Annotated in this window: 98 protein-coding genes and 1 riboswitch (1 of these 99 running past the window's edge); of the genes, 14 read left to right on the top strand and 84 right to left on the bottom strand. The window is 72.8% G+C overall.

The annotated features are described in order from the left end of the window. From hisG to ribD, 7 genes are all read right to left on the bottom strand, one after another. On the bottom strand, nt 1–550 hold the 5' portion of the coding sequence (gene hisG / locus ACFV1J_RS21055) for an ATP phosphoribosyltransferase (protein ID WP_385860291.1). It extends 299 nt beyond the left edge of the window; 550 of the gene's 849 nt are visible here — the first part of the coding sequence; its start codon is at nt 548–550; its stop codon lies off the left edge, out of view. Nucleotides 551–602: 52 nt separating this feature from the next. Continuing rightward, a complete protein-coding gene (locus ACFV1J_RS21050; protein WP_030412067.1) occupies nt 603–875 on the bottom strand; it encodes a phosphoribosyl-ATP diphosphatase in 273 nt (90 codons plus the stop codon). Nucleotides 876–909: 34 nt separating this feature from the next. After that, on the bottom strand, nt 910–1395 hold the full coding sequence (gene ribH, locus ACFV1J_RS21045) for a 6,7-dimethyl-8-ribityllumazine synthase (RefSeq protein WP_385860288.1): 486 nt from the start codon (nt 1393–1395) through the stop codon (nt 910–912). A gap of 61 nt (nt 1396–1456) precedes the next feature. Further along, nucleotides 1457–2782 (bottom strand): bifunctional 3,4-dihydroxy-2-butanone-4-phosphate synthase/GTP cyclohydrolase II, encoded by a 1326-nt coding sequence (locus tag ACFV1J_RS21040; protein WP_385860286.1) that lies wholly within the window; start codon nt 2780–2782, stop codon nt 1457–1459. 91 nt (nt 2783–2873) lie between these two features. Further along, nucleotides 2874–3461, bottom strand: coding sequence for a nicotinamide riboside transporter PnuC (locus tag ACFV1J_RS21035; protein ID WP_385860340.1), 588 nt, complete (start codon nt 3459–3461; stop codon nt 2874–2876). A gap of 137 nt (nt 3462–3598) precedes the next feature. Further along, nucleotides 3599–4234: a riboflavin synthase gene (locus ACFV1J_RS21030; protein WP_385860284.1), complete on the bottom strand. Its 636-nt coding sequence runs from the start codon at nt 4232–4234 to the stop codon at nt 3599–3601. 1 nt (nt 4235) lies between these two features. After that, nucleotides 4236–5363, bottom strand: coding sequence for a bifunctional diaminohydroxyphosphoribosylaminopyrimidine deaminase/5-amino-6-(5-phosphoribosylamino)uracil reductase RibD (gene ribD / locus ACFV1J_RS21025; protein WP_385860282.1), 1128 nt, complete (start codon nt 5361–5363; stop codon nt 4236–4238). A gap of 153 nt (nt 5364–5516) precedes the next feature. Beyond that, nucleotides 5517–5647: riboswitch (FMN riboswitch) on the bottom strand. A 189-nt stretch (nt 5648–5836) separates the two neighbouring features. On the opposite strand from ribD, the gene ACFV1J_RS21020 reads away from it, so the two are divergent. Beyond that, nucleotides 5837–6616: an SDR family oxidoreductase gene (locus tag ACFV1J_RS21020; RefSeq protein WP_385860280.1), complete on the top strand. Its 780-nt coding sequence runs from the start codon at nt 5837–5839 to the stop codon at nt 6614–6616. Nucleotides 6617–6686: 70 nt separating this feature from the next. Here ACFV1J_RS21020 and ACFV1J_RS21015 read toward each other — a convergent pair whose 3' ends face one another. Next, the gene (locus ACFV1J_RS21015; protein WP_385860278.1) at nt 6687–7934 is read right to left on the bottom strand and encodes an ROK family transcriptional regulator; all 1248 of its coding nucleotides are present in this window, start codon (nt 7932–7934) and stop codon (nt 6687–6689) included. 70 nt (nt 7935–8004) lie between these two features. Between ACFV1J_RS21015 and ACFV1J_RS21010 the strand changes: the two genes are divergently transcribed. Continuing rightward, a complete protein-coding gene (locus ACFV1J_RS21010; protein ID WP_385860276.1) occupies nt 8005–9246 on the top strand; it encodes an MFS transporter in 1242 nt (413 codons plus the stop codon). A gap of 119 nt (nt 9247–9365) precedes the next feature. Here ACFV1J_RS21010 and ACFV1J_RS21005 read toward each other — a convergent pair whose 3' ends face one another. The 4 genes from ACFV1J_RS21005 to sbnA all read right to left on the bottom strand — a co-directional run bounded on the left by ACFV1J_RS21005 (nt 9366) and on the right by sbnA (nt 24898). Further along, complete coding sequence (locus ACFV1J_RS21005) at nt 9366–10187, bottom strand: ABC transporter permease (RefSeq protein WP_385860274.1); 822 nt, start codon at nt 10185–10187, stop codon at nt 9366–9368. Beyond that, a complete protein-coding gene (locus tag ACFV1J_RS21000; protein ID WP_385860272.1) occupies nt 10184–17401 on the bottom strand; it encodes an amino acid adenylation domain-containing protein in 7218 nt (2405 codons plus the stop codon). The genes ACFV1J_RS21005 and ACFV1J_RS21000 overlap by 4 nt, the downstream gene beginning before the upstream one ends. Next, nucleotides 17401–23826: an amino acid adenylation domain-containing protein gene (locus tag ACFV1J_RS20995; RefSeq protein ID WP_385860270.1), complete on the bottom strand. Its 6426-nt coding sequence runs from the start codon at nt 23824–23826 to the stop codon at nt 17401–17403. The genes ACFV1J_RS21000 and ACFV1J_RS20995 overlap by 1 nt, the downstream gene beginning before the upstream one ends. A gap of 91 nt (nt 23827–23917) precedes the next feature. Next, the gene (gene sbnA, locus ACFV1J_RS20990; protein WP_385860338.1) at nt 23918–24898 is read right to left on the bottom strand and encodes a 2,3-diaminopropionate biosynthesis protein SbnA; all 981 of its coding nucleotides are present in this window, start codon (nt 24896–24898) and stop codon (nt 23918–23920) included. A gap of 195 nt (nt 24899–25093) precedes the next feature. On the opposite strand from sbnA, the gene ACFV1J_RS20985 reads away from it, so the two are divergent. Further along, nucleotides 25094–25741: a LuxR C-terminal-related transcriptional regulator gene (locus ACFV1J_RS20985; protein WP_385860269.1), complete on the top strand. Its 648-nt coding sequence runs from the start codon at nt 25094–25096 to the stop codon at nt 25739–25741. A gap of 9 nt (nt 25742–25750) precedes the next feature. On the opposite strand, the gene ACFV1J_RS20980 is transcribed toward ACFV1J_RS20985, so the two are convergent. Genes ACFV1J_RS20980 through ACFV1J_RS20950 form a run of 7 tightly spaced genes read right to left on the bottom strand, consistent with a single transcriptional unit; the run spans nt 25751 to nt 32304 of the window. Beyond that, on the bottom strand, nt 25751–26899 hold the full coding sequence (locus ACFV1J_RS20980; protein ID WP_385860267.1) for an acyl-CoA dehydrogenase family protein: 1149 nt from the start codon (nt 26897–26899) through the stop codon (nt 25751–25753). Beyond that, nucleotides 26896–27513: a hypothetical protein gene (locus tag ACFV1J_RS20975; protein ID WP_385860265.1), complete on the bottom strand. Its 618-nt coding sequence runs from the start codon at nt 27511–27513 to the stop codon at nt 26896–26898. The genes ACFV1J_RS20980 and ACFV1J_RS20975 overlap by 4 nt, the downstream gene beginning before the upstream one ends. Further along, a complete protein-coding gene (locus ACFV1J_RS20970; RefSeq protein WP_385860263.1) occupies nt 27510–28322 on the bottom strand; it encodes a hypothetical protein in 813 nt (270 codons plus the stop codon). Before ACFV1J_RS20970 ends, ACFV1J_RS20975 begins: the two co-directional genes overlap by 4 nt. Before the next feature lie 23 nt (nt 28323–28345). Then, on the bottom strand, nt 28346–28633 hold the full coding sequence (locus ACFV1J_RS20965) for a phosphopantetheine-binding protein (protein WP_385860261.1): 288 nt from the start codon (nt 28631–28633) through the stop codon (nt 28346–28348). A 46-nt stretch (nt 28634–28679) separates the two neighbouring features. Beyond that, complete coding sequence (locus tag ACFV1J_RS20960; protein ID WP_385860259.1) at nt 28680–29981, bottom strand: type III PLP-dependent enzyme; 1302 nt, start codon at nt 29979–29981, stop codon at nt 28680–28682. Then, nucleotides 29971–31341: a hypothetical protein gene (locus ACFV1J_RS20955; protein ID WP_385860257.1), complete on the bottom strand. Its 1371-nt coding sequence runs from the start codon at nt 31339–31341 to the stop codon at nt 29971–29973. The genes ACFV1J_RS20960 and ACFV1J_RS20955 overlap by 11 nt, the downstream gene beginning before the upstream one ends. Before the next feature lie 33 nt (nt 31342–31374). Beyond that, a complete protein-coding gene (locus ACFV1J_RS20950; protein WP_385860255.1) occupies nt 31375–32304 on the bottom strand; it encodes a 3-oxoacyl-[acyl-carrier-protein] synthase III C-terminal domain-containing protein in 930 nt (309 codons plus the stop codon). A gap of 878 nt (nt 32305–33182) precedes the next feature. Here ACFV1J_RS20950 and ACFV1J_RS20945 point away from each other — a divergent pair. Then, entirely contained in the window at nt 33183–34010 is an 828-nt protein-coding gene (locus tag ACFV1J_RS20945; protein WP_385860253.1) for a BTAD domain-containing putative transcriptional regulator, read from the top strand. 61 nt (nt 34011–34071) lie between these two features. Here ACFV1J_RS20945 and ACFV1J_RS20940 read toward each other — a convergent pair whose 3' ends face one another. The 7 genes from ACFV1J_RS20940 to ACFV1J_RS20910 all read right to left on the bottom strand — a co-directional run bounded on the left by ACFV1J_RS20940 (nt 34072) and on the right by ACFV1J_RS20910 (nt 41032). Then, nucleotides 34072–34809: a 4'-phosphopantetheinyl transferase family protein gene (locus tag ACFV1J_RS20940; RefSeq protein WP_385860251.1), complete on the bottom strand. Its 738-nt coding sequence runs from the start codon at nt 34807–34809 to the stop codon at nt 34072–34074. An 8-nt stretch (nt 34810–34817) separates the two neighbouring features. Then, complete coding sequence (locus ACFV1J_RS20935) at nt 34818–35780, bottom strand: ATP-binding cassette domain-containing protein (protein WP_385860248.1); 963 nt, start codon at nt 35778–35780, stop codon at nt 34818–34820. 4 nt (nt 35781–35784) lie between these two features. Then, entirely contained in the window at nt 35785–35991 is a 207-nt protein-coding gene (locus ACFV1J_RS20930; protein ID WP_385860246.1) for an MbtH family protein, read from the bottom strand. Nucleotides 35992–36043: 52 nt separating this feature from the next. Next, a complete protein-coding gene (locus ACFV1J_RS20925; RefSeq protein WP_385860244.1) occupies nt 36044–37489 on the bottom strand; it encodes a hypothetical protein in 1446 nt (481 codons plus the stop codon). Between the two features lie 77 nt (nt 37490–37566). Further along, the gene (locus ACFV1J_RS20920) at nt 37567–38877 is read right to left on the bottom strand and encodes a sensor histidine kinase (RefSeq protein ID WP_385860242.1); all 1311 of its coding nucleotides are present in this window, start codon (nt 38875–38877) and stop codon (nt 37567–37569) included. 69 nt (nt 38878–38946) lie between these two features. Then, the gene (locus ACFV1J_RS20915) at nt 38947–40344 is read right to left on the bottom strand and encodes a uracil-xanthine permease family protein (RefSeq protein WP_385860240.1); all 1398 of its coding nucleotides are present in this window, start codon (nt 40342–40344) and stop codon (nt 38947–38949) included. Nucleotides 40345–40567: 223 nt separating this feature from the next. Continuing rightward, a complete protein-coding gene (locus ACFV1J_RS20910) occupies nt 40568–41032 on the bottom strand; it encodes a phospholipase (RefSeq protein ID WP_385860238.1) in 465 nt (154 codons plus the stop codon). 197 nt (nt 41033–41229) lie between these two features. Here ACFV1J_RS20910 and ACFV1J_RS20905 point away from each other — a divergent pair, with 197 nt between their 5' ends. After that, nucleotides 41230–41961, top strand: a complete 732-nt coding sequence (locus ACFV1J_RS20905; protein WP_385860236.1) for a DUF5995 family protein — start codon at nt 41230–41232, stop codon at nt 41959–41961. A 121-nt stretch (nt 41962–42082) separates the two neighbouring features. Next, entirely contained in the window at nt 42083–43012 is a 930-nt protein-coding gene (locus ACFV1J_RS20900) for an LLM class F420-dependent oxidoreductase (protein ID WP_385860234.1), read from the top strand. Nucleotides 43013–43044: 32 nt separating this feature from the next. Here ACFV1J_RS20900 and ACFV1J_RS20895 read toward each other — a convergent pair whose 3' ends face one another. The 4 genes from ACFV1J_RS20895 to ACFV1J_RS20880 all read right to left on the bottom strand — a co-directional run bounded on the left by ACFV1J_RS20895 (nt 43045) and on the right by ACFV1J_RS20880 (nt 47485). After that, complete coding sequence (locus ACFV1J_RS20895; protein ID WP_385860232.1) at nt 43045–43734, bottom strand: hypothetical protein; 690 nt, start codon at nt 43732–43734, stop codon at nt 43045–43047. A 116-nt stretch (nt 43735–43850) separates the two neighbouring features. Beyond that, a complete protein-coding gene (locus ACFV1J_RS20890; RefSeq protein ID WP_385860230.1) occupies nt 43851–45542 on the bottom strand; it encodes a flavin monoamine oxidase family protein in 1692 nt (563 codons plus the stop codon). A gap of 64 nt (nt 45543–45606) precedes the next feature. After that, on the bottom strand, nt 45607–46404 hold the full coding sequence (locus tag ACFV1J_RS20885; RefSeq protein WP_385860228.1) for a carbon-nitrogen hydrolase family protein: 798 nt from the start codon (nt 46402–46404) through the stop codon (nt 45607–45609). Nucleotides 46405–46531: 127 nt separating this feature from the next. Continuing rightward, nucleotides 46532–47485, bottom strand: coding sequence for a LysR family transcriptional regulator (locus tag ACFV1J_RS20880; RefSeq protein WP_385860227.1), 954 nt, complete (start codon nt 47483–47485; stop codon nt 46532–46534). Between the two features lie 184 nt (nt 47486–47669). Between ACFV1J_RS20880 and ACFV1J_RS20875 the strand changes: the two genes are divergently transcribed. Both ACFV1J_RS20875 and ACFV1J_RS20870 read left to right on the top strand, forming a co-directional pair. Beyond that, complete coding sequence (locus ACFV1J_RS20875) at nt 47670–47816, top strand: hypothetical protein (RefSeq protein WP_385860224.1); 147 nt, start codon at nt 47670–47672, stop codon at nt 47814–47816. Between the two features lie 34 nt (nt 47817–47850). Further along, the gene (locus ACFV1J_RS20870; RefSeq protein ID WP_385860222.1) at nt 47851–48399 is read left to right on the top strand and encodes a nuclear transport factor 2 family protein; all 549 of its coding nucleotides are present in this window, start codon (nt 47851–47853) and stop codon (nt 48397–48399) included. 26 nt (nt 48400–48425) lie between these two features. Here the strand turns inward: ACFV1J_RS20870 and ACFV1J_RS20865 are convergent, their stop codons facing one another. The 9 genes from ACFV1J_RS20865 to fmt form a co-directional block, all read right to left on the bottom strand. After that, the gene (locus tag ACFV1J_RS20865; RefSeq protein ID WP_030412031.1) at nt 48426–48881 is read right to left on the bottom strand and encodes an Lrp/AsnC family transcriptional regulator; all 456 of its coding nucleotides are present in this window, start codon (nt 48879–48881) and stop codon (nt 48426–48428) included. A 10-nt stretch (nt 48882–48891) separates the two neighbouring features. Continuing rightward, nucleotides 48892–50373 (bottom strand): amino acid permease, encoded by a 1482-nt coding sequence (locus ACFV1J_RS20860; protein ID WP_385860219.1) that lies wholly within the window; start codon nt 50371–50373, stop codon nt 48892–48894. A 336-nt stretch (nt 50374–50709) separates the two neighbouring features. Further along, nucleotides 50710–52173 carry a GuaB1 family IMP dehydrogenase-related protein gene (locus ACFV1J_RS20855; RefSeq protein ID WP_385860217.1) on the bottom strand — a complete coding sequence of 488 codons (1464 nt, stop codon included), beginning with the start codon at nt 52171–52173 and terminating at the stop codon, nt 50710–50712. A 110-nt stretch (nt 52174–52283) separates the two neighbouring features. Continuing rightward, nucleotides 52284–52745 (bottom strand): barstar family protein, encoded by a 462-nt coding sequence (locus tag ACFV1J_RS20850; protein ID WP_385860215.1) that lies wholly within the window; start codon nt 52743–52745, stop codon nt 52284–52286. Nucleotides 52746–52907: 162 nt separating this feature from the next. Next, nucleotides 52908–53924: a sugar-binding transcriptional regulator gene (locus ACFV1J_RS20845; protein WP_385860213.1), complete on the bottom strand. Its 1017-nt coding sequence runs from the start codon at nt 53922–53924 to the stop codon at nt 52908–52910. A gap of 220 nt (nt 53925–54144) precedes the next feature. Further along, entirely contained in the window at nt 54145–54828 is a 684-nt protein-coding gene (gene rpe, locus ACFV1J_RS20840; RefSeq protein WP_385860211.1) for a ribulose-phosphate 3-epimerase, read from the bottom strand. An 88-nt stretch (nt 54829–54916) separates the two neighbouring features. Next, the gene (locus ACFV1J_RS20835; RefSeq protein WP_385860209.1) at nt 54917–56353 is read right to left on the bottom strand and encodes an RsmB/NOP family class I SAM-dependent RNA methyltransferase; all 1437 of its coding nucleotides are present in this window, start codon (nt 56351–56353) and stop codon (nt 54917–54919) included. A 97-nt stretch (nt 56354–56450) separates the two neighbouring features. After that, nucleotides 56451–57719, bottom strand: a complete 1269-nt coding sequence (locus ACFV1J_RS20830) for an aminotransferase class I/II-fold pyridoxal phosphate-dependent enzyme (RefSeq protein WP_385860207.1) — start codon at nt 57717–57719, stop codon at nt 56451–56453. 140 nt (nt 57720–57859) lie between these two features. Next, the gene (gene fmt, locus ACFV1J_RS20825) at nt 57860–58798 is read right to left on the bottom strand and encodes a methionyl-tRNA formyltransferase (RefSeq protein WP_385860205.1); all 939 of its coding nucleotides are present in this window, start codon (nt 58796–58798) and stop codon (nt 57860–57862) included. Nucleotides 58799–59049: 251 nt separating this feature from the next. On the opposite strand from fmt, the gene ACFV1J_RS20820 reads away from it, so the two are divergent. Next, nucleotides 59050–59598: a hypothetical protein gene (locus ACFV1J_RS20820; RefSeq protein ID WP_385860202.1), complete on the top strand. Its 549-nt coding sequence runs from the start codon at nt 59050–59052 to the stop codon at nt 59596–59598. A gap of 158 nt (nt 59599–59756) precedes the next feature. Here the strand turns inward: ACFV1J_RS20820 and ACFV1J_RS20815 are convergent, their stop codons facing one another. From ACFV1J_RS20815 to pyrR, 14 genes are all read right to left on the bottom strand, one after another. Further along, nucleotides 59757–61898: a primosomal protein N' gene (locus tag ACFV1J_RS20815; RefSeq protein WP_385860200.1), complete on the bottom strand. Its 2142-nt coding sequence runs from the start codon at nt 61896–61898 to the stop codon at nt 59757–59759. Between the two features lie 127 nt (nt 61899–62025). After that, the gene (gene metK / locus ACFV1J_RS20810; RefSeq protein WP_385860198.1) at nt 62026–63234 is read right to left on the bottom strand and encodes a methionine adenosyltransferase; all 1209 of its coding nucleotides are present in this window, start codon (nt 63232–63234) and stop codon (nt 62026–62028) included. A 253-nt stretch (nt 63235–63487) separates the two neighbouring features. Continuing rightward, a complete protein-coding gene (coaBC, locus tag ACFV1J_RS20805) occupies nt 63488–64726 on the bottom strand; it encodes a bifunctional phosphopantothenoylcysteine decarboxylase/phosphopantothenate--cysteine ligase CoaBC (protein ID WP_385860196.1) in 1239 nt (412 codons plus the stop codon). A 120-nt stretch (nt 64727–64846) separates the two neighbouring features. After that, on the bottom strand, nt 64847–65119 hold the full coding sequence (gene rpoZ / locus ACFV1J_RS20800) for a DNA-directed RNA polymerase subunit omega (protein ID WP_030412017.1): 273 nt from the start codon (nt 65117–65119) through the stop codon (nt 64847–64849). Nucleotides 65120–65220: 101 nt separating this feature from the next. After that, nucleotides 65221–65844, bottom strand: coding sequence for a guanylate kinase (gene gmk, locus ACFV1J_RS20795; protein WP_385860193.1), 624 nt, complete (start codon nt 65842–65844; stop codon nt 65221–65223). A gap of 38 nt (nt 65845–65882) precedes the next feature. Continuing rightward, a complete protein-coding gene (mihF, locus tag ACFV1J_RS20790; protein ID WP_030412015.1) occupies nt 65883–66209 on the bottom strand; it encodes an integration host factor, actinobacterial type in 327 nt (108 codons plus the stop codon). 206 nt (nt 66210–66415) lie between these two features. Next, on the bottom strand, nt 66416–67303 hold the full coding sequence (gene pyrF / locus ACFV1J_RS20785) for an orotidine-5'-phosphate decarboxylase (RefSeq protein ID WP_385860191.1): 888 nt from the start codon (nt 67301–67303) through the stop codon (nt 66416–66418). Further along, nucleotides 67300–68409: a quinone-dependent dihydroorotate dehydrogenase gene (locus tag ACFV1J_RS20780; RefSeq protein WP_385860189.1), complete on the bottom strand. Its 1110-nt coding sequence runs from the start codon at nt 68407–68409 to the stop codon at nt 67300–67302. Before ACFV1J_RS20780 ends, pyrF begins: the two co-directional genes overlap by 4 nt. Nucleotides 68410–68470: 61 nt before the next feature. Further along, nucleotides 68471–71779, bottom strand: a complete 3309-nt coding sequence (gene carB / locus ACFV1J_RS20775; RefSeq protein WP_385860186.1) for a carbamoyl-phosphate synthase large subunit — start codon at nt 71777–71779, stop codon at nt 68471–68473. Then, a complete protein-coding gene (gene carA, locus ACFV1J_RS20770; RefSeq protein ID WP_385860183.1) occupies nt 71772–72947 on the bottom strand; it encodes a glutamine-hydrolyzing carbamoyl-phosphate synthase small subunit in 1176 nt (391 codons plus the stop codon). The genes carB and carA overlap by 8 nt, the downstream gene beginning before the upstream one ends. Next, nucleotides 72944–73546 carry a hypothetical protein gene (locus tag ACFV1J_RS20765; protein ID WP_385860182.1) on the bottom strand — a complete coding sequence of 201 codons (603 nt, stop codon included), beginning with the start codon at nt 73544–73546 and terminating at the stop codon, nt 72944–72946. Before ACFV1J_RS20765 ends, carA begins: the two co-directional genes overlap by 4 nt. Next, nucleotides 73543–74829: a dihydroorotase gene (locus ACFV1J_RS20760; protein WP_385860180.1), complete on the bottom strand. Its 1287-nt coding sequence runs from the start codon at nt 74827–74829 to the stop codon at nt 73543–73545. Before ACFV1J_RS20760 ends, ACFV1J_RS20765 begins: the two co-directional genes overlap by 4 nt. Nucleotides 74830–74834: 5 nt before the next feature. Continuing rightward, nucleotides 74835–75812, bottom strand: coding sequence for an aspartate carbamoyltransferase catalytic subunit (locus ACFV1J_RS20755; protein WP_385860178.1), 978 nt, complete (start codon nt 75810–75812; stop codon nt 74835–74837). Nucleotides 75813–75904: 92 nt separating this feature from the next. After that, complete coding sequence (gene pyrR, locus ACFV1J_RS20750; protein WP_385860176.1) at nt 75905–76495, bottom strand: bifunctional pyr operon transcriptional regulator/uracil phosphoribosyltransferase PyrR; 591 nt, start codon at nt 76493–76495, stop codon at nt 75905–75907. A 220-nt stretch (nt 76496–76715) separates the two neighbouring features. Between pyrR and bldD the strand changes: the two genes are divergently transcribed. Next, nucleotides 76716–77216: a transcriptional regulator BldD gene (bldD, locus tag ACFV1J_RS20745; protein ID WP_030412006.1), complete on the top strand. Its 501-nt coding sequence runs from the start codon at nt 76716–76718 to the stop codon at nt 77214–77216. Between the two features lie 167 nt (nt 77217–77383). Here the strand turns inward: bldD and nusB are convergent, their stop codons facing one another. From nusB to ACFV1J_RS20675, 14 genes are all read right to left on the bottom strand, one after another. Then, nucleotides 77384–77815 carry a transcription antitermination factor NusB gene (gene nusB / locus ACFV1J_RS20740; RefSeq protein ID WP_201802468.1) on the bottom strand — a complete coding sequence of 144 codons (432 nt, stop codon included), beginning with the start codon at nt 77813–77815 and terminating at the stop codon, nt 77384–77386. Nucleotides 77816–77817: 2 nt separating this feature from the next. Next, the gene (gene efp, locus ACFV1J_RS20735) at nt 77818–78384 is read right to left on the bottom strand and encodes an elongation factor P (protein ID WP_030412004.1); all 567 of its coding nucleotides are present in this window, start codon (nt 78382–78384) and stop codon (nt 77818–77820) included. 65 nt (nt 78385–78449) lie between these two features. Continuing rightward, entirely contained in the window at nt 78450–79556 is a 1107-nt protein-coding gene (locus ACFV1J_RS20730) for an aminopeptidase P family protein (protein ID WP_261952572.1), read from the bottom strand. Nucleotides 79557–79641: 85 nt separating this feature from the next. Further along, nucleotides 79642–80526, bottom strand: a complete 885-nt coding sequence (locus ACFV1J_RS20725; RefSeq protein ID WP_385860172.1) for a Pro-rich N-terminal domain-containing protein — start codon at nt 80524–80526, stop codon at nt 79642–79644. Nucleotides 80527–80764: 238 nt separating this feature from the next. Further along, complete coding sequence (gene aroQ, locus ACFV1J_RS20720) at nt 80765–81214, bottom strand: type II 3-dehydroquinate dehydratase (protein WP_261952570.1); 450 nt, start codon at nt 81212–81214, stop codon at nt 80765–80767. Then, nucleotides 81211–82302: a 3-dehydroquinate synthase gene (gene aroB, locus ACFV1J_RS20715; RefSeq protein ID WP_385860170.1), complete on the bottom strand. Its 1092-nt coding sequence runs from the start codon at nt 82300–82302 to the stop codon at nt 81211–81213. Before aroB ends, aroQ begins: the two co-directional genes overlap by 4 nt. After that, complete coding sequence (locus ACFV1J_RS20710) at nt 82299–82856, bottom strand: shikimate kinase (RefSeq protein ID WP_385860168.1); 558 nt, start codon at nt 82854–82856, stop codon at nt 82299–82301. Before ACFV1J_RS20710 ends, aroB begins: the two co-directional genes overlap by 4 nt. Beyond that, a complete protein-coding gene (gene aroC, locus ACFV1J_RS20705) occupies nt 82853–84037 on the bottom strand; it encodes a chorismate synthase (RefSeq protein WP_385860165.1) in 1185 nt (394 codons plus the stop codon). Before aroC ends, ACFV1J_RS20710 begins: the two co-directional genes overlap by 4 nt. 124 nt (nt 84038–84161) lie before the next feature. Beyond that, a complete protein-coding gene (locus tag ACFV1J_RS20700) occupies nt 84162–84989 on the bottom strand; it encodes a shikimate dehydrogenase (RefSeq protein ID WP_385860163.1) in 828 nt (275 codons plus the stop codon). Beyond that, nucleotides 84986–86734 (bottom strand): endolytic transglycosylase MltG, encoded by a 1749-nt coding sequence (mltG, locus tag ACFV1J_RS20695; protein WP_385860161.1) that lies wholly within the window; start codon nt 86732–86734, stop codon nt 84986–84988. The genes ACFV1J_RS20700 and mltG overlap by 4 nt, the downstream gene beginning before the upstream one ends. A 128-nt stretch (nt 86735–86862) precedes the next feature. Further along, nucleotides 86863–87327: a Holliday junction resolvase RuvX gene (gene ruvX / locus ACFV1J_RS20690; RefSeq protein ID WP_385860335.1), complete on the bottom strand. Its 465-nt coding sequence runs from the start codon at nt 87325–87327 to the stop codon at nt 86863–86865. Nucleotides 87328–87341: 14 nt separating this feature from the next. After that, entirely contained in the window at nt 87342–90011 is a 2670-nt protein-coding gene (alaS, locus tag ACFV1J_RS20685) for an alanine--tRNA ligase (RefSeq protein WP_385860159.1), read from the bottom strand. Then, nucleotides 90011–90355, bottom strand: a complete 345-nt coding sequence (locus ACFV1J_RS20680; RefSeq protein WP_385860157.1) for a DUF6167 family protein — start codon at nt 90353–90355, stop codon at nt 90011–90013. The genes alaS and ACFV1J_RS20680 overlap by 1 nt, the downstream gene beginning before the upstream one ends. 8 nt (nt 90356–90363) lie before the next feature. Further along, nucleotides 90364–90780 carry a DUF948 domain-containing protein gene (locus tag ACFV1J_RS20675; RefSeq protein ID WP_385860333.1) on the bottom strand — a complete coding sequence of 139 codons (417 nt, stop codon included), beginning with the start codon at nt 90778–90780 and terminating at the stop codon, nt 90364–90366. Nucleotides 90781–90968: 188 nt separating this feature from the next. Between ACFV1J_RS20675 and ACFV1J_RS20670 the strand changes: the two genes are divergently transcribed. Then, on the top strand, nt 90969–93200 hold the full coding sequence (locus tag ACFV1J_RS20670; RefSeq protein WP_385860155.1) for an ATP-binding protein: 2232 nt from the start codon (nt 90969–90971) through the stop codon (nt 93198–93200). Between the two features lie 22 nt (nt 93201–93222). On the opposite strand, the gene rpsD is transcribed toward ACFV1J_RS20670, so the two are convergent. Beyond that, nucleotides 93223–93834, bottom strand: a complete 612-nt coding sequence (rpsD, locus tag ACFV1J_RS20665; RefSeq protein WP_261952560.1) for a 30S ribosomal protein S4 — start codon at nt 93832–93834, stop codon at nt 93223–93225. A 188-nt stretch (nt 93835–94022) separates the two neighbouring features. Between rpsD and ACFV1J_RS20660 the strand changes: the two genes are divergently transcribed. Continuing rightward, the gene (locus ACFV1J_RS20660) at nt 94023–94775 is read left to right on the top strand and encodes a DUF2470 domain-containing protein (protein WP_385860330.1); all 753 of its coding nucleotides are present in this window, start codon (nt 94023–94025) and stop codon (nt 94773–94775) included. A 39-nt stretch (nt 94776–94814) separates the two neighbouring features. Here ACFV1J_RS20660 and ACFV1J_RS20655 read toward each other — a convergent pair whose 3' ends face one another. The 4 genes from ACFV1J_RS20655 to ACFV1J_RS20640 all read right to left on the bottom strand — a co-directional run bounded on the left by ACFV1J_RS20655 (nt 94815) and on the right by ACFV1J_RS20640 (nt 99122). Next, the gene (locus tag ACFV1J_RS20655; protein ID WP_385860152.1) at nt 94815–96185 is read right to left on the bottom strand and encodes a replication-associated recombination protein A; all 1371 of its coding nucleotides are present in this window, start codon (nt 96183–96185) and stop codon (nt 94815–94817) included. Nucleotides 96186–96284: 99 nt separating this feature from the next. After that, nucleotides 96285–96926, bottom strand: a complete 642-nt coding sequence (locus tag ACFV1J_RS20650) for a vitamin K epoxide reductase family protein (RefSeq protein ID WP_385860149.1) — start codon at nt 96924–96926, stop codon at nt 96285–96287. A 208-nt stretch (nt 96927–97134) separates the two neighbouring features. After that, nucleotides 97135–98397: a histidine--tRNA ligase gene (gene hisS / locus ACFV1J_RS20645; RefSeq protein WP_385860147.1), complete on the bottom strand. Its 1263-nt coding sequence runs from the start codon at nt 98395–98397 to the stop codon at nt 97135–97137. Nucleotides 98398–98408: 11 nt separating this feature from the next. Beyond that, a complete protein-coding gene (locus ACFV1J_RS20640; protein WP_385860145.1) occupies nt 98409–99122 on the bottom strand; it encodes an MBL fold metallo-hydrolase in 714 nt (237 codons plus the stop codon). Between the two features lie 161 nt (nt 99123–99283). Here ACFV1J_RS20640 and ACFV1J_RS20635 point away from each other — a divergent pair, with 161 nt between their 5' ends. Together ACFV1J_RS20635 and ACFV1J_RS20630 are read left to right on the top strand one after the other, a co-directional pair. After that, complete coding sequence (locus ACFV1J_RS20635) at nt 99284–100111, top strand: peptidylprolyl isomerase (RefSeq protein ID WP_385860143.1); 828 nt, start codon at nt 99284–99286, stop codon at nt 100109–100111. 215 nt (nt 100112–100326) lie between these two features. After that, entirely contained in the window at nt 100327–101556 is a 1230-nt protein-coding gene (locus ACFV1J_RS20630) for a DUF349 domain-containing protein (RefSeq protein WP_385860141.1), read from the top strand. A 64-nt stretch (nt 101557–101620) separates the two neighbouring features. On the opposite strand, the gene ACFV1J_RS20625 is transcribed toward ACFV1J_RS20630, so the two are convergent. The 12 genes from ACFV1J_RS20625 to ACFV1J_RS20570 all read right to left on the bottom strand — a co-directional run bounded on the left by ACFV1J_RS20625 (nt 101621) and on the right by ACFV1J_RS20570 (nt 114731). Further along, entirely contained in the window at nt 101621–104230 is a 2610-nt protein-coding gene (locus tag ACFV1J_RS20625) for a RelA/SpoT family protein (RefSeq protein ID WP_385860139.1), read from the bottom strand. Between the two features lie 173 nt (nt 104231–104403). After that, on the bottom strand, nt 104404–104955 hold the full coding sequence (locus tag ACFV1J_RS20620) for an adenine phosphoribosyltransferase (protein ID WP_385860137.1): 552 nt from the start codon (nt 104953–104955) through the stop codon (nt 104404–104406). Continuing rightward, the gene (gene secF / locus ACFV1J_RS20615) at nt 104952–106067 is read right to left on the bottom strand and encodes a protein translocase subunit SecF (protein ID WP_385860135.1); all 1116 of its coding nucleotides are present in this window, start codon (nt 106065–106067) and stop codon (nt 104952–104954) included. Before secF ends, ACFV1J_RS20620 begins: the two co-directional genes overlap by 4 nt. A 1-nt stretch (nt 106068) precedes the next feature. Next, a complete protein-coding gene (secD, locus tag ACFV1J_RS20610; protein WP_385860133.1) occupies nt 106069–107832 on the bottom strand; it encodes a protein translocase subunit SecD in 1764 nt (587 codons plus the stop codon). A gap of 150 nt (nt 107833–107982) precedes the next feature. Next, nucleotides 107983–108582, bottom strand: coding sequence for a preprotein translocase subunit YajC (gene yajC / locus ACFV1J_RS20605; RefSeq protein ID WP_385860131.1), 600 nt, complete (start codon nt 108580–108582; stop codon nt 107983–107985). Nucleotides 108583–108702: 120 nt separating this feature from the next. Then, the gene (gene ruvB, locus ACFV1J_RS20600) at nt 108703–109791 is read right to left on the bottom strand and encodes a Holliday junction branch migration DNA helicase RuvB (RefSeq protein WP_385860129.1); all 1089 of its coding nucleotides are present in this window, start codon (nt 109789–109791) and stop codon (nt 108703–108705) included. A gap of 103 nt (nt 109792–109894) precedes the next feature. Beyond that, nucleotides 109895–110515 carry a Holliday junction branch migration protein RuvA gene (ruvA, locus tag ACFV1J_RS20595; RefSeq protein WP_385860127.1) on the bottom strand — a complete coding sequence of 207 codons (621 nt, stop codon included), beginning with the start codon at nt 110513–110515 and terminating at the stop codon, nt 109895–109897. Beyond that, nucleotides 110512–111063 carry a crossover junction endodeoxyribonuclease RuvC gene (ruvC, locus tag ACFV1J_RS20590; RefSeq protein ID WP_385860125.1) on the bottom strand — a complete coding sequence of 184 codons (552 nt, stop codon included), beginning with the start codon at nt 111061–111063 and terminating at the stop codon, nt 110512–110514. The genes ruvA and ruvC overlap by 4 nt, the downstream gene beginning before the upstream one ends. A gap of 531 nt (nt 111064–111594) precedes the next feature. Further along, nucleotides 111595–112347 carry a YebC/PmpR family DNA-binding transcriptional regulator gene (locus tag ACFV1J_RS20585; RefSeq protein ID WP_033267821.1) on the bottom strand — a complete coding sequence of 251 codons (753 nt, stop codon included), beginning with the start codon at nt 112345–112347 and terminating at the stop codon, nt 111595–111597. A 96-nt stretch (nt 112348–112443) separates the two neighbouring features. Next, a complete protein-coding gene (gene pdxT, locus ACFV1J_RS20580; protein WP_385860123.1) occupies nt 112444–113037 on the bottom strand; it encodes a pyridoxal 5'-phosphate synthase glutaminase subunit PdxT in 594 nt (197 codons plus the stop codon). Nucleotides 113038–113053: 16 nt separating this feature from the next. Beyond that, nucleotides 113054–113965, bottom strand: a complete 912-nt coding sequence (gene pdxS / locus ACFV1J_RS20575; protein ID WP_360954873.1) for a pyridoxal 5'-phosphate synthase lyase subunit PdxS — start codon at nt 113963–113965, stop codon at nt 113054–113056. Between the two features lie 220 nt (nt 113966–114185). Then, nucleotides 114186–114731 (bottom strand): hypothetical protein, encoded by a 546-nt coding sequence (locus tag ACFV1J_RS20570; protein ID WP_385860121.1) that lies wholly within the window; start codon nt 114729–114731, stop codon nt 114186–114188. Nucleotides 114732–115343 lie beyond the last annotated feature (612 nt).

Here is a 115343-nt window from a genome sequence, read left to right as displayed (position 1 = left end):
CGCGGATGACCACGGCCTCCGACTTGAGGATCGGCTCGCCGATGATCTCCAGTCCGGCGTTGCGCAGGGTGGTGCCGGTCTCCACCACGTCCGCGATGACCTCGGCCACACCGAGCTGGATGGCGGTCTCCACCGCGCCGTCGAGACGGACGACCGAGGCGTCCACGTCGTTCTCGGCGAGGTGCTTCCTGACCAGGCCCGCGAAGGAGGTCGCGACCGTCATGCCGCCGAACTCGCTGACGTCCTTGGCGGTGCCGGGACGGGTGGCGTAGCGGAAGGTCGAGCCGGCGAAACCGAGCTGGAGGATCTCCTCGGCCGGCGAGCCGGAGTCCAGCAGCAGGTCACGGCCGGTGATGCCGATGTCGAGCTTGCCGGAACCGACGTACACCGCGATGTCGCGCGGGCGCAGGAAGAAGAACTCGACCTCGTTCTCGGCGTCGACCAGGACCAGTTCGCGGCGGTCCTTGCGCTGGCGGTAGCCGGCCTCATGCAGCATCGCCGACGCAGGCTCGGACAGTGAACCCTTGTTGGGGACAGCGATGCGCAGCATGAGAGCGAGTTCCTTTGCGGGTGAGGGTGTTGGGGCGGGTGCCTGGGGTGGTTCAGAGGTGGGCGTAGACGTCGTCGAGGGAGATGCCCTTGGCGACCATCATGACCTGGAGGTGGTAGAGGAGCTGGGAGATCTCCTCGGCGGCGGCCTCGTGCGATTCGTACTCGGCGGCCATCCAGACCTCGGCGGCCTCCTCGACGACCTTCTTGCCGATCGTATGGACACCGGCCTGCACCAGCTCGGCGGTACGGGAGGTGGCGGGGTCGCCGGTGGCGGCCTTCTGCTGGAGCTCTGCGAACAGCTCCTCGAACGTCTTCTTGGACATGATGGTGACTACCCTACGCGGTCGCCCCCTCGCATCAGCGCCAGGGCTCCGACACGGTGCGCAGGGTGGCCGCGGTGGCGACCGCGGCGGTGACCGCTTCGTGGCCCTTGTCCTCCGTGGAGCCCTCCAGGCCCGCACGGTCCAGTGCCTGCTCCTCGGTGTCGCAGGTCAGCACGCCGAAGCCGACCGGTACGCCGGTGTCCACCGAGACCTGGGTCAGGCCCTGGGTGACGCCCTGGCAGACGTAGTCGAAGTGCGGGGTGCCGCCCCGGATGACCACGCCGAGCGCGACCACGGCGTCGTAGCCGCGGCCGGCCAGGACCTTGGCGACGACCGGCAGCTCGAAGGTGCCGGGGACCCGCAGCAGGGTGGGCTCGTCGATGCCGAGCTCGGTCAGCGCCCGCAGTGCGCCGTCGACCAGGCCGTCCATCACCTTTTCGTGCCACTGCGCGGCGATGACGGCCACCCGCAGGTCGCCACAGTTCTTCACGGTCAGTTCGGGTGCGCCCTTGCCGCTCACGGTTCTCCTCGTACGGATGTGGTGCCGGTTGGTGGTGATGTAACAGGGGTTGGGGGTTGGATCACTGGTTGTGGCAGGTGCCGGGGTCGGCAGGGGGTGCGGCGTCAGCCGCTCCGGTGGAGCCGGTGCTCGCACCGGGCAACCAGGGGAGGTCGTGGCCCATACGGTCCCGCTTGGTGCGCAGGTACCGCAGGTTGTGCTCGCCGGCCTGGACGGGCATCGGCTCGCGGCCGGTGACCTTCAGGCCGTGCCGCACCAGGGCCGCGGTCTTGTCGGGGTTGTTGGTCATCAGGCGCAGCGAGCGCACGCCCAGGTCCGCGAGCATCTGCGCGCCGGCCGCGTAGTCGCGGGAGTCGGCGGGCAGGCCCAGTTCGAGGTTGGCGTCGAGGGTGTCCCGGCCGCGTTCCTGGAGTTCGTAGGCGCGCAGCTTGGACAGCAGGCCGATGCCGCGTCCCTCGTGGCCGCGGAGGTAGATCACCACGCCGCGGCCGGCGTCGCTGACCCGCTGCAGCGAGGCCTCCAGCTGGGGGCCGCAGTCGCAGCGCAGGGAGTGGAAGATGTCGCCGGTCAGGCACTCGGAGTGGACCCGGACCAGGACGTCCTCGCCGTCCCCGAGGTCGCCGGCGACCAGCGCGATGTGCTCGACGCCGTCGACGGTGGAACGGTAGCCGTACGCGGTGAACTCGCCGTGCGCGGTGGGCAGCCGGGTGGTGGCCTCGCGGCGGACGGTCGGTTCGGACGAGCGGCGGTAGGCGATCAGGTCCTCGATGGAGATGATCGACAGGCCGTGCTTGCGGGCGAACGGGACGAGCTCGGGCAGCCGCAGCATCGTGCCGTCCTCACCGGCGATCTCCACGATCGCGGCGGCCGGGCGCAGTCCGGCCAGCCGGGCGAGGTCGACGCCGGCCTCGGTGTGGCCGTTGCGGACCAGCACGCCGCCGGGCCTGGCGCGAAGCGGGAAGATGTGGCCGGGCCGGACGAAGTCGCCGGGGGTGGACTCGCCGGCGGCCAGCAGGCGCAGGGTGGTGGCGCGGTCCGCGGCGGAGATCCCGGTGGAGACGCCGTGCGCGGCGGTGGCGTCGACGGAGACGGTGAAGGCGGTCCGCATCGACTCGGTGTTGTGCTCGACCATCTGCGGGAGTTCCAGCCGGTCCAGCTCCGGGCCCTCCATGGGCGCGCAGATCAGTCCGCGGCATTCGCTCATCATGAAGGCGACGACCTCGGGGGTGGCCTTCTCGGCGGCGATGACGAGGTCGCCCTCGTTCTCGCGGTTCTCGTCGTCCACGACGACGACCGGGCGGCCGGCGGCGATGTCGGCGATGGCCCGCTCGACGGGGTCCAGGACGAGGGAGTCGTCCGCGTCGTACCAGCTCTTGAGGGCGGTCATGCTCGTGCTCCCTTGTTCGCTTCTCCGCCTGCGCGGCGCAGAGGTGCAGCCTTCGTTGTTGTCTGCGACCCGGCGGCCGCGCACGCGTCGCTCACGAGAGTGCTCCTTCCAGGACGGGGCGATCTGCGAGGGCGCGCGAGCGCAGCCACCAGTCGCGCATGCCCCACACGACGAGGGCGAGGTAGACGACGTAGACGAGGCCGGAGAAGGCGAGTCCGCTGCTGAAGGCGAGCGGTACGCCGACCACGTCGACCAGCAGCCAGGCGAACCAGAACTCGACCAGACCGCGGGCCTGGGCGACCATCGCGGCGATCGTGCCGACGAAGATGTAGGCGTCCGGCCAGGGGTTCCAGGACAGTTGCGGGAAGAGGGTGAACAGGCCGCCGACGGCGGCGGTGCCCAGCGCCGTGCCGGCGAGCAGCAGGCCGCGCTCGCGCCAGCCGGCGAAGCGTACGGCGATGGAGCCGTCCTGCGCCTGCCGGCGGCCGCGCTGCCACTGCCGCCAGCCCCACAACGCCACGCCCATGACCAGGAGTTGCTTGCCGACGCCGCCGCTGAGGTGGGCGGAGGCGTAGGCGGCGACGAGGATCACGCCGGAGAGGAACTGGGCCGGCCAGGTCCACAGGGAGCGCCGCCAGCCGAGCGCCAGGGCGGCCAGACCGATGGTGTTGCCGATCATGTCCGACCAGATGACGTGCTGCCCGAAGGCGGTGAACGCCTCACTCGTCAGCCAGTGGCCCACGGGCGCCAGGGTCGCCTCGAAGGCCTGCTTGACCAGGCCGTGGCCGGCGATGTCGCCGACGGCCCCCAGGACGCTCACCGGTCCATCTCCTTGATCTCCTCGATGTCGTTGAGGTCCGCGGAGCCGCGGCCCAGCAGCCGCTCGACGTACTTGGCGAGGACGTCGACCTCGAGGTTCACCGGGTCGCCGGGCTGCTTGATGCCCAGGGTGGTGAGCGCGAGGGTGGTCGGGATGAGGCTGATGGTGAAGTAGTCGTCGGCGGCCTCGACGACGGTGAGGCTGACGCCGTCGACGGTGATGGAGCCCTTCTCGACGACGTAACGGGACAGCGCGGCCGGCAGCGCGATCTTGACGATCTCCCAGTGTTCGGCGGGGGTGCGCCCCATGATGGTGCCGGTGCCGTCGACGTGGCCCTGGACGAGGTGTCCGCCGAGCCGTCCGCCGAGTGCCATGGGGCGCTCCAGGTTGACCCGCGAGCCGGCGGTCAGCGCACCGAGGCTGGAGCGGTTCAGCGTCTCGGCCATCACATCGGCGGTGAACTCACCGTCGGCGGTGTCCACGACGGTCAGACAGACGCCGTTGACCGCGATCGAGTCGCCGTGCTTGGCGTCCTCGGTGACGACGGGACCACGGAGCCGGAACCGGGAGGCATCGCCGAGGTCCTCGACGGCGACGACCTCTCCCAGTTCTTCGACGATTCCGGTGAACACTTCAGTTCTCCTCGGGGAAAGCGGGGCGAAGGGGCGTGGCGGTGATGCGCAGATCGGGACCGAGCCGTTGGGTGTCGGTCACGTCGAGCCGCAACGCCTGGACGAGAGTGGTGATTCCGGCGTCGCCGACGGCGGCCGGTCCGGCGCCGAGCAGCACCGGTGCGAGATAGCCGACGACCTTGTCGACGGCCCGGGCGGCGAGGAAGGCCCCGGCGAGCGTGGGCCCGCCTTCGAGCAGTACGGAGCGGACGTCCCGCTCGTACAGGGCTTTCAGCAGGGCGGGGATGGACAGGCCGGGCCCGCCGGCGGCGCGGGGCAGCCGGACGAGCGGGGCGAGACCTTCGAGGTGGCTGGCGTCGGCGTCCTCGGCGACCGCGATCAGGGTGGGTGCGGTGCCGTCCAGGACGCGGGCGCCGGGCTTGACGGCGGTGGCACCGGAGTCGACGACGACCCGCAGCGGCTGGCTGATCTCGTCGTCGGTGAGCCCGGTGATCCGGGCGCCGAGCTGCGGGTCGTCGGCGCGGGCGGTGCCGGAGCCGACGATCACCGCGTCCGCGGCGGCCCGCAGCCGGTGCACGTCGGCGCGCGACTCGGGCGAGGAGATCCAGCGGCTGGTGCCGTCGGCGGCGGCGATCCGGCCGTCGAGGGTGGCGGCGTACTTCCACAGCACGAAGGGGCGGCCGCGCAGGACGGCGGTCAGCCACGCCTCGTTGCCGGCCGCGGCCTCGTCGGCGAGCAGTCCGCCCTCGACGTCGATACCGGCCTCGGCCAGGGTGACGGCGCCGCCGGTGGCGGCCGGGGTGGGGTCGGAGACCGCGTAGACGACCCGGGCGATCCCGGCGTCGATCAGCGCCCGGGCGCAGGGGCCGGTGCGGCCGGTGTGGTTGCAGGGTTCGAGGGTGACCAGGGCGGTGCCGCCCCGGGCGCGTTCGCCCGCGGCGCGCAGTGCGTGGATCTCGGCGTGCGGGCCGCCGGCGCGCTGGTGCCAGCCCTCACCGACGGTGCGGCCGTCGGAGTCCAGGATGACGCAGCCGACCACGGGGTTGGGGCTGGTGTGCCCGAGGCCGCGGGCGGCGAGCTCGATGGCGCGGCGCATCGCCGCGGTCTCGACGGGGGCTGGGGTGGCCACCGGGTCCTCCTGCCTCTTCGGGCACGGACTCCGGGGCTGTCTGGACGACAGGAAGCGGAACGACGCAAGGGGGGACACCGCGCCGGAAAGGGAAGCGCCCGCCCGGATATGACCGGAAGACGCCGCCGACGGCGGTGTACCGAAGCTCGCCCGCCGCGCACTGCCTCCCATCCGGACTTTCACCGTCGGTGCAGGAATTTCACCTGCTCAACCGGCCGCTGGATGCGGACGGGTCGCGGACTGTTACCGCCGGTTCGGAATTACACCGACCCCGGAGTGCGCTGCTGCTCTTATGTCAGTACAGCTTCAGTCTGCCACGGCCGATCGTCGCCCATGCGGGCGAACCGCTGTGGGCTGCCTCACAGCGCCCGGCGTGCCGCGATGTCACGGACGGGGCCGCTGCTCCGTCATGAGGGGGACCTTTCGCACCCGGGGACGCAGCTGTCCCCTCGCACTCCAAGGACTGATCCGCGATGGCAACAATTCTGGTGACCGGCGGTACGGGCACGCTCGGCCGCCCGCTGGTCGAGCGGCTGCTCGCCGACGGGCATGAGGTCCGCTCGGTGAGCCGGCGGCCGCACACCGGCACCGAACGGCCGCGGCTGCGGTCGTTGGCCCTCGATCTGCACGAAGGTACCGGCCTGGCGGAGGCGGTGGCGGGGGTGGACACCGTCGTGCACTGTGCCACCACGCCGTCCGGTGGCGACGCGGAGGCGGCCCGGCCGCTGCTCGACGCGGCCAAGGCGGCGGGGGTGCCGCATCTGGTCTACATCTCGATCGTCGGGGTGGACCGGGTGCCGATCGGCTACTACCGGACCAAGCTCGCGGTGGAGCGGATGATCGAGGACTCCGGCATCGGCTGGACGGTGCTGCGGACGACGCAGTTCCACGATCTGGTGCTCCAGATGGTCAAGGCGGGTGCCCGGTCGCCGGTGGTGCCGGTGCCGACCGGGGTCCGGGTGCAGCCGGTGGAGGTCCGCGAAGTGGCCGCGCGGCTGGCCGAGTTGGCGGCCGGGGAACCCGCCGGGCGGGTCACGGACATGGGCGGGCCCGAGGTGATCCCGGCCCGGGAGCTGGTGCGGGCGACGCTCGATGCGGGTGGGCGGCGCCGGTTGCTGATGCCGGTGTGGCTGCCGGGCGCGGCCGCCGCGGCGTTCCGCCGGGGCGGGAACCTCACCCCGGAGCACGCCGTCGGGGTGCGGACCTACGCGGAGTTCCTGGCGGAACGGGCGGGCGGCGGGGCGGCGCACTGAACCCGCGCCGGCCGGGGCCGCCGGGCCGGGCCGCCGGGCCGGGACCGGGACGCCTCCGCGCGGAACGGGCTCAGCCCGGCGGGGCGAACAGTGCGTTCTGGGCCGCGTCGCGGGCGGCGAGGACCGCGCCGCGCAGGACCGCCCGGCCGCCGACCGTGCCGGCCCGTACGTCGGTGCGCAGCGGGGAGAGCCGGGCCAGCCGGCCGGCGACCCGGTCGGCCAGCGCGGCGCCGCCGGCCAGGCCGATCTCGCCGCCGAGGACGACGCAGCCGGGGTCGAGGATCGCGCAGACGGCCGCCGCGCCGAGGGCGACCCGGTCGGCCAGGGCGTCGAGGAAGGCGCCGCCCGCCGCGCCGGCACCGCGTTCCTCGGCGGCGACGGCGGCGTGGACCAGGGCCTCGGCGGGCGGGGCTTCGGTGGGGCCGGCTCGGTCCGCGGGTTCGCCGGGCGGGGCGGCGAGGCCGTGCTCGGCCGCCAGGGCGCAGATCGCCGCGGAGCCGGCGAGGGAGTGGAAGCCGCCCTCGCAGCCGGTGGCGGAGGGCAGGGCGCCGGTGCCGGGGACGGGGAGGAAGCCGATCTCGCCGGTGCCGCCCGAGGCGCCGCGGCGCAGCGCGCCGTCCAGGACGACCGCGGCGCCGGTGCCGTGGCCGAGCCAGAGCAGGACGAAGGTGTCGTGGTCGCGGGCCGCGCCCTCGCGCTGTTCGGCGAGGGCGGCGAGGTTGACCTCGTTCTCCAGCAGGACCGGGGCGGCCGTCCGGGTGCGCAGGGTGTCGACCAGGGTGGCGTGCCAGGACGGCATCCGGTCGGTGCCACCGAGCCGGCCGGTGGCGGGGTCGACCAGGCCGGGCGCGCCGACCGCGAAGGTGTGCGGCCGGTCGGCGCCGGCCGCGGTGAGCGCCTTGTCGACCACGGCGAGGGCGGTGGCGACGGCCGCGTCAGGGGTCTCGTCCGGGCCTACGGGGGCGGAGCGTTCGGCGCGTACCCGGCCGAGGAGGTCGGCGACCGCGACCGTGACGCCGTGGGTGCGCAGGTCGAGGCCGACGAGGTGGGCCCGGTCGGCGACGATGCCGTAGAGACGGGCGTTGGGTCCGCGCCGCTGTGCGCCGCTCTCCCCGACGACGGCGATCAGTCCGGCCTGCTGGAGGCGTTCGACGAGGTCGGCCACGGTCGGCCGGGACAGCCCGGTCAGGATCTTGAGCTGACCGGCCGTCAACGGGCCGTCGGACTGGAGGAGTTGGAGGGCCAGCCGGTCGTTGATCAGCCGGGCGGTGGCCGGGGAGGCGGTGCGGCCGGCGGCTGCCGCGCGCGGTGGATGCATGGCGGGATTGTTCCCTCCGGTCGGGCCAACGCCCTTATTATCAGGCAGGGTTCCTGATAATTTACCGCCCATGGCTGGCACCGGCGTCCCCGACGGCTCCCTCCCTCTCGGCCCCCCGCTCCCCCAGGACCGGCTGCGCCGCGCCCGCCGGGCCGTCGCGCTGGTCTTCCTCGTCCACGGCTCGGTCACCGGAAACTTCGCCACCCGTATCCCCTGGATCCAGGACCACGCCGGCGTCTCCCCCGGCCAACTCGGCCTGGCCCTGGCCTTCCCCGCGATCGGCGCGTCGCTGGCCATGCCGCTGGCCGGCCGGATCAGCCACCGCCTCGGCGCCCGGACGGCACTGCGCGCACTGCTCGCCCTGTGGACCCTCTCGCTGGTCCTGCCCGCCCTCTCCCCCGGCCTGTACGCGCTCTGCGCGGCGCTGCTGGTGTACGGCGCGGTCTCCGGCATGGCGGACGTCGCGATGAACGCCCTCGGCGTGGAGACCGAGGACCGGCTCGGGCGGCCGATCATGTCGGGGCTGCACGGGATGTGGAGCGCGGGCACGCTGCTCGGCTCGGCGGCCGGCACCCTCGCCGCGCACGCCGGATGGGACGCCAGGCTCCATCTGGCCGGTGCCGCGCTGGTGTTGACCCTGCTGGGCGCGGCCGCCTGTCAGGGCGTGCTGGACCTGCGCAGCGCACCCGAGGAGCATCCGCCGCCGCGGTTCGCGCTGCCGCCGAAGTCGGCCCTGGTCATCGGGGCCATCGGGTTCTGCGCGGTGTTCGCCGAGGCCGCCGGCCTGGACTGGTCGGCGGTCTTCCTCCGCGACCGATTGGGCACGGACGCGGGCCTGGCGGCCGCCTCGACCACCGCCTTCGCCTGCACCATGACGGCCGCGCGGCTGGCCGGCGACAAGGTGGTGGCCCGCTTCGGCGCGGTGCGCACGGTGCGGGCCGGGGGCGGGCTGGCGGCGGCCGGCGGGCTGCTGATCGTCGCGGCCGGCCACCCGGTGACGGCGATGGCCGGGTTCGGGCTGATCGGCCTGGGCATCGCGGTGGTGGTCCCGCTGGCCTTCGCGGCCGCCGCGCGCAGCGGTCCGGCGCCGAGCCAGGCGATCGCGGGGGTCGCCACGATCACCTACACGTCCGGGCTGATCGCCCCGTCCGCGATCGGCGGGATCGCCCAGGCGAGTTCGCTCACGGTGTCCTTCGCGCTGGTCACGGCGCTGGCCTGCGGTCTGGTGGTGGGCGCCCGGGTGCTGCGGGTGCCGGCCCTTACGGCCTCGGGCGGCGCGCCCGCGGTGGCGGACGACCTGGAACGGTCCTGAGCCGGAGCGGTGCCGGCCGCGGCCCGCTCCCGGTCCGGCGGATCAGGCCGCGTCCGCTCCCGTCTCCGGCCCGACGGCCGGCGCGTCCGCCTGCGTGGGGCTCAGCTCATGACCGTGTCTCACTCCTGTGACCGGAAGCTGGTCAGGGCGGCTGCCACGGCGCCGGTGAGCAGCACCGCGAGCCAGCAGCCGGAGACCAGGAAGGGGTGCTGGCCGGGGAAGGACGCGCCGGGCTGGACCGGGTTGCCCCACAGGTGGCGGATGGCGTCGGCCACCGCGGTGACCGGGTTCCATGCCACCACCGGGCGGAGCCATCCGGGCATGGCGGAGGCCGAGAAGACCGCGTCCGAGAGGAAGGTGCAGACGACCAGGGCGAGGGCCGCGATCGAGTCGACGGACTCGATGTTGCTGACGGTCATCCCCAGCGCGATGCCCACCCATACGGTGACCAGGATGAACAGGGCGGCGACGCCGAAACCGGCGAGGACCGACAGCGCATCACCGTGGACCCGCCATCCGATGGCCAGTCCGACGAGGCTGATCACCACGAGGACCCCGAGGCCGATCAGCAGGTCACCCAGCGCGTGCGCGGTCAGCACCGCCGCCCGGGAGATCGGCAGCGACCGGAAGCGGTCCATGAGTCCGGCCCGCCGGTCGAGGGCGACGCTGACCGCCGTGGGTCCCACCCCGGCCAGACCGATCTGTGCGGTGATGCCGGCCATCAGGTACTCCTGATAGGCGCCGCCGTGCGGGGCCACGATGGCGTTCTTGAACAGGTAGCCCACGGCGAGCAGCATCACCAGCGGGTTCATCACGAGCCCCACCATGCGTCCCGGGGCCCGGCGGAGGTGGCGCAGACGGCGGCCGGCCAGGGCGACGGTCTCCCTGACCACGCCGGCGGCGGACGGTCCGGCGGTGGTGTCGACGGTGAGGGTGCTCATGCCTGCCTTCCAGGGCGCCGCGACGCGAGTCGGCGCAGGTCGTCGTCGATGATCTGCCCGATCGCCGCTTGGGGCCCGGGGTGCATCAGGTACTCGTGCTCGTGCGGTACGTCGTGCCGGTGCACCGCGCCGGTCACGTGCGGCCGCCAGCGCCGGACGGAGTGCGTGGTGGCGGCCGCGGAGCGTTCGGCGGCGGCGACCACCAGCGTCATCTCGCCCCGGTGGCGGCCCGGTCGGAAGCGGGCCGCCAGGTCGGCGTGGTGCCGCATGGTGGCCAGCAGCCGCTCGACGTCCTCGGTGGCGAGCCGGGCGAACGTCCCGCCGTGCCGGCGGAGGGTGCGCGCGACGGACTCGGCGCCGCCGTCCGCCGCCCCGGCCGCGTCCTCGTGCCCGAGGTACGCGAGGAAGCGCACCAGGAGTTCCCGGTCGCCGGCCAGGGGGCCGTCGTGGGCGGGGTCGTGCGGATAGGCGTCGAGGTTGGCGAGGTAGGCCACGCGCTCCCCGTCGTCCTGGAGCCGGACGGCCAGGTGGTGGGCGAGCAGTCCGCCGTAGGACCAGCCCATCAGGTGGTACGGGCCCTCGGGCTGGATCCGCCGGATCAGTGCGAGGTGGTCCTCGGCCTGTGCCTCCAGGGTGGCCGGGGGTGCGCCGCCGCTCGCCTGCGGCGCCTGCAGGCCGTACAGCGGGCGGGCCGGGTCGAGGTGGGCGGCCAGGCCGAGGTACGGAAGGCTGAGTCCCAGCCCGCCGTGCAGGCACCACAGGGGCGGCAGTTCACCGGTGGGCCGGATGGGCAGCAGGGGGGCGAACGGGTCCAGGGCGCCCGCGTCGAGCCCGCCGGCCGTCCACTGCTCCTCCAGGTGCCGGACCGTGACGTGGCCCGGGGCCGTCGGGCGGCGGCGGGCCAGCGCGGCCAGGGCGGCGACGGTGCGTTCGGTGAAGACCTCCGCGACGGCGATCCGCAGGCCGTCCTTGGCCAGGTGGGAGACCAGTTGGACGCTGCCGATGCTGTTGCCCCCGAGCTCGAAGAAGTCGTCCTCGGCGCCGACCCCGGCCACCCCGAGCACCTCGGCGAAGGCGTCGGCGACCAGCCGCACCGTCCCGGCCGCGGGTGGCCGGGACGGTGTGCGGCGCCGCTCGGGCACCGGCAGCGCGGCGACGTCCAGCTTTCCGTGCGCGGTCAACGGCAGCTCCGGCAGGGCCAGCAGGGCCGCGGGCACCATGTGGCCGGGCAGCTTGCGGGCGAGCGCGGCACGCAGCGCCGCGACATCGGGCGCGGTGCCGGCCTCGGGCACCAGGTAGCCGACGAGCCGCAGGTCCCCGGGGCGGTCCTCCCGTGCGACCACGGCCGCCTGGGCCACCCCGGGCTCGTCGGTCAACGCGCTCTCGATCTCGCCCGGTTCGACCCGGAAGCCGCGGATCTTGACCTGCTGGTCGGCCCGGCCCACGTAGTCCAGGTTGCCGTCGGGAAGCCATCGCACGAGGTCTCCGGTGCGGTACATGCGGGAGCCGGGGGCGCCGAAGGGGTCGGCGACGAAGCGTCCCGCGGTCAGCGCCGGGCGGTTGAGGTAGCCCACCGCGAGGCCCGTGCCGCCCACGTAGAGCTCGCCGGTGACCCCGGCCGGCACCGGGGACAGCGCGTCGTCGAGGACGTGGACCCGGTGCCCGGCGACGGGGCGGCCGATGGGGGGACGGCCGGTGTCGAGCGGGTCGCTGACGGTGCAGCAGACCGTGGTCTCGGTCGGGCCGAAGGCGTTGACCATCCGGACGGTGCCGGCCCAGCGCTCGACGAGCTCCGGTGGGCAGGCCGAGCCGGCGACCGCCAGCAGCAGGTCCTCCGGCAGCCGGGTGTCCGGCGGGAGGGAGGCGACCACGACCGGCGGCAGCACGGCGAGGTTGACCGCGTGCCGGTGGAGCGTGTCGGCGAGCGGCTCCCCGGCCCGCCGGTCGTCGTCGGCCTGCACCAGGGTGCCGCCGCTGAACAGCGAGACGCACAGTTCCCACACGGCCGCGTCGAAGCCGAAGGACGCGAACTGCAGGGCCCTGGTGTGGGGTCCGAGCCCGAGGCGGGCCCGGTGGTCGCGGGCGAGATCGGCGGCCGTGGCGTGGCTGACGGCGACGCCCTTGGGCCGCCCGGTGGAACCGGAGGTGTAGATCACGTACGCGAGGTCCGCGGGCGTGAGGGGCCGGGTGCGCTCGTCGTCGGTCAGTGGCCGGGAGGGGCGCGCGGCGACGGACCCGGTGGTCGCGGCGTCGTCGAGCAGCACGGTCCGGTCCGCCGCCACCACGCCGTCGGGCAGCGCGCCGGACGCCCGGACCGCGGTGCAGGTGATCAGGGCCTTCGGCCGGGCGTCGGTCAGCATCTGGGTGATCCGCGCGGTGGGGTAGGCGGGGTCGACCGGGAGGTAGGCCGCGCCGGTCTTGAGCACGGCGAACAGCGCGACCACCAGGTCGGCCGAGCGGGGCAGTGCCAGGGCGACCAGGGTGCCCGGGCCGGCGCCGAGGTCCCGCAGGTGGCGGGCGAGCCGGCCGGCCCGCTCGTCCAGTTCCCGGTAGCTCAGCCGGTCCCGGTCGGAGACGAACGCGGGGTGGCCGGGCTGGTGCCGCGCCCACTGTTCGAACAGGGCCGGCAGGGTGACGGGCGGGGGCGCGGTCCGGCGCCGGTCGACGCTCCACCGGTCCAGGATCTGCCGGCGTTCCTCGGGCGCCAGGACCGTGAGGGAGCTCAGCCGTTCCGTGGGCCGGGTGACCGCGGCGGTCAGCAGCCGGACGAAGCGCTCCGCGAGCCGCTGGGCGGTGGGGCGGGTGTACAGATCGGTGGCGAACTCCAGCCGGCCGGTGAGGCCCGCCGGTCCGTCGGCGTCGTGCTCCTCGGCGATCTCGAAGGCCAGGTCGAACTTGACGCCGAGGCCCACCTCCACCGGGGCGCACTCCAGCCCGTCCAGGGAGAAGCGGGTCCGCGCGGTGTTCTGGAGGATCAGCATGACCTGGAACAGGGACTGGCGCGCCAGCGAGCGGGTGGGGCCCAGTGCCTCCACCAGGCGCTCGAACGGCAGGTCCTGGTGTGCGTAGGCACCGAGGTCGGTCTCCCTGACCCGGTGCAGCAGTTCGCCGAAGGTCGGGTCGCCGCCGGTGTCGGTGCGCAGGACCAGGGTGTTGACGAAGAAGCCGACCAGGTCGTGCAGGGCGGCGTCGGTGCGGCCCGCCACCGGCGTGCCGAGGGGGATGTCGGTGCCGGCGCCCAGTTTGGTGAGCGTGACGGCGAGGGCGGCCTGGAGCACCATGAAGGGGCTGACGCCGGCGGAGACCGCCAGCGCGGCCAGCCGGCGGTGGGTTTCCGCGGGCACCGTGAAGCCGACCGCGTCACCGGCGTGCCCGGCCATCCGCGGCCGGCGGTGGTCGGTGGGCAGCTCCAGTTCCTCGGGCATACCGCGCAAGGCGCGGGTCCAGTGGTCGAGTTGGCGGTTCTGGAGGCTTGCGGGGTCGTCCTCGGCACCGAGCAGGCGCCGCTGCCACAGCGTGAAGTCGGCGTAGGTCACCGGCAGTTCGGGCAGTTCGGGGGCGTGGCCGGCGCGACGTGCCCGGTAGGCCCGGGTGAGTTCACCGGCCAGGACCTCCAGGGACCAGCCGTCGACGGCGATGTGGTGCATCACCAGCAGCAGCACGTGGTGCGTCGGTCCGGCCCTGAACAGCCGGGCGCGCAAGGGGAGTTCGCCGGTGAGGTCGAAGTCGGCCGCGCACTCGTCCGCGAGCCGGGCGGCCAGCTCCCGATCGCCGCCGGTCACCTCGTGCAGCGGCAGGTCCGGCCGGGCCTCGGCGGCGTCCACCACCACCTGGCCGGGAACGCCGGCCAGTTCGGGGTAGACGGTGCGGAGCACCTCGTGGCGGTCGGTGAGGTCGCCCAGCGCCGCGCGCAGCGCGCCGGTGTCCAGGTCGCCGGTGAGGCGGACCGCCGATGTCACGTGGTAGGCGCCGCCGCCGGGGGCGAGGCGGTTGAGGAACCACAGCCGCTGCTGCATGTGCGACAGCGGTACGAAGGACGGCCGCTCCTGCGGGCACAGCGGTTCCCGGGCGGCCGGGGCGGCGGTGAGGTGGGCGGCGAGGGCGGCCGGCGTGCGGTGGTCGAAGAGGGCGCGGACCGACAGTTCCGCCCCGAGCGCGGCCCGGACCCGGCTGACCAGCCGGGTCGCCAGGAGGGAGTGGCCGCCCAGGACGAAGAAGTCGTCGTCCGGGCCGACGTCGGCGCAGCCCAGGGCATCGGCGAACAGGCCGCGCAGGATGTCCAGCGCGGGGGTGCCGGAGGCCGGCAGCGGCCGGGCCGGGGCGGCGGCCGGCGGCTCCGGGAGCCGGGCGCGGTCGACCTTGCCGCTGGGGCCGAGCGGCAGTGCGTCCAGGCGGACGAAGGCGGCCGGGACCATGTAGGAGGGCAGCGCGGCGGCCACCCGTTCGCGGATCCGTGCGGTGTCCGGGCCGGGTTCCGGGGTCACGAGGTAGGCGACGAGCCGTACGTCGTCCGCGCCGTAGGTGCGGGGCACCACCACGGCGTGGGTCACCTCGGGCTGTTCGACCAGGACCGCCTCGATCTCGCCGGGTTCGATGCGGTGGCCGCGGACCTTGATCTGGTGGTCGGCCCGGCCCACGTACTCCAGCTGGCCGTCGGCGTTCCAGCGGGCCAGGTCACCGGTGCGGTACATGCGGGTGCCGGGGGTGCCGTAGGGGTCGGCGACGAAGCGTTCGGCGGTCAGCGCGGGGCGCCCGAGGTAGCCGTCGGCCAGTTGGGTCCCGGCAAGGTAGAGCTCGCCGGTGACGTCGGGCGGGACCGGGCGCAGCGCCGCGTCCAGGACGTACCCGCGGGTGTTGGCCAACGGGGTGCCGATGGGCGGGGTGCGGTCGGCCGGGGCGCGTACCTCGTGGGCGGTGACGTAGATGGTGGCCTCGGTGGGCCCGTAGAAGTTGAGGAGGGAACCGGCGTGCCGGAGCAGGCCCGCCGCGAGCGCGGCGCTCAGCGCCTCTCCCCCGGACAGCAGGCGCAGTCCGGCCAGGCAGGCGGGCTGCGAGGTCAACAGCGCCTGCAACTGGCTGGGGGTGGCCTGCAGGACGGTCGCGCCGTGGGTCCGTACCGCCGCCGCGAGGGCCGCGGGGTCGCGGGTGGTGGCCCGGTCGGCGAGGACCAGTCCGGTGCCGGTCAGCAGCGGCAGGAAGAGCTCCAGCAGGGCGATGTCGAACCCGAAGGTGGTGGTCGCCAGGGTGCGGTCGTCGGGGTTCAGGGCCACCCGGTGACGGGCGTCGTCGAGGAAGTTGGCGAGGGCGCCGTGCGGCACCACGACGCCCTTCGGCCGGCCCGTCGAGCCCGAGGTGTAGAGGAGGTAGGCGGGCAGGTCGGGGCGGAGCGGGCCGCCCCGCTCGGCGTCGGTGAGGTCGCCGTCGGCGAGGGTGTCCAGCCGGTCGCCGACGGCGGATGCGTCCACCAGGACCGTGGGGCCCGGCCAGCCGATGGCGGCGGCCTCGGCGGTGGCGCTCAGCAGCACGGCCGGGCGGGCGTCGTCCAGCATGTACCGGATGCGGGCGCGCGGGTGGTCGGGGTCGACCGCGAGGAACGCGCCGCCGGTCTTGAGCACGGCGAGCACGGCGACCAGCAGGTCGCCGGTGCGCGGCAGCGCCACGGCGACGACGGAACCCGGTCCGACGCCGCGGCCGAGCAGGAGCCGGGCGAGCCGGTTGGCGCGGCCTTCCAGCGCGCCCGCGGTCAGCGTCCCGTGGTCGCTCGCCACGGCGACCCGGTCCGGGTCCTGGGCGGCCCGCCGGGCGAGGGCGTCCGGCAGGAGCCACGTGGGGGCGGGCCGGGCGGTGTCGTTGAACCGGGCCAGTACGAGCTCCCGTTCCTCGGGGGCGAGGAGGTCGAGGCGGCCGGCCGGTTCGCCGGCGACGTCGGGGAGGCGTGCCAGCAGCCGGGTCGCCCGGGTCAGCAGCCGGCGGGCGGCCTGCTCGGTGCGGAGTCCGGGGTGGTACTGCAGACGCAGTTCGAGGCCGTCGCCGGGCAGGATCACCAGGCTCAGCGGGAACTCGGTGTCGTTGCGGATCTCGGAGTCGAGCAGGCGCAGGCCGGTCAGTTCGGTGAAGGCGTCCGTGCCGGTCCGCGGGTAGTTCTGGAACAGCACCGCGGTGTCCAGGAGCCGGGCACCGCCGGCGAGTTGCTGGATGTCGGCGAGCCCGAGGTGCCGGTGCGGCAGCAGCTCCGCCTGCTGCGCCATGTAGGCGGTGAACAGGTCGGTCAGGGAGCGGGCCGGGTCGATCCGCAGCCGGGCGGGCAGGGTGTTGGCGAACATCCCGACCAGCGATTCCACGCCGGGCAGCTCGGCCGGCCGGCCGGAGTCCACCACCCCGAAGGTGACGTCGGCACGGCCGGTGAGCTGGCCGACGAGGAGTCCCCAACTGCCCTGGACCACGGTGCCGGTGGTCAGCTGGTGCGTGCGCGCCCAGCCGGCCAGGCGTGCGGCGGCCCGGGGAGGCAGATGGCCGCGCACGGTGTGCGGGACGACCGCGGTGCGGCCCGGGTCGTCCGGCGCGACCAGGGACGGTTCGGACAGCCCCGACAGCGCCTCGCGCCACGCCGCCCGCGCCGCCCGCCCGTCCTGCCGCGCCAGCCAGGTCAGATGGTCCCGGTAGCCGGTCCCCGGACGTACGGCGGGACCCGCGGGACCGGACGCGGCGGCGTAGTCCTCGAAGAGGCCGGACAGCAGCAGGGGCATGGACCAGCCGTCCACCACGATGTGGTGTGCCGTGAGCAGGAAGCGGTGCAGGCCGTCGGCGCGGCGGACCAGGGTGCACCGCAGCAGCGGCGGGCGGGTGAGGTCGAAGCGCTCGGTCCGGTCGGCCTCGGTGATCCGTTCCAGTTCGGCGCGCTGCCCGTCGGGGGGCAGGTGGCCGAGGTCGAGCGAGGTCCAGCGCAGTGGCACGGCGGTGGGGACCACCTGTACCGGTTCGCCCGATGTGCGGGTGCGGAAGCAGGCCCGCAGGTTGGGGTGGCGGACGAACTGGGCGCGCACCGCGGAGCGCAGCCGGCCTTCGTCGAGGGGCCCGGCGAGGTCGGCCGTGAACTGCAGGACGTGGATGTCGGGGCCGTCCTGCACGAGGTCGGCGTGGAAGAGGAAGCTGCGTTGCAACGGCGACAGCGGCAGGAACTCACTGCGCGGCCGGCTCGTGCGGGTGGTCGCCATCAGGACTCCAGCTCGGTGTCGAGTTCCGCCAACTCGCTTTCCAGTACGGCCAGTTCGTCGCCGTCGAGGCCGAGCAGGTCCGCCGGGTCCGGTTCGGGGCCGGTTTCGTCCGGGGCGGGCTCTTCCGCGGATTGTCGTGCGGCGGCGAGCGCGGCGGGGGTCCGCAGCCGGAAGACCTGTCCGGCGGTCAGCGGCAGTCCCTTGGCCCGGGCGCGGCCGACGACCTGGATCGCGCTGATCGAATCGCCGCCCAGCAGGAAGAAGTTGTCCTGCGGGCCGACCCGTTCGAGCCCCAGGACCTCCGCGAACAGCCCGCACAGCAGCGCCACCTCGGCGCCCGCCGCGGCGGGGGCCGGACCGGTGTCGGGCCGGTCCGTCCCGTCGGCGGCCGTCAAGATGCCGCCGCGCCGCAGCACGTCCTCGTCGGGGCCCGGGACGTCCGGTCCGGTGACGGGCCGGTCAGGATGCTCCACCAGTCCCAGGAGCAGCCGGCGGAACGTCGTGGCGAGCGCCTCGACGGTGTCCCGGTCCAGCACGTCGGGCGCGTGGTCGAAGCGGATCTCCAGGCGGGTCCCGGTCCGTACGACCAGGCTGAGGGGGTGGTGCCGGGCGTCGCGGGCGCCGGCGTCGGCCACCCGCAGGCCCGTCCCGGCGGGCAGGTCGTCGGGGGTCACCGTCGGGAAGTTCTCGAAGACCAGGACCGTGTCGAAGGGTTCACCGGCCGCGGCGAGCGCGGGGTTGCCCCCGAGCATCTCGCCGAGCCCCAGGTGGTCGACGTCGCGCAGTCGGGACTGTTCCTTCTGCAGCCGGTGCAGGAAGTCGGTCGCCGGCTCGTCGGGCCGCAGCGCGGCGCGCACCGGGAGGGTGTTGAGGAACGGTCCGACGATGGACTCCACGCCGGGCAGCCCGCCGGGGCGGGTGGAGACGGTGGAGCCGAACAGGACGTCGTCGCGTCCGGTCGTCCGGCCCAGCAGCGCCGCCCAGGCGCCCAGCAGGAGGGTGTTGACGGTGAGCCCCTGGGCCGCCGCGAAGCCGGTGAGCGCGGCCGTCTCGGCCCCGGTCAGCAGCAACGGCAGCGACGCGGGCTCGACCGGTTCCCGGCCCGGCCCGGCCGCGCAGAGGTACACCGGTCCGGCGACGCCCGCCAGCGCCGCGTGCCAGGCGGCCCGGGCGGAGTCGCGGTCCTGCGCGGCGAGTCGGGCCAGGTAGCTGCGGAACGGGACCGGGGCGGGCAGGTCCCGGGCGTCGCCGCCGTCGGCGTAGCAGGTCAGCAGTTCCCGGACCAGGACGGGCATGGACCAGCCGTCGACCAGGATGTGGTGCAGGGTCCAGATCAGCCGGTGCCGCCGGTCGTCCAGGCGGGCCAAGGTCCAGCGCATCAGGGGCGGTTGGGCGAGGTCGAAGTGGCGCTCCCGGTCGGCCGCGGCGAGCCGCGACAGTTCCGCCGTGCGCTCCTCGGCGGACAGGGTGCGGCAGTCGGCCCGGGTGAGCGGCACGGTGACGCCCTCGCGCAGGACGGCGACCGGGTCGCCGGCGTCGCGGTACCGGAAGCCCGCCGCCAGGTGGGGGTGCCGGTGCAGGAGGGCGGCCAGGGAGCGCTCCAGCGCCGCGGGGTCGAGGGGGCCGGTCAGGTCGGCGGTGATCTGGAGGGTGTAGAGGTCGGGTCCGTCGCCGCGCAGCTGGGCCTGGAACAGCAGGCCGCGCTGGAAGGCGGTGAGCGGCAGCACGTCCGTCAGGGCGCCGGCGCTCTCCCGGGCCAGTTCGTCGGTCTCCTCCTGGGTCAGGGTGACCAGCGGGAAGTCCGACGGGGAGGGTCCGCCGGCGTCCGGCAGCGCGAGGTGGCGCACCACGGTCCGCAGCGCCTCGAACCAGCCCCGGGCGATCTCCTCGACGTCCGCGGCGGTCAGCACACCGTCGGCCCACAGCCACTCGGCGGCCAGCCGCGGTCCGGTGCCGAGGTCCTCGGTGACCGCGGTGACCGCCAGCGGGTGGCGCAGCGGCATGTCGGGGTGGACGCCGGTGCCGACCACCCCGTGTGCGCCGTCCATCGTCCACGGGCCGGCCGTAGCGTCCGCGGTGAACCGCCCGAGGTAGTTGAAGCCGACGTCCGGGGTGCCGCCGGCCGCCAGCAACCGGGCCGTCTGCGGGTTCAGATGGCGCAGCAGGCCGTGGCCGAGGCCGCGGTCGGGCACCGCGCGCAGCTGCTCCTTGATGCGCTTGACGACGGTGGCCAGGGCCGGCCCGGCGGCCCAGGCCTCGGCGGCGTCGAACTCCCCGGGGTCGAGCAGGACCGGGAAGACGGAGGTGAACCAGCCGACCGTGCGGGACAGGTCGGCCGTGGCGTCGAGCTCCTCGCGTCCGTGGCCTTCGAGTTCGACCAGGACCCGCGGCCCCGCGTCCGGGTTCCGGCCGGCGCGCCACCGGCCGACGGCCAGGGCGAGCGCGGCCAGCAGGAGGTCGTTGATCTCGCCGTGGAAGGCGGCGACGGCGGAGGTGAGCAGGGCGGCGGTGGTGTCCTCGGGCAGCTGCAGCCGCAGCCGGCCGGCCCGGCCGTAGGTGTCGTGGGCCGGGTCGAGGGGGCGCCGGCCGAGACCGGCGGCCGGGTCGGCGAACTGCCGCTGCCAGTGGTCGAGTTCGGCGATCCGCCGGCCGGAGCGGGACTCGCGGGCCAGCAGGGACGCCCAGCGCCGGTAGGAGGTGGGGACCTCGGCCGGCTCCGGCGGCTCCCCGGCCTCGACCGCCTCGCAGGCGGTGCGCAGGTCGGCGAGGAGGACGCGCCAGGAGACGCCGTCGACGACCGTGTGGTGCGCCAGCAGCAGCAGACGGTCCGTGCCGTCCGGTCCGCGACCGAGGAGCACGGCCTGCAGCATGACGCCGCCGCGCGGGTCGAGCCGGGTGCGGGCCGCGGCGACCTGTGCCGCCACGGCCCGTTCGAGGGCGGCGGGGTCGGGCGGGGTGCCGTCCGCGGTGTGGACGAGGGTGGCGGCGTCGACCGTGCCGGGCTCGCCGGTGCGCAGCGTCCAGACGCCGGGCGCCGGTTCGTGCAGCCGCAGCCGGAGCACGTCGTGCCGGTCGACGAGGGACTGCAGGGCGGGGACCAGCCGTGCGGCGGTCAGGCCCGGGGGCGTGCGCAGGACCACGTACTGGCTGTACTGCGCCGCCGGCCCGTCGAGCGTGGTCAGGTCCTCGCAGAGCTGGGCGATGATCGGGGTGGGGTCGAGGTCGCCCACACCGTCGTCGGCCGCCGCCCGCGTCGCGGAGCCCGCGGGGGCGTCCCCGTCCGCGCCCACGGGGTGGTGGGCGGCGAGGGCGGCGGGGGTGCGGTGGTCGAAGATCGCCCGGGGGGTGAGCGTCACCCCGCGGGCCCGCGCCCGGCTCACCACCTGGATCGCGGTGATGGAGTCGCCGCCGAGGGCGAAGAAGCTGTCGTCGACGTGCACCTCGGCCAGGTGCAGCACCTCGGCGAAGGTCTCGCAGAGCACCGTCTCGGCCCCCGGCCGCGGCCCGCGCCGCCGCCGGGTGACCGGGGCGGTGGCGCCGGCGGGGTCGGGCAGCGCCCGGCGGTCCACCTTGCCGTGCGCGGTCAGCGGCATCCGGTCCAGCGCGACCCAGGACGAGGGCACCATGTAGTCGGGGAGTGCCGAGGCGACCGCGTCGCGGACCGTGTCCGGGGGCACGTCCGGCGCGACGACGTAGGCGATCAGACGGGTGTTTCCGGACGGGCCGGCGACCGCCCGTACCGCCGCGTCGGCCACCCCGTCGACGGCGCGCAGCGCGGCCTCCACCTCGCCCAGTTCGATCCGGTGTCCGCGCACCTTGACCTGGTGGTCCAGGCGCTCGACGAACTCCAGCTGGCCGTCGGGGCGGCGCACCACGCGGTCGCCGGTGCGGTACATCCGTGCGCCGCCCCCGGCGAAGGGATCGGCGACGAACGCGGCGGCGGTCTTGACCGGGTCAAAGAGGTAGCCGCGGCCCACCCCGGCGCCGCCCACGAAGAGTTCGCCCACCTGGCCCACCGGGACCGGGCGCAGGTCGCCGCCGAGCACGTGCAGGACGGTGTTGCGCACCGGCCGGCCGATGGGGACCCGGTGGCCCAGCTCCTGGCCCGGCCGCAGGACGGCGTGGGTCACATCGTCCGAGCACTCCGTGGGCCCGTACGCGTTCACCATCGGCACCCCGGCGATCTCCCACCACCGTGCGCACAGGTCGGCCGGGAGCGCCTCACCGGTGACCATCAGCCACCGGAGCGGGCCGGTGTCGGGGCCGGTGCCCGAGACCTGCCACAGGTCCAGCGCGGCGCGCAGCAGGGACGGCACGACCTCCAGCACCGTCACCGCGTGGTCCGCGACCGTGCCGAACAGCGCCTCGGGGTCGGCGGCGACCTCGTGCGTGACGATCTGTACGACGCCGCCGGCCAGCAGCGGGCCCAGCATCTGCCACACCGACACGTCGAAGGTCACCGGCGCGTTCCACACCACCGTGTCGGCGGGGCCGAGTCCGAGGTCCTCGATCTTGGCGAGGAGGTGGTTGAGCATCCCTCGGCGTTCGACGATCGCGCCCTTCGGCCGGCCGGTCGATCCCGAGGTGAAGATCACGTAGGCGGGGTCCCGCGGTGCGCCCACCGGTGCGGCCGGTCCGGCGGGCCCGGCCGCCGCGGCGAAGTCCCGGTCCGCCGCGAGCCGCCGCACCGGGTGGCCGGTCAGCGCGGTCACCTCGTCGGCCAGCGCGGCGCATCCGGGGCCGACGACCAGGTGCGCCACGCGGGCGTCGGTGAGCAGTCCGGCGGCCCGGGCCACCGGGGCCCGTACGTCCAGCGGCACCCAGGCACCGCCGGCCTGCAGGACGGCCAGCACCGTGCCGAGGAAGACCGCGCCCGGTTCGGCCAGCACGCCCACGAGGGAGCCGGGGCGCACTCCGGCCCCGGTCAGCCGCCGCGCCAGCGCGTCGACCCAGGTCACCAACTGCCCGTAGGAGACCGCCCGTTCGCCCTCCCGCAGGGCGGTCGCCGCCGGGTCCCGCCCGGCGCGCTCGTGGATCCGCTCCACCACGCCGCCCGGCACCGGGCCGGTGGCTCCGGTGCCGGCGGCGAGCAGCGCGGCGCGTTCGTCGTCGGTGACCATCTCCAGCCGGCCGAGCGGAGTGTCCGCCGGGGCGGACGCCAGCCGGCGCAGGAACGCCTCGAAGCGGGCCAGATGGCCCTGGATCTCCGCCGGCCGGTAGAGCGCGGGGTTGCCGTTCATGTGGAGTTCCAGGCCGCCGCCGACGGAGTCCAGCACGGTGATCATCAGGTCGTCGACGATGCCGGTGGAGAGGTTGTGCAGCTCCGCCCGGCACGGGCCGAGGCGGATCTCCGGGTTCTGCGGCAGGACGTTGACGAACGGGCCGAACGGCCGCCGGTCGCCCGCCGTCAGCCCCCTCGCCCGGCGCAGCCGCTCGGCCGGGTAGCGCTGGTGCCGCAGCGACCGGGCGAGGGTCCGGGAGGTCGCGGTGAGCAGTTCGGCCACCGTCGTGGCGGCCGCGGCCCGGGCCGGGAACGGCAGGTAGTTGGCGACCATTCCGGGGACGGTGCGGGCGAGCGCGGACTGCCGTGCGGTCACCGGGAGGGTCAGCAGCACGTCGGGGGTGCCGGTGGCCTTGGCGACGTACGCGGCGGTGGCGGCGATCGCGAAGGTCGGCCAGGTCACCCCGGCGTCCGCCGCGGCGCGGCGCAGGGTGGCCGCGGTGGTGGCGTCGACGGTGCGGGTGACCCGCAGGAAGGCCGTGCCGGGTGCGGGGTCCTCGGTGGCGAGGGTGGTCGGTGGTGCGTCCTGCGGCAGGTGGCGCTCCCAGAAGAGCCGGTCGCGCTCGACCGCGGGCGAGGCCAGGTACTCGGCCTCGGCGTCCAGCAGCACCCGCAGCGGGGGCAGCGGTGTCCCCGGCAGGCCGCTCCCGTCGGCGGACGGGCCGTCGTAGACCTCGCTGAGCCTGCGGTAGACCGCGAGCCGGCTGTAGCCGTCGGCGAGCAGGTGGTGCATGGCCAGGTGGAACAGGTGGCGGTCGGCGGCGATCCGCACCAGGGTCATCCGGAACAGCAGACTGCCGGTCAGCCGGAAGGGCCGGTGCAGGTCCTCGTCGAAGAGCCGCAGGGCCTCACCGACCGGATCGGCCGCACCGCCGAGGTCCAGCTGCCGCAGCGGCAGTTCGCCGAGCGGCCGGACGTGCTGGACGGGGACGCCGTCCGTCTCGGAGAACCGCGCCCTGGTGCACTCGGCCTCGTCCAGCACCGTCTCCAGCGCCCGGCGCAGCCGGGCCGGGTCGAGCGGCCCGGAGATGTCGAGGTAGTCGGCCATGTTGTAGGCCAGTCGCCCCCGCGCGAGCCGCTCGTCGAACCAGATACCGGACTGGGCGCCCGTCAACGGCAGGGCGGTGTCGGCGGGTTGGGTCATGGTGTCTCCTGGACGCGTCACGGTGGGAGGGCGGGCCGCTGCCACGGGGGCGCCGGCGAGCGGGGAGCGGGGGCGGGGGACGGCGGGCGGCTCAGCCGACCCGGGCGGGGAGGTCGTCGTCCAGGGTCTGCGGGCCGTACAGGTCGACGACCCACTGCTCCTGGTACACGGTGTCCAGATAGCGCTCGCCGAGGTCGGGGGCGATGGCGACGGCCCGGCCGCCGGGCGGCAGCGGGTGCCGCGCGAGCCAGGCGAGGGCGCCGCCGACGACGGTGCCGGTGGAGCCGCCGAAGAGGAAGCCGCGGCGGGCCAGCCGGCGGCAGCTGCGGATGGTGTCGGGCTCGGCGACCATGACGACGTCGTCGACCAGCGATTCGTCGAGCAGCGGAGGGCGTACCCCGGTGCCCAGCCCCGGGATCATGCGGGTCCGGGCGGGGCCACCGAAGGTGACCGAGCCCGCCGCGTCCACCGCGACCACCCGGGCCGACGGCTTGTGGTCCCGCAGGTAGCGGGCGCAGCCCATCAGGGTGCCGGTGGTCCCGGCGCCGACGAACAGGACCGACAGGTCGGGGAAGGCGCGCAGGATCTCCGGGCCGGTGGTGTCGTAGTGGGCCTGCCCGTTGTCCGGGTTGGCGTACTGGTTGAGCCAGAGGAAGTCCTCGTTGCCGGCGCACAGTTCGCGGACGTGCGCGAGGCGCGCGCCGAGCAGTCCGTCCACCGGGTCCGGGGTGGTGATGACGTGCACCTCGCTGCCCAGCGCCTGCATCAGCTGACGGGCGCCGAGGGTGCAGCGGGAGTCGGTCACGCACAGGAAGCGGTAGCCCCGGCTCGCGGCCAGCAGGCTCAGCGCCACGCCGAGGTTCCCCGAGGAGCTCTCGACCAGGGTGGAACCGGGACGTAGCCGGCCCCGGCGTTCGGCGGCGTCCACCATTGCGCGGGCGGCCTTGAGCTTGATGGAACCGGCGAAATTGAACCCCTCGCATTTCAGCATCAACGGTTCACCGACGAGGGGTTCCAGATCGACGAAGAGGTCGTCGGCATTGAATTCGTGGGGAGCGGTGATGATGTGAATGGGACACCTGCCGCCTTGATGGGTATGGGCTTCTTCAGATGCGTGCGTGATCCTGCCAAATCACACTGACCGCCGATTGACCGGCCGCTGACCGGAATTGGTCAACTTGCCGCTTTCGCAAGGGCGTTGCTAGGTTCTGGGCGGCCCGGCCCGACGGCGTGGTCCGGGCGGTGGCCGAATGGGGGGAAGGCAGCCATGCGCGTCGTGCTCGCCGAGGACCAGTTCTTGTTGCGCGAGGGTCTGATCCGGCTGCTGGAACCGCACGGATTCGAGGTCGTGTCGGTCGTGGGCAGCGGTCCGGAACTGGTCCGGGCCCTGGACGTCGAACGCCCCGACCTGGTCCTGGCGGACATCCGGATGCCGCCGACCCACACCGACGAGGGGCTGCGCGCGGTGCTGGAGGCCCGCCGCCGCCACATCGGCCAGCCGTCACTGCTGCTGTCGCAGTACGTCGACCAGCTCTACGCGCGGGAGTTGCTCGCGGACGGCGAGGGCGGCGTGGGCTATCTGCTGAAGGACCGGGTCTTCGACGCCACGCAGTTCGTCTCGGCGCTGCGCCAGGTGGCCGGCGGAGGCACGGTGATGGACCCGGACGTGGTCAGCGCGATGATGTCCGGCAGCGGGCGGGACGAAAAGGTCACGCGGCTGACCGACCGGGAACGCGATGTGCTGCACGGCATGGCCGCGGGCCGGTCCAATGCCGCGATCGCCGCCTCGCTCGTCATCACGGAAAAGGCCGTCACCAAACACATCGGCAACATCATGCAGAAACTGGATCTGCCGCCGTCCAAGGACGACAACCGCCGGGTGCTGGCCGTGCTGGCCTATCTCAACCATTCCTGACCGCGGCGGTCAGCCCGTGGCCCGCCCGGACAGCAGCGCCGGGAAAAGGTTGAGGTGCTGGATGTTGCGGGTGCCTTCCATGAACTCGACGCCCCGCGCGTCCCGCGCCAGTTTGTCCAGCAGCGGATGGCTCGCCCGGGCGGCCGGCGCCAGCAGCTCACAGGCGGCCAGCGTGGCGTCCTCGGCCAGTTGGCAGGCCCGGGCCTTGGCGGCCGAGGCGAGGTGCCCGTCGCCGGTGGCGTCCACCTCGGCCGCGGCCCGGAGCACCAGGGACCGGGTGGCGTCGATCCGGCGGCCCAGTTCCTCGATGCGGTCCCGGGCAGCACCCCGGGCGGCCGGCCGCTGCTCGACGACGTACGCATGGGCGGCCCCCGCGATGCCGAGGGCCAGCGCCGCCACCCCGGGCCGCAGCCGGTGGAAGACCTGGACGCAGGCCCACATGCCGCGGCGGACCGGCGACAGGTGCCGGCCGAGCACCCGCTCGGGCTCGACGGGAAGGTCGTCGAGGGTGACGGCGCCCAGTTGCGCGCCGCGCAGTCCGAGCGTGTCCAGCGGCTCGGCCCGCCAGCCGGCGCACCCGGTGTCCACCAGGACGGCCGTCACACCGAGCGGTCCGCTGCCGGTACGGGCGAAGACGACGGCGAGTTGGGCCCGGGCGGCGTTGCCCACATAGCGTTTGCGGCCGGCCAGGACGAGCCGGCCGTCGGCACCGGGGCGCAGTGTGGTCTCCATCGCCGAGGCGTCGGAGCCGTGGTCCGGCTCGGTCAACGCGAAGCAGGTCCAGGTCGGTTCCTTCACCAGCCGGGTGTAGTACTCCGCGCGCTGCGCCGGGTCGGCCAGCCGGTCCACCAGCACGCCCGACATCGACGGCCCGGGCGCGGCGAGGGTCAGCCCCGCGTCGCCGCGCGCCAGTTCCTCCAGCACCACGACGTGTTCCGGCGCGCCGGTGCCCTCGAAGACGTACGGGCCCACCCGCAGCGGCCGGCCGCCGTACTCGCGCGGGGTGCCGTACGTGCTGAGGTGGCGGACCCCCGGCAGGTCGAGGTAGTGGTGGACGGCGGCCGGGTCCCGGTCGAGCTCCAGCGCGGCGGCGCGGAACTGGTCGCCCCACTCACGGGCCTCGGCGCGCAGTGCGGCCAGCCGTGCGTCACCGTTCACCGTTCCTCCTCCGCGGGCAGATAGACGTCGGCCAGCAGTTCCGACACCTCGGCGATGCCTCCGGGACCCTCGCGCAGGAAGCCGTGCGCGCCGAGGAGCCGCAGCCATGCCCGGTCGGTGCGGGTGACCTGGGAGTGCAGATGCCGCAGCAGCGCCGTGGTCGCTCCGGCCGGGGTGAGCGTGGTGGCGTGTGCGGTCAGTTCCAGCTCGGCGGCGTACGCCTCCGCTGCCTGCGCCTTGACCAGTTGGTGCCGCAGGATGGTGCCGTCCCCGCTGGTGCGGGCGCCCAGCCGGGCCAGGCAGGCGGTGCGGAGTCCGGCGGTGAGTCCGAGCCGGATCCAGAGCAGGGCCGGCGGGGCGGGCGCGGGGGTGTCCGGCGCGCGCCGTAGCAGGACCACGGGGCCGGCGGGCGGCGGGTAGCGGCGCAGTACCCGGCCGGCCCTCGGGCCCGCCGGCTCCGGGAGGACGGCGTGGCCGGCGGCGCCGCCGTCCAGGGCGTGCGGGCCGTGCCGGTCCAGCAGGGCCCGCAGGGCCGCCGCCGGGCCCTCGTCCCGGGCCGCCGCGTACAGCTGCCGGTGGCCGGGTGGGGCACTCACCCCGGTCGCGGCGCTCATGCGGCCACCGGGCCGACGCGGCAGACCGACAGGTCACCCAGGGACCGGTCGTACTCGGCGAGCAGCACCGGGGCGTCGTCCGGTGCCGGGCGCAGGGCGGCCAGCGCGCCGAGCAGCGCGGTGCACGGCCATCCCTCCGGTGCGTACCGGAGCGAGGCGTGCGGGATCCTCGGTGCCCACCGCTCCCCCACGCCGGGCCCGATCAGGACCGTGGAGGCCCCGTCGGCCGCGAGTTCGGCCGCGAGCGCGTCGAGGGTGCGCGGCACCTCCTCGGCGGGGACGCCGGCCCGCTGGCGCACCCGGAGCGCGTCCGGGGCGCCGTCCGGCGCCGGCTCGACGACCAGCGCCACCGCGGCGTCGCCCACCGCCCGCCGGTCCGGCGGCAGGGGCACGTCGTACGGCAGGTCCGACCGGTCGAAGGCGAACGCCAGCACCCGCCGGAGGCGGTGCCGGAGCACACCGGAGCGGGCCAGCGCGAGCATGGTGAAGGGCGCCGAGACGCCGGTGTCGGTGATCCCGAAGAGCCGGGGCCGGCCGGGCAGGCGGGCGGCCAGCGTGGGCCCGGTGAGCGTCAACGGGTGCAGGTCCGGCGTCGCATGGGCCAGCAACAGCAGGTCCACGGGGCGGTCCTGGGCGCCGAGCGGGTCCAGCAGGGCCGCTGCCATCTCCTCGAAGGTGGATCCGGTGACCGTCGGCCGGCCGGCTTCCCGCAGGGGCACGCCGGCGCCGGAGGCGACCTTGGCGTGGTACCGGTCGTCGTCGTCCGCGGCGGGGCGGGCGGCCCCGGCCGGGAAGCGGCGGTGTGCCATCGCGGACACCGTCAGGGCGACCGTCACCGCTGCGCTCTCAGCTCACCCGTGAGGTGGTCGGCCAGCGAGCCGGCGGTGGCGAAGTGGCTCATCTCCAGGTTCTCCGTGTCGAACTCGCAGCCCAGCAGCTCCTCCAGGGCGAGCAGCAGGTCGAGCACGCCGGTGGAGTCGAGGCCGAGTTCGTCGAAGAGCCTGGTGTCGGCGGCCAGGCCGGTCAGGTCGCGCTGGAGGACGTCGCCGAGGGCTTCGGTGACGGCGGCGGTCACCCGGTCCTGCTCGGTCGTGGGCTGCTGCACGGTCGCTTCGGTCATGTCCGTTGTCCTTCGGTGGGTCGGCGTAAGGCCCGGTGCGCGGGCCTTACGGGGTGGGGAGCGGGGAGCGCACGGTGGCCGAGGCCGGGTCGTACAGGTGCTGGCGGGCCAGCAGGTCCCGGGGGGTGTCGGCGTCCCGCACGAGGTGCGCCCGGCCGCGGTGCACCAGCACCTCGGCGGGGTGGCCGTGGGAGAGGAAGAGCACCGGTGAGGCGCTCGGTCCGTACGCGCCGGAGCGCCGTACGCCGAGGAGGTCACCGGTCCGCAACGGCGGCAGGGGCACCTTCTTGCCGAGGGTGTCGTTGGGCGTGCACAGCGGTCCGGTGATGTTCCACGGTTCGGGGGCGCCGGTGCCCGGCCGGTTGAGCAGCTCGATGGGGAAGTTCCGCTTGACGAACGAGCCGATCCCGACGGCGGCCATGTGGTGGTTGGTGCCGCCGTCGGCCACCGCGAAGTTCTCCCCGGCCGAGGTCTTGGTGTAGCCGACCCGGACCACGTAGGTGCCGCTCTCGGCCACCAGGTAGCGCCCGAGTTCCATGATCAGCCGGGTGTCGGGGTGGGCGTCGGCGAAGGTGTCCAGGACCGGGTTGACGCCGGCCGCCAGGCGCGCCAGGTCCAGGTCGCGCTCGCCGTCGAAGTAGGCGACGCCGAGGCCCCCGCCGACGTCGACCATCTCCAGCGGGAAGCCGTGGTGCGCGGAGACGCGTGCGGCGAGGTCGAGGATGCGCCCGGTGTTGAGGACGACGGCCTCCTCGCTGAGGATGCGGGTGCCCATGTACACCTGCACGCCCATCAGCCGCACGTGGGCCAGCTGTTTGCCCAGCGGTTCCGACTCCAGCAGCTGGTCCTCGTCGATGCCGAACTGGCGGGGTTTGCCGCCCATGGTGAGCCCCGAACCCTTCACCGTGAAGCTCGGGTTGACGCGCAGGGCGACCGGAGCCGTCAGGCCCAGGGCGCCGGCCAGCCCGTCGAGCGCCGTGAGTTCCTGGAAGGATTCGCAGATGACCGCGTACAGGCCTTCCCGGAGGCAGGCGGCGAGCTCCTCGCGGCTCTTGCCGGGGCCGAGGAAGACGATGTCGCGGGCAGCCACCCCGGCGGCCCGTGCGGTGAGCAGCTCGGTCAGCGAGGAGACCTCGGCCCGGGCCCCGTGCGCGTGCAGCAGGGCGCAGACGGAGACGTTCGGGTTGGCCTTGAGCGAGTAGAAGATCTCCAGCCGGGGGTGGAGCAGGGCGCGCAGGGTGTCCATGCGACCGGTGAGGTGGTCGCCGTCGTAGAGGTACAGCGGGGTGCCGAACTGCTCGGCGAGGGTGGTGATCCCCAGGTTCTGGACGGTGAACTCAGCGGCCATCGGCGGGCTCCTCCATAAGGGCGGCCAGGTGTTCCGAGACGGCCCGGTCCAGCGCGGGGAGCCGTTCGGGGGCGCCGACCAGCAGTGCGTACAGCCGCCCTTGGTAGGGCGCGGCGCCGGCGCCGGCGTTTACGGTGGCGAAGTTGTTGACGACCAGCCCCTCCTCCCCCGGCGCCCGCAGCAGCAGACCGTCCAGCAGCCGGCGCACGGCGGCGAACGGCAGCTCCCGGCGCAGCCGGAGGGGGTAGTGGCGGGCGAGTGCCGACCGTCCCGGGGTGAGGAGGTGTTCCTGGAGCCGGGCCTGGTAGGTCGACATGTTGTTGCGGGCGTTGATCTCGATCACCGGGAAGACGCCGCCGTCGGTGTCCACGAGCGCGTCGATACCGGCCACGCCGAAGAACCCGTCGGACGCCAGCTGTTTGCCCAGCACCCGGGCGGCGTGCCGGATCTCGTCGAGCTGGCCGGGCGTCAGGTCCGGGGGGAAGCGGTGGCCCTTGTGCACCCCGCCCTCGGTGAGGGCCTCCTTGACGAAGTCCAGCCGCACGGTGCCGTCCCGGCCCACGGTGATCTGGTAGTTGAGGTCCCGCTCCTTGGCCACCAGTTCCTCGATCACGAAGGCGGCGCGGTCGGAGCCGGCGGCGCGGGCGCCGCGGACGATCACGGTGTGCAGCCGGTCGAGGCGGCGCCGGCTGTCGACGACCGCGATGCCCTTGCCGGAGACGCCGTACGCCTCCTTGACCATCAACCGGACGCCGCTTTCGCACAGTTCGGCGGCGTGCGCCATGACGGTGTCGAGTTCCTCCAGCGTCTCCGAGGCCCAGCCGCGCGGCTGCCGCAGCCCGGCCGCGTCCGCCGCGCGCCGGCTGTAGACCTTGCTGTTGACCGCCTTGCACAGCGGTGCCGGCGGGGCGGCCAGCGGGATCCCGGACCGGGCGGCGAGCTCCTCCTCCGGGGCCGAGACGCCGTGCGGGGCCAGCAGCGCGCCCCGGCCGGCCAGTTCGCCGAGGGTGGCGATCAGCGCGTCGTCCGCCAGGGCGTCCCGGGTGACCATGTGCTGCGGCCGCTGGTCGGCCACCACGTGCACGGTGGGCAGGGTCAGCCCCAGCCCGCGCAGGTGGTCCAGGTAGTCCTCGTCGGGCCGGGTCTTGAGGACGACGTGGTCGTCGGCGTCGCCCAGCAGCAGCGCGAACTCCTCCATGCGGTTGACCACGGCGCTGTTGCCGGCCGACGAGAGCCGGGGCAGTCCGGTCTCGCCGCGGGCCCACTCCTCCTCGACCTCGAAGTTGCCCAGGAACACCAGGGACGCGCCCGGGTCACCGGCCACCGCGGTCTTCAGCCGCCGGCTGAAGTTCTCCTCCACCGCATCTCCGTCCTCCCCGTACACCCGGGGTGCTCAGTGCTCCACGACCATCGCGGCGAAGCACGCCCCGAGCCCGACGGCCACCATCAGGTAGTGGTCACCGGGGCGGAGCCTGCCCAGCTCGCAGGCCGTGACGTAGTTGACGAACGGGTCGGCCCCGAAGCAGTGCCCGGTGCGCGGGACGTTGTCCAGGAGGACGCGTTCGGTACGGGTGCCCAGCCGGTCCGCCAGCCTCGTCCACGCGACCCGGTTGACGTTGTGCGGCAGCACCAGGTCGATGTCGTCCGTGGTCAGCCCGGCGGCGTCGACCGCCTCGCCGATGACCTCGGTGAGGACGTCGGCGTACATCCCGCGGAAGGCCCGGGCCGCCTCCGGCGTCATCACCATCTTCGGGTGACCGGTGGACACGGTCCGGGTGGCGAATCCGCGGACCCGGTCCCTGGTCCCGGAAGCCGCCACCAGTACGGCGGCGGTCGCCTCACCGGTGGGGCCCACCCCGGGCACGAACTGGGTCTCCCGGGTCGGTGCCTTCTCCCCGGTCAGGATCAGCGCGAGCGCCTCGGGGTCGCCCTCCTCCGCCAGCAGCATCCCGGCGACCTCCACCGCCAGCAGGCCGGAGGCGCAGGCGTGCTCGGTCAACGCGAAGGTGCGGGCGTGCCGCAGACCGGCCTCCCGCCGTATCTCCTGGAGCGCGCTGTGCGGATACGGCGAGGGCGCACGCAGCGTCCTGGCGCGGATCAGAAAGCGGACCCGGTCCTCCGCACCCCGCAGCGACGGCAGTTTCTCCAGTGCGGAGAGGAGCAACTCCTTCTCCGTGACGTCCTCGTCCCAGCAGATCCGGGAAAGTCCGAACCCCCGGATGTAGCGGCGCAGTTCCGCGTCGGTCAGTCCCAGGTCCCGCTGACGCTCCGCAAGGAAAACCGGGGACGGCCAGTGCGTGGATACCTCGGCTATTGAGGTCACAGCCCGCCGACTCCTTTCGAGCCCGACTGTCCCCGAATTGGGTGCGGGGAACGGGCACAAAGTAATCGCACGGATTGACGAGGCACTGACTGGGCACTGACCACGCTGATCAACGGGCCGGGTGGTATTCCCCGGGATGAGTCTCCGGCACCCGGACCGGCCCGGAAGCATTTCGCGCCATGGCGCACTTTTCTCTCTCCGGGGCGAGGAAAGCCCATGGCCATGGAGAATCCACTCTTCCGCAACCTCGTTCGCCGGGCCGGACCGTCCGGAACGGACCCGTTCCGGCGGACGGCCGCTCCCGGGGCGGGAGTTGGGCCGCGCGCCGCGGCCCGGACCGGTCCGGGCCGGTGCCCCCGGGGGCACCCGCCACCGGCCCCCCGGGCGGCCGATCGACGGATCACCGGGGCGGGATGCCGACACTGCGAGATTTTCCGTAAGGGGAAGGCAAAAGCACCTCCTTCGCGATATCACTGACCACTACGGCGTGTGTTAGCTTTGCGTGGCCGAAAAGCATGGACCCACGCTCAGCACGTAGTACGCGCACGGTGATGGTCAGCAGCTCAGGCCCAGGGGGGACCAGCTCATGCAGCAACGCCGGACCGTTGTCCAGTGGGGAATCTCCCGGAAGCTCGCCCTTTCGCGAGCCTGACGCATCGCCCCTTGCACGGAATTCCCCCGTCCGTTTTTCCGGGGGACGTAGTGGTCTTGGTCGCATGCCCGCGCATGCGCAGTTCTCCACCCGCAAGGCCAGGCGGGATCATGCGTGGCGCCCGCCCGGCGACACCGACGTGAGTACAGGGGGGAAGACGCCGAATGCCGAGCACAGGGAGTAGGCGCCGAACGCTGACCACCGGGAGAAGAAGAATGGAAGACAGATGGCTCCGCACATCCTGAACGGGGACAACATGGACACGGGCGAGGTGTCGGTCGGATTACTGGGCCCCTTACAGGTCGCCCATCGGGGGAAGTCCTACGGCGTCGGGCCGAACCGTGCCCGGGCCCTGCTCGCCGTGCTCGCCCTCTCCGCGGGAGAGGTCGTCTCCATCGACTTCCTCATCGACGAACTCCTCACCGACCGCCCCTGGAAGAACCCGAAGAACGCGCTGCAGGCCGGGGTCCACCGCCTGCGCGACGCACTGGAAGGGATCACCGGGACACCGGGCACCCTGATGGTGTGCACCTCGGCCAACGGCTACCTGCTGGACGTCCCGCCGGCCCGGGTCGACACCCACCGCTTCGACACCCTCGCCGCCCAGGGGGCGGCGCTGCTCCCGCACGCCCCCGAAGAGGCCGTCGCCGTACTGGAGGAGGCGCTCGCCCTGTGGCGCGGGGACGCGCTGCTCGACGTGCTGGGCGGCCTGCGCTGTCAGAACCAGATGAGCCGGCTCGCCAGCCAGCGGCTGAGCACCCTTGAGGACCTCTACGAGGCCAAGCTGCTCAGCGGCGGGTACCGCGTGGTGAACGGGCTGGAGCAACTCGCCCTCGAACACCCCGAACGCGAGCGCCTGACGGAGTTGCTGATGGTCGCGCTCTACCGTTCCGGGCGGCAGCAGGAGGCCCTCGCCACCTTCCAGCGGGTCCGTTCCTGGCTCCAGGACGAACTCGGCGTGGAACCGGGCCGGAAGCTGCGGAGCCTGCAGCGGGCGATCCTCACCCAGGACGTGGCCATCGACGCCCGACTGCCCCAGGCGTCGGCCTCATGACGCGCCGTCCGCGCCGCCGCGGTCCCCTGGCCGTCTTCGCCGGCGGCTGATCCGGGCCTGGTCAGGGAGGCGGCCGGCGGCGCCCGACCGCCTCTTGGCCGCCGTCAAGAGGGTGCGCCAGGAACCGCTCCTCGACCCGCGCCGCACGGCCCCGCACCGCCAGCGCGCCGGCGTACCCGGACCCCGGCTCCAGGTCGAACAGGGCGAACGGCCCGGCGGCGTACGGCCCCCGCCACTCCACGAGCGCCGGTGAACGGCCGGGCGCGGACACGGTGAGGTCCCGCTTGGGCACCACGATGCCCAGCCCGACCGCCTTCAGCAGCGCCTCCTTCCGCGTCCAGTACACCGCCCAGGCAAGGTCCCGCCGGTGGTCCGGCAGCGCCCGGAACACGCGGTACTCGGCCTCGGCCAGCACCCGCGGGGCCAGCCGCCCGACCGACCGCCCGTGCACCCGCTCGACGTCCACCCCGGGCTCGGGGCCCTCGGTGACGGCGAGTACCACCCGGCCACCGGCGTGGGCGAGCGAGAAACGCACCCCGGCACCGGGCACGAAGGGCTTGCCGTGCGGACCGCCGCAGTGCCGGCACCGCCGGCGGAGCGGCACCCGCCGCGGCGGCGTCCCGGTGAGCCCGCCGATGACCGTCCTGATCAGCGCCCGCCCGGTGGCCAGGCGGGCCCGGTCCGCCGCCTGGTGCAGCCGGTCATGGCGGGCCCGCTCGTCCGCGTCCAGCAGGGCCCGGACCGCCGGGTCGTCGACCACCGGGGACCACCACACCCGGCACACGGGGGCGTCGGTCACGGCCCGGCTCACCCCTGCCCGTCGACGGCCTGCCGGCCGGTCAGGCCGAGGAAGACGTCGTCCAGCGAGGGGCGGCGCCGCGCGAAGTCGGCCACCTCCACCCCGGCCTCGTGGAGCGCCGACGCGGCGGCGGCGATCCCGGCCAGCCCGTCGTCGAGCTGCCACCCGAGCACGCCGCGCTGCGCGTCCTCGGTGAGTTCGCCGGTCACCACCGTGCGCAGGGTCCGGCGCGCGGTGGCCAGGCCCGCCGGGTCGGCGAGGGTGATCTCCAGCCGCTCCTGCCCGACCTTGCGCTTGAGCTCGTCGGCGGTGCCCTCGGCCACCACCGCGCCGTCCGCGATCACCGAGATGTGGTCGGCCAGTTGATCGGCCTCCTCCAGGTACTGCGTGGTCAGCAGGACGGTGACGCCCTGTGCCACGAGTTCCCTGACCACGTCCCAGAGCGCGATCCGGCTGGCCGGGTCCAGGCCGGTGCTGGGTTCGTCGAGGAAGATGACCTCGGGTGAGCCCACCAGGGTGCTGGCCAGGTCCAGCCGGCGGCGCATCCCGCCGGAGTAGGTGCCGAGCGGCCGTCCGGCCGCCGCGCTCAGCCCGAAGCGTTCCAGCAGTTCCCCGGCCCGGGCCCGGGCGTCCCGGCGGCGCATCCCGAGCAGCCGCCCGAGCAGCGTCAGGTTCTCCCAGCCGGTCAACTGCTCGTCCACCGCGGCGTATTGACCGGACAGGCCGATCCGGCGGCGCACCTGCCGGGCCTCGCCCGCCACGTCGTACCCGGCGACCCGGACGGTACCGGCGTCGTGGCGCACGAGGGTGCTGAGCACGCGCACGGTGGTGGTCTTCCCCGCGCCGTTGGGGCCGAGCAGCCCCAGTACGCTGCCGGCCGGTACGCGCAGGTCGACCCCGCGCAGCACCTCGACGTCCTTGTAGCTCTTGCGCAGTCCCTCGACCTCGATGGCCACCGTCGCGTCCGGCACGTCGTCAGGCTCCCCGGGAACCGAGGCGGGCGGGGTCCAGGTCCGTCCAGTGCTCCTCGACGTAACCGGCGGCCTCGGCCCGGGTCACGGAGGAGAGCACCGGCCGCCAGCCGTCCGGGACCTCGGCGAACGCCGGCCAGAGGCTGTGCTGGTTCTCGTCGTTGACCAGCACGTGGAAGGTGCCTTCCGCGTCGTCGAACGGGTTACTCATGGGCCGCCCCTGTCGTTCTCTCACCTGCCGGCGTGGTCCTTCCTCACTATGCTCAAGCGCGCTGACGCGGGACTGACGAACGGCTGAGCACGGCCGTCGGCCGGCTCGCCGGGTACGCGGGACGCGCCGGCCCGGAGCACATCCGGTCGGCGCGCGCCGCGGTGGGCCGGCCGGTGATCCGGCCGAGGAAGGCCGCCGGGCCGCCGCCGGACTCCCCCGACTCCCCGCGCCAGGCGCACCAGGCCGGCAGGGCGACCAGGCCGACGAGCACCTCCAGGGCGACGGCGGAGACCGCGGCCACCACGGCCGCCGACCGCACCCCGGCCATCGGCCCGTCACCCGGGAGCCACCCGGCCGCCACGGCCACGGCGGCCACCGCGGCGAGCGGGAACCCGGCGCGGCAGCAGCCGTCCTGCGCTGCGGCGCCGGCTGGCATGCCCAGGCGCCGGTTCTCCCGGATCCGTCCCACCGCCCGGAGGTACGAGGGCAGGACGAGCGCCGACAGCAGCAGCCAGGCGGCCACCGGCGCCCACCGGCCCGCCGCCGCGCCCGGACCGGCCGGTGCGACCGGCGCGGGCGCCACCTCGCCGAGCACCGCCCAGGTCACCGAGGTCACCAGGGCCTGGGCCAGGACGACCGACGGGCCGAGCACCCACGACCGCAGGGCGAGCGCGGCCCCGGCCGCGGTGAGCACCAGCAGCACCACTCCCCCGGCCGGCCACGGCCACAGCGCCCCCAAGAACGCGGGGGACAATGCCCCGGCGAGGACGGCGAGCACCCCGGCGGTGCCGGCGAGGCAGGCCGGCGCACGATCCGTCACCCGGCCGATCACCGCGCGGCGCAACCGGGACGCACCGAAGGACCCGGCCCGGCGGGGCGGGCGCCGCGGGGCGGTGCGGCGGCACCCCTCGCCGAGCACGATCACGGCGGGCACCGCGACGGTCGCCGTCACCGTCACCACCACGGTCACCACCGCCGTCCCGAGGGCGATCCCGGGCAGCACCGGGGCCCCGGTCACGGTGAGCCCGGCCGCGATGAGCAGCAGCAGCCCGGCGCAGCGCGCCACGGCCCGCCCGGAGGTGCCGGCCACGATGGTGAGCGCCGCGGCGGGACGGTATCCGCGCGCGCTCTCCTCCCGGTATCGGCGTACCTGGGCGGGGATCAGGTCCAGGCCCAGCACCAGGCCCACCATGGCCACCACACCGGCGGCCGGGGCCCCGCCCGGCGTGACCAGATAGCCGAGCACCGCCGGCCCCCCGCCCCAGGCGAGCGTCGCCAGGTGCCGCAGGCGCGGCGCGCCGGCCGTGGCGAGGGCGCCGGTGACCAGTGCCAGGAGCGCCACCGGGGGCCCGAACCGGCCGGCCACGCCGAACGGCCGGACCAGCGCGCCGAGGTAGACCGCGAGGCCGATGGTGAACAGCCAGCCGCTGACCGTCCGTTCCGGAGCGCCGGCGGCCCACCGTGCCGTACGGACGGACCCCCACCGAGGTAACGCCATGTGAATGCCACCCTTCTCGCTCGGCCGGCGGGAAGGGCCCCCCGGTGGTGCGGGGGCCGCTCCCCGTGGCTCGACCGTCACATCGTCGCCGGTCGGTCGTCGCTCGCGTCGACGATGTCGCAGGGGATCTCGAAGGCCACCGTGGTGGGTCCGCCGTCCGGGCTGGTGATCGCGAGGGGTCCGTCGAAGACCGCCAGCCGGCGTTCGACCCCCTTCAGGCCGTTGCCCTTCTTCAGGTCGGCCCCTCCCCCGCCGTTGTCGTGCACCGCGATGCGCAGCGCACCGTCGGCGTGCCGGATGTCGACGTGCGCCTCACGGGCCCCCGCGTGCTTGGTGACGTTGGCGAGGAGTTCGGCGACGGAGAAGTACGCGGCGGACTCGACCGGTTCCGGCAGCCGGCCCGGCAACGATCCGGCGACCTGGATCTTCAGCGGGATGCCGAGGGCGAGGGTGCGGACCGCGTCGACCAGACCGCGGTCGGCGAGCACCGGTGGGTGGACGCCGTTGACCAGGTCCCGGATCTCGTTGAGCGTCTTGGTGGAGTCCTGTTTGGCCGCCAGCAGCAGGGCGCGCGCCGCCTGCGGGTTCTCCTCCAGCAGGGACTCGGCCGCCGACAGTGTCATGCCGAGGGCGACCAGCCGCACCTGCGCTCCGTCGTGCAGGTCCCGCTCGATGCGGCGGATCTCCCCGGCCTGCATGCGCATGGCGTCCGACCGCGAGTGCGTCAGGTGGTCGACGCGGGCCGACAACACGGTACGGGAGGTCCCCAGTACGGCACGCACCCAGCGGCCGTGCAGCGGCAGCATCAGCCGGGGCAGATAGCCCAGCGAGACGACGATCTCCACGACGCCCAGCCCGGCGGCGCCGATCGCCGCGGGCAGGCTCTGCACCGGCAGGAAGAGGAACCAGGTGTTGTCCCAACTCTCCACGACGGGCTGCCAGATGAAGGGCAGGACCAGCCCGAACAGTCCGTGCACGAGGGCCACCGCGGGCAGCAGCGCCAGGACCGGTCCGATGCAGGGGTTGATCAGCAGCCAGAGCAGGTCACGCCAGGTGGCCGGGTCGCCGATCATCCGGTGCACCCGGCGCAGTCCCGACGGCCGGGCCTGGCCGTGGGGTTCGGGGGCGTACGGCTCGGGCACCCGCACCCCCGTCCACTCCAGGGCGAGCCTGCGCTGGAGCCGTGCGTCGGCGCGCACGGTGTCCAACGCCCCGGCCAGCAGCGGGATGCCGACGCCGATGCAGGCCAGGCAGACCACGACGGTGACCCAGACCAGGAGCAGGGCCTCGGTCAGCGCCAGCCCGGTCAGCACCACGCCTCGCCATAACAGGGCGGCGGACCCGCCCCACCCGGGCCGCAGGCCCACCTCGGAACCGTGCTCGTTCATCTTCGCCTCGTTTCCTGTCAGCGGTAGGTGGATCAAGCATCCCCCGAGGCACCCGCGGACGCAGGGGAGCTAACTCCCCTCTTTCGGGCCCTCTTCCGGTGCCGCGTCGTAGTCGCTGGTCCCCGCGTCGAGGAGCGGCATACCGCGCCGGCCGGCGGCCGTGGAGAGCCAGCGCAGGGAGTGGTAGCCGGTCAGCACGATGAGCGTGCCGAGGGCGATGCCGCCGAGTTCGAAGTGGGCCGTGAGCTTCAGCGAGACGCCGCCGATGGCGATGACGATGCCGGCCGCCGCGGGGATGAGGTTCAGCGGCACGGTGAAGTCCACCCGGTTCCGGATCCAGATCTGGGCGCCCAGCAGGCCGATCATCCCGTAGAGGATGACGGTGATACCGCCCAGCACCCCACCGGGGATCGCGGCCACCACCGCACCGAACTTCGGGCAGAGTCCGAACAGCACCGCGAAGGCCGCCGCCGCGGAGTAGGCGGCGGTGGAGTAGACCCGGGTGGCCGCCATCACGCCGATGTTCTCGGCGTACGTCGTGGTGGCGGGGCCGCCGACCGCGGTGGAGAGGACGGTGGCCGTGCCGTCGGCGACGATGGCCATGCCCATCTTGTCCTCAAGGGGGTCACCGGTCATTTCACCGACCGCCTTGACGTGTCCGGTGTTCTCCGCGACCAGCGCCACCAGGACGGGCAGCGCCACGAGAATCGCGGAGGCCGAGAAATTCGGTGCGTGGAAGGCCGGAAGGCCGATCCAGTCGGCCTTCTCCACACCGGAGAAGTCGATGCGCCAGTGGTCGGTCACCTTCCCCGCGCCATTGGCGGAATGAATCATTCCAGCGGTGCGGTCGAGAACCCAGGACAGGGCGTATCCGAAAACCAGGCCGAGGAAGATGGCGATGCGCGACCAGAAGCCCCGCAGAACCACCAGAGCGAGGCCGGTGAAAAGCATGGTCGCCAGCGCCGTCCATTGATCCTGCGGCCAATAGACGGATGCCGTCACGGGGGCGAGGTTGAAACCGATGAGCATCACGACCGCGCCGGTCACCACGGGCGGAAGGACCGCGTGAATCACCCGGGCCCCGAGAAGGTGAATGACGATTCCGCAGCCCGCCAGGGAGGCACCCACGACGAGCATCGCCCCCGTCAGTGTCCCGGCGTCACCACCCTGGCCCGCGATCACGGCGGACACGCCGACGAAGGAGAGCGACGATCCCAGATAGCTCGGAATGCGCCCGCGGGTCATCACCAGGAAGAGCACGGTGGCCACACCCGATGCCATCAGCGCGAGGCCGGGGTCCAGCCCCATGAGCACCGGTGCGACGAAACACGCGCCGATCATCGAGACGACGTGCTGGGCGCCGAGCGCGATCGTGCGGCCCCAGGTCAGACGCTCCCCGGGCCGGACCACCTCCCCCGGCTTCAGGTGCCGTCCGTCCCCATGAAGCTGCCACCCGAAGCGGGCCATGATCACTCTCCACATCTGCGACGCCCTGCACGTCACAGAGCCGAGGTGATTCATAGTCGAACGTCTGCCGCAGGACAAACCGCACCGGCCGAGGCGGCCGCCGCTGCCGTACGCGCACGCCGCCGGGCGGGGGACCCCGTCGTACGACGAGGACCAGGGGGAAGGACGCCCCCTGCGAGCTTCGCGCTCCGCCGTACCACGAGGTCCCCGGGCACCCCGGGCCTCAGTGGCCGTACTTCTTCACGGCCTGGTAGTAGGTCCAGGCCAGCGCCCTGCAGGAGGCCTTGCGGGCGCCCGAGTAGCGCCCGCAGACCCGCTTCAGGTCCTCGTAGAGCGCCTTGTCCAGTCGCGCCTTGTTCGCCTTGAAGGTGCCCATCCGCTTGTAGTTGCGATAGCCGAAGTCATGGCGCGCACAGCGGAGGTGAAAGGGAAAGCCGAGGGGGTTGTCCGGCGACTTGGAGCAGTAGTCGGTGTCCCAGTTGAAGCGGTACGCGGACCATTTCGACCGGTGGTCCCGGGCGGCGGCCCACTGCGTGTAGCTGGCCGCGTCGGTCCGGGTCCAGCTCGCCAGCACCCGGGGTTTGTCGGCGGGCACGGCCGGGGCGGCCGGCGCGGGGGCGGCTGCGGTCAGCAGCGCCGCTATTGCCAGGAGCGGGGCGGTGAGTACTGCGGAACGTCTTCGGGACATGCGCCAACCTCCGGAATTCTGCGCCTCGTTCACCGCGGCGCTTCCTGGAACGTGAAGAGATATGGGTTTCTCAAAGGCCGTTGCCGCTCTGTCGACTCTCCGGAGAGCCACAAGAGGGCGCGCCGATTATTACCCCGTTCCGGTCAACACCGCCCGGGAAACCCGGATATCCGTAAGGCAGCTGTCACGCTGGGCCGATGACGACGACTCAGGAATCCGGCGAACCGGGTCGGATCGGTGCCGTGGCGCCCCGCCCGGCGCCGCCCGGCGACGTGGCCGGGGTGCTGGCGCGAATGCGGGCGCTGGACGCGGCGCTGCCCGCCGGGGACGGCGTGGCCGTCTTCAACGGCGTCTACCTGACCGTCACCGAGGCGGTGGCGCGGCGCCTCGGTGACGGCGGTTTCCGGGACCCGGCGGCCGCCGGGGAGCTCGACGTGCGGTTCGCCCGGCGCTATTTCGACGCGGTGGACGCGGCGGCCGGCGGGCTGCGGCCGCCGGCCTGCTGGCGCCCGCTGTTCCAGCTGCGCCGCCACCCCGGCGTCCATCCGCTGCAGTTCGCACTGGCCGGGATCAATGCGCACATCGGCCACGATCTCGCGCTCGCCGTGCTGGACACCTGCCGGGCGCTGGAGTGCGAACCGGCCGCGCTGGAGGGCGACTTCGACCGGGTGGGCGGCGTGCTGACGAGCCTGGAGGAGCGGATCCGCGAGCAGCTGATGCCCGGCCCCGATCTCCTCGACATCGCCGATCCGCTGACCCATCTGATCGGTTCCTGGAGCCTGGACAAGGCCCGGGACGGCGCCTGGGTGGCGGCCCGCGCCCTGTGGAGCGTGCGCCGGCTGCCGGAGGTGACGGAGGAGTTCACCGAGCGGCTGGACGCCGGCGTCGGTCTGGTGGGCCGGATGCTGCTGACCCCGCTGCCCGGCTGATCGCGCCCGCCGTCACCCGCCCGTTGCGCGAACTCCCTTGCGCCGACGGTAGGTTGACGGACGTACGGATCAGGGCACGGCACCACGCACCACGCGACACCTGACACGAAGGAGTGCGGGCATGGCCATTCGACTCGGTCTGAGCCTTCCGCAGATGCGGCAGTACGACATCGGACGGGACGTTCCCGACGTGGCCCGGGCCGCGGAGGAGACCGGCTACCAGAGCCTGTGGGTCTTCGAGCGGATCCTGTTCCCGGAACCCGCCACCCAGGGCCTGTACGGCATCCCGGGGCTGCCCTGGCCCGATCAGTACCGCTCGGTCGCCGATCCGCTGGTCACGCTGGCGCTGGCCGCGGGCGCCACCCGGCGGGCCCGGCTGGGCACCAGCGTGCTGGTCGCCCCGCTGCACGTGCCCTTCCAGCTGGCCCGCGGACTGGCCTCGCTGGACGCGGCGAGCGGCGGCCGGGTGGTCGCGGGCCTGGGCACCGGCTGGTCGCTGGACGAGTACGCGGCCGCCGCGGTCGCCCCGTTCGAGCGGCGCGGGAAGGTCCTCGACGAGCTGATCGACGTCTGCCGCGCGGTGTGGGGCCCGGACCCGGTGGCGTACGAAGGGGAGCTGACCACCATCGCCCCGTCCGAGGTCGGGCCGAAGCCGAAGGGGCCGATGCCGATCCTGCTGCCCGCCAACAGCCCGCGGGCGCTGCGCCGGCTGGTGGACCGGGCGGACGGCTGGATGCCGGTCGGCACGGGCGCCGAGCAGCTCGCCGCGCAGTGGAAGCGGCTGCAGGAGCTGGCCGCCGAACGGGGCCGCACGGAGCCGGTGCAGAGCGTGCTGCGGGTGAACACCGAGCACACCGGCGCTCCGTACGAGGGCCCGGGGCGCAAGCCGTTCCAGGGCAGCGTGGCGCAGATCGTCGAGGACCTCGCCGCGCACGCCGCGGTGGGCGTGGAGGAGATCCTGATCGATCTGCAGGGCCGGGCCCGGGACGCCGAGGAGCTGAAGGACCTCGCCGCGGAGGTGTACGCGGCGGCGCGGGCGGCCGGGGTGTAGGGCTTTCCCGGGCCCCGGCCGGGCCCGCGTGCTCAGTATTGGGGCAGCGTCGCGGTGGCCTTGCGCCCGGCCTCGACCTGGGCGATCCGCTCGGCGAACATCCTGGCCCCCTGCGTCAGCATCGGCTCGGCCGCGCCGCCCTCCACGAAGGTGGTGGCGACCACCGTGCCGACCCGCATGGTGACGTACTCGCCGTCCAGCCCGCCGCCGTTCCTGGTGTAGGCCCGGCTCTCGTTGCCGAAGACGGGCTTCGACAGCGTGGGGTACCTGCCGGCCTCGCGCTTCAGCCCGTCCTTGGCGTCCTGCCGGGTCCGGTACGTCGTGATCTGGAAGTTGACGTAGTGGGTGCCGCCGGACAGGGCGAACTTGTCGTGCCCGAACCACTGCCCCTTGCAGGACCGCGGGCTCGGGCAGTTGAGGTGCCCGTCCGCGGTCGTGACGTCACCGCTCACGCCCTGCAGGCCGCCCATCGCCCCGAGGTCCGGAAGGGCGTTCTTGACCTGGTCCTTGTCGGTCAGCACGGTGGCGGAGTCCGGTGTGCCGGAGGACTTGCCGGGCGCCGGGCTGCTGGGCCGGGGCTTGGCGGCGGAGCCGCCGCCCTTGCCGCCCGCGCCGCTCTTGTCGCCGGTGTCCCCGCAGCCGGTGAGGCCGGCGCACAGCACACCGGTGATCATCACGGCCGCCAGGGCCGCGCGCCGTCCCGGCCGGTTCGTCGTTGCCAAGGTTCCGTCTCCCCCGTTGGTGCTCAGCGTTTTCCGCTGATCATAAGAGGCGGGTCCGCGCATGGCTGAGGGCCCTCCCTTCTGGAGGGCCCTCAGGGGAGGAGACCGAACCGGGGTCAGTCCTCGGGCAGTTCGACCGGGGCGATCTCGTCGTAGACGTCGCCCGGGCCCGGGTTGGCGGCGTCCGTCGTGCCGCCGAGGTGGTGCATCACGCCCCAGACCGCGTTCAGCGCGGTCTGGATGGCGCCCTCGGCCCAGCCGGCGGTCCAGGAGATGTCGTCACCGGCGAGGAAGATGCCGCGCTTGTCCTCGGGGAGGCGGTCCTGCATGAAGTGGGTGAACAGCCGCCGCTGGTAGCGGTAGTGGCCGGGCAGGTTGGCCTTGAACGCGCCCATGAAGTAGGGCTCGTTCTCCCAGGAGACGGTGACCGGGTTGCCGATGATGTGCTTGCGGATGTCGACCTTCGGATAGATCTCGCCGAGCGACTTCAGCATGACCTCCATCCGCTCGTTGGCGTCCAGCGGCAGCCACTTGAGGCTGTCGTCGCACCAGGTGTACGAGAGGCAGATGACGGCCGGCCGGTCGGGGCCGTTGTCCAGCAGGTAGGTCCCGCGGGTCATCCGGTCGGTCAGCGTCATGGACATCACGTCGCGGCCGGTGTCCTCGTCCTTGTCCAGCCAGAACGGCCGGTCGACGGGGACGAAGAGCTTGGACGACTCCATGTAGTGGGTGCGCTCGATCGCCGTCCAGTGGTCGATCGGGAACAGCTCGTCGTCACAGGCGATCTTGGACAGCAGCATCCAGGACTGGGCGGTGAAGACGACCGCCTTGTAGGAGCGGATGTCGCCGGAGGCGTCGGTGACGGTGACGCGGTTGCCGGCGGTGCGGTGCAGCCGGGTCACGGCCGGGCGGGGCGTGCCGTCGTGCAGCGACGACAGCGAGGTGCCCTGGGCCCAGTGCACGATCTTGGCCGGCTCACGCTCCCAGAGGCGCAGCGGCAGCTGCTGGGAGCCGCCGACGATGCCGCGGTGGTGGTCGTCGGCCTCGGTGTAGACGACGCGCAGGATCTCCAGGATGGAGTTGGGGAAGTCGGTGTCCCAGCCGCCGGTGCCGAAGCCGACCTGGCCGAAGATCTCGCGGTGGCGGAAGGACTTGAAGGCCTCGGAGTCGCAGAGGAAGCCGTAGAAGGTCTGGTTGTCGAGCTTCTCGACGAGCTTCGCCCAGATCTCGCGGATGCGCGGGACGTCCCGCTCGCGCATGGCCTGGTTCATGTCGGAGAAGTCGGCGCCCTCGTCCAGGCACTTGTTCCAAGCCTCGGCGACGTCCCGGTAGACCTGCGGCAGGTCGTCGATCGTCTCGGCGTAGTGCGACTCGCCCTTGAGGTCCACGACGGTGGACGGGGTGGACTCGGCGAGGGGGTTGGGGAAGGGCTTGGTCTCCAGGCCCACCATGTCGATGTAGTGCTGCAGCGCCGTCGAGGACGGCGGAAACCGCATCGCGCCCAGCTCGCAGTTGAGCGAGTCGTCGCAGCCGTCGAAGCCCACGGTGCGCAGCCGGCCGCCGATCTGGTCCGCCTCGTACACGACGGGCTTGAGGCCCATCTTCATCAGCTCGTAGGCGGTGACGATGCCGGAGAGGCCGCCGCCGATGATCGCGACCTCGGTGCCGTGCTCGGTCGCCGGTATCTGGCCGAGGCCCGCGGGGTGGGCGAGGAAGTCGTCGTACGCGTACGGGAAGTCCGGGCCGAACATGGTGATCGGCGGCTGCGCGTCGGTGTGCGGGACGGCGGGGGGCACCGTGGACGTCATGGGGTACGGACTCCTTGCAGGGGGAAGCTGACGATGCGGCGTGGGCGGGGCGGTGGGGGGAGGGTCAGACGAGGGACGCGTACAGCTCCGGGCGGCGGTCGCGCAGATAGGGGTTGGTCTCGCGGGAGGCGGCGAGGAACGCCGGGTCGACCTCGGCGGAGACCAGCTCCTCGCCGCGGCCGGCGCGGGCCCGGGCGACGCCGTCCGGGCCGACGAGCGTGGAGAGCCCGACGAACTCGAACTCCCCTTCCGGGCCGGTGCGGTTGACGTACGCGACGTACATCTGGTTCTCGAAGGCGCGGACCGGCACCAGCGATTCGGCGACGAACTGGAAGGGGTGCATCTGCGCGGTGGGCACCAGCAGCAGATCGGTGCCGGCCAGCGCGTGCGCCCGGACGTTCTCCGGGAACTCCACGTCGTAGCAGATCATCAGGCCGACGCGGAGGCCGCCGAGCTCGGCCTGGACGACCGGCTGGTCGCCCGGCGTGAACCACTCGCGCTCGAAGCAGCCGAAGAGATGGGTCTTGCGGTACGTGGCGAGGCGCGCTCCGTCGGCGTCGATCAGCTGGACCGCGTTGTAGACCGTGTCGCCGTCCCGCTCGGGGAAGCCGTAGGCGATCGCCAGGCCGTGGTCGGCGGCGATCCGGGCGACCGCGTCCGCGGACGGGCCGTCGGCGGGCTCGGCGAGCTTGGGCACGTCGGCGCCGATGGCGTAGCCGGTGAGGAACATCTCGGGCGCGGCGAGCAGCCCGGCGCCCTGAGCGGCGGCCGCGCGGGCCGCGTCCTCCAGTACCCGCAGATTGTGGGCGACATCGCCGGGCCGGCCCGAACTCTGGAGCAGGGCGGTGTGCAGCGATGTCATGGGACCCCTCGGCGGACGGTTCGGGCGGGACGAAATGACGGTACGGGGCGGTGACGATTCCGGACAAGGCGCCACCGTTGCGTGCCGCGGGACGATTCATTGCGCGTTCAAGCGCCTCCGCGGCGATTCATTGCGCCGGGTGTCGCGCGGCCTCCGGCGCGGGTCCGGCGGCGATCGTTTCCGTGACCACCCGGCGGACGAGCCCGCGCAGCCAGACATGGCCGGCGTCCGCCTCCTGGCGGGGGTGCCAGGCCATCGCCATGTTCATGGTCGGCAGTTCGAGCGGGATGGGCAGGGTGCGCAGGCCCAGTGCGCGGACCGTCGAGGCGGCGATCACCTCGCCCGCGAAGCCGACCGCGTCGGTGTCGCGGACCATCATCAACGAGGCGGCGAAGGTGGGGACGGTGGCGATCACCTTGCGGCGCAGCCCGAGGGCGGCCAGCGCGGTGTCGATGGGGCCGGTGAGCCGGCCGCGGCGGGTGAAGTTGAGGTGCGGCGCATCGGCGTAGCGGCGGGCGGTGAGCCGGCCCTCGGTCAGCGGGTGCCCGGCCCGGACCACCGCGACCCCGCGGTCGGTGAACAGTTCCTCGGTGCGGATCTCCGGTTCGGTGCTGTCGATCACCCCGAGTTCCAGGTCCGCGGCGCCGTCCCGCAGCAGCGGCAGGTCGACGTGGCTCTCGCCGAGGAAGCGCAGCACGACCTGCGGGGCCTCCTCGGCGACCCGGGCGACCAGGCGCGGGCCCATGGCGGTGACGAAGAGGTCGTTGGCGCTGAGGGTGAAGGCCCGGACCAGCTGCGCCGGGTCGGCGGGGGTGACGGGGGCGAGCAGGCTGTGGGCGCCGTCCACCAGCCGGCGCACCTCGGCCCTGATCTCCAGGGCGCGCGGGGTGGGGACCATGTGGCGGCCGGCGCGGACGAGGACGGGGTCGCCGAGGGTGCGGCGGATCCGGCCGAGGGCACGGCTCATGGCCGGCCCGGAGAGCCCAAGACGGTCGGCGGCCGCGGTGACGCTCTCCTCCTCGAGCAGGGCGTCGAGGGCGGTCAGCAGGTTGAGGTCGATGTTTGCGTTTCGCGCAATCATGGAGGTCACACCTTGCACTTGAGGTCAATTCACCGGGACATTACCGCCCCGCCCCTGCCCTCGCCCCTGTCTCCGCCCTCTCCGTCCCCTCCGCCCTCTCCCCCCTCTCCGTCCGGTTCCCTGCGCATGCCACCGGGCAGGCGCGGCACGGGAGTTGGGGGGCGACGCCGGGCACGGCGCCGCGATGGCCACCGCGTTCACCGAGGCCACCGCGTTCACCGAGGCCACCGCGCCGGGCCGCCGGATCGCGGCGGGCGTGGTGCGGGTGGTCGGGATCGTCACGGTGGCCGGTCTGCGGACCCGTCCGCGCGCCGGCCGCCCCGGGGCTTGACCTCAAGTCCGATTGAGGTAGCAGGCTCGGCGGCATGACCAGCGAAACGATGACCACCGCGGCCATGACCAACGCAGCCACGACCACCGACGCCACGACCACCGAAGCGATGAGCACCGAAGCGATGCGGTACCAGCTCCAGTACCTGACCGACCGGGCCGAGATCGGCGACCTGATGGACCGCTATCTGCGCTCCCTCGACGAGGGGCGGTTCGACGAGGAGTGGGCGCGCGCCTTCCACACCGAGGACGTCACCGCCGAGATGCCGATCGGCACGGTCCACGGCCGCAACGCCCTGCTGGCCCGCGTCCGCGCCGGGATGGCCCTGTTCGACCGGACCGTGCACCTGGGCACGAACCCCGTCATCGAGATCGACGGGGACCGGGCCACCGTGCGCGGCGCCCAGCTGAGCACCCATGTCCTCGCCGACGGCTCGGAGGACGTCTTCGTCTCGGCCGGTCACACCGACAGCACGCTGGTGCGGACCGCGGACGGCTGGCGGATCGCCGCCTCGTCGCTGCGGATCGTCTGGACCCGCGGCACCCCGCCGCGGGTGCCGGCGGACCTGGGCGCGGAGGCCTGAGGCCACCGCTGGGCGGGGACTCTGCCCTAGCGGGGCGCGCCCGAGCCGTAGCGGCGGAGCAGCGGGGAGAGCACCAGCACGGACTTGGTCCGTTCCACGAACGGCTCGCCCGCGATCCGCTCCAGCACCCGCTCGAAGTGCCGCATGTCGGACGCGAAGACCTGGACCAGGGCGTCCGCCTCACCGGTGACGGTGGAGGCGGACGCCACTTCCGGATAGCGCGACAGACCGCGGTGGATCGCCTCGGGCGAGGTGTTCCGGCGGCAGTAGATCTCGATGAACCCCTCGGTCTCCCAGCCGAGCGCGGCCGGGTCCACCCGTACGGTGAAGCCGGTGATCGCGCCGTCGGCCCGCAGCCGGTCCACCCGGCGCTTGACGGCCGGGGCGGACAGCCCGACCTCCTGGCCGATGTCGGCATAGCTGCGGCGGGCGTCCTCGGCGAGGGCGTGGACGATGCGTTCGTCGAGATCGTTCAGTCGCACTGCGGGTGGATCACTTCTCTGACGTGGCCAATCGGGAGCGGCGCAAGCCGTAACCGAAGTAGACCACAAGGCCCACGACCATCCAGACACCGAAGACCACCCAGGTCACCGCCTCCAGGCTGTACATCATCCAGAGGCAGAGCAGGAAGCCGATCGCCGGGAACAGCGGGGAGAGCGGCGTACGGAAGGTGCGCTTCATCTCCGGCCGGGTCCGGCGCAGCACGATCACCGCCACGTTGACCAGCGCGAACGCGAAGAGCGTGCCGATGCTGGTGGCGTCGGCCAGCTGACCGAGCGGCACCGCGGCGGCGAGCACGCCGCAGAACAGCGAGACGATCACGGTGTTGACCCGCGGCACCCCGCTCTTGGCGTGCACCTTGGCGAACGCCTTGGGCACCAGGCCGTCGCGGGACATCGCGAACAGGATGCGGGTCTGGCCGTAGAGCACGGTCAGCACGACGCTGGCGATGGCGATGACCGCGCCGAACGCGAGCAGCACGGCCCACCAGCTCTGCCCGGTGACCGACTTCATGATCCCGGCCAGCGCGGCCTCGGAACCCTCGAACTTCTGCCACGGCATCGCGCCCACGGCGATCGCCGCGACCAGGCAGTACAGCGCGGTGACGATGATCAGCGAGAGCATGATCGCGCGGGGCAGGTCGCGCTGCGGGTCCTTGGCCTCCTCGCCGGCCGTGGAGGCCGCGTCGAAGCCGATGTACGAGAAGAACAGGGTGGCGCCCGCGGCGCTCACGCCGGCCATGCCCATCGGCATGAAGTTGGCGTAGTTGCCGGACTTGATGCCCTGGAAGGCGACGCCGCAGAACAGCAGCAGCGCGGCGATCTTGACCAGCACCATGATGGTGTTGGCCCGGGCGCTCTCCTTGGCACCGCCCAGCAGGAACGCCATGGCGAGCAGCACCACCAGCAGCGCCGGCAGGTTGAAGTAGCCGCCGTCGCCGGGCGGCTGGGACAGCGCGTCGGGGAGGGTGAAGCCGAACGTGCCGGCGAGCAGCTCGTTGAGGTACTGCCCCCAGCCCACCGCGACGGCCGCGACCGAGACGCCGTACTCCAGGATCAGGCACCAGCCGCAGACCCAGGCGACCAGCTCGCCGAGGGTGGCGTAGGCGTAGGAGTACGAGGAGCCGGAGACCGGGATGGTGCCGGCCAGCTCCGCGTAGGACAGCGCCGAGAACAGCGCGGTGATGCCGGCGATCACGAACGAGATGATGACCGCGGGGCCGGCTGCCGGGACCGCGTTGCCGAGCACCACGAAAATGCCGGTGCCGAGGGTGGCACCGATGCTGATCATGGTCAGCTGCCAGACGCCCATCGAGCGGCGGAGCTCACCGCCCTGCCCCTTCCCGCCCTCGGCGACCAGCCGCTCGACCGGCTTGCGCCGCATCAGCCGGCCGCCGAGGCCGCCGGGGCCGCCGGGAGAGGGCGGCCGGGTGTCGCTGGCCCCTGCGGGCGGGGCTGCGCCGTGCTCCAACACTGGGAGGGCTCCTTCTTCGCTGCCTGTCAGGTGACGGCGACCGGCGGCGGTCAGGAAACGGGCATGCCGAAACACCCCGTGCGGGAGACCGCCGAGCAGGCGGTCTCCGCCACTCCACGTACTGACGCAGACCTTACGGGGCGCCGCTGAACTGCCGTAATGCAGGTTCCTTGCGCAATCACGGCTGATCGTTGCGCACCGGCGACCCGGACGGTGGATCGTTGCGCCGTTGCGTCAGGAAACCCCGTAAGACCCCGGAAACGCAAACCGGCCCCGCACCGGGTCGGTGCGGGGCCGGTCAGGCATTCCCCAGGGCCGTGAGCGGCCCGTCGCGGGTCAGTTCCAGCTGTCGTGCAGCGGCTTGCCCTCGGCGTAGCCGGCGGCGCTCTGCACCCCGACCACGGCCTTCTCGGCGAACTCCTCCAGGGTGGCCGCACCCGCGTACGTGCAGGAGCTGCGGACGCCCGCGATGATCGAGTCGATCAGGTCCTCGACGCCGGGGCGGGCCTGGTCGATGAACATCCGCGAGTGCGAGATGCCCTCCTCGAAGAGCGCCTTGCGGGCCCGGTCGTAGGACGACTCCTCGCTGGTCCGGCGCTGCACCGCACGCGCGGAGGCCATGCCGAAGCTCTCCTTGTACGGGCGGCCGTCGGCGGTGTGCTGGAGGTCACCGGGCGACTCCAGGGTGCCGGCGAACCAGGAGCCGATCATGACGTTGGACGCACCGGCGGCCAGCGCCATGGCGACGTCGCGGGGGTGCCGCACGCCGCCGTCGGCCCAGACGTGCTTGCCGTACTTCTTCGCCTCGGCGGCGCACTCCAGCACCGCGGAGAACTGCGGCCGGCCGACGCCGGTCATCATCCGGGTGGTGCACATCGCGCCGGGGCCGACCCCGACCTTGATGATGTCCGCGCCGGCCTCGATCAGGTCGCGCACGCCCTCGGCGGCGACGATGTTGCCCGCCACGATCGGGACCTGCGGGTCCAGCGCCCGGACCGCCTTGATCGCACTGATCATGCTCTCCTGGTGGCCGTGCGCGGTGTCCACGACGAGCGTGTCCACACCGGCCTCCAGCAGCGCCTTGGCCTTGCCGGCCACGTCGCCGTTGATGCCGACCGCGGCGGCGATCCGCAGCTTGCCGTTGGCGTCGGTGGCGGGGGTGTAGAGGGTGGCGCGCAGCGCGCCCTTGCGGGTCAGCACGCCGACCAGCATGCCGTCGGCGTCGACCGCGGGCGCGAGCTTGCGGTTGGCGGCGTCGAGGCGGTTGAAGGCCTCCCGCGGGTCGATGTCCGCGTCGAAGACCAGCAGGTCCTTGGACATGACCTCGGCGACCTGGGTGAAGCGGTCCACCCCGGCCAGGTCGTGCTCGGTGACGATGCCGACCGGGCGGCCGCCCTCGACGACGACGCCCGCGCCGTGCGCCCGCTTGGGCAGCAGCGCCAGGGCGTCCGCGACGGTCGCCACCGGGGACAGCACGATCGGCGTGTCCAGTACCAGATGGCGGCGCTTGACCCAGGTCACGACGTCGGTGACGACGTCGATCGGGATGTCCTGCGGGATGACGACCAGGCCACCACGGCGGGCGACGGTCTCGGCCATCCGGCGGCCGGCGATCGCCGTCATGTTGGCGACCACGAGCGGGATCGTCGTTCCCGTCCCGTCGGGCGTGGCCAGATCGACGCCCTGGCGGGAGCCCACGGCGGAGCGGCCGGGCACCATGAACACATCGTCGTAGGTCAGGTCGTAGGGCACCGAAGAACTCTCTTCGAGCGCGCCGTTCTTCGGATTCAGGAATCGCATATAGCCCAGGATACGGGCCCTGACCAGGGCTCATACGAATGTCCTAGCCCCGGACCGGGCCATCTGTGCGATCCGCCAAAGGGGCCCGGGAGCCACCGACCGGCCCGGTGTCAGGGCGCTTCCCGGCGGCTCCGGCCCCTGGCCAGGACCACCGCGAGCCCGGTGCCAGTGTCGCGCCAGAAGCCCACCGCGTCCGCCAGGACGGACTCCACCACGGCCCAGTCCTCGGGTGCGGCGGCCGCATAGCCCTGCCAGCCCGTGACGGCCAGCAGCCGGCCGCGGCCGGCCGGGCACCAGGACAGGTCGGTCAGGCAGTCGGCGAGCGCGTCCCAGTTGCGGCCGAACCAGTCGGGCAGCCGCAGCGCGCCGGCGCACCGGTCCATGAAGGCGGCCTTGTCCGCGACGCCCTCCAGTCCCAGCACCGCGCCGGTCCAGCCGGCGTCCCGCGCCGCGGCCAGCGCCTCGGCCACCGGCCGGTCGGCGGGCCAGGGCAACACCCCGGGCGGCGTCCGCCCGTCGAGCACCGCCGCGAGCGGCCGCGGCACGGCCACCGGCTCGGTGGGCCCGGTCATCGCCGTACCGCCCGGGAAGGGCGGGGGTGGGGAAACGGCCCGCCGACGGCGGCGGCACGGCGCGGGACGGGGCGGATCACCATGGGCCGATGCTGTCACAGGCCCGCCCGGCCCGCCCGCCGGTGGCGGCCGGGTGGTGCGGCCGGCCGGCGGCGGCCGGGCTCACGACCCGTCGGGATCCGCCCGGTCCAGCGCGGGACGCGGCCCGGGGCCGGTCTCCAGCAGCAGGTGGTCGGCCGCCGCGGTGTCCGTGACCAGGCTCGTGACGAGCCCGGAGCGCAGCACCGCGCCGATCGCCGCGGCCTTGCGCCGGCCGCCCGCGATGGCGACGACCTCCGGGATCCGGCGCAGCCGGTCCGCCTCGACGGTGATGCACCGCTCGCCCAGGTCGCGGCCGATCCGGCGGCCCTCGGCGTCGAAGAGGTGCGCGGACATCTCGGCGGCCGCGCCCAGCGAGGCGTAGTGCTCGCGCTCCTGCTCGGACAGCATGTCGTAGACCGTGGAGACGCCCGGCTCCCAGGAGCCGATGGAGACGCAGGCGACGGTGACCTTGTCGAAGTAGTCGAAGGCGCGGGCGATACCGGTCTGCCGGCGCAGCGCCTCGGCGGTCGCCGAGTCGGGCAGCAGCATCGGCGCGTAGATCGGGTGGGCCTCGCCGCCGGCGACGTCGGCCGCGCGGCGCACCGCCTCGACCGAGCCGCGGTCGGCGGTGCCCGCGTCGTAGACACCGGTCAGCTGGACGACCGTGCAGGGCGGCAGCCGGTGCAGCGCGGCCGCCATGTGGATGGTCGAACGGCCCCAGGCGAGCCCGAGCACATCGCCCTCGGTGACCAGCTCGCCGAGCAGGTCGGCGGCGACCTCACCGAGGTTCTCCGGGTCCGCGGCGTCGTCGGGCGCGGTCTGGCCGCCGAAGGCGGGGGGAGCGTCCGCGGGCGACTCGACGACCACGGCGTGCCGCAGGCCGTAGCGGGCCCGCAGCGCGTCGGAGCGCTCGGCGTCCAGCTCGGAGGGCACCCGGATCTCGATCCGTACGAGATCCCGCTCCAGTGCCGTCTCCAGCACCCGGGCGACCTTGAACCGGCTGACGCCGAACTCCTCCGCGATCTGGATCTTCGACTTGCCCTCAAGATAGAAACGGCGGGCCATGGCCGCGGCCTGCACCAGCTCGGCAGGGCCCATTCCGGACTGTGGGCGGCTGGCTACCACGAAATTCTCCCCTTTTGCGCATCTGATCGAGTCTTTGCTCATCCTTTCAGAAACCCGGCGGCAACGGGGACCTTGACCGCCGCGACCCTGGTGAACGCTGGGTAGCGCCACGGACAATTGGCGGCTCGGCCGTGCCCCGGGGGGATTCCCGTGGCCGACAACGGCCTTGCCACCCGCCCCCGTTGGCCGGAATTCAGTGTGCGCAGGCCCAGCCGGCCCCCGCGGTCGCCGCCTCGGCCTTCTCGCGGAGATCCCGCACCGCCTTGGCGGGGTCGTCCGCGCCGTAGACCGCGGAACCGGCCACGAAGACGTCGGCGCCGGCCTCCGCGCACCGCTCGATGGTGGCGTCGGAGACCCCACCGTCGACCTGGAGCCACAGCTCCAGACCGTGCCGGGAGATCAGCTCACGGGTGCGGCGGATCTTGGGCAGCATGATGTCCAGGAACGCCTGGCCGCCGAAGCCGGGCTCCACGGTCATGATCAGCAGCATGTCGAGCTCGGGGAGCAGGTCCTCGTAGGGCTCGATGGAGGTGGCCGGCTTGAGCGCCATCGCCGCCCGCGCGCCCTTGGCCCGGATCTCCCGCGCCAGCCGCACCGGCGCGGCGGCCGCCTCGGCGTGGAAGGTCACCGACCCGGCCCCGGCCTCGACGTACTGCGGCGCCCAGCGGTCCGGGTCCTCGATCATCAGGTGCAGGTCGAGCGGGGTGTCCGTCGCCTTGCGCAGCGACTCGACGACCGGCACACCGAGCGTGAGGTTCGGGACGAAGTGGTTGTCCATCACGTCGACGTGCAGCCAGTCGGCGCCCTCGACGGCCTTCGCCTCCTCGGCGAGCCGGGCGAAGTCTGCGGACAGGATGCTGGGGTTGATCAAGGCCATGCCCCCAGTATGGCGCCCCGGGCCCGAGCGGTCGGAGGCGGGACGGGCCGGAGACCGGCCGGCCGCGGTCCGCCCCGCCGTGCGCCGGTCAGCCGGTGCGGCGCAGCAGGGCCAGGTACATCGCGTCGGTGCCGTGCAGATGCGGCCAGAGCTGGACGTCCGGGCCGTCACCGAGGGCGGGGACGCCGGACATCAGCGGCCGGGCGTCGAGCCATTCGACCGCCACCGCCGGGCCGCCGCGGCCCTTGATGACGTCCTCCACCACGGCCCGGGTCTCGGCCGGGTGCGGCGAGCAGGTCGCATAGCCGACCACGCCACCGACGCGCACCGCGGCGAGCGCCTGGCGCAGCAGCTCGCGCTGGAGCGGGGCGAAGCCGTCGAGGTCCTCGGGACGGCGCCGCCAGCGGGCCTCCGGGCGCCGGCGGAGCGCGCCCAGGCCGGTGCACGGGACGTCCATCAGGACCCGGTCGAAGCTGCCGGGCCGCCAGGCCGGGCGGGTGCCGTCGGCGGCGATCACCGCGTACGGGCCGGGGTTGCCGTCCAGGGCCCGGGCCACCAGGCGGGCGCGGTGCGGCTGCTTCTCCGAGGCCAGCAGGGCGGCACCGCGCTCGGCGGCCAGCGCGGCCAGCAGCGCGGCCTTGCCGCCGGGGCCGGCGCAGCCGTCCAGCCAGGCCCGGTCGGTGCCCTCGACGGGCGCGTTCGCCAGGGCCAGGGCGACCAGCTGGCTGCCCTCGTCCTGCACACCGGCGCGGCCCTCGCGCACCGCGTCCAGCGCGCCGGGCTCACCGCCCTCGGCGAGCCGGACCGCGTACGGCGACCAGCGGCCGGGCAGCGCGCCCCGCTCACCGGCCGCGGCCAGCAGCTCCTCGGCGGTGGCCCGGCCGGGCCGCGCCACCAGCGTCACCTCGGGGCGCTCGTTGTCCGCCTCCAGCAGGTCCTCGATGCCGGCCCGGCCGCCGCCGAGGGCGTCCCACAGCGCCGAGACGATCCAGCGGGGGTGCGCGTGCACCAGGCCGAGGTGGTCCTCGGGGTCCTCGTCGTAGTCCGGGGCGATCCGCGCCAGCCAGCCGTCCAGGTCGTCCGCCGCGACCTTGCGCAGCACCGCGTTGACGAACTTGGCGCGCCCGTCACCCAGCACCACCCGCGCCAGCTCGACGCTCGCGCTGACCGCGGCGTGCGTGGGGATGCGGGTGCCGAGCAATTGGTGGGCGCCGAGCGTGAGCACATCCAGGACCGGCGGGTCGACCTCGCGCAACGGCCGGTCCACGCACCGGGCGATGATCGCGTCGTACGTCCCCTGCCGGCGCAGCGAACCGTAGACCAGCTCGGTCGCCAGCGCCGCGTCCCGGGCGTCGAAGTCCCCGCCCTCGCGCGCCTTGCGCAGCAGCGGCGGCAGGACGAGGTTCGCGTAGGCGTCCCGCTCGTCGACGGCCCGCAGCGCCTCGAACGCGAGGATCCTGACCGGGTCCTTCTTCGGACGGCGGTGCGGCTTGCCGGGACGGCGGCGGGGCTGGGGCTGGCTCACAGAAAAGGTGCTCCGGATACGACATGCGGTCTGCGGGGTCCCCGATGAGGGATCCGTCCCAGCCTACGCGGGCCCGGGGCCGCCGCAGAACGCCTCCCTACGCGGCCCGCCGCTCGTGACCCACGAGCCGGACGCAGACGGCGAGCCCCTCGATCGCCTGCTCCAGCTCCGCGAGACCGGGGTAGCTGGGCGCGATCCGGATGACCGCGTCGCGCGGGTCGTCGCCGTACGGGTGGGTGGCTCCGGCCGGGGTGAGCACGATGCCCGCCTCGGCGGCCCGGCGGACGACCTCCTTGGCGCAGCCGTCCGGGACCTCCAGGGTCACGAAGTACCCGCCCTTGGGTGTGGTCCAGGTCGCGAGCCCGGTCCCGCCGAGCTCCTTCTCCAGGATCCGGCCCACCGCCTCGAACTTGGGCTGCAGCAGGGCGCGTTGGCGCTCCATGTGGGCGCGCACCCCGTCGGCGTCGCGCAGGAACAGCACGTGCCGCAGCTGGTTGACCTTGTCGGGGCCGATCGACCGCTTGGCGTTGTGGCCGAGCAGCCAGGTGACGTTCGCGGGCGAGGAGCCGAAGAAGGCGACACCGGCGCCGGCCGCGGTGATCTTCGAGGTGGAGCCGAAGACGAACGCCCGGTCCGGGTTGCCGGCCTCGGCGCAGGCGGCGAGCAGGTCGGCGATCTCGACCGGTTCGTCGGTGAGGTGGTGGGCGGCGTACGCGTTGTCCCAGAAGATCCGGAAGTCGGGTGCGGCGGTGGGCATGGCGGCGAGCCGGGCCACGGTCGCGTCGCTGTAGCTGACGCCGGTGGGGTTGCTGTACTTCGGTACGCACCAGATGCCCTTGACCGCGGCGTCCTCCGCGACCAGCCGCTCCACGGTCGCCATGTCCGGGCCCTCGTCGGTCATCGGCACCGGGATCATCTCTATCCCGAACCGCTCGCAGAGCGCGAAGTGCCGGTCGTAGCCGGGGACCGGGCACAGGAACGCGATCCGCCCCTGGTCCGCCCAGCGCGACGCGGCGCCCGGCAGCACGCCCAGCAGGGCGTGCACCAGACAGTCGTGCATCAGCTCCAGGCTGGAGTTGCCGGCCGCGAGCAGCTGCCCGGCCGGGACCTGGAGCAGCCCGGCGAAGATCTCCCGGAGCTCGGGCAGGCCCTGCAGCCCGCCGTAGTTGCGCACGTCCGTGCCGTCGGCGGAGGTGTGCCGTCCGCCGGGCAGGCTCAGCAGGTCCATGGAGAGGTCGAGCTGTTCCGGCGCCGGCTTGCCGCGGGTGAGGTCGAGCGAGAGACCCCGGCCGACGAGTTCCTGGTAGTCCTGGCGGGCCCGCTCGACGGGACCGGCCGGCGCGTCGGGGCTCAGCTCGGAGGTCATGGTGCTTCCTTTCCCAGGGGCCGCGCCGCGGGACGGCGCGTCGTTCAGGTGGCGGCTGCGAGGATACAAACCGCCCCGGCCGACCGGCCCGGGAATTCCACCCACTGGGATCCGGCGGGGCACGCGCGGCCCCGGTGGCGTCAGCCGCCGAGCCGCTCGCCCGCCTCGATGCGTACCCCGCGCGCCCAGTCCGCGGCCTGCATCGGCTTCTTGCCCTGCGGCCGGACCCAGCCCAGTTCGACCGGGTGGCTGCCGGTGCCGACGTACACCGCCTTCTTGGTGACGGCGAGTTCGCCGGGCGCGAGGGAGAGTTCGGCGTGGCCCGCGGCGGACGTGGCGGACATCAGCTTCAGCCGCTCGCCGCGGAAGACCGTCCAGGCGCCGGGCGCGGGCGCACAGCCGCGGATCACCCGGTCGACCCGCAGGGCCGGCGCCGTCCAGTCCACCTTGGCGTCCTCGACCTCGATCTTCGGCGCGAGGGAGACGCCCTCGGCGGGCTGCGGCACCGGCGTCAGGGTGCCGTCCTCGATGCCGTCCATGGTCGCGACGAGCAGGCCGGAGCCGGCGAACGCGAGCCGGGTGAGCAGATCGCCGCTGGTGTCGGTCGGCCGGACCTCCTCGGTCAACACCCCGTAGACCGGGCCGGAGTCGAGCCCCTCCTCGATCTGGAAGGTCGAGGCGCCGGTGACCTCGTCGCCGGCCAGCACCGCGTGCTGCACCGGCGCCGCGCCGCGCCAGGCCGGCAGCAGCGAGAAGTGCAGATTCACCCACCCCTTGGCGGGAATGTCGAGCGCCGCCTTGGGCAGCAGGGCGCCGTAGGCGACCACCGGGCAGCAGTCCGGGGCGATCTCCCGCAGCCGGGCCAGGAAGTCCGCCTCCCGCGGCCGGGCCGGCTTGAGCACCTCGATGCCGGCCTCCTCCGCGCGCTCCGCGACCGGGCTGGCGACCAGCCTCCGGCCACGTCCCGCGGGCGCGTCGGGCCTGGTCACGACGGCCACGACCTCGTGCCGGTCGGAGGCGATCAGGGCATCGAGGGAGGGGACGGCGACCTCGGGGGTGCCGGCGAAGACAAGCCTCATGGGTGGCGGACTACCTCTCACACGCAGCGGAACGACACACCAGTCTATGGGCCTTGGTACGGGCCGCGGGCGCCGTCCTCAGGGGGCGTACGACATTTCCCGCGCCTCGCACGGAAGCTCGTACGCCCCCATACCGTGACCAGAGCCACTCCTGTCGCGTTGGTCAAACAGCATTGACCCGAACCGGGCCGCCTCGGCGGCCCGATCGCTTTCCTTTTTCCTCATTCCACGCCGGTTCGAGAGGCTTGCTCATGGCCGACCACGCAACCCACGACGCCCAGGCGCGCGCCAGCCTGCATCTCCTGGTGCGGGACATCGAGCGGGTCCGCCGGCAGGTGGACGCACTGCGCACGCTGACCGCTCAGCTGGGCAACGTCTACCGGCCGCGGCGCACGGGACCGTCCGCGGGCTTCGTCGTCTACGGACGCGCGCCCGCGCCGACCGTGCGCCTCGCCCAGGAGCTGCGGGACAGCGTCGAGACGCTCGTCACGGCCGCGGTCGACTTCGACCGTTCGCTGGGGTTCTCGTGGGACGCGGTGGGCTCCGCGCTCGGTGTCACCAAGCAGGCGGTGCACCGCCGTTACGGGGCCCGCCGGGCCGCCGCCCAGCCCGCCGCGGACGGCGCCGAGCCCGCGGTGCGTACGCCGGAGTCCGCGGCGAACCGCGCGGTGAGCGTGACCACCGGGCTGACCGGCGCGCCGTCCGTGCCCGCCGCCCGCTCCATGCCCGGCCCGGCCTCCGCGGCCGCCCGGGAAGAGTCGACCCGGCCGGGCGCCTTCCCCGGCCCGCGCAACGGCTGACCCCTCCCCCACGCCGGCCGCCCGGCACCCTCGCCAGCGCCCCGGGACCGCCCGCCGACCTCGGTCCCGGGGCGGCGTCATGCCCGCCTCCGCACCCGATCGCGAACCCGGGACTCACGGCGCCGCAGGACGCTCAACCACGGCGCCCCGCCGCGCGATCAGCCCAGGTCCGGCGGATCGATCCGGACCCGCACCGCCGCCCCCTCCCGCTTGACCAGCCTGGCCGCCCGCGCCGCCTTGAGCGCCGCGGCGAGCGCCGCGCCCTGGCCCGTCCGGACCCGGACCAGCGCCCGCTCCCACTGCTCACCGGGCAGCGGATCGCCCGGCCGGCGCGGCCGCCCGGGATCCGGCACCGGCAGCGGAACCGGCCCCAACACCTCGGCGCCCGGCGGGAGTTCGGCCGCCCGCAGCAGCTCGGCGACGTCCTCGGGCCGGCCGGTCACCGAGGCCATCCGGGACACCGGCGGGAACCCCAGCTCCGCCCGCTCGGCCAGCTCACGCACCGCGTGCCCGGCCGGATCCCAGCGCACCAGCGCCTGCACCGGCCGCAGTGTCGGCTCCGCGATCACCGCGACCGTGCCGCCCTCCGCCTGCCCGCGCACCAGCGCCGCGGCGCCCAGCCAGCGCCGCAGCGCCTCCTCCCCGGCCCGCAGATCCGCCCGCCCGAGCAGCGCCCAGCCGTCGAGCAGCAACGCGGCCGCGTACCCGGCGCCTTCGGCGACCGGCTCGGCACCGGGAGTCGAGACGACCAGGGCGGGACGGTCCGGCACCGAGTCCAGGACGTGGTCCCGGCCGGAGGTGCGCACCGGCACCTCGGGAAAGGCCCGGCCCAGCTCCTCGGCCGTACGGCGGGCACCGACGATCTGAGCCCGCAGCCGGCTGCCGCCGCACTCGGTGCAGTGCCAGTCCGGTGTCTCCAGGCCGCACCAACTGCAGCACAGCGCCGTGTCGTTGCTCCGCGCCTCCAGCGGGCCGGCGCAGGTCCGGCAGCGGGCCGGCTCCCGGCAGCGCTCACAGGCCAGCCGGGGGACGTAGCCCCGGCGGGGGACCTGCACCAGCACCGGGCCGCGGGCCAGCCCGGCGCGGGCCGTCTGCCAGGCGAGCGTCGGCAGCCGGGCCACCCGCGCCGCCTCGTCCCGCGCGGCCTGGACGTCGTCGACGGTACGGACCAACGGGGCGGCCGTGCGGACCTGTTCGCGGGGGGCCTCCAGCGGCCGGGCCCAACCGTTCTCGACGAGCTGGGTGGCCTCGACCGTGCGGCCCAGGTCACCGACCAGGCAGGCGGCCTTCTCGTGCACCGCGCGGAGCAGCAGGACGTCCCGGGCGTGCGGATGCGGGGCGTTGGTGTCGCTGTGGCTGGAGTTGCCGTCGTCCCAGATGGCGACGAGGCCCAGGTCGGCCACCGGGGCGTACATCGCGGCGCGGGTGCCGATGACGGCCCGGACCGCACCGCGGCGTATGGCCAGCCAGCGGCGGTACCGCTCCTCGGGGCCGGACTCGGCCACCAGGAGGGTGTGCAGCCCCGGCCCCACCAGCTCGGTCAGGGCCGCGTCCACCCGCGCCGCCGACCGTCCGTCGGGCATCACCAACAGGGCGCCGCGGCCGGACGCCAGGGTCGCCGCCACCGCCGCGGCCAGCTCACCGGGCCACCGCGGGCCCGGGAGCGCGGTCCACACGGCGCGCGGCGCACCCCCGCGCGCGAGGGCGTCCAGGAACGCCGGCCCGTCCGGATAGCGCGCCCAGCCGCCCGGGGCGGGCGGCGCGGGCGGGGGCGGCGGCGCCGGGAAACGCTCCGCCTCCGGCTTGGCGTGGCGCGGCGGAACGGCCAGCTGGAGGACGTCGGCGAGCGAACCGGCATACCGGTCCGCCACCGCCCGACACAGCGCCAGCAGCTCCGGGCTGAGCACCGGCTCGGGCGAGACGACCTGGGCGAGCGCGGCCAGCGGGCCGCGGTAGTCGGACTCCGCGATCCGCTCGACGAGATAGCCGTCGAGCAGCCCGCCGCCCTCGCGCCGGCCCTCGCGCACCCGGCCGGTCCCCGCGCCGAACCGCACCCGGACCCGTACGCCGGGCCGGGCATCGGCGTCCATGGCGGCGGGGACGGCGTAGTCCCACAGCTTGTCGAGATGGACCGGGCCCTTGTCGACCAGGACCCGGGCCACCGGCAGGGCATCGGCGAGCTGCGCGCCCCGCCACGTCCGCGGCTTGGCGCGCTCCGCCCTGGTCTCCCGGACGGTCTCCCTGATGAGGGCCAGCTGCTCGCCCCGCTCCCCCGGATCCCGCCCGTTCTCACTGCTCACAGCACCAGTCTTAGCAGACCGCACCGACAACGGGCCGGGCCGGAGCGCGGCCGCCCGAGGGCCCCGGAACGCCGCCGGCCCCGTACCGCGGGGCGGTACGGGGCCGGGGCCGGGACGATGCGGTGCCTCAGAGGCCCGCGGCCTTCTTCAGGGCCTCGACGCGGTCCGTCCGCTCCCAGGTGAAGTCCTCCAGCTCACGGCCGAAGTGGCCGTAGGCGGCGGTCTGGGCGTAGATCGGGCGGAGCAGGTCGAGGTCACGGATGATCGCGGCCGGGCGGAGGTCGAAGACCTCGGTGATGGCCTGCTCGATCTTGTCCGTGTCGACGGTGGCGGTGCCGAAGGTCTCGACGAAGAGACCGACCGGCTCGGCCTTGCCGATGGCGTAGGCGACCTGGACCTCGCAGCGGGCGGCGAGGCCGGCGGCGACCACGTTCTTGGCGACCCAGCGCATGGCGTAGGCGGCCGAGCGGTCGACCTTGGACGGGTCCTTGCCGGAGAACGCACCGCCGCCGTGGCGGGCCATACCGCCGTAGGTGTCGATGATGATCTTGCGGCCGGTCAGGCCGGCGTCACCCATGGGGCCGCCGATCTCGAAGCGGCCGGTGGGGTTGACCAGCAGGCGGTAGCCGTCGGTGTCCAGCTTGATGCCGTCCTCGACGAGCTGGTTGAGGACGTGCTCGACGACGAACTCGCGGATGTCGGGAGCGAGCAGCGAGTCGAGGTCGATGTCGCTGGCGTGCTGCGAGGAGACCACGACGGTGTCGAGGCGGACGGCCTTGTTGCCGTCGTACTCGATGGTGACCTGGGTCTTGCCGTCGGGGCGGAGGTAGGGGATGGTGCCGTTCTTCCGGACCTCGGACAGCCGGCGGGAGAGACGGTGCGCGAGGTAGATCGGGAGCGGCATCAGCTCCGGGGTCTCGTCGCAGGCGTAGCCGAACATCAGGCCCTGGTCGCCCGCGCCCTGCCGGTCCAGCTCGTCGTCGTCACCCTCGACGCGGTTCTCGTACGCGGTGTCGACGCCCTGCGCGATGTCCGGGGACTGCGCGCCGATGGAGACCGAGACGCCGCAGGAAGCGCCGTCGAAGCCCTTCTTGGACGAGTCGTAACCGATCTCGAGGATCTTGTTGCGGACGAGGTTGGGGATGTCGGCGTACGCCTTGGTCGTCACCTCGCCGGCCACGTGGACCAAGCCGGTGGTGATCAGCGTCTCGACGGCGACCCGGGAGGTCGGGTCCTCCTTCAGGAGCGCGTCGAGGATCGTGTCGCTGATCTGGTCAGCGATCTTGTCGGGGTGGCCCTCGGTCACGGACTCCGAGGTGAACAGGCGGCGGGACACATCGCTCCCTGGGGTTGCAGCGGCTGCTGGCTGATCATGGGCGGAAGGGCCGAGAGCTGCGCTCGGCCCGATCCACTCGCCAGTTTATCGGTCGTATGCGGCGTTCGGGCACGCGGTCTCGATTTCTGGACCCCCCGTGACCTGGGACACCACACCTCACGGTAGGACGATCACCGCGCGGGGGCGACATCGTCAAGGGAACACGCCCGATTTTGTGGGGCCGATGGGGTGAAAGAGGAGAGGGTGTGCGGAATCAGCGGCGATTCTCGGCCAGCCGGGGGACGACCAGGTCCCACACCGTGTCCGCGAGGGTCTCCTTCGGGCCGTACGGGACCGGGGTCTCGGTGCCGTCGGCCGCCAGGATCACCGCCTCGTTCTCGGCCGAGCCGAACGCCTTGTGCTCGCCGACCTCGTTGACGACCAGCAGGTCACAGCCCTTGCGGGCGAGCTTGGCGCGCCCGTTGGCGAGCACGTCGTCGGTCTCCGCGGCGAATCCCACCACCACCTGGCCGGGGCGGGCCCGGTCGGCGGACAGCTCGGCGAGGATGTCCGGATTCCGGACCAGCACGACCGGCTCCGGTTCCTGGCCCTCGATCTTCTTGATCTTGGCGGTGGTGTAGACGGCGGGCCGGAAGTCGGCGACCGCGGCCGCCATGACCACGGCGTCGGCGTCCGCGGCGGCCTTCAGCACGGCCTCCCGGAGCTGGCGTGCGGTGCCGACCGGGACCACGTCCACGCCCACCGGGTCGGGCAGCTCGGTGTTGCCCGCCACGAGCGTGACCCGGGCACCGCGCGCGGCCGCCGTGGCCGCGAGCGCGTAGCCCTGCCTCCCGGAGGAGCGGTTGCCCAGGTAGCGCACCGGGTCCAGGGGCTCACGGGTGCCGCCGGCGCTGACCACGACATGGCGCCCGGCGAGGTCCGCCGTGACGGCCCCCTGGACACCGCGGGCCAGTACCCGGCGGCAGAGGGCGAAGATCTCCACCGGGTCGGGGAACCGGCCCTTGCCGGTGTCGACGCCGGTCAGCCGGCCGACCGCGGGCTCGACGACGAGCGCCCCGCGGCGCCGCAGCGTGGCGACGTTCTCCTGGGTGGCCGGGTTCTCCCACATCTCGGTGTGCATCGCGGGGGCGAAGATCACCGGACAGCGGGCGGTCAGCAGCGTGTTGGTCAGCAGGTCGTCGGCGAGGCCGTGCGCGGCCTTGGCCAGCATGTCGGCGGTGGCCGGGGCCACCACGACGAGGTCCGCGGCCTGGCCGATGCGGACGTGCGGGACCTCGTGGACGGATTCCCAGACCTCGGTGGTGGCCGGGTGGCCGGACAGCGCGGACCAGGTGGCCTCGCCGACGAAGTGCAGCGCCGAGGCGGTCGGCACCACCCGGACGTCGTGCCCGGACTCGGTCAGCCGGCGCAGCAGCTCACACGCCTTGTACGCGGCGATCCCGCCGCTGACCCCCAGGACGACCCTGGGACGCTCCCGCTCCCGCTTGTCCATCGCTTCGCCGCTCCCCGAGCTTCCGGTCCGCACTACGTCGTCCGTAGCGTCTGTATGCCCCCATGACACACCAAAGGCCCGGCGCACGAGCCGCCGGGCCCTGGATGAACGAACTGCTGCCTACTGGGCCGGGCCCTCGATGGACTCGGAGGTCAGCAGGCCCGCGTTGATCTCGCGCAGCGCGATCGACAGGGGCTTCTCGTGGACGTGGGTGTCCACGAGCGGGCCGACGTACTCCAGCAGGCCCTCGCCGAGCTGGGAGTAGTACGCGTTGATCTGGCGCGCGCGCTTGGCGGCGTAGATCACGAGGCTGTACTTCGAGTCGGTGGCCTCGAGAAGCTCATCAATGGGCGGGTTGATGATGCCCTCGGGAGCGGTGATGGAAGAGGACACTCTCTGCCTTCCGAAAGGGGATGAAGCCTGGGTTCATGCGCTCGGCTGTCGTGCGGGCCGGTGCAAAGTCTGTGCGTCCGGAGCCGGGCGGCTCCGCGGGGTCAGCCGCTGGTGCTCTTGTCCCCGGATCGATGCAGCATCAAGGCTAGCAGCTCACGGCTCACGTCCTCGACGGAGGTGTTGACGCACGTCACGTCGAACTCCTTCTCCGCGGCCAGCTCGACCCGGGCCGCCTCCAGACGGCGCTCGATGACCTCGGGCGCCTCCGTACCCCGGCCGGTGAGCCGGCGGACCAGCTCCTCCCAGCTCGGCGGGGCGAGGAAGACCAGCTGGGCCTCGGGCATGGACTCCCGCACCTGGCGGGCGCCCTGCAGATCGATCTCCAGCAGGACCGGCTCGCCGGCCTCCAGGCGGTCCAGGACCGCCTTGCGCGGGGTGCCGTAGCGGTTGCCGGCGAACTCGGCCCATTCGAGCAGCTCGCCGTTGGCGATCAGCTTGTCGAACTCCTCGTCGTCGACGAAGAAGTACTGGACGCCGTGCTGCTCCCCGGGTCGCGGGGAGCGGGTGGTGGCCGAAACCGAGAGCCAGACCTCGGGGTGGACCTTGCGCATATGCGCGACGACCGTGCTCTTGCCGACCCCTGAGGGGCCGGAGAGCACGGTCAGTCGCGGTTGTCTGGCCGGGGGGCCGGCGGGGGTCGTCCCCCGGGAGACTGCAGAACTCATGCAGCGATTATTCCAGCTTCCCGGCGATGCCGGAAAATTCAGCCGGAAGCACTGCCGCCGAATTCGCGCTCCAGTGCCGCGATCTGGTTGGAGCCAAGGCCCCGGACGCGGCGGCTCTCGGAGATCCCGAGCCGCTCCATGAGCTGCTTGGCGCGGACCTTGCCGACGCCCGGCAGGGACTCCAGGAGGGCCGAGACCTTCATCTTGCCGATGACGTCGTTCTTCTGGCCCTGCTGGATGACCTCGTGGAGGGAAGCACCGGAGTGCTTGAGCCGATTCTTGACCTCGGCGCGCTCCCGGCGAGCCGCGGCGGCCTTCTCGAGCGCGGCTGCGCGCTGTTCAGGGGTAAGGGGCGGAAGAGCCACGCCTACGTCACCTCGGATGTCGAACTGTCGGATACGGACCGGTGTGGAACCTAGTCGCCCCGCACCTGCGGAGCAACGAGCAACGCGCTTACGTGCGGTGCTCTCGACGGAGACTAGCGGCCGAGCGCGCCGGAGTCAGCGAGAACAGACGAAAAGTCCTGGTCAGACTCTGCTGACCAGGACAATTCGGGACCAAACTCCCCGCTTTACGGTGCTTGATCGAGCGCGGTGCGCACTTCGCCGGTGAATCGGTCCGCCGCGGCGCGCAGTCCGGCGGCGTCCGGACCGTGCTTCAGCACCCCCCGGCTGACGCTGGGGAGGACGTTTTCGGCCGCGGGGCCGAAAACGGTCGGCAGATCGGCCGGGGTGGCGCCCTGCGCGCCGATGCCGGGGGCCAGCAGCGGGCCGTTGATCGCCAGATCGAACGAGGAGAGATCGCCGAGGGTGGCGCCGACCACCGCGCCGAAGGAGCCCAGCGGCTCGGCGCCGGCGTTCTCGGCGGCGAGGTGGCCGAGCATGGTCGCCGCGAGGGTCCGGCCGTCCTCGCGGACCGCACGCTGGACCTCGGCCCCCTCCGGGTTGGAGGTCAGCGCCAGCACGAACAGTCCCGCGCCGCTCTCCCGCGCCAGGTCGACGGCCGGCTTCAGCGAGCCGTAGCCGAGGTACGGGGAGACCGTCAGGGCGTCCGAGAACAGCGGCGAGTCCGGGCGGAGGTAGGTCTCGGCGTAGGCCGCCATGGTGGAGCCGATGTCGCCGCGCTTGGCGTCCATGAGCACCAGCGCACCGCGCTCTCGGGCCTCGACGACGGCGGTCTCCAGCACGGCCAGGCCGCGGGAGCCGAACCGCTCGAAGAACGCGGACTGCGGCTTGAAGACCGCGACGTGCTCGCCGAGCGCCTCGACGACGGTACGGGTGAACCGCGCCAGGCCCGCGACGTCGTCGTTCAGCCCCCAGTCGGCCAGCAGCGAGGCGTGCGGGTCGATGCCGACGCAGAGCGGCCCGCGCTCGTCCATGGCACGGCGCAGCCGCGCGCCGAAGGGGTCCAGCGGCCCGGAGGGCCTCGTTGAGGGGTCGGGCGAGGGGCCGGCCGTCATGCGGTCACCTTCCTGTGCTCGGCGCCGACGGCGTCGGCGAGGGTGGCGTACGGGCTGGTGCGCAGGCGGGCGGCCAGGCCCTTGTGGATCGAGCGGCACCAGAACGGGCCCTGGTAGATGAAGGCGCTGTAGCCCTGGACGAGGGTGGCGCCGGCGAGGATGCGCTGCCAGGCGTCCTCGGCGGTCTCGATGCCGCCGACGCCGACCAGGGTGATCCGGTCGCCGACGCGGGCGTAGAGGCGGCGCAGCACCTCCAGGGAGCGCTCCTTGACGGGCGCGCCGGACAGGCCGCCGGTCTCCGCGACCAGGGCCGGGTCGGAGGTGAGGCCCAGGCCCTCGCGGGCGATGGTGGTGTTGGTGGCGATGATGCCGTCCAGGCCGAGTTCGACGGCGAGGTCGGCGACCGCGTCGACGTCCTCGTCGGCCAGGTCGGGGGCGATCTTGACCAGGAGGGGGACCCGGCGGTCGGTGACCGTGCGGTCGGCGGCCTCGCGGACCGCGGTCAGCAGCGGCCGCAGGTGGTCGACCGCCTGGAGGTTGCGCAGCCCGGGGGTGTTCGGCGACGAGACGTTGACGACCAGGTAGTCGGCGTGCCGGGCCAGCCGCTCGGTGGAGGTGACGTAGTCGCCGATCGCCTCGGACTCCGGGACGATCTTGGTCTTGCCGATGTTGACGCCGAGGGTGGTCGGGAAGACCGGGTTGCGGGCCGCCAGACGGGCCGCGACGGACGCGGAGCCGTCGTTGTTGAAGCCCATCCGGTTGATCAGCGCGCGGTCCGGTACGAGCCGGAACAGGCGCTTCTTGGGATTGCCGGGCTGCGGCTGGGCGGTGACCGTGCCGATCTCGACATGGTCGAAGCCGAGCATGGTCATGCCGTCGATGGCGACCGCGTTCTTGTCGAAGCCGGCGGCCAGGCCGAAGGGGCCGTGCATCCGGCGGCCGAAGGCCTCGATGCGCAGTTCCTTGTGGCGCGGGGCGAGGGCGGCGGCGAGGAAGGTGCGCAGCACGGGGACCTGCGCGGCCCGCCGGATCCAGCCGAAGGCCAGGTGGTGGGCCCGCTCGGGATCCATGCGCGTGAAGAAGAGCCGGAAGAAGAGCTGGTACATGGTGTTGTCCTCACGAAGAGGGGGACACAGCGACGGTTCGCTGTGTCCCCCTCAAGGGCTGCTAGTCGCGGGCCGCGGTCAGGTGTTCCGCGTGTTCCTGGAGTGACCTGACGCCCACGTCGCCGCGGTTCATGGCCTCGATGCCCTGGACGGCGGCCGCGAGGGCCTGGACCGTGGTCAGGCAGGGCACGGAGCGGGCCACCGCCGCCGTCCGGATGTCGTAGCCGTCGAGGCGGCCGCCGGTGCCGTACGGAGTGTTGACGATCAGGTCGACCTCGCCGGCGTGGATCAGCTGGACGATGGTCTTCTCGCCGTTCGGGCCCTCGCCCTCGGACTGCTTGCGCACGACGGTGGCGTTGATGCCGTTGCGGCGCAGCACCTCGGCGGTGCCGGAGGTGGCGAGCAGCTCGAAGCCGTGCGCGACCAGCTCGCGCGCCGGGAAGATCATCGAGCGCTTGTCCCGGTTGGCGACGGAGACGAACGCCCGGCCCTTGGTGGGCAGCGCGCCGTACGCCCCGGCCTGCGACTTGGCGTAGGCGGTGCCGAAGACCGAGTCGATGCCCATGACCTCGCCGGTGGAGCGCATCTCCGGGCCGAGGACGGTGTCCACGCCGCGGCCCTGCACGTCGCGGAACCGGCTCCACGGCATCACGGCCTCCTTGACGGAGATCGGCGCGTCGAGCGGCAGGGTGCCGCCGTCGCCGGTCCTCGGCAGCAGGCCCTCGGCACGGAGTTCGGCGATGGTGGCGCCGAGCGAGATCCTCGCCGCGGCCTTGGCCAGCGGCACCGCGGTCGCCTTCGAGGTGAAGGGCACCGTACGGGAGGCGCGCGGGTTGGCCTCCAGGACGTAGAGGATGTCGCCGGCCATCGCGAACTGGATGTTGATCAGCCCGCGGACGCCGACGCCCTTGGCGATGGCCTCGGTGGAGGCCCGCAGCCGCTTGATGTCGAAGCCGCCGAGGGTGATCGGGGGCAGCGCACAGGCGGAGTCGCCGGAGTGGATGCCGGCCTCCTCGATGTGCTCCATGACGCCGCCGAGGTAGAGCTCGTGGCCGTCGTAGAGCGCGTCGACGTCGATCTCTATGGCGTCGTCCAGGAACCGGTCGATCAGGACCGGGTGGCGGTCGATCAGGCCGGCGTGCCGGGTGAGGTACTCGCCGAGCGACGGCTCGTCGTAGACGATCTCCATGCCGCGGCCGCCGAGGACGTAGGACGGCCGGACCATGACCGGGTAGCCGATCTCGCCGGCGATCCGCTTGGCCTCGTCGAAGGAGAAGGCGGTGCCGTACTTGGGGGCGGGCAGTCCGGCCTCGGTGAGCACCCGGCCGAAGGCGCCGCGCTCCTCGGCGAGGTCGATGGCCTCGGGCGAGGTGCCGACGATCGGCACGCCGTTGTCCTTGAGCGCCTGCGCCAGGCCCAGCGGGGTCTGGCCGCCGAGCTGGACGATGACGCCGGCGACCGGCCCGGCCTGGGTCTCGGCGTGCACGATCTCCAGCACGTCCTCGAGCGTGAGCGGCTCGAAGTACAGGCGGTCGGAGGTGTCGTAGTCCGTCGAGACGGTCTCCGGGTTGCAGTTGACCATCACGGTCTCGTAGCCGGCCTCGCTGAGCGCGAAGGAGGCGTGGACGCAGGAGTAGTCGAACTCGATGCCCTGGCCGATGCGGTTGGGGCCGGAGCCGAGGATGATCACGGCCGGCTTCTCGCGCGGGGCGACCTCGGTCTCCTCGTCGTAGGACGAGTAGAAGTACGGGGTCTTGGCGGCGAATTCGGCGGCGCAGGTGTCGACGGTCTTGTAGACCGGGCGGACGCCGAGGGCGTGCCGGACCTCGCGCACGACGTCCTCACGCAGGCCCCGGATCGCCGCGATCTGGGCGTCGGAGAAGCCGTGGCGCTTTGCGTCAGCAAGGATCTCCGGTTCGAGCTTGTCGGCGCCGGCGATCTCGTCGGCGATCTCCTTGATCAGGAAGAGCTGGTCGACGAACCACGGGTCGATCTTCGTGGCGTCGAAGACCTCCTCGGGGGTCGCGCCGGCCCGGATCGCCTGCATGACGGTGTTGATCCGGCCGTCGGTGGGGACCTGGGCCTTCTCCAGCAGCGCGGCCTTGTCCCCCGGCTCGGAGACGAAGTCGAACTGGCTGCCCTTCTTCTCCAGGGAACGCAGGGCCTTGTTGAGCGCCTCGGGGAAGTTGCGGCCGATGGCCATGGCCTCGCCGACCGACTTCATGGTGGTGGTCAGCGTGGCGTCGGCGGCCGGGAACTTCTCGAAGGCGAACCGCGGCACCTTGACGACGACATAGTCGAGGGTCGGCTCGAAGGAGGCCGGGGTCTGCTCGGTGATGTCGTTGGGGATCTCGTCGAGGGTGTAGCCGACGGCGAGACGGGCGGCGATCTTCGCGATCGGGAAGCCGGTGGCCTTGGAGGCGAGGGCGGAGGAGCGGGAGACCCGCGGGTTCATCTCGATGACGATGACCCGGCCGTCGGCGGGGTTGACCGCGAACTGGATGTTGCAGCCGCCGGTGTCCACGCCGACCTCGCGGATGACCGCGATGCCGATGTCCCGCAGGATCTGGTACTCGCGGTCGGTGAGCGTCATCGCCGGCGCGACGGTGATCGAGTCGCCGGTGTGCACGCCCATCGGGTCGAAGTTCTCGATGGAGCAGACGACCACGACGTTGTCGTGCTTGTCGCGCATCAGCTCCAGCTCGTACTCCTTCCAGCCGAGGATGGACTCCTCCAGGAGCACCTCGGTGGTCGGCGAGAGCGTGAGGCCCTGGCCGGCGATCCGGCGCAGCTCGTCCTCGTCGTGCGCGAAGCCGGAGCCGGCGCCGCCCATGGTGAAGGACGGACGGACGACGACGGGGTAGCCGCCGAGCTCCTCGACGCCCGCCAGGACGTCGTCCATGGAGTGGCAGATGACCGAGCGGGCGGACTCGCCGTGGCCGATCTTCTGTCGGACGGCCTCGACGACCTCCTTGAAGAGGTCGCGGTCCTCGCCCTTGTTGATGGCCTCGACGTTGGCGCCGATCAGCTCGACACCGTACTTGTCGAGGGTGCCGGCCTCGTGCAGCGAGATGGCGGTGTTCAGCGCGGTCTGGCCGCCCAGGGTGGGCAGCAGGGCGTCCGGACGCTCCTTGGCGATGATCTTCTCGACGAATTCCGGGGTGATCGGCTCGACGTAGGTCGCGTCGGCGATCTCCGGGTCGGTCATGATCGTCGCCGGGTTGGAGTTCACCAGGATGACGCGCAGGCCCTCGGACTTGAGGACCCGGCAGGCCTGGGTGCCGGAGTAGTCGAACTCGGCGGCCTGTCCGATGACGATCGGGCCGGAGCCGATGACCAGGACGGACTGGATATCGGTGCGCTTAGGCACGCTGGCCCTCCATCTGGGAAACGCTGTGCTGGTTGTTGTCGCGCATGAGCTCGACGAACCGGTCGAAGAGGTACGCGGCGTCGTGCGGGCCGGCGGCCGCCTCGGGGTGGTACTGGACGCTGAAGGCCGGCTGGTCGAGGAGGTGCAGGCCCTCCACCACGTTGTCATTGAGGCAGACGTGGGAGACCTCGGCGCGGCCGAAGGGGGTCTCGGAAACCTTGTCGAGCGGGGCGTCGACGGCGAATCCGTGGTTGTGCGCGGTGACCTCGACCTTGCCGGTCGTACGGTCCTGGACCGGCTGGTTGATCCCGCGGTGGCCGTACTTGAGCTTGTAGGTGCCGAAGCCCAGGGCACGGCCGAGGATCTGGTTGCCGAAGCAGATGCCGAAGAGCGGGGTCTTGCGCGCAAGGACGCCCCGCATGACGGAGACCGCGTGGTCGGCGGTGGCCGGGTCACCGGGGCCGTTGGAGAAGAACACGCCGTCCGGTTCGACCGCGTAGACGTCCTCGACGGTGGCGGTGGCGGGCAGCACGTGCACCTCGATGCCGCGCTCGGCCATGCGGTGCGGGGTCATGCCCTTGATGCCGAGGTCGACGGCGGCGACGGTGAACTTCTTCTCGCCGATCGCCGGGACGACGTACGTCTCCTTGGTGGCGACCTCGGCGGAGAGGTCGGCGCCCTGCATCTCGGCGGTCTGGCGCACCTTGGCGAGCATGGTGCCCGCGTCGGGCAGCGCGTCGCCGGAGAAGATCCCGACCCGCATCGCACCGCGCTCGCGCAGGTGGCGGGTGAGCGCGCGGGTGTCGACGCCACTGATGCCGACCACGCCTTGGGCGGTGAGTTCCTCGTCCAGGGAGCGCACCGAGCGCCAGCTGGACGGGATCCGGGCGGGGTCGCGGACGACGTAGCCGGCGACCCAGATCCGCTCGGACTCGGGGTCCTCGTCGTTGACCCCGGTGTTGCCGATGTGCGGGGCGGTCATGACGACGACCTGGCGGTGGTACGAGGGGTCGGTCAGCGTCTCCTGGTAGCCGGTCATGCCGGTGGAGAACACCGCTTCGCCGAAGGTCTCCCCCACGGCCCCGTAGGCGCGACCGCGGAAGGTGCGGCCGTCCTCCAGGACAAGTACGGCGGGAACTTTGGCGGTTCCCCTGGTGGAGGTCGTCATCGTGCGCCTTCCGTTTCGCTCTGCTCGGTGGTGTTACGGGTGTTGCTGGTGGGGGTGGTGCTCAGTGCGGTGAGGGCCTCGACCCAGGCGGGGTGCTCCTCCGCCCGGTCGGAGCGGAAGCCGGAGTCGATCTCGTGGTCCCCGTGCTGCCAGGTGACGACGAGCAGGCCGCCCTCGGTGAGGACCTTGCCGGCGATCCCCTTGTCGAGGCGGGCGCCGCGCAGCGCGGCGGCCGGCACGAAGAAGTCCGTCGCGCCCGGCCGTACGACGTCCAGGCCCCGGTCGGTCAGGGTCAGCTCGACGCGGCTGCGGGTGCCCAGGCCGTGGGCCACGATCCGGTCGAGCCACTGCCCGGCGGTGGTGGAGCCGTGGTAGCGCCCGCTGAGTGTGAGCTTCGGCTCACCGAGGTCCTCGGGGGTGGCCGGCAGCTCGGGGAGGTCGCCCTGGAGCGTGCCGCGCCACTTCCACCCCTGGCGCATCAGCCAGTAGACGAAGGCGACGAGCACCAGCAGGCCCGCGACCCAGCCGAGCCGGGCCGCCCAGTCGGTGACCGGCGCGGACTTCTGCGCCTCGGCCAGTTGGATGAGTGGAGGAGTCACGCCAGCTTCCCGTCGACGACCGTTGCCCGGCCCCGCAGGAAGGTGTGGCTGACGCGTCCCGGCAGCTCACGGCCCTCGTAGGGGGTGTTGCGGCTGCGGGAGGCGAAGCCCGCGGGGTCCACCTCTCCACGGTAAGCGGAATCGACCAGGGTGAGGTTGGCGGGCTCACCGGCCGAGACGGGCCGGCCGTGGCCCTCCAGGCCGCCGATCCGGGCGGGCCGGAAGGACATCCGCTCGGCGACGCCGGCCCAGTCCAGCAGGCCGGTGTCGACCATCGTGTGCTGGACGACGGAGAGCGCGGTCTCCAGGCCGACCATGCCCATGGCCGCGGCGCCCCACTCGCAGTCCTTGTCCTCGTGGGGGTGCGGGGCGTGGTCGGTGGCGACGATGTCGATGGTGCCGTCGGCCAGCGCCTCGCGCAGGGCCAGCACATCGCGCTCGGTGCGCAGCGGCGGGTTGACCTTGTAGACCGGGTTGTAGGTGCGCACCATCTCGTCGGTGAGGAGGAGGTGGTGCGGGGTGACCTCGGCGGTGACGTCGATGCCGCGGGACTTCGCCCAGCGCACGATCTCCACCGATCCGGCGGTCGAGAGGTGGCAGATGTGGACGCGGGAGCCGACGTGCTCGGCGAGCAGCACGTCCCGGGCGATGATCGACTCCTCGGCGACCGCGGGCCAGCCGCCCAGGCCCAGCTCGGCGGAGACGATGCCCTCGTTCATCTGGGCGCCCTCGGTCAGCCGCGGCTCCTGGGCGTGCTGGGCGACGACGCCGCCGAAGGCCTTCACGTACTCCAGGGCCCGGCGCATGATCACCGCGTCGTCGACGCACTTGCCGTCGTCGGAGAAGACGGTGACGCCGGCGGCGGACTCGTGCATGGCGCCGAGCTCGGCGAGCTTCTTGCCCTCCAGGCCGACGGTGACGGCGCCGATCGGCTGGACGTCGCAGTAGCCGTGTTCCTGGCCGAGCCGGTAGACCTGCTCGACGACGCCGGCGGTGTCGGCGACCGGGAAGGTGTTGGCCATGGCGAAGACGGCGGTGTAGCCGCCGGCGGCGGCCGCGCGGGTGCCGGTGAGGACGGTCTCGGAGTCCTCCCGGCCGGGCTCGCGCAGGTGGGTGTGCAGATCGACGAGGCCGGGGAGGAGGACCTTGCCGCCGGCCTCGACGACCTGCGCGCCGTCCGCGTCGAGACCGCTGCCCACGGCCTCGATGAACTCGCCGTCGATCAGGACGTCCTGCGGCTCGCCGCCGAGCACCTTCGCACCACGGATAAGGATCTTGCTCATGGGTCTTACTTCTCCTCGGTACGGGGGTGGGTGACGGCGGGCTCGTTGCCGCCCAGGAGCAGGTAGAGGACGGCCATCCGGATGCTGACGCCGTTGGCGACCTGCTCGACGGCCGTGCAGCGGCCGGAGTCGGCGACCTCGGCGGTGATCTCCATGCCGCGGACCATCGGCCCGGGGTGCATCACCAGGGCGTGCCCGGGCATCCGCGCCATCCGGTCGGCGTCCAGGCCGTAGCGCCGGGAGTACTCGCGCTCGGTGGGGAAGAACGCGGCGTTCATCCGCTCGCGCTGGACCCGCAGCATCATCACGGCGTCGGACTTCGGCAGCACGCTGTCGAGGTCGTACGACACCTCGCAGGGCCAGGTCTCGACGCCGACCGGCACCAGAGTGGGCGGGGCGACCAGGGTGACCTCGGCACCCAGGGTGTGCAGCAGGTCGACGTTGGACCGGGCCACCCGGCTGTGCAGTACGTCGCCGACGATGGTGATGCGCCTGCCGGACAGGTCCTGGCCGATCCCGGCGTCCGGGCCGATCAGCCGGCGGCGCATGGTGAAGGCGTCGAGCAGGGCCTGGGTGGGGTGCTGGTGGGTGCCGTCACCGGCGTTGATGACGGGGGCGTCGATCCAGCCGGAGTTGGCGAGCCGGTAGGGGGCACCGGAGGCGCCGTGCCGGATGACGACGGCGTCGACGCCCATCGCCTCCAGGGTCTGCGCGGTGTCCTTCAGGGACTCGCCCTTGGACACGCTCGATCCCTTGGCCGCGAAGTTGATGACGTCCGCGGAGAGCCGCTTCTCGGCGGCCTCGAAGGAGATCCGGGTGCGGGTGGAGTCCTCGAAGAAGAGGTTGCAGACCGTGCGTCCGCGCAGGGTGGGGAGCTTCTTGATCGGCCGGTCGGCGACCCGGGCCATCTCCTCGGCGGTGTCGAGGATCAGCACGGCGTCGTCGCGGGTGAGGTCGGCGGCCGAGATGAGGTGGCGCTTCATCCGGTTTTCTCCGTGTGTAGGGAGGTGTACGGGAATGTCCGTCAGGCAGGCATGCCTGCGGGCCCGGGGTCACCGGGTCCGTCAGCGGTGCGCTAGCGCTCGCCGGCCGGGGCGGTCTGCTTGAGTCCGAGCAGCACGGCGTCCCGGCCGTCCTCCTCGGTCAGCTGGACCTTGACCGCCTCCCGCAGCGACGTGGGGAGGTTCTTGCCGACGTAGTCGGCGCGGATCGGGAGTTCGCGGTGGCCGCGGTCGACGAGGACCGCCAGCTGGACGGCGCGCGGCCGGCCGATGTCGCCCAGGGCGTCCAGGGCGGCGCGGATCGTGCGGCCGGAGAACAGGACGTCATCGACGAGCAGGACGACCCGGCCCTCGATGCCCTCGGCGGGGATGTCGGTGCGGGCGAGCGTCCGGGCCGGGCCCAGGCGCAGGTCGTCGCGGTACATCGTGATGTCGAGCGAGCCCACCGGGACCGTGCGGCCGGTGATGTCCTGGAGCTTGGCGGCCAGCCGCCGGGCGAGGAAGACGCCACGGGTGGGGATTCCCAGCAGCACCACATCGTCCGCGCCCTTGGCGCGCTCGACGATCTCATGGGCGATGCGGGTGAGCATGCGCGCGATGTCCGGGCCTTCGAGCACCGGCCGCGCGGGGAGCTGGGCTCCCGCTTCGGAGCTTTTTGCGTCCATACGAAACGGACCTCCTTCTCCGCCTCACGGGACGGACCTTAAAGGACGTCGGATAACGCAGTCAGGTTACCAGGACCGCTCCGCTGGCCCGTCTGCACCCCTGACGGGTGAGGGTCTGGCCCATTCCGCTTGACGAACCGAGATTACGCTGCGTAACCTCACAGTGAGTTACCAGCCACGCGGCGGAGCCGCATGTCGATACAGCTGTCTGGGGAGCTATATGTCCAGCGAATACGCCAAACAGCTCGGGGCCAAGCTCCGCGCCATCCGCACCCAGCAGGGCCTCTCCCTTCACGGCGTCGAGGAGAAGTCCCAGGGGCGCTGGAAGGCCGTGGTGGTCGGTTCGTACGAGCGCGGCGACCGTGCCGTCACCGTGCAGCGCCTTGCCGAGCTTGCGGACTTCTACGGCGTTCCGGTGCAGGAACTGCTGCCGGGCACGACACCGGGCGGTGCGGCCGAGCCGCCGCCGAAGCTGGTGCTCGACCTGGAGCGCCTGGCCCACGTCCCGCAGGAGAAGGCCGGCCCACTGCAGCGCTACGCCGCCACGATCCAGAGCCAGCGCGGTGATTACAACGGCAAGGTCCTCTCGATCCGCCAGGACGACCTGCGGACCCTCGCCGTCATCTACGACCAGTCGCCCTCGGTGCTGACCGAGCAGCTGATCAGCTGGGGCGTGCTCGACGCCGACGCCCGTCGGGCCGTGTCCCACGAGGAGATCTGACCCTCTCCCGTCATCTGCAGAAACGTACCGCCGCTCCGGAGCCCGGGGCGGCGGTTCCGTTTTTCGCCGTACCCCGGCGCCGATGCGGGCATGCCAACGGGCCCGGAGCGTCCAGGGACGCTCCGGGCCCGTTCACATGCTCTGCCGCTCGTCCGCGGCGCCGGCTACTACGCCTCGCGCCGCAGACCCGGCTTCAGCTCCTTCAGCCGGCCGAGGAGGCCGTTGACGAAGGCCGGCGAGTCGTCCGTGGAGAACTCCTTGGCGAGCTGCACGGCTTCGTCGATCGCCACCGCGTCCGGCGTGTCGTCCACCCAGAGCAGTTCGTAGGCCCCGAGCCGCAGGATGGAGCGGTCGGCCGCCGGCATCCGGTCCAGGTCCCAGTCGACCGCGTAGGTGGAGATCAGCTCGTCGATGCGGACGATGTGGTCCGCGTACCCCTCGACGAGCTGCAGGGTGTACTCGTTCACCGGCGGCTGCCGGGGGTCGGTCCGGGCGTGCCGCATCCAGTCCGCGAGCACGGACTGCACGCCGGCGCCGCGCTGGTCGGCCTCGAAGAGGATCTGGAACGCGCGCTTACGGGCCTTGCTGCGGGCAGCCACGGTTAGCTGTTCACCCGGCCGAGGTAGTCGCTCGTGCGGGTGTCGACCTTGATCTTCTCACCGGTGGTGATGAAGAGCGGGACCTGGATCTGGTGGCCGGTCTCCAGGGTGGCGGGCTTGGTGCCACCGGTGGAGCGGTCGCCCTGGACGCCCGGCTCGGTCTCCTGGACGACGAGCTCGACGGCGGCCGGCAGCTCGACGTAGAGCACCTCGCCCTCGTGCTGCGCGACGACGGCCTCGAAGCCCTCGATGAGGAAGTTGGCGGCGTCGCCGACGGCCTTGCGGTCGACGTGCAGCTGGTCGTAGGTGTCCATGTCCATGAAGACGAAGTAGTCGCCGTCCATGTACGAGAACTGCATCCCGCGCTTGTCGACGGTGGCCGTCTCGACCTTCACGCCGGCGTTGAAGGTCTTGTCCACCACCTTGCCGGAGAGCACGTTCTTGAGCTTGGTGCGGACGAAGGCCGGGCCCTTGCCGGGCTTGACGTGCTGGAACTCGACGACGGACCAGAGCTGGCCGCCTTCGAGCTTGAGCACCATGCCGTTCTTGAGGTCGTTCGTGGATGCCACGGTTGCGGAATCTCCTGGACTGCAGGTGGTGGGACCCGGAGCGGCGCCCACCGAGCCGCTGCGGCTCAGAGTGCGAGCAGCTCCTTGGTCGTGATCGTGAGTAGCTCGGGCCCGCCGTCCGCCTCGGGGCGGACGACGAGTGTGTCGTCGATCCGGACACCCCCACGGCCCGGGATGTGAACCCCCGGCTCGACGGTGACCGGCACGCAAGCGTCCAGTTTACCCATGGCGGCCGGGGACAACTGAGGGTCCTCATCGATTTCGAGCCCCACACCGTGCCCGGTCCACGGCCCGAGCCGCTCGCCGTACCCCGCCGCGTCGAGCACATGGCGGGTGATCCGGTCCACCTCGCGGCACTCGACGCCCGGCGCGAGCGCCTCCCGGCCGGCCCGCTGGGCTGCGAAAACGAGATCGTACAGCTCGATCTGCCAGTCCGACGGGGTGGTGCCGATGACGAAGGTGCGGCCGATCTCGCAGCGGTAGCCGCGGTAGTTCGCGCCCAGGCAGACGCTGAGGAAGTCGCCCTCCTCGACCCGCCGGTCGGTGGGCAGATGCCCCGGGCGGCCGGAGTTCGGACCGGTCGCCACGGAGGTCGGGAAGGCCGGGCCGTCCGCGCCGTGGTCCACCAGCCGGCGCTCCAGCTCCAGTGCGAGATGCCGCTCGGTGCGGCCCACCAGGATCGATTCGAGCAGTTCGCCGAGTGCCTGGTCGGCGATCTCCGCGGCGATCCGCAGACAGGCGATCTCGTCGTCGTCCTTGACCAGCCGCTGCGCCTCGACCGCACAGGCCAGATCGGCCAGCCGGAGCTGCGGGGCGACCTGGGAGAGCGCCCGGTGCCGGGTGACGGTCAGATGGTGCTCCTCGACGGCCAGGGTGTCCGCGCCGGCCTTCGCGGCCAGGTCGGCGCCGGCCACCACCGGATCACCGCCGCGGCCGGGCAGCACCGACACCCGTACGTCGTCCACCGGACGCCCTTCGGACGGATCGCCGCTGAGCGGTCTGCCGCACAGCAGCACGTCGTCGGACGGGCCCAGCAGCAGAGCGGCGCCCGGCGGGGCGCAGGCGGTGAGGTAGCGGACGTTCGCGGGGCGCGAGATCAGGGCGGCGGCGCTTCCGGTTGCGGCACAGCGGTCGCGCAGCCGCGTGCGTCGGGCCGCGTACAACTCGGACATATCGCAAGCGTACGGCGGCTCCCCCGCGGCGGCCGGTCGAGGGGGCCGCCCGGGGGACCACCAGCGAGAACGCGCCGGCACGCGGCTACCAGCTGGGCGGGCTGGCCAGCGAGCGGGCGACCACGTCGTCCAGCACCCGCACCGTCGTGGCGACGTCGTGCTGGGAGTTGTCGATGATCGGCAGGCCCGAGCCGTACCAGCCGGCCATCCGGCCATGGATCCTGGCCACCTCCTCGTCCGACAGCCGGCGGTTGCCGGTGCGCCGGGCGTTGCGCTCCAGCACGATCTCCAGGCCGGGCAGCAGCACGATCGGCAGCAGCCCGGGGCCCACATGGCGCTTCCAGCCGCCCAGCCCGACGACCGGACGGTCCGGGAAGACGGCGTCGTCGAGGATGCAGGAGATGCCGTTGGCGAGGAAGTTACGGGCGGCGAAACCGCAGGTCCGGCGGGCCAGGCGGTACTGCGCCTCGGAGTGGTCGTTCCAGCCGGACTGAGGGTCGGCGAAGCCGGCCCGGACCCATTCGCGGACGTCGTCCAGGCTGATGTGCGCGGTCGGCACCCGGCGGGTGTCGGCCCAGTGGCGGGCGACGCTGGTCTTGCCCGCGCCGGCCGGGCCGATCAGCAGCACCGCGACGGCGGCGTGCGCGGCGTCCGGAGCGGCCGGGTCGCCGGGCGGGCTCGGCAGCGGCACCGGCGCGCCCGACGGCAACTGGACGTGGCCGGTGATGTCGGTGCTGTGCCCGCTGGGCGGCGGGGCCTGCTGCGGCGCGGAACCGTGCCAGCCCGGCTGCGGGGCGGGCTGCTGCACGGGCGGCGGCGGGGCCGCGGGGGCGGGCGGCGCGGCCGGCGGGGCCGGCGGCGAGGTGGGCGGGGTGGGCCGTCCCGGGCCGGGCGTCCAGTGCATGGCGGCCCCGGGTCCTGATGCCTGCCCGTGGGGCGGCGGCAGCGGAGCCCCCACTGCGTACTGCATCCGGTGGCTCTCCGTCTCGTGCGGTCGACGTGGTGCGGAGCACGGCGCCGGGCCGGACTGCCCGGTGCGCCGTGCGGTAACCCACCGGCCCCCAGGGGCCGTTGGGCCCACGGCCGCCGGCGTGGGGTGGTACTGCTTGCGAACGGTACCCTCCCGGCGGCGCGCCGGGGGACCTCCTACCCCCGGCACGCACCGCGTGAACGGCCGGGGGCGGGCCCGAAGCGCCCGTGGGGACGCGTCAGTCGTTCAGTTCCTCGGCCAGCGCGCGCAGCGCGAGCCGGTACGAGCCGATGCCGAATCCGGCCACCGTGCCACTGGCCACGGCCGCGATGACCGAGGTGTGGCGGAACTGCTCGCGGGCGTACGGATTGGAGATGTGCACCTCGATGAGCGGGGCGGTGCGCTGGGCGGCCGCATCCCGCATTCCGTACGAATAGTGCGTGAACGCACCGGGGTTGATGACGACCGGGACGGCTCCGTCGGCGGCCTCGTGCAGCCAGCGGATCATCTCGCCCTCGTCGTTGGTCTCCCGGACCTCGGCCTCCAGGCCCAGCTCCTTGCCGAGCCGGGCGCACTCCTCGACCAGTCCGGCGTAGGAGGTGGCACCGTAGACATCGGGCTCGCGGGAGCCCAGCCGGCCGAGGTTGGGACCGTTCAGGACGAGTACCCGTCGCAGGGCGCCGCTCATGAGGCGATCTCCGCGTGCGCGGCCAGCAGCATGGCCGGGTCCGGGCCCTCCAGGACGGTCGGCTTGGCCAGGCCGTCCAGGACGATGAAGCGCAGCCGGTCGCCGCGGGACTTCTTGTCGACCTTCATGGTCTCCAGCAGCTTGGGCCACTGGTCGCCGCGGTAGGTAAGCGGCAGCCCGACGGAGGCCAGCACCGCGCGGTGCCGGTCGGCGGTGGCGTCGTCCAACCGGCCGGCGATCCGGCCGAGTTCGGCGGCGAAGACCATGCCGACGGAGACCGCCGCGCCGTGCCGCCAGTTGTAGCGCTCGTTCTTCTCGATGGCGTGCGCGAGGGTGTGGCCGTAGTTGAGGATCTCCCGCAGACCGGACTCCTTGAGGTCCGCGGAGACCACCTCGGCCTTGACCCGGATGGCCCGCTCGATCAGCTCGGCGGTGTGCGCGCCGTCGGGGCGCTTGGCGGCCTCGGGGTCCGCCTCGATCAGGTCGAGGATCACCGGGTCGGCGATGAAACCGGCCTTGATGACCTCGGCCAGGCCGGAGACGTAGTCGTGCACCGGCAGGGTGTCCAGCGCGGCCAGGTCGCACAGCACCCCGGCCGGCGGGTGGAAGGCGCCGACGAGGTTCTTGCCCTCGGCGGTGTTGATGCCGGTCTTGCCGCCGACCGCGGCGTCGACCATGCCCAGGACGGTGGTGGGGATCGCGATCCAGCGCACCCCGCGCAGCCAGGTGGCGGCGACGAAACCGGCCAGGTCGGTGGTGGCCCCGCCGCCGACGCCGACGATCACATCGCTGCGGGTGAAGCCGGACTGTCCCAGCGCCTTCCAGCAGTACGCCGCGACCTCGACCGTCTTGGACTCCTCGGCGTTCGGCAGCTGGACGGCGATCGCGTCGTAGCCCTGGGAGGCGAGGTCCTCGCGCAGTGCGTCACCGGTGGCGGCCAGCGCCTCCGGGTGCAGCACGGCGACCCGCTTCACGCCGTCGCCGATCAGGCCCGGGAGTTCACCGAGCAGCTGCCGCCCGACGAGCACCTCGTACGGGTCGGTGCCCGCGGTGCCGCCGACCTGGATCCGGGTGGCCTGCTCCGTCATGCGTTCTCCTCCCTGTGGGCCGCCTGCGGGGCACCGCCCGCGGCCGGCCACAGCTCCAATGCGTCCAGGATCGCCCCGGCGACCTGCCCGGGGGTGCGCTCCGCCGTGGGGATCACGGCGCGCGCGACCTCGGTGTAGAGCGGACGGCGTCGTTCCATCAGTTCGCGCCACTGCTTGCGCGGGTTGACCGCGAGCAGCGGACGGGGGGCGTCGAGGCCCACCCGCTTGACGGCGTCGGCGAGTTCGACGTCGAGGAAGACCACCGGCAGCCCGGTCAGCAGCTTCCGGGTGCCCTCGTCGAGGACCGCGCCGCCGCCGAGCGCGAGCACGCCCGGGTGCTCGGCGAGCGCGCTCCGGACCGCCTCCCGCTCCAGCTCGCGGAAGTGCGCCTCGCCCTCGTCGATGAAGATCTCGGCGATCGGCCGGCCGGCGGTGGCGACGACGTCCGCGTCGGTGTCCCGGTAGCCGACCCCCAGCCGCTCGGCCAGCAGTGCGCCCACCGTGGACTTACCGGCACCGGGCGGGCCGATCAACACGACGACCGGGGACGTCATTTGATCGCCAGGTTGTCGAGGAAGCCCCGCACGTTGCGGCGGGTCTCGGCCACGCTGTCGCCGCCGAACTTCTCCACCACGGCGTCGGCGAGCACGAGCGCGACCATCGCCTCGGCGACGATCCCGGCGGCCGGCACGGCGGAGACGTCGGAGCGCTGGTGGTGGGCCTGGGCCGGCTCGCCCGTGGTGACGTCCACGGTCTTCAGGGCGCGCGGCACGGTCGCGATCGGCTTCATCGCGGCCCGCACCCGCAGCAGCTCGCCGGTGCTCAGGCCGCCCTCGGTGCCGCCCGCGCGGCCGGAGACGCGCCGGATGCCCTCGGGCGTGCCCACGATCTCGTCGTGCGCCTTGGAGCCGGGCACCCGGGCCAGCTCGAAGCCGTCGCCGATCTCGACGCCCTTGATCGCCTGGATGCCCATCAGGGCACCGGCGAGCCGGGCGTCCAGCTTGCGGTCCCAGTGCACGTGCGAGCCGAGGCCGACGGGAACGCCGTAGGCCAGCACCTCGACCACACCGCCCAGGGTGTCGCCGTCCTTGTGGGCCTGGTCGACCTCCGCGACCATCGCCTTCGAGGCGTCCGCGTCCAGGCAGCGCAGCGGGTCGGCGTCCAGCTTCTCGACGTCGGCCGGCGTGGGGTACACGCCCTGCGGGGCCTTGACGGAGCACAGCTCGACGACATGCGAGACGATCTCGATGCCCGCGGTCTCCTTCAGGAAGGAACGCGCCACCGCGCCCAGCGCCACCCGCGCCGCCGTCTCCCGGGCCGAGGCACGCTCCAGGATGGGCCGCGCCTCGTCGAAACCGTACTTCTGCATACCAGCGAGGTCGGCGTGGCCGGGGCGGGGACGGGTCAGCGGCGCGTTACGGGCCAGCGCGGCCAGCTCCGCCTCGTCCACCGGGTCGGCCGCCATCACCTGCTCCCACTTGGGCCACTCGGTGTTGCCCACCATGATCGCCACCGGGGAACCCAGCGACAGGCCGTGCCGCACCCCGCCCAGGAACGTGACCTCGTCGCGCTCGAACTTCATCCGGGCACCGCGGCCGTAACCCAGCCGGCGGCGCGCCAGGGCGTCCGCCACCAGCTCCGTGGTGATCGGGACGCCGGCCGGAAGGCCCTCCAGCGTCGCCACCAATGCGGGGCCGTGCGACTCCCCCGCCGTCAGCCAGCGCAACCTGCTCAACGGTGCTCCTCAGTACTGCTCATCCGCGTACGGTCTCCCCCTGATCCTCCCACGTCACGCGGGAGCGGCGGCGTCGAGTCCAGGAAGCGGACCCCGGCGTCCGCGTGGGGATGCGTCCGGTGGCTCAGCGGGCCGCGAGGGCGGCCTCGCCGGCCGCGCGCATGGCGGCCAGGGGGGCGGGCGAGCGGCCGGTCATCTGTTCCACCTGCAGCACGGCCTGGTGCACCAGGAGGTCCAGGCCGCCGACCACCGCGCCGCCGCGCTCGGCCCAGGCGCCGGCGAGCGCGGTCGGCCAGGGCTCGTAGAGGACGTCGAAGAGCGTGCCGGGCCGGTCCGGGACGGCGGCGGCGAGGGCGTCGGTGGTGCCGGCGGGGGTGGTGGCGATGGTCAGCGGGGCGGCGAAGGCCTCGGCGGCCCGTTCCCACGGGGCGGTGCGGACGGTGACGCCGAGCCGCTCGCCCCAGCCGCGCATCTCGTCGGCGCGGGCCTCGCTGCGGACGTACGCGGTGACCTCGCCGGTGCAGATGCGGGAGAGCGCGGCGAGGGCCGAGGAGGCGGTGGCTCCGGCGCCCAGCACCGAGGCCCGCTCGACCTGCTGGACGCCGCGCTCGCGCAGCGCGGCGAGCAGGCCGGGAATGTCGGTGTTGTCGCCGCGCCGGCGGCCTTCGGCGGTGAAGACGACGGTGTTGACCGCCTCGATCGAGGCCGCGGTGGGGGTGATCTCGTCGAGCAGCGGGATCACCGCGCGCTTGAGCGGCATGGTCAGCGAGAGCCCGGCCCACTCCGGCCCGAGCTTTTCGACGAATCCGGGCAGCGCGGCCTCGTCGACCTCGTGCCGGCCGTATTCCCATCCGGTCAGACCGAGTGCGTCATAGGCGGCACGGTGCAGCACCGGGGAAAGGGAGTGCGCAATGGGCGATCCGAGTACCGCCGCACGGCGTGTGGGACTCATTGCTTCGCCTTCTTGTGTTCCTGTTCGTAAATGCGGCGGTTCCGCTCGTGCTCTTCGTTCGTCTCGGCGAACAGCGTCTTCTCCGGGCTGATCGAGACGAAGTAGTACCAGTTTCCCTTGGCCGGGTTGATGGCGGAATTGATCGCCACCTCACCGGGATTGCCGATCGGCCCGGGCGGAAGTCCCTTGAACTTGTAGGTGTTGTAGGGGTCGTTGAAGTGCCGCAGATCGTCGACGGAGCCGGTGTCCAGGGTGCTCTGGGACCGGGCGTAGTTCACCGTCGAGTCGAAGTCGAGCAGGCCGTAGGTCTCGGTGTTGTTCGGCTTGAGGCGGTTGTAGACGACCCGCGCGACCTTGACGAAGTCGTGCTTGTACTTGCCCTCGGCCTGGGTGAGGCTGGCGACGGTGAGCAATTGCAGCGGCGAGGAGAGGTGGAATTCGCGCGCCTTGTTCTCCAGGTCGTACTTCGCGTAGACCTGATTGGCCCGCGACACCATCTGCCGGAGGACCGTGGCCGGCTTCGCCTTGTCGCCCACGCTGTAGGTGGACGGGTAGAGGAAGCCCTCCAGTGGGTCCTTTATCTTCGGGGAGTCGTCGGCCCAGGACGGCAGTCCGAGGTTCTTGGCCTGGCTGTGCGCTATGTCCTTGGTGGTCCCCGGCTTGAGCTTGAGCTTCTTGTCGATCAGCTTGTAGACCGTGGCCGCCCGGAGCCCCTCCTGGATCGTGAGGCCGTTACGGCTCTTCGGGTCCAGCATCAGCTCGATGGCCGAGGCCGCGGACATCTGCTTGCGCAGCGAATAGGTACCGGGCTGGAGCGACCTGGCCTTCTTGTTGTCGTCGGCCGCCTCGGTGAAGGCCCCGGCGCTCTTGATCACGCCCTTTTTCGCGAGGATCTGGCCCATTTCCAGGCCCGTCGAACCATCCGGAATGTCGACCTGGACCGAACCGGAGCCCTCGCCCTCGTAATCGGGCGCCGAGCCGAAGTGGGCCATGAAGAAGTCGTAGCCGAAATAGCCGACGGTGCCGACCGCGCCGGCGAACACCAGGGTCATGACCAGGCAGGCGGTGCCGCTGCGGCGTTTGTTCTTCTTGCCGTTCCGTTTGCCGCGCCGCTCGCGGCCGTCCCGGCGGTCGCCCGGTTCGTCGTCGGGGTACCCGTCCGCGTCCTCGTCGGCGAAGAACGAGTGATCGGCCTCCGGGTCCCGCGGCCGCTCGGGATCGGCCCGCCAGTCGTCGCCCGGGTCGTCCCCGTAGGCGGTGTTCTCGTAGGGGGCGTTCTCGTAGGGTACGTGCTCGTAGGCGGCGGTCTCGTACCCGGTGTCCTCGTACGGTGCCGCGGCGGGCTGCTGTTCGTACTGGCCGGGCGGGTACGGCTGCTGGTGCGGCACCTGCTGCTGTGGGTGCGGCGGTGCCTGCTGCTGCCCGTGGTGCGGCTGCTGCTGGTACGGGTCCTGATGGCCGTAGTAGTCCTGGCCCGCTCCGGCGTAGGGATCGGCCGGGGGCTGCTGGGCGGCGTAGGGGTCGTACGGGTCGTAGGCCGGCAGTTGCCCGGTCGAGGAGCCGTCCCAGCCTCTGTCGTAGTGCTGCGCAGGGTGCTGCTGGGGATCCGCGGGGTGCTGCGGGGCGGGCTGCTGCCCGCCCCACTGCGGCTGCTGCGCCTGGCCTCCGTAAGGCCCCTGGTCTCCGTAGAGCGGGTCCTCGGGGTGCCACGGTTCGGAGCCGTAGCCCCGGCCATACTCGGTCATCGATCCCCTAGAGCCGAGAGGCGGTGCGCTCCGTACGGGCAACGCGCTTGCTGTACCGATCCGCCTCTACTTGCACGTGCGGCTGTTCGAACCACCGCCGCATCGCGCGGCACGTTACCGTATCGCGATCAGATGACCACTTCGACGCTCTCGCCCGGAGGTTCCCCGGACAGGCGTTCGGTTTCCAGTGCGCTCTGCAGAATGACCACCGCGGCCGCCTGGTCGACGACCGACCGGCCCTTCTTGCTGCGCACGCCGGAGGCCCGCAGGCCCTGGGTCGCGGTGACCGTCGACATCCGCTCGTCGACCAGCCGGACCCCTACGGGTGCGATGTTCTGCGCCAGTTCCTGGGCGAATGCCCGCACCTTGGCCGCGGCCGGCCCCTCTCCCCCACTGAGGGAGCGGGGCAGGCCGACCACGACCTCGAGGGGTTCGTACTCCTCGACGATCGCCTTGAGGCGGCGGTGCGCTGACGGGACGTCACGTCCCGGGACGGTCTCGACGGGGGTGGCGAGGACCCCGTCGGGGTCGCACGAGGCGACCCCGATACGGGCGTCCCCGACATCGACCGCGAGGCGCCGGCCGCGTCGCATCTCACTCACCCGCGTCAGGCCGCCTCGGCGACCAGGCGCTCGACGGCCTCGATGGCCTCGGGCACCGCGGCCGGGTTCTGGCCGCCGCCCTGGGCGACGTCCGGCTTGCCGCCGCCACCGCCGCCGAGCGTCTTGGCGGCGCTACGGACCAGGTCACCGGCCTTGATGCCGCGCTCGCGGGCGGCTTCGTTGGTGGCGATGACCGTCACCGGGCGGCCGCCCGCGACCGAGAAGAGCGCCACGACGGCGGCCCGGCCGCCCTGGATGCGGCCCCGTACGTCGAGGACCAGCTTGCGCAGGTCGTCGGCGGCCGTGCCGTCCGGGACCTGGCCCGTGACAACGGCCACACCGCGGACGTCCCGGGCGCCCTCGGCGAGCCCGGCGGCGGCCTGGAGCACCTTCTCGGCGCGGAACTTCTCGATCTCCTTCTCGGCGTCCTTGAGCTTGCCGAGCATCGCCGAGATCTTCTCCGGCAGCTCCTCGGAACGGCCCTTGACCAGCTCCTGGAGCTGGGCGACGACCGTGTGCTCCTTGGCGAGGAAGTTGTACGCGTCGACGCCGACCAGGGCCTCGATGCGGCGCACGCCGGAGCCGATGGACGATTCGCCGAGCAGCTTCACCAGGCCCAGCTGGGCGGTGTTGTGCACATGCGTGCCGCCGCACAGCTCCTTGGAGAAGTCGCCGATGGTGACGACGCGCACCCGCTCGCCGTACTTCTCGCCGAACTCGGCGATGGCGCCCTGCTTCTTGGCGTCGTCCATCGACATGATCTCGGCCTGCACGTCGAGCTCGCGGGCCAGGACCTCGTTGATCTTCTGCTCGACGTCCGTCATCACGGCCGTGGGCACGGCGGACGGCGAACCGAAGTCGAAACGGAAGCGGCCGGGCTGGTTCTCCGAACCGGCCTGGGCGGCCGTCGGGCCGAGGGCGTCGCGCAGCGCCTGGTGCGTGAGGTGGGTGGCGGAGTGGGCGCGGGCGATGGCGCGGCGGCGGGCCACGTCGATGGTGGCGTGGGCCGTGGCGCCGACCGTGACCTCGCCGACCTGCACGACGCCCTTGTGGACGTACACGCCCGGAACCGGCTTCTGGCAGTCGCGGACCTCGACCACCGCGCCGTTGTCCAGCTTGATGCGGCCGGTGTCACCGATCTGGCCACCGCCCTCGGCGTAGAACGGGGTGCGGTCCAGGACGACCTCGACCTCGTCGCCCTCGGTGGCGGCCGGCGAGGAGGCGCCGTTGACCAGCAGGCCGACGACCGTGGACTCGCCCTCGGTGGAGGCGTAGCCGACGAAGTCGGTGGCGCCGGCGGTGTCGGCGATCTCGCGGTAGGCGCCGAGGTCGGCGTGGCCGTGCTTCTTGGCCTGGGCGTCGGCCTTGGCGCGCTCCCGCTGCTCCTTCATCAGGCGGCGGAAGCCGTCCTCGTCGACCGACAGGCCCTGCTCGGCGGCCATTTCGAGGGTGAGGTCGATCGGGAAGCCCCAGGTGTCGTGGAGCAGGAAGGCCTTGTCGCCGGGGAGGACCGAGGAGCCGGCGGCCTTGGTGTCCGTGACGGCGGTGTCGAGGATGTTGGTGCCGGCCTTCAGCGTCTTGAGGAAGGCGGCCTCCTCGGCGAGGGCGACCGTCTCGATGCGGCGGCGGTCCTCCAGCAGCTCGGGGTACTGCTGGCCCATGGTCCTGATGACCACGTCCAGCAGCTCGCCGACGACCGGGCCGGTGGCGCCGAGCAGGCGCATGTTGCGGATGGCGCGGCGCATGATGCGGCGCAGGACGTAGCCGCGGCCCTCGTTGCCGGGGGTGACGCCGTCGCCGATGAGCATCGTGGACGTGCGGAGGTGGTCGGCGACCACGCGCAGCGAGACGTCGGCGCCGTCGGTGGAGCCGTAGCGGACGCCGGTGAGCTCGGTGGCCTTGTCGATGACGACGCGCAGGGTGTCGGTCTCGTACATGTTGTGGACGCCCTGGAGGATCATCGCCAGGCGTTCCAGGCCGAGGCCGGTGTCGATGTTCTTGCTGGGCAGCTCGCCGAGGATCTCGAAGTCCTCCTTGCCGGTGCCCGCGCCGCGCTCGTACTGCATGAAGACCAGGTTCCAGATCTCCACGTACCGCTCGTCGTTGACGGCCGGGCCGCCCTCGACGCCGAATTCGGGGCCGCGGTCGTAGTTGATCTCGGAGCACGGGCCGCACGGGCCGGGAACGCCCATGGACCAGTAGTTCTCCTTCTTGCCCAGGCGCTGGATGCGCTCCTTGGGCACGCCGACGACCTCGTGCCAGATCCGCTCGGCCTCGTCGTCGTCGAGGTAGACGGTGATCCAGAGCTTCTCCGGGTCGAGGCCGTAGCCCCCGTCGGCCTGCGAGCTGGTCAGCAGCTCCCAGGCGTACTTGATGGCGCCTTCCTTGAAGTAGTCACCGAAGGAGAAGTTGCCGCACATCTGGAAGAACGTGCCGTGCCGGGTGGTCTTGCCGACCTCCTCGATGTCCGGCGTGCGGACGCACTTCTGGACGCTGGTGGCCGTCTTGTAGGGCGGCGTGACCTCGCCGAGGAAGTACGGCTTGAAGGGGACCATGCCCGCGTTGACCAGCAGCAGCGTCGGGTCGTCCGCGATGAGCGACGCCGACGGCACGACGGTGTGCCCGCGCTCCTCGAAGAAGCGCAGCCAGCGCCTGCGGATTTCAGCCGACTCCATCAGTGGTCCTCTTTTCCAGTCGGTCCGGTCAGACCGGTCGGTCCGGTTGTTCTCGTGGTTCGGTGGTGTCCTTCGAGCACCGCGCGCCGCGGTGCGGGCAGCTCGCGCGGCTCGGCCGGCGTGCTCAGGCCGAGTGCCTCGTGCAACTGCTCTTCACGGTCCGCCATTCCGCTGCGTACGTCCAATGCAAATTGGCGCAGCCGGTGTCCGGTCTCGACGGCCTTGTCCGCGGCCTGCGCGGCGAGGCTGTCGGGCTGCAGCTTGCGCAGCTTTTGGTGGACCTTGTTGGTGGCCCACACCCCGGCGGCGGCGCCGGTGGTGAACCAGAATGCGCGGCGGAACATCGCGGTGATCAGTCCTTGGAGCGGCGGTTGCGGCGCCCGCCGCGGCGGGCGCCGGGCAGGGTACGGCCGACGACGGTGCGGCGCGGCTCGGGTGCGCCCTTCTTGCCGATCGCGCGGCGCACGCCGTAGCCGAACGCGGCCACCTTGACCAGCGGTCCGCCGAAGGCGGAGGAGACGGTCGAGGAGAGCGCGGAGGCGTTCGCGGTGACCTCCTGGACGTCGGCGGCGATCGCGTCGACGCGCGCCAGCTGGGTGTGCGCGGAGCGGACGGTCGCGGAGGCGTCGGCCAGCAGCGGCACGGCCTGCTCGGACACCTCGGCCACCATCTTCGTCGTCGCCTTCAGCGTCTGTGCGAGCCTCACCAGCACGAGGGCGAGGAACGACACGAGGATCGCCCAGAAGACGGCCACGAGGATCCCGGCCACCTCTCCACCGGACACGTTGGCACCACTCTCCGACTGGTCTGGTTTCGTCCTGCTCGAACGGCAACCTTGACCTTATCGCGCCGTGACTGTCCGTCCGTACCCAGTTCTCCGCGCCGGGACGGGGGTGTCCGCGGAATCCGGAGAGGTGATTGTACGGTCCGCATCCCGCCGAGTACGCTCCGTGTGCCATGCGACGCTTCACGGGCCCCGCGCCCGCTTCCGGCCCCTCTCCCGACGGTCCGGGAGGACCGGGGAGGCCGCCCCGCGGGACGGACGGGCCGCCGGGCGGGCCGGGCAATCTCCCCGCGGAGCCGAACCGGTTCATCGGCCGCGACGACGAGCTGGCCGAGCTGGTCCGGCAGGTGGGGGCGGCCCGTCTGGTGACCGTCACCGGGCTCGGCGGGGTGGGTAAGTCCCGGCTGGTCCAGCATGGTTCGGCGATCTTGCAGGATCGCTTCTGCGATGGGGTGTGGCTGGTCGAACTGGCCACCCTGAGCGAGCCCCACCTCCTGGACCACGCGGTCGCCGAGGCGCTGGCGCTGGCCGACCACAGCGGCCGCCCGGTGCGCGCCGCGCTCTGCGACCACCTGGCCGGCCGTGAACTGCTGCTCGTCCTGGACGGCTACGAGCATCTGGTCGACGCCTGCGCCGGGCTGACCGCCGAACTGCTGCGCCGCGCGCCGGGGCTGCGGGTGCTGGCGGCCGGCCGGCGGCCGCTGGGGATCGCGGGCGAGCAGCTGCTGCCGCTGGCGCCGCTGCCCGGGGGCGATGCGGCGGCGCTGTTCGCCGACCGGGCCGCGGCCGTCGTTCCGGGCTTCACCGTCGGGCGGGCGAACGAGGCCGCGGTCGACGAGCTCTGCGACCGCCTGGACGGCATCCCGCTCGCGCTGGAGCTGGCCGCCGGGCGGCTGCGGGCGCTGTCGGTGGACCAGGTGCTGCTCCGGCTCGACGACCGGTTCCGGCTGCTGACCGGCCGGGCCCGGGGCGCGCTGCCCCGCCACCGGACGCTGCGCTGCGCGATCGGCTGGAGCCATGAGCTGTGCACACCCGGGGAGCGGCTGCTGTGGGCGCGGCTGTCGGTGTTCGCCGGGCAGTTCGACCTGGAGGCGGCGGAATACGTCTGCTCGGGCCCGGAGCTGCCGGCCGACGAACTCCTGGACATCCTGGAGGAGTTGGTCGCCCAGTCGGTGCTGGTCCGGGAGGAGACCGCGGCCGGGGTGCGCTACCGGATGCTGGACACCGTGCGGGCCTACGGCGCGGGCTGGCTGGAGGCGACGCACGACGCCGAGCGGCTGCGGCGACGGCACAGGGACTGGTACCTGGGGCTGGCGACGTGGTGCGAGCTGGACTGGTTCAGCTCACGTCAGGCGGAGATCGCGGCCCGGATCGAGGCCGAGCTGCCCAATCTGCGGATGGCGCTGGAGCAGAGCCTGCAGAGCGCCACCGAGACGCATCTGGGGCAGTACCTGGCGGGCACGCTGTGGTTCTACTGGGTCGGCTGCGGGCGGCTGTCGGAGGGCCGGCACTGGCTGGACCGGGCACTGGAGCTGGACGGCGGCCATGACGACGCCCGGCTGAAGGCGCTGTGGGTGGCCGGTTACGTGGCGGTGCTCCAGGGGGACACCGTGGGTGCGCTGGGGGCGTTGCAGGAGTGCAGCGAGGAGGCCGAGCGGACCGGGAACGCCACCGCGGCCGCCTACGCGCTGCACCGGACCGGCTGTCTGGCACTGGTCTGTGACGACATGCCGCGGGCCGAGGAACTGCTGCGCGGCGCGCTGGCCCGCTACCGGGAGATCGGCGAGCTCAACAGCAATGTGCTGATGGGGCAGGTCGAGCTGGCGATGGCGGTGGCCTTCCAGGGCGAGCTGGCGGACGCGGTGCGGCTGTGCGAGGACGTCCGGGAGGTGTGCGAGGACCACGGGGAGCGCTGGACGCTGGCGTACGCGCTGTTCGTGCTGGCCTTCGCGGCATGGTCGCGGGGCGAGGACGGGCGGGCCCGGGTGCTGCTGGAGGAGTGCCTGGCCATCGACCACACCTTCCACGACCTGCTGGGCGCGGTGCTCGCGATCGAGCTGCTGGCGCTGGTGACGGTGGGCGAGGGCGATCCGGCGGAGGCGGCGGTGCTGCAGGGCGCCGCGGGGCGGATCTGGCCGTCGGTGGGCCTGCCGCTGTTCGGCTCGCGCTACTTCAGCCGGCCGCACGCGCTGTGCGAGGAGCGGGCCCGGCGGGAGCTGGGGGACGGGGCCTACGAGCGCTGTCTGCGGGAGGGCGGCCGGCTCGACCTGGACGCGGCGGTGGCCCGGGTCCTGCGGCCGGCCGGCCCGCTGCCGGCGCCGCGCCGTGCGGTGCGGATCGCACCGCCGGCCACGCACGAGCCCGCCGCCTCCCCCTCCGCGAGCGGCGGGGAGACGGCGGGCTGAGGGTGCGACGCCTGCGGAGCGGTCAGCGGGCGTAGTACTCGACGACGAGCTGCTCGTCGCAGATCACCGGGATCTCCTTGCGGTTGGGGTCCCGGTCCAGACGGAACGCCAGCGCCGGGAGGTTGACCTCCAGGTAGCGCGGGGTCTCGCCGTCGGGGGCGTAGCCACCCTCGCGCGCGACCTGGAAGGGGTGCTTCTCGCGGCTGCGCTCGCGGACCATCACGACGTCGCCGGGGCGGACGCGGAAGGACGGCTTGTCGACCTTGCGGTCGTTGACCGCGATGTGGCCGTGGACGACCATCTGGCGGGCCTGGTAGATGGTCCGGGCGATGCCCGAACGCAGGACGAGCGCGTCCAGACGGCGCTCCAGCTCGACCACCAGGGCCTCGCCCGTCTTGCCCTCGGCCTTCCGGGCGCGGTCGTAGGCGCGGGCCATCTGGCGCTCGCTGATGTCGTACTGCGCGCGCAGACGCTGCTTCTCCAGCAGACGGACCTTGTAGTCGCTGCTCTGCTTGCGGCCGCGGCCGTGCTCGCCGGGCGGGTAGGGACGGGCCTCGAAGTACTTGACCGCCTTGGGCGTCAGCGCGATGCCGAGGGCGCGTGACTTCTTGACCTTGGGACGCGACTGGTTCACGTGGAACGTTCCTCCATGTAAGTTAGGTGAGGCTTACCTTAGCGCGAGGAGAACGCATGTTTCGACCTGGGATCCCCCTGCCGGGTGCCGCTCAGAGCACCGGGACGGGTCAGCCGCGTCCCATGGAAGACGCCCAGCAGCAGCCCACCGCCGCCGAGCGCGTACGCACTCTCGTCGAGTCCCATGGTATGGCGTCGCTGAGCGTCCCCGGCGTCGAGGATCCTGACGGGACCGGGCTGACCGCTCCGGTCTGCCGGACCGTAACGCCCGACGGAGACGTGCTGTTGCTTGTCCCGGGCGACTGTGCGGCGGCCCGGGCGGCCGCATACGCCCAGGACGACGACCTGACCGCCGTGATGGAGATCACGGATGTGGCACCGGTCTCGGTGCCCCACCGGATCCGCGGACGGGCCTGGCTGGCCGGCTGGCTGACCCCCGTACGCAACGGTCGGCGCGCCGAGGCCGCGCTGCTGCTCGCCGAGCGGCACCCGGTCGGCGAACTGCTCGGACTCGGCGAGGCGCTGCACCCGGAGCCGGCACCGGGACTGTCCGGACGGACCGCCTGGATGATGCTGCGCCTGGAGGTCGGCGAGGGCGCGGTGGACGACCTCTGGGGCGCCGGGCCGGTCGAGCCGGACGACTTCGCGGCCGCAGCGCCCGATCCGCTGGTCGCCCACGAGACCGAGCTGCTGCAGCACCTGGCCGCGGCGCACGGCGAGCAGGTCCGCGGGCTGTGCACACTGCTGGGCGAGCGCGGCCGGGTCTGCGGGGCACGCGAGAGGGCCGTACCGGTGGCCCTGGACCGCTTCGGGCTGCGGGTCCGCTTCACCGACCCCGCACAGCGCTCCTTCGACGCCCGCTTCGACTTCCCCGAGCCGGTACGGGACGTGACCGAGCTGCGGCGGGCGATGCACACGCTCTTCGAGGCCGCGGCCCAATAGGCCGCGCAGGAGGGCCACTTGGGCCGATGCCGGCGGTGGCTACTCGGCGGACGGCTCCCCCGAGGCGCCGCGCAGACGGGCCCGGACCCGGTCGGCCACGTCGGCGTAACGGGCCTCGGCGCCGTGGCGGGTGGGCTCGTAATAGCGCTTGCCGTGCACCTCGTCCGGGGCGTACTGCTGGGCCGCGATACCGCCGGGCAGGTCGTGCGGGTACTGGTAGCCATGGCCGTGGCCGAGCTTCTGGGCGCCCTTGTAGTGGCTGTCGCGCAGATGGAGCGGCACCGCGCCGGCCTTGCCGGCCCGGACGTCCGCCAGCGCGGCGTCGATGGCCAGATAGGCGGCGTTCGACTTCGGCGCCAGGGCGAGGGCGATGGTGGCCTGGCTCAGCGTGATCCGCGCCTCCGGGAAACCGATCAGCGCCACGGCCTGGGCGGCGGCGACCGCGGTCTGCAGCGCCGTCGGATCGGCCAGGCCGATGTCCTCGCTCGCCGAGATCATCAGCCGCCGGGCGATGAACCGCGGGTCCTCCCCCGCCTCGATCATCCGCGCGAGGTAGTGCAGCGCGGCATCGACGTCCGAGCCGCGGATCGACTTGATCAGCGCGCTGGCGACGTCGTAGTGCTGGTCACCGGACCGGTCGTACTTCACCGCGGCGCGGTCGACGGACTCCTCCAGGGTCCGGAGGGTGACCTCCTTCTCCCCCTTGGCCAGCGCGGATCCGGCGCCCGCCTCCAGGGCGGTCAGCGCGCGCCGGGCGTCGCCGCCCGCGATCCGCAACAGATGCGCCTCGGTGTCCTCGGGGAGCGTGACGGCCCCGGCCAGCCCGCGGGCGTCGGTCAGCGCCCGGCGCAGCAGGGCGCGCAGATCGTCGTCCGTGAGCGGTTCGAGGGTCAGCAGCAGCGAACGGGAGAGCAGCGGGGAGATCACCGAGAAGTACGGGTTCTCGGTCGTCGCGGCGATCAGGGTGACCCAGCGGTTCTCCACGGCGGGCAGCAGCGAGTCCTGCTGGGCCTTGCTGAAACGGTGGATCTCGTCGAGGAAGAGCACCGTCTCCTTGCCGTACCCCCCGGAGGCACGGCGGGCGCCGTCGATGACCGCGCGGACCTCCTTGACGCCGGCGGTGATCGCGGAGAGCTCCACGAAGCGCTTGTTCGTCGCCTGGCTGACGACGTACGCCAGGGTCGTCTTGCCGGTGCCGGGCGGGCCCCACAGGAACACCGACGACGGCCCGGCCGGACCTCCGCTGCCCTCGCCGACCAGGCGGCGCAGCGGGGAGCCGGGCTTGAGCAGATGCTGCTGGCCCACGACTTCGTCGAGGGTGCGCGGGCGCATCCGCACGGCGAGCGGAGACCCCGCGGGGTCCTTCTCCTGGCGTTCTTCGGCGGCGGCGGTGAACAGGTCGGGCTCCACGCTCACGAGCCTATGCCACCCCACTGACAACGCCCCGGCGACCGTCGGGGACGGGCCGGGGCGCGGGCGGGCCTCCCACACGAGCGGGAGGACGGTTCCCTACAGCAGGCTGCTCCAGTACGACCACCAGCGGGTCAGGATCAGCAGCGCGATCACGCCGTACCAGAGGACCGGCACGACCCAGTGGAACTCCACGACCGCGTTCCGCACGCCCGCGGGGGCCGGGATGACGCCGTGCTTGATGTTGTGCGCGGTGGTGTACCAGAACATCAGGATCGTCACGCACCAGGTGAGCGTGCACCACAGGCACAGCGCGTTGATGCTGTACAGCGACTGGGTCATCAGCCACATGCAGAAGACCGCGGCGAGCCCGGTGCCGATGTTCAGGCCGATCCAGTACCAGCGGCGGAAGCGGGCACCGGCCAGGACGGCCATGCCGATCGCCACGACCACGCCGAAGCCGACCAGCCCGGCCATCGGGTTGGGGAACCCGAAGACCTCCGCCTGCTCGCTCTGCATGACGCTGCCGCAGGAGATGATCGGGTTGAGGCTGCAGGCCGGCTTGAAGTTCGGGTCCTTCAGCAGCTCGAACTTGTCCAGGGTGATGACCCAGGCGGCCAGGATGCCCAGCGCGCCGGTGATCACCAGCAGCAGCCCGAGGCCGCGGCCCGCGCCGAGGGTGCGCGCGCCGCTCGCGTGGTCGTCGTCGATGGACACGTCGTCAACCGCTGTCGTCGTCATATCGCCGTTCCGTCGATCCCTTGGGAAATGGGGGCCGGGGCCGCGGCAAGCGGGCCCGCGGCCGCGTCCCTCATTGTGCCCCAACCCCACCACAACGGGCCGTTCGCTGCGCATAAAGCGGAGGAACCCCGGGGGCGGGCGTTGACGCGAGGGGACCCGGACGGTCACCACCGCCCGGGCCCCTCGATGCCTCGTCGTCCGAAGGCGCTCAGCCCAGCCGGCGCCGGACCTCTTCGGTCACCGCGTCCAGCGCGACCGGCGTCTGCTCGCCGCTCTCCAGGTCCTTCAGCTGGACGACGCCCTCGGCCAGGTCGCGCTCGCCGGCGACCAGCGCCAGCCGCGCACCGGAGCGGTTGGCGGACTTCATGGCGTTCTTCAGGCCCTTGCCGCCGTACGCGAAGTCGGTGGCGACGCCGGCCCGGCGCAGCTCGGTGACCGCGCCGAACAGCACCCGGCGGGCCTCCTCGCCCAGCGGGACGGCGTAGACGGTGGTGGCCGCCGGGATGTCGAGCGTGACGCCCTCCGCCTCCAGGGCCAGCACCGTACGGTCCACGCCGAGCGCCCAGCCGACGGACGGCAGCGCCGGGCCGCCGATCATCTCCGACAGGCCGTCGTAGCGGCCGCCGCCACCGACCGCGGACTGCGAACCCAGGCCGTCGTGGACGAACTCGAAGGTGGTGCGGGTGTAGTAGTCCAGGCCGCGGACCAGCTTCTCGTCGTCCTCGTAGGCCACGCCCGCCGCGGTCAGCAGCTCGCGCACCTGCTCGTGGTAGGCCTTGCAGGCCTCGCAGAGGTAGTCGCGCAGCATCGGCGCCCCGGTCAGCTGCTTCTGCACCGCGTCGCGCTTGTCGTCCAGGACGCGCAGCGGGTTGATGTCGACCCGGCGCCGGGTGTCCTCGTCCAGGTCCAGGTCGCGCAGGAAGTCCTGCAGCGCGGCGCGGTAGACGGGGCGGCACTCCTTGTCACCCAGCGAGTTGAGCAGGATGCGGAAGTTGCGCAGGCCCAGCGAGCGGTACGCCTGGTCGGCCAGGATGATCAACTCGGCGTCCAGCGCCGGGTCCTCGGCACCGATCGCCTCGGCACCGACCTGGGAGAAGTGGCGGTAACGGCCCTTCTGCGGACGCTCGTAGCGGTAGTACGAGCCGGAGTACCACAACTTGACCGGGAGGTTGCCGGCCTTGTGGAGGTTGGCCTCCAGCGCGGCGCGCAGCACGGACGCGGTGCCCTCGGGGCGCAGCGCGATCCGGTCGCCGCCCTTGGTCTCGAAGGCGTACATCTCCTTGGTCACGATGTCGGTGGACTCACCGACACCGCGCGCGAACAGCTCGACGTTCTCGAAACCGGGGGTCTCGATGTAGCCGTAGCCGGAGTTCTTGAGCGGCGCGGCGATCGCCTCGCGCACCGCGAGGTAGGTGGCGGACTGCGGCGGGATCAGGTCGTAGGTGCCCTTGGGGGCCTTGAAGGTGCTCACGAAGCTTCTCGTCACATTCCTCGTCGTGGAGCGGCGCGGACGCCGTCTCCGAGGCCGGCGGCCACCTCGCGAAGGAAGGGGTTGGTGGCGCGCTCGCGGCCGATGGTGGTCTGGGGGCCGTGGCCGGAGAGGACCACGGTCGAGTCGTCCAGCGGCAGGCACACGCGGGCCAGTGACCGGAGGATCTCGGCGTGGTCGCCGCCCGGCAGATCGGTGCGTCCGATGGAGCCGGCGAACAGCAGGTCGCCCGAGAAGAAGACCGGCGGGATGTCGGCCTGCTCGGGCATCCGGAACGTCACCGACCCCTTGGTATGGCCCGGAGCGTGCGCGACCGAGAACTCCATTCCGGCGAGTTCAAGGACGGCACCGTCACTCAGCTCCTTGACGTCGTCGGGCTCCCCCACGGTGAGGTCGCCCATGAGCTGCTGGCCGACGGAGAGGCCCAGGGCCTTCTCCGGGTCGGTCATCATGTAGCGGTCCTCGGGGTGGATCCAGGCCGGGACGTCGTGCGCGCCGCACACGGGGACGACCGACGCGACGTGGTCGATGTGGCCGTGGGTGAGGACGACCGCGACGGGCTTGAGCCGATGCTTCCTGACCGCGTCCTCGACTCCCTGGGCGGCCTGGTGGCCCGGGTCGATGATCACGCACTCCTCGCCTGCGGCGGGGGCGACCAAGTAGCAGTTGGTGCCCCAGGCCCCGGCGGGGAACCCGGCAATCAGCACGTTCGTCCTTAAGGATCGGTGTGGCGGGCGGCCGCGGGGCCGCTCCCGGACATCTCGGCAGCTCCAGAGCCTACCGGCGGGACTCCCGGCAGGGCGAACCCGTATTACGGTACGGCGACGGCGCACCTCAGCGATCGGTGATCGGACAAGGAGACGAGTCGGTGGTCAGCAAGGATCAGCGGCGGCGGCAGCTCGCCCGGGAGAAGTACGCGCGCCAGCAGCAGCGGCGGACCGCCGCCCAGCGCAAGGCCAGGCGCCGCAACACCGTCATCGCCGGCGCGGTGGCCGTCGCGCTGGCCGCCGGCGGGGCCGTCTACGCCTCCACCGCGCTGATCGGCGGCGACGACCGGACGTCCGACCGGGCGGCGGGCGGTCACCGGCCGGACGACCCCTGCCGCACGCCCGCGAAGGGCAAGCCCTCGCAGCGGACCTGGAAGAAGGAGCCGAAGATGTCGATCGACACCTCGGCCTCCTACACCGTGAAGCTGGCGACGACCTGCGGCACGATCGGCCTGAAGCTGGACGCCGGCAAGGCGCCGCACACCGTCAACTCCTTCGCCTTCCTGGCCGGTCAGGGATTCTTCGACCACAGCCGGTGCCACCGCCTGGTGGACCAGGGCATCCACGTGCTGCAGTGCGGCGACCCGACGGCCACCGGCAGCGGCTCCCCCGGCTACACGATCCCGGACGAGAACCTCAAGGACCCGCGGCTCAAGGGCGGCGTCTACCCGGCGGGCACGGTCGCGATGGCCAACAGCTACGACGGCACGAACCCCAAGACCCGCAACTCCGGCGGCAGCCAGTTCTTCCTCGTCTTCCAGGACAGCAAGCTGCCCGCCAACTACACGCCGTTCGGCACGATCACCGGCGGTATGGACGTGCTGCGCAAGATCGCCGCGGCCGGGGCGACGGCCCCCGATCCGCAGACCAACAACACCGCGCCGCACGCCACCGTCGTGATCGACCGGGCGACCGTCACGAGGTCCTGACCGGCCGCCGGGCGGAATTTCGGTCGCGCTGGATGCGGACAGCCGACCGCCGGTCGCCTAGATTGGCGTGTGGGTAGGGTGCCTGGTCCGACGGCTTCCACCCTCACCCGCAAAACCGCCCGTCGGACGGCCAGGGCGCGGCCCTGCCGGACAGAAACTGTGGACGATGCCGGGGGGCCACCACGCCCGCGTCGGCATCATGTGGAGGAGGCGCTGTGAGCAGCGACCCGTGGGGCCGCGTCGATGAGACGGGGACCGTGTACGTGCGTACCGCCGACGGTGAGCAGGTCGTCGGATCGTGGCAGGCGGGCAGCCCCGAGGAGGCCCTTGCCTACTTCGAGCGCAAGTATGACGGCCTGGTCGTCGAGATCGACCTCCTCGAACGCCGGGTCCGGACCACCGACCTGTCGGCCAAGGACGCGATGACCGCGATCGACCATCTGCGCCAGCAGGTCGACGAGCACCACGCGGTGGGCGATCTGGACGCGCTCAGGAAGCGGCTGGACAAGCTGGTGGAGGTCGTCGAGTCCCGCCGCGAGGAGCGCAAGGCGCAGAAGGCGCGGCAGAGCGACGAGGCCCGGCAGGCCAAGGAGAAGCTGGTCGTCGAGGCCGAGGAGCTGGCGGCCAGTGAGCAGTGGCGGGCGGCCGGCGAGCGGCTGCGGGCGCTGGTCGACATCTGGAAGGGCCTGCCGCGGCTGGACCGCAAGGCGGACGACGAGCTGTGGCACCGCTTCTCGCACGCCCGCTCCGCGTTCTCCAAGCGGCGCAAGGCGCACTTCGCGTCGCTGGACGCGCAGCGCGAGGAGTCCCGCAAGGCCAAGGAGAAGCTGGTCGCCGAGGCCGAGTCGCTGTCGAACTCGACGGACTGGGGGGCGACGGCCGCCCGTTACCGCGAGCTGATGCAGGAGTGGAAGGCCGCCGGCCGGGCCCAGCGCGAGCACGAGGACGACCTGTGGAACCGCTTCCGCGGCGCCCAGGACGTCTTCTTCCAGGCCCGCGGTGAGGTCTTCGCGGAGCGGGACGCCGAACAGCGGGAGAACCTGACCCGCAAGGAGGAGCTGGCCGTCGAGGCCGAGAAGCTGCTCCCGGTCTCGGACCTGAAGGCCGCGCGGGCCGCGTTCCGGTCGATCAACGAGCGGTGGGAGGCCATCGGCCACGTCCCGCGGGACGCCCGCCCCAAGATCGAGGGCCGGATGCACGCCGTCGAGCGCGCCATCCAGGAGGCCGAGGAGGCCGAGTGGCGGCGGACGAACCCTGAGGCGCGGGCCCGCGCCGCGGGGCTGACCGGCCAGCTCCAGGACGCCGTCGACAAGCTGCAGAAGCAGATCGACGCGGCCCGGGCGGCCGGCAACGACGCCAAGGCCGACAAGCTCGGCCGCGAGCTGGAGGGCCGCAAGGCGCTGCTGGACCAGGCGCTCAAGGGCCTGGAGGAGTTCGGCGGCTGAGCGAGTCCCGCGCACGAGGAGGGCCCGGTACCTGGGTACCGGGGCCCTCCTCGTGTCCGTGGCGTTACGGCCTGCGTGCCGACGTCACGCGGTAGACGTCGTACACGCCCTCCACTCCCCGTACGGCCTTCAGGACGTGGCCGAGGTGCTTGGGGTCGCCCATCTCGAAGGTGAAGCGGGAGGTGGCGACGCGGTCGCGGGAGGTCTGGACGGCCGCCGAGAGGATGTTGACGTGCTGGTCGGAGAGGACCCGGGTGACGTCCGACAGGAGCCGGGAGCGGTCCAGCGCCTCGACCTGGATGGCGACCAGGAAGACCGAGGACTGGGTGGGCGCCCACTCGACGTCCAGGATCCGTTCCGGCTGCCGGGACAGCGAGTCGACGTTGAGGCAGTCGGCACGGTGCACCGAGACGCCGCTGCCGCGGGTGACGAAGCCGATGATGGGGTCACCCGGCACCGGTGTGCAGCAGCGGGCCAGCTTGACCCACACGTCGTCGACACCCTTGACGACCACGCCCGGGTCCGCGCTGGAGCGGCGCTTGGAGCGCGGCCGGATCGGGGTGGACTCCGCGATGTCCTCGGTGGCCTCGTCCTGCCCGCCGAGCGCCTGCACCAGCTTCTGGACGACGCCCTGCGCGGCGACGTGGCCCTCGCCGATCGCCGCGTAGAGCGAGGAGATGTCCGGGTAGCGCATCTCGTGCGCGAGCGTCACCAGGGAGTCGCCGGTCAGGATCCGCTGGATGGGCAGGTTCTGCTTGCGCATCGCGCGCGCGATGGCGTCCTTGCCCTGCTCGATGGCCTCGTCGCGGCGCTCCTTGGAGAACCAGCCGCGGATCTTGTTGCGGGCGCGCGGGGACTTGACGAAGCCGAGCCAGTCGCGGGACGGGCCGGCGCCGGGTGCCTTGGAGGTGAAGACCTCCACCAGATCGCCGTTGTCCAGGGTCGATTCGAGCGGGACCAGCCGGCCGTTGACCCGGGCGCCTATCGTGCGGTGGCCGACCTCGGTGTGCACCGCGTACGCGAAGTCGACGGGCGTGGCACCGGCCGGCAGCGCTATCACGTCGCCCTTGGGGGTGAAGACGAAGACCTCGTTGCGGGACAGGTCGAAGCGCAGCGACTCCAGGAACTCGCCGGGGTCCTCGGTCTCCTTCTGCCAGTCGAGCAACTGCCGCAGCCAGGCCATGTCGTTGACCGTTTCCTGGCCCTTGCCGGCGTTCTTCGGCACGTCCGTGCGGACCTTGGACGCGCCGGCCACCGCCTCCTGCTTGTACTTCCAGTGGGCGGCGATGCCGTACTCGGCGCGGCGGTGCATGTCGAACGTGCGGATCTGCAGCTCGACGGGCTTGCCGCTGGGACCGATCACGGTCGTGTGCAGCGACTGGTACATGTTGAACTTCGGCATCGCGATGTAGTCCTTGAACCGGCCGGGGACCGGGTTCCACCGCGCGTGGATGGTGCCGAGGGCGGCGTAGCAGTCGCGGACCGTGTCGACGAGGACGCGGATGCCCACCAGGTCGTAGATCTCGGCGAAGTCGCGGCCGCGCACGATCATCTTCTGGTAGACGCTGTAGTAGTGCTTGGGGCGGCCGGTGACGGTGGCCTTGATGCGGGCGGCGCGCAGATCGGCCTGGACCTCGTCGGTCACTATCGCCAGGTACTCGTCCCGCTTGGGCGCCCGCTCGGCGACCAGCCGCACGATCTCGTCGTACATCTTGGGGTAGAGGATCGCGAAGGCGAGGTCCTCCAGCTCCCACTTGATGGTGTTCATGCCCAGGCGGTGGGCGAGCGGGGCGTAGATCTCCAGCGTCTCGCGGGCCTTCTTCTCCTGCTTCTCCCGCTTGAGGTAGCGCATGGTGCGCATGTTGTGCAGCCGGTCGGCGAGCTTGATGACCAGGACGCGCGGGTCCTTGGCCATGGCGACGACCATCTTGCGCACCGTCTCGGCCTGGGCGGCCTCGCCGAACTTGACCCGGTCGAGCTTGGTGACGCCGTCGACCAGCAGCGCGACCTGGTCGCCGAAGTCGCCCCGCAGCTGCTCCAGGCCGTACTCGGTGTCCTCGACGGTGTCGTGCAGCAGACCGGCCATCAGCGTCGCCGGGTCCATGCCGAGCTCGGCGAGGATCGTGGTGACCGCGAGCGGGTGGGTGATGTACGGGTCGCCGCTCTTGCGCTTCTGGCCGCGGTGCCAGCGCTCGGCGACCTGATAGGCCCGCTCGATCTGGCGCAGCGTCGCGGTCTCGATCTTGGGGTCGTTGCCGCGGACGGCCCGCAGCAGCGGTTCGAGCACCGGGTTGTACGGGCTGGAGCGCTGCACGCCGAGGCGGGCCAGGCGGGCCCGTACGCGGTTCGGGGAGCCGGAGCGGCCGGCCGGGGCGCCCGGCAGCGGCTTGGCGGCGGCGGGCTGGTCGCCCTTGGCCGGGGGCTTGGGGGCGCGGGTCGGTGCGGCCGCGGGGCGGGGCGAGGCGGCGGCGGGCCCCGGCTTGGGCGCGGGGCGGGGCCGGTCGGCGGGGGCCGCCGAGTCGGACCGGCCGGTGCCCTCGGGTGTCGCGCCGTGCCGCTCGGGCCGGGGCGCGTCCGGGGAAGCCCCGGTCGCGGGCTTCGGCTCGTCCGGGCGCGCGGCATGGGATCCCGCCGGACGCAGTCCGGGGGAGAGCGGCTGGGCCTCGTCTGGCAAGTGCACTCCTCAAGCGGTTTCCGGACCCCATGCCCTCGAACAGGCCGGGGTGCCATGGTATCGAGCCCTGGGCCGCAACCGCCGCGCGGTCATGGGTACGTACATGACACAGCAGCAGGGGCACCCGGATTGTTCCGGATGCCCCTGCTTGTCCAGCACGTGCCGTGGCCTGGTCAGACCGTGATCAGCGCCTCCAGCGGAGCGCCCTTCAGGCCCGGCTCCAGGCGCTGCCGCCCGGCGAGAAAACCGAGTTCCATCAGCACCGCGACGCCCGCGACCTCGGCGCCGGCCCGGCGGATCAACTGCAGCGAGGCGTCGGCGGTACCGCCGGTGGCCAGTACGTCGTCGATCACCAGCACCCGCTCCCCCGGGGCCAGCGCATCGGCGTGCATCTCGATCTCTGCCGTGCCGTACTCCAGCTCGTAGGCCTGCCCCAGCGTCGCGCCGGGCAGCTTGCCGGCCTTGCGTACGGGTACGAAGCCGAGGCCGGCCCGGACCGCGACGGGGGCGGCGAGTATGAACCCGCGCGCCTCCAGGCCCACGACCTTGTCGGCGCCGTGCCGCACGCACAGCCCGGCGAGGGCGTCGGTGAGCGCACCGAAGGCCGCCGGATCGGCCAGCAGCGGGGTGATGTCCTTGAACATCACGCCCGGCTTGGGATGGTCCGGCACGTCCGCGATCTTGCTGAGCAGCAGCTCCCGCAGGGCTGCGGGGGCGGCGCTCATCGGCGCTTGCCCGACGGGCGGCCGCGTCCGCGGTTGCGGGCAGCGGGCTGGTGGCGGGGGCCGACGACCGCGGGGCCGTCCTCACCCTCCGCCGCGTCCTCGGACCCGGGCTGGGCGTCCTCCTGGCTCGCGGCCTTGGCGGCGGCCGCGGCGCGCTTGGCCTTGACCCGCTTGGCCAGCGCCTTCATCTCCGGCTGCCGGTTCTTGAGGTCGGTGACCAGCGGGGTCGCGATGAAGATCGAGGAGTACGCACCGGCGGCGAGACCGACGAACAGGGCCAGCGAGATGTCGTTGAGCATGCCCGCGCCCAGCAGACCGCCGCCGACGAACAGCAGACCGGCGACCGGGAGCAGCGCCACGACGGTGGTGTTGATGGACCGCACCAGCGTGCCGTTGATCGAGCGGTTGGCGATCTCGCTGTAGGTGAAGCGGGTCTGCTTGGTGATGTCCTTGGAGGCTTCCTTGAGGCTGTCGAAGACGACGACCGTGTCGTACAGCGAGTAACCGAGGATCGTCAGCAGACCGATGACCGTGCCCGGGGTGACCTCGAAGCCGACCAGGGCGTAGACGCCGACCGTGATCGTGAGGTCGTGGACCAGCGCGATCAGGGCGGCCAGCGCCATCCGCCACTCGAAGGCGATGGCCAGGTAGAGCACCACCAGGATCATGAAGATGCCCAGGCCCAACCAGGCCTTGTTGGCGATCTCCTCACCCCAACTCGGGCCCACCAGCTGGGTGTTGACGTCCTTGACCGGGACCTTCAGCTCCTTGGCGAGCTGCTCCTGGACCGGCACCGCCTGCTTGGTGTCCAGACCGCCGATCTGGATCCGCAGCGCACCGTCGCCGAGCTTCTGCACCACGGCCTGGTGGCCGCCGGACGCGGACTCGGCCTGGGCCTGCGCCTCCGCGGTCGACACCGAGGTCGCCGGGGTCGAGAAGACCGCGCCGCCGGAGAACTCGATGCCCATGTTCAGACCGCGCACCGCCAGGCCGACGATGGCCGTGATGGTGATGAGGATCGAGATGCCGTACCAGATCTTCCGCTTGCCGATGAAGTCGTAACCGACCTCACCGCGGTAGAGCCGGGCGCCGATGCTTCCGAGCTTGGACATCTCACGCCTCCTTCGTCTGGGTGGGGGCGGTGCGACGACGGCGCAGCGGCGGCTTGGCGCCCAGGCGCTTGGGGTCGAGGCCGGACCAGGAGTGCCCGTCGGCGAAGAACTTCCGGCGGGCCAGCAGCGTCATCAGCGGCTTGGTGAACAGGAAGACCACGACGACGTCGAGCAGGGTGGTCAGGCCGAGCGTGAACGCGAAGCCCTGGACCTTGCCGACGGTGACCGCGAACAGCACCGCGGCGGCCAGGAACGACACGAAGTCGGAGACCAGGATCGTGCGGCGGGCCCGCGGCCAGCCGCGCTCGACGGCCGGACGCAGGGTGCGGCCCTCGCGGATCTCGTCCCGGATGCGTTCGAAGTAGACGATGAACGAGTCGGCGGTGATACCGATGGCGACGATGGCGCCGCAGACCGCCGGGAGGTTCAGCGCGAACTGGATGGCCGGCCCGAGCAGCGTCATGATCGCGTACGTCAGGATCGCCGAGACGCAGAGGCTCGCCAGCGCGACCAGCGCCAGGCCCCGGTAGTAGGCGACGAGGTAGATGACGACCAGCCCGAGACCGATCGCGCCGGCGATCAGACCGGCGTGCAGCTGCTCACCGCCGAGCGCCGCGGTGACCGTGGTCTCGTCGACGATCTTGAAGGAGAGCGGGAGGGCACCGTAGGACAGCATGTTGCCCAGGTCCTGCGCGGACTGCTGGGTGAAGCCGCCGGAGATGGTGGCGTTGCCGCCGTTGAGGCGCTCGCTGACCCGCGGGTCGGAGACCACCGCGCCGTCCAGGACGATCGCGAACTGGTTCTGCGGCGGCGCCTTGGTGGCGAGCTTGCCGGTGATGTCCGCGAACTTCTTGCCGCCGTCGGAGGTGAAGTCCATCTGGACGATCCAGCCCTGGCCCTGCTGGCTGTCGAAGACGGCCTTGGCGCCCTTGACGTCCGTGCCCTCGACGGCCACCGGGCCGAGCACGTACTTCTGCGTGCCCTCGGTGTTGCAGGCCACGACCGGGTCGGAGGGCTTGGCCGCGGCGGCGTGCTCACCGGCGGCGGCGCGGCCCTGCTTGGTCGTGCAGTCCAGCGCGTTCAGCTGCTTCTGGAGGGCCGGCGGGATCTGGTCGCCACCGGGAGCCGGCGGCGCCGGAGGCGTGGAGGGCTTCGCCGGGCCCGAGGGGGTGGGCTTGGCGGACGGCGCCTTCTTCAGGGAGTCCGTGACGGCGCGGCCCTGGGTCGTGGGCTTCGCCTGCGGGGTCGGCGAGGAGGAGGCGTGCTGCTGGGTGCCGCCGGCCTGCTGGCCGCCCTTGCCCTTGGCGTTCTTGCCGCTCTGCGAGGGGCTGGGCTTGGGCTCGGGGGTCTTCGCGCCCACGGTGGTGGTGAGCACCGGCCGGAAGCCGAGCTGAGCGGTGGTGCCGACCTGCTGGCGGGCCTGCTTCGCGTTCGTCCCCCGGGGGATGTTCACGATGATGTGGTTGGTGCCCTGCGTCTGGACCTCGGTCTCGGACACACCCAGACCGTTGACCCGCCGGTCCATGATCCCGGCGGCGGTCTTCATGTTGGTCTCGTTGATCGCGTTGGGCTTGCCCGGCATGTTCTCGGCCTGGAGCGTGAAGCTGGTGCCGCCGGCCAGGTCGATGCCCAGCCGGGGCGTCAGCGTGCCGGAGTAGAACATGCCTCCGATCAGCCCCGCCATCGCGATCAGGACCAGGATCAGGGTGCGGCCCGGATGCCCCTGGCCCGCGGGCGCCCTGCGGCCCTTTTTCGGTGCTGCCACCTTCTCGATTCTCCCTGTCCAACCCCTCGGCCTGGGGTATCGGCCGAGCGGCCACGAAGTGATGTGGGGACCTGCCCCCCGCCGGAGCCTAGACCGTCCCGGAACCGCGGTGCACGCCTCGACGCGTGCTCCGCGGTTCCGTGGAAGGGACTACTTCGCGTCGTCGCCGCCGGTCTTCTTGTCCTCCTTGGCGGCGTCCGCGTCGGTCTTGGCGCCGTCCCCGGCGTCCTCGGTTTCCTTGCCGGCCCCGGCCTCCTCGGCCGCGGGCTGCTCGGCGACGGGCTCGGCGTCGGCCGACGTCGCGGCCTTGCCCAGGTCGATCTTGTCGGCCCTGTCACCCGTTTCGGTGGCTTCACCGGCGGCGTCGCCGGTCAGCGACGAGGCGTCGTCCGGGACGACGGTCTCCTCGGCGTGGATCGGGTCGGCACCGTCCAGGATGCGGTTGTACTCCTCGTCCGCGAGCACTGCACCGATGGCGTTCTTGGCGTAGATGGCGTGCACGCCGGGGGCGACCTCCAGGAGGACGGTGTCCTCGTGGACCTCCTTGACGGTGGCGTACATGCCGCCGATCGTGCGCACGCCGGCGCCCGGCTGCATCTGATTGCGCATCTGCGCGGCCGCCTGCTGCTTCTTCTTGGCGGACCGCGTCATCAGGATCATGGCCCCGATGAGGACGATGAAGGGGAGGAGAGAGACGATATTGGGCACGGGACGAAGATCCTTCGCACGACCGCGGCTCCGCGGTCTCATATACGGGGGTGGGTATGCCGGCCCCTACGGACGGCATCGGCGGAGTCTAAGCGAGTCCCCACCAGTGGAACAACGCCCAGCATTGCACCGCAGTTCCTGCCCGGGCGAGTCTCCGCGCCGTCACGCCCCGAACAGGCCCTGCTGTCCGTTTCCACCCGCTTGGTGCTGCGGCGGAACCATGCCCAGATGCCCCCAGGCCGCCGGGGTGGCGATTCGTCCGCGCGGGGTCCGGGCGAGCAGGCCCTCCCGTACGAGGAACGGCTCGGCGACCTCCTCGACGGTCTCGCGCTCCTCCCCCACCGCCACCGCCAGGGTCGACAGGCCCACCGGGCCGCCGCCGAACAGCTTGAGCAGGGCGGTGAGCACCGCGCGGTCGAGGCGGTCCAGTCCGCGCGCGTCGACCTCGTACACCCCCAGGGCCTGCGAGGCGATCTCGCGGGTGATCACGCCGTCGGCCTTGACCTGGGCGTAGTCGCGGACCCGGCGCAGCAGGCGGTTGGCGATCCGGGGCGTGCCGCGGGACCGGCCGGCGATCTCGGCGGCGCCGTCCGCCTCTATGACGACGTCCAGCAGGCCGGCCGAGCGGTGGATGACCCGCTGGAGCTCCTCGGGGGCGTAGAACTCCATGTGGGCGGTGAAACCGAAGCGGTCGCGCAGCGGCGGCGGCAGCAGACCGGCCCGGGTCGTGGCCCCGACCAGCGTGAACGGCGGGAGGTCGAGCGGAATGGCGGTGGCGCCCGGCCCCTTGCCGACGATCACGTCGACGCGGAAGTCCTCCATCGCCATGTAGAGCATCTCCTCGGCGGGCCGGGACATCCGGTGGATCTCGTCGAGGAAGAGCACCTCGCCCTCCTGCAGGGAGGAGAGGATCGCGGCGAGGTCGCCGGCGTGCTGGATGGCGGGGCCGGAGGTGATCCGGATCGGGGCGCCCATCTCGGCGGCGATGATCATCGAGAGGGTCGTCTTGCCGAGGCCGGGCGCGCCGGAGAGCAGGACGTGGTCGGCGGTGGCGCCGCGGGCGCGGGCGGCGCGCAGGACCAGGTCGAGCTGTTCGCGCACCCGCTCCTGGCCGACGAATTCCTCCAGGTCCTTGGGCCGCAGCGCGGCCTCGACGGCGGTGTCCTCGCCGTCCGCGTCGGCGCCGACCAGCCGGTCGGGGCCGGCCGGGGCGGCGTCGTCGGTGGACGGTGCGGTGTCGTCCCAGTTCACTGCGGAATGCCTCGCGGGGTCGGGGCGGCCGGGCCGCCGGTCGGGTCGTACGGTCGCGGGCCCGGGCGGCCGTCACGGCGCGCGGCGGGGCCCGCGGCGGCGGTCATCGGGCGCGGTTGAGGGTCTGCAGGGCGGCCTTGAGCAGCTGCGGCACCTGGGGGGCGCCGCCCTCGGCGACGGCGGCCTCGGCCTGCGGGGCGACCGCGGCGACCGCCTCGTCCGCCTCCCGGGTCGCGTAACCGAGGCCGATCAGGGCGGCCTGGAGCTGGTCGCGCCAGCCGGCCGGGCCCGCGGCGGCCACCACCGGACGACGGCTGCCCACCGGCTCGCCGAGCCGGTCCTTGAGCTCCAGCAGCAGCTTCTGCGCGCCCTTCTTGCCGATGCCGGGCACGGCGGTGAGGGCCTTCTCGTCCCCCGTGGCGACCGCCAGCCGCAGCGCGTCCGGGGAATGCACCGCGAGCATGGCCTGGGCCAGCCGGGGGCCGACGCCGCTGGCGGTCTGCAGCAGCTCGAAGGTCTGCCGCTCGTCGTCGTCGGCGAAGCCGTAGAGGGTGAGCGAGTCCTCGCGGACGACGAGGGAGGTGGCGAGTCTGGCCGGCTCGCCGACGCGCAGGCCGGAGAGGGTGTTCGGCGTGCACTGGACGGCCATGCCGATCCCGCCGACCTCGACGACGGCGGCATCGGGGGCCAGGGCCGCGACCGGGCCGGAGACAAAGGCGATCATCGGGTGCCCTTCGGCGTACGTACGGGAGCGGGGGTGCGGCGGGCGGCGGCCTGGGCCTCCTGGAGGCGGTTGACCGCAGGGGCGCGCCATATGTGGCAGATGGCGAGGGCGAGGGCATCCGCGGCGTCGGCCGGTTTGGGCGGGGCGGAGAGCCGCAGCAGCCGGGTCACCATCGCACCCACCTGGGCCTTGTCGGCCCGTCCTGAGCCGGTGACGGCGGCCTTGACCTCGCTGGGGGTGTGCAGCGCGACCGGCAGTCCGCGGCGGGCGGCGCAGAGCATGGCGACCGCGCTGGCCTGGGCGGTGCCCATGACCGTACGGACGTTGTGCTGGCTGAACACCCGCTCCACGGCGACGTATTCGGGGCGGTGGCGGTCCAGCCACTCCTCCAGGCCGCGTTCGATGAGGACGAGGCGGTGCGCGACGTCCGCGTCGGCCGGCGTACGGACGACACCGACCCCGGCCATCGTCAACGGCCGGCCGGCCACGCCTTCCACCACGCCGACCCCGCACCGGGTCAGCCCCGGGTCCACACCCAGCACCTTCACGACACCCTCCCCTCCTCACGTGCGACACCACGCGTACCGCGCGGCCAGCCGCCCCGGCAGCCCGACGACTTACGACCCACCGGCTTACCGGCTTACCGACTCACCGGCTTACCCACCTGTCGACCTGGCGGCCTGGCAGCCGGGTGACCCGGCAATCTGGCGACCTGGCGACCCGACAGCCTGGCCACCTCGCCACCTGACGGACCGTTTCGTCCCGCGTCTCCCCCATGGGGGGCGCGGAGATCCCCTGCTCAGCACAGTATCGGGTGGCACTGACAACGCCACGCACCGACGTTCCCCGCACCGACGGCGCCACCGGCCGACGATGCCGCCGGCCGACCACGCAACGGCCCGACGCCCCGACCGCCCGACGACGCGCGGACCGACCACACGAAGGCCGAGCACACGCGACCGACGACGCGAGAGCCGACAGCATCACGGCCCACAACGCGACGGGCCGACGGGGGTTGTTCCCCGTCGGCCCGTCGATGCGCGGCTGTGGTGTCCGTGCGAGGTCCGGCCTGGGTCCGTTCAGGCGTCGACCTTGGCCATGACGTCGTCCGAGACGTCGAAGTTGGCGAAGACGTTCTGCACGTCGTCGCTGTCCTCCAGCGCGTCGATCAGCTTGAAGATCTTGCGCGCGCCCTCTTCCTCCAGCTCGACCTGCATGGTCGGGACGAAGTTGGCGTCCGCCGAGTCGTAGTCGATCCCGGCTTCCTGGAGGGCGGTGCGGACCGCGACCAGGTCGGTGGCCTCGCTGAGCACCTCGAAGGACTCACCGAGGTCGTTGACCTCCTCGGCACCCGCGTCGAGCACCGCGCCCAGCACGTCGTCCTCGGACAGCTCGCCCTTGGGGACGATCACCACGCCCTTGCGGTTGAAGAGGTACGAGACGGAGCCCGGGTCGGCCATCGAACCGCCGTTGCGGGTCATGGCGACGCGGACGTCCGAGGCGGCGCGGTTGCGGTTGTCGGTGAGGCACTCGATGAGCACCGCGACACCGTTGGGGCCGTAACCCTCGTACATGATCGTCTCGTAGTCGGCGCCGCCGGCCTCAAGTCCCGCACCGCGCTTGACCGCGGAGTCGATGTTCTTGTTCGGCACCGAGCTCTTCTTGGCCTTCTGGATGGCGTCGAAGAGCGTCGGGTTGCCGTCCGGGTCGGCGCCGCCGGTACGGGCCGCGACCTCGATGTTCTTGATCAGCTTCGCGAAGAGCTTGCCGCGCTTGGCATCGATCACGGCCTTCTTGTGCTTGGTCGTAGCCCATTTAGAGTGGCCGGACATCCGCCTGTCTCCTTCGCGTAACCCATTACTGAAACGAACGCCGTCGATCCTACCGGGGTCGCGTCACACGGTGTTACTCACCTGATCGACGCAGTCTCACCCGATCGCGGTCCGCACCATGTCCACGAACAGGGCGTGGACCCGGTGGTCGCCGGTGAGTTCCGGGTGGAAGGACGTGGCAAGGACGTTACCCTGCCGCACGGCCACGGTGTGCCCGTCGTACGTGGCCAGGACCTCGACGTCCCCGCCGACCGACTCGACCCACGGCGCCCGGATGAAGACGCCCTCGACGGGCCCTCCGGGGATGCCGGTCACGTCGATGGCCGCCTCGAACGACTCGTTCTGCCGCCCGAACGCGTTACGACGCACGATCATGTCGATGCCGCCGAGCGTCTCCTGGTCCTCGCGGGCGTCCAGCAGCTTGTCCGCGACCATGATCATGCCGGCGCAGGTGCCGTAGACCGGCTTGCCCGCGCGGACGAACGCCCGCAGCGGCTCCAGCATGCCGAAGACGACCGCCAGCTTGGACATCGTGGTGGACTCGCCGCCCGGGATGACCAGGCCGTCGACCTCGTCCAGTTCCTCGGGACGGCGTACCGGCCGGGCCAGGGCGTCCGCCTCGGCGAGCGCGGTGAGGTGCTCGCGGACGTCGCCCTGGAGGGCCAGCACACCGATGGTGGGGGTGCTCATCTGGGTTCTTACGTCCTTACCAGCCGCGGTTGGCGTAGCGCTCGGCCTCGGGGAGGGTGTCGCAGTTGATGCCGACCATGGCCTCGCCCAGGTTGCGGGAGACGTCCGCGATGACCTTCGGGTCGTCGTAGAAGGTGGTGGCCTTCACGATCGCGGCGGCGCGCTTGGCGGGGTCGCCGGACTTGAAGATTCCGGAGCCGACGAAGACGCCCTCGGCGCCGAGCTGGCGCATCAGCGCGGCGTCGGCGGGGGTGGCGACACCACCGGCGGAGAACAGCACGACCGGCAGCTTGCCGAGCTCGGCGACCTCCTTGACCAGCTCGAACGGGGCGCGCAGCTCCTTGGCGGCGGCGTACAGCTCGTTGTTGTCACAGCCGCGCAGCTTGGCGATCTCGCCCTTGATCTGGCGCAGGTGACGGACCGCCTCGACGACGTTGCCGGTGCCGGCCTCGCCCTTGGAGCGGATCATGGCGGCACCCTCGGCGATCCGGCGCAGGGCCTCGCCCAGGTTGGTGGCACCGCACACGAAGGGGGTGGTGAAGGCCCACTTGTCGGAGTGGTTGACCTCGTCGGCCGGGGTGAGGACCTCGGACTCGTCGATGTAGTCGACGCCGAGCGACTGCAGGACCTGGGCCTCGACGAAGTGGCCGATGCGGGACTTGGCCATGACCGGGATCGAGACGGCGTTGATGATGCCGTCGATCATGTCGGGGTCGGACATACGGGCCACGCCGCCGTCCTTGCGGATGTCGGCGGGGACCCGCTCCAGGGCCATGACGGCGACGGCGCCGGCGTCCTCGGCGATCTTGGCCTCTTCCGGCGTGACGACGTCCATGATCACGCCGCCCTTGAGCTGCTCGGCCATTCCGCGCTTGACGCGCGCGGTTCCGGTCTCGGGGGTCTGGGACGTGGTGGGCGTGCTGGACACGGTGGGACCTCACTCAGTGCGGGTGGTTATGCGTGCGGACCACACAACCGTTTGTGAGCGGCGGAAGAAAAGGGCCAATTCAAGGCCGGTGGCTCGTTGGGGCCCCGCGCCTCCGGGGCCCGGTATCTGTTCCAGCGGGCGGCACCCGGTCCGCTGCTGCGCGCCTACGGGCCCCTGATGCGGCCCGCCGGTGCGCGGCTACCGGCCCCTGCTGCCCTGCTCAGTTGCCCGACGAGCGGTCGTCCAGGACGGCCGGCGGCTCGTCGTCCATCTCGAAGGCCAGCGGGAACGGGGCGTGACCGGCGAGCCGGAAGTATCGCACCACCCGGTGGCGGCGGACCGCGCGGGCGGCCCGTACGGCGTCGTTGTGGAAGCGCCGCGCCATCGGGACGCGGCGGACCGCGGCGGTGAGCTCGGTGACCGTCTGCTCGCCGCCGGGCGCCTGCCGTACGGCCTCCAGCTGCGCCTCCTCGGCGAAGATGGCCCGCAGCGCCTGGCTGAGCTCGCTCTCGGCGACCTCACGGTGGTCCTCCTCGGCCTGCCGGGCCTCATGGGCGGCCTGGTACAGGACGATCGAGGCGGCCGGGTCGAGGACGCCCGACGTGCCGACCTCCTGCGCGACGGAGGCCCGCCGGAGAAGCTGGGCATCGAGCGCCGCGCGGGCGGCGTCGATGCGCGCGTGCAGGCGGTCGAGGCGGCCGGCCGTCCAGCTGAGGTAGATGCCGATGAGGATGATCGCGGCGGCGATCCAGATGAACGTGCTCACGGGGTGGCACGTTATACCTCGCCGCCCACGTACCTGGCTGTCCCGCCGTTCCGCTGCGCTTTGCGGGGCCCCGCACGTACCCGTCTGTTCCGCCGCGGGGCTTGCTCGCCGTTGCCGCTTTGCGGCGCCCCTGCACGCACCTGGCTGTCCCGCCGCGGGGCGCCTGCGCTTTGCGGCGCCGCGTACGTACCCGTCTGTTCCGCCGTGCTGGTTGCTCGCCGTTGCGCCTGGCGGCGGGCGTTTGTTTGTCGGGTGCGGTGACAGCCCTACAGACTTCGTCCTCCGGTCTGTCCCCTCCCGGGGTGGGTGGTGAGGGGCCGGTGGGGGCGAGCGTTGTCTGTTGAGTACCGCGTGTCGTTGGGGAGCGGGAATACCCGTACCCGTCCGCGGAGTTGGGGCCCCGCAGGGGGCGCTTTCAACCCTTACGGGGTCCGTTCGACCTTCCCCTAGGGTCCCAGTAGACCCCCACGCCCACCCACCATCTTCCCTCCCCCCAACGGGAGGGGACGGGCCGGAGGGGCCTTGTTCGTGGACGTAAAGCGAAGCAGTCCACGAACAAGGCCCCCGAGGAGCGTCACCGCACCCCACACCCGCCGGCCCACCCCAGTCGCA

Origin of the sequence: Streptomyces sp. NPDC059649, assembly GCF_042734445.1 — a bacterium.
GTDB lineage: Bacteria > Actinomycetota > Actinomycetes > Streptomycetales > Streptomycetaceae > Streptomyces.
Note: the sequence above shows the minus strand (reverse complement) of the source record. Positions and strands in the feature narration are given on the sequence as shown.

Bases quoted from the DNA above. Each gene is read 5' to 3' on its own strand.
- ACFV1J_RS21050 (WP_030412067.1), bottom strand. From the start codon at position 875: ATGTCCAAGAAGACGTTCGAGGAGCTGTTCGCAGAGCTCCAGCAGAAG.
- ACFV1J_RS21040 (WP_385860286.1), bottom strand. From the start codon at position 2,782: ATGACCGCCCTCAAGAGCTGGTACGACGCGGACGACTCCCTCGTCCTG.
- ACFV1J_RS21035 (WP_385860340.1), bottom strand. From the start codon at position 3,461: ATGATCGGCAACACCATCGGTCTGGCCGCCCTGGCGCTCGGCTGGCGG.
- ACFV1J_RS21020 (WP_385860280.1), top strand. From the start codon at position 5,837: ATGGCAACAATTCTGGTGACCGGCGGTACGGGCACGCTCGGCCGCCCG.
- ACFV1J_RS21015 (WP_385860278.1), bottom strand. From the start codon at position 7,934: ATGCATCCACCGCGCGCGGCAGCCGCCGGCCGCACCGCCTCCCCGGCC.
- ACFV1J_RS21010 (WP_385860276.1), top strand. From the start codon at position 8,005: ATGGCTGGCACCGGCGTCCCCGACGGCTCCCTCCCTCTCGGCCCCCCG.
- ACFV1J_RS21005 (WP_385860274.1), bottom strand. From the start codon at position 10,187: ATGAGCACCCTCACCGTCGACACCACCGCCGGACCGTCCGCCGCCGGC.
- ACFV1J_RS21000 (WP_385860272.1), bottom strand. From the start codon at position 17,401: ATGGCGACCACCCGCACGAGCCGGCCGCGCAGTGAGTTCCTGCCGCTG.
- ACFV1J_RS20995 (WP_385860270.1), bottom strand. From the start codon at position 23,826: ATGACCCAACCCGCCGACACCGCCCTGCCGTTGACGGGCGCCCAGTCC.
- ACFV1J_RS20985 (WP_385860269.1), top strand. From the start codon at position 25,094: ATGCGCGTCGTGCTCGCCGAGGACCAGTTCTTGTTGCGCGAGGGTCTG.
- ACFV1J_RS20975 (WP_385860265.1), bottom strand. From the start codon at position 27,513: ATGAGCGCCGCGACCGGGGTGAGTGCCCCACCCGGCCACCGGCAGCTG.
- ACFV1J_RS20970 (WP_385860263.1), bottom strand. From the start codon at position 28,322: ATGGCACACCGCCGCTTCCCGGCCGGGGCCGCCCGCCCCGCCGCGGAC.
- ACFV1J_RS20965 (WP_385860261.1), bottom strand. From the start codon at position 28,633: ATGACCGAAGCGACCGTGCAGCAGCCCACGACCGAGCAGGACCGGGTG.
- ACFV1J_RS20960 (WP_385860259.1), bottom strand. From the start codon at position 29,981: ATGGCCGCTGAGTTCACCGTCCAGAACCTGGGGATCACCACCCTCGCC.
- ACFV1J_RS20945 (WP_385860253.1), top strand. From the start codon at position 33,183: ATGGCTCCGCACATCCTGAACGGGGACAACATGGACACGGGCGAGGTG.
- ACFV1J_RS20930 (WP_385860246.1), bottom strand. From the start codon at position 35,991: ATGAGTAACCCGTTCGACGACGCGGAAGGCACCTTCCACGTGCTGGTC.
- ACFV1J_RS20925 (WP_385860244.1), bottom strand. From the start codon at position 37,489: ATGGCGTTACCTCGGTGGGGGTCCGTCCGTACGGCACGGTGGGCCGCC.
- ACFV1J_RS20920 (WP_385860242.1), bottom strand. From the start codon at position 38,877: ATGAACGAGCACGGTTCCGAGGTGGGCCTGCGGCCCGGGTGGGGCGGG.
- ACFV1J_RS20915 (WP_385860240.1), bottom strand. From the start codon at position 40,344: ATGGCCCGCTTCGGGTGGCAGCTTCATGGGGACGGACGGCACCTGAAG.
- ACFV1J_RS20910 (WP_385860238.1), bottom strand. From the start codon at position 41,032: ATGTCCCGAAGACGTTCCGCAGTACTCACCGCCCCGCTCCTGGCAATA.
- ACFV1J_RS20905 (WP_385860236.1), top strand. From the start codon at position 41,230: ATGACGACGACTCAGGAATCCGGCGAACCGGGTCGGATCGGTGCCGTG.
- ACFV1J_RS20900 (WP_385860234.1), top strand. From the start codon at position 42,083: ATGGCCATTCGACTCGGTCTGAGCCTTCCGCAGATGCGGCAGTACGAC.
- ACFV1J_RS20890 (WP_385860230.1), bottom strand. From the start codon at position 45,542: ATGACGTCCACGGTGCCCCCCGCCGTCCCGCACACCGACGCGCAGCCG.
- ACFV1J_RS20885 (WP_385860228.1), bottom strand. From the start codon at position 46,404: ATGACATCGCTGCACACCGCCCTGCTCCAGAGTTCGGGCCGGCCCGGC.
- ACFV1J_RS20880 (WP_385860227.1), bottom strand. From the start codon at position 47,485: ATGATTGCGCGAAACGCAAACATCGACCTCAACCTGCTGACCGCCCTC.
- ACFV1J_RS20875 (WP_385860224.1), top strand. From the start codon at position 47,670: ATGGCCACCGCGTTCACCGAGGCCACCGCGTTCACCGAGGCCACCGCG.
- ACFV1J_RS20870 (WP_385860222.1), top strand. From the start codon at position 47,851: ATGACCAGCGAAACGATGACCACCGCGGCCATGACCAACGCAGCCACG.
- ACFV1J_RS20855 (WP_385860217.1), bottom strand. From the start codon at position 52,173: ATGCGATTCCTGAATCCGAAGAACGGCGCGCTCGAAGAGAGTTCTTCG.
- ACFV1J_RS20850 (WP_385860215.1), bottom strand. From the start codon at position 52,745: ATGACCGGGCCCACCGAGCCGGTGGCCGTGCCGCGGCCGCTCGCGGCG.
- ACFV1J_RS20845 (WP_385860213.1), bottom strand. From the start codon at position 53,924: ATGGGCCCTGCCGAGCTGGTGCAGGCCGCGGCCATGGCCCGCCGTTTC.
- rpe (WP_385860211.1), bottom strand. From the start codon at position 54,828: ATGGCCTTGATCAACCCCAGCATCCTGTCCGCAGACTTCGCCCGGCTC.
- ACFV1J_RS20830 (WP_385860207.1), bottom strand. From the start codon at position 57,719: ATGACCTCCGAGCTGAGCCCCGACGCGCCGGCCGGTCCCGTCGAGCGG.
- fmt (WP_385860205.1), bottom strand. From the start codon at position 58,798: ATGAGGCTTGTCTTCGCCGGCACCCCCGAGGTCGCCGTCCCCTCCCTC.
- ACFV1J_RS20820 (WP_385860202.1), top strand. From the start codon at position 59,050: ATGGCCGACCACGCAACCCACGACGCCCAGGCGCGCGCCAGCCTGCAT.
- coaBC (WP_385860196.1), bottom strand. From the start codon at position 64,726: ATGGACAAGCGGGAGCGGGAGCGTCCCAGGGTCGTCCTGGGGGTCAGC.
- gmk (WP_385860193.1), bottom strand. From the start codon at position 65,844: ATGAGTTCTGCAGTCTCCCGGGGGACGACCCCCGCCGGCCCCCCGGCC.
- pyrF (WP_385860191.1), bottom strand. From the start codon at position 67,303: ATGACGGCCGGCCCCTCGCCCGACCCCTCAACGAGGCCCTCCGGGCCG.
- ACFV1J_RS20780 (WP_385860189.1), bottom strand. From the start codon at position 68,409: ATGTACCAGCTCTTCTTCCGGCTCTTCTTCACGCGCATGGATCCCGAG.
- carA (WP_385860183.1), bottom strand. From the start codon at position 72,947: ATGACGACCTCCACCAGGGGAACCGCCAAAGTTCCCGCCGTACTTGTC.
- ACFV1J_RS20760 (WP_385860180.1), bottom strand. From the start codon at position 74,829: ATGAGCAAGATCCTTATCCGTGGTGCGAAGGTGCTCGGCGGCGAGCCG.
- ACFV1J_RS20755 (WP_385860178.1), bottom strand. From the start codon at position 75,812: ATGAAGCGCCACCTCATCTCGGCCGCCGACCTCACCCGCGACGACGCC.
- pyrR (WP_385860176.1), bottom strand. From the start codon at position 76,495: ATGGACGCAAAAAGCTCCGAAGCGGGAGCCCAGCTCCCCGCGCGGCCG.
- bldD (WP_030412006.1), top strand. From the start codon at position 76,716: ATGTCCAGCGAATACGCCAAACAGCTCGGGGCCAAGCTCCGCGCCATC.
- ACFV1J_RS20730 (WP_261952572.1), bottom strand. From the start codon at position 79,556: ATGTCCGAGTTGTACGCGGCCCGACGCACGCGGCTGCGCGACCGCTGT.
- ACFV1J_RS20725 (WP_385860172.1), bottom strand. From the start codon at position 80,526: ATGCAGTACGCAGTGGGGGCTCCGCTGCCGCCGCCCCACGGGCAGGCA.
- aroQ (WP_261952570.1), bottom strand. From the start codon at position 81,214: ATGAGCGGCGCCCTGCGACGGGTACTCGTCCTGAACGGTCCCAACCTC.
- aroB (WP_385860170.1), bottom strand. From the start codon at position 82,302: ATGACGGAGCAGGCCACCCGGATCCAGGTCGGCGGCACCGCGGGCACC.
- ACFV1J_RS20710 (WP_385860168.1), bottom strand. From the start codon at position 82,856: ATGACGTCCCCGGTCGTCGTGTTGATCGGCCCGCCCGGTGCCGGTAAG.
- ACFV1J_RS20700 (WP_385860163.1), bottom strand. From the start codon at position 84,989: ATGAGTCCCACACGCCGTGCGGCGGTACTCGGATCGCCCATTGCGCAC.
- mltG (WP_385860161.1), bottom strand. From the start codon at position 86,734: ATGACCGAGTATGGCCGGGGCTACGGCTCCGAACCGTGGCACCCCGAG.
- ruvX (WP_385860335.1), bottom strand. From the start codon at position 87,327: ATGCGACGCGGCCGGCGCCTCGCGGTCGATGTCGGGGACGCCCGTATC.
- alaS (WP_385860159.1), bottom strand. From the start codon at position 90,011: ATGGAGTCGGCTGAAATCCGCAGGCGCTGGCTGCGCTTCTTCGAGGAG.
- ACFV1J_RS20680 (WP_385860157.1), bottom strand. From the start codon at position 90,355: ATGTTCCGCCGCGCATTCTGGTTCACCACCGGCGCCGCCGCCGGGGTG.
- ACFV1J_RS20670 (WP_385860155.1), top strand. From the start codon at position 90,969: ATGCGACGCTTCACGGGCCCCGCGCCCGCTTCCGGCCCCTCTCCCGAC.
- ACFV1J_RS20660 (WP_385860330.1), top strand. From the start codon at position 94,023: ATGGCGTCGCTGAGCGTCCCCGGCGTCGAGGATCCTGACGGGACCGGG.
- ACFV1J_RS20650 (WP_385860149.1), bottom strand. From the start codon at position 96,926: ATGACGACGACAGCGGTTGACGACGTGTCCATCGACGACGACCACGCG.
- ACFV1J_RS20620 (WP_385860137.1), bottom strand. From the start codon at position 104,955: ATGAGCGCCGCCCCCGCAGCCCTGCGGGAGCTGCTGCTCAGCAAGATC.
- secF (WP_385860135.1), bottom strand. From the start codon at position 106,067: ATGTCCAAGCTCGGAAGCATCGGCGCCCGGCTCTACCGCGGTGAGGTC.
- yajC (WP_385860131.1), bottom strand. From the start codon at position 108,582: ATGAGACCGCGGAGCCGCGGTCGTGCGAAGGATCTTCGTCCCGTGCCC.
- ruvA (WP_385860127.1), bottom strand. From the start codon at position 110,515: ATGATCGCCTTTGTCTCCGGCCCGGTCGCGGCCCTGGCCCCCGATGCC.
- ACFV1J_RS20585 (WP_033267821.1), bottom strand. From the start codon at position 112,347: ATGTCCGGCCACTCTAAATGGGCTACGACCAAGCACAAGAAGGCCGTG.
- pdxT (WP_385860123.1), bottom strand. From the start codon at position 113,037: ATGAGCACCCCCACCATCGGTGTGCTGGCCCTCCAGGGCGACGTCCGC.